Annotated in this window: 106 protein-coding genes and 2 tRNA genes (1 of these 108 only partly in view); 74 read left to right on the top strand and 34 right to left on the bottom strand. The window is 73.5% G+C overall.

Features of this window, described 5'->3' with window-relative positions; genetic code table 11:
* The first annotated feature begins 853 nt into the window (after window positions 1–853).
* The gene (locus EUS26_RS05905) at window positions 854–1,465 is read left to right on the top strand and encodes a flavodoxin family protein (RefSeq protein ID WP_130012269.1); all 612 of its coding nucleotides are present in this window, start codon (window positions 854–856) and stop codon (window positions 1,463–1,465) included.
* A gap of 41 nt (window positions 1,466–1,506) precedes the next feature.
* On the opposite strand, the gene EUS26_RS05910 is transcribed toward EUS26_RS05905, so the two are convergent.
* The 8 genes from EUS26_RS05910 to ribA all read right to left on the bottom strand — a co-directional run bounded on the left by EUS26_RS05910 (window position 1,507) and on the right by ribA (window position 8,738).
* The gene (locus tag EUS26_RS05910; protein WP_130012270.1) at window positions 1,507–2,265 is read right to left on the bottom strand and encodes a hypothetical protein; all 759 of its coding nucleotides are present in this window, start codon (window positions 2,263–2,265) and stop codon (window positions 1,507–1,509) included.
* Between the two features lie 77 nt (window positions 2,266–2,342).
* The gene (locus EUS26_RS05915; protein ID WP_130012271.1) at window positions 2,343–3,284 is read right to left on the bottom strand and encodes a lysylphosphatidylglycerol synthase domain-containing protein; all 942 of its coding nucleotides are present in this window, start codon (window positions 3,282–3,284) and stop codon (window positions 2,343–2,345) included.
* Complete coding sequence (locus tag EUS26_RS05920) at window positions 3,281–4,159, bottom strand: class I SAM-dependent methyltransferase (RefSeq protein ID WP_130012272.1); 879 nt, start codon at window positions 4,157–4,159, stop codon at window positions 3,281–3,283. The genes EUS26_RS05915 and EUS26_RS05920 overlap by 4 nt, the downstream gene beginning before the upstream one ends.
* Window positions 4,153–5,223, bottom strand: a complete 1,071-nt coding sequence (locus EUS26_RS05925) for a glycosyltransferase family 4 protein (RefSeq protein WP_130012273.1) — start codon at window positions 5,221–5,223, stop codon at window positions 4,153–4,155. The genes EUS26_RS05920 and EUS26_RS05925 overlap by 7 nt, the downstream gene beginning before the upstream one ends.
* Window positions 5,201–5,581: a 6-pyruvoyl trahydropterin synthase family protein gene (locus EUS26_RS05930; protein ID WP_130012274.1), complete on the bottom strand. Its 381-nt coding sequence runs from the start codon at window positions 5,579–5,581 to the stop codon at window positions 5,201–5,203. The genes EUS26_RS05925 and EUS26_RS05930 overlap by 23 nt, the downstream gene beginning before the upstream one ends.
* Before the next feature lie 15 nt (window positions 5,582–5,596).
* Window positions 5,597–6,631, bottom strand: coding sequence for a zinc-dependent alcohol dehydrogenase (locus tag EUS26_RS05935; RefSeq protein ID WP_130012275.1), 1,035 nt, complete (start codon window positions 6,629–6,631; stop codon window positions 5,597–5,599).
* The gene (locus tag EUS26_RS05940) at window positions 6,628–7,290 is read right to left on the bottom strand and encodes a CDP-alcohol phosphatidyltransferase family protein (RefSeq protein ID WP_238148826.1); all 663 of its coding nucleotides are present in this window, start codon (window positions 7,288–7,290) and stop codon (window positions 6,628–6,630) included. The genes EUS26_RS05935 and EUS26_RS05940 overlap by 4 nt, the downstream gene beginning before the upstream one ends.
* Before the next feature lie 56 nt (window positions 7,291–7,346).
* Window positions 7,347–8,738: a GTP cyclohydrolase II gene (gene ribA, locus EUS26_RS05945; protein WP_238148827.1), complete on the bottom strand. Its 1,392-nt coding sequence runs from the start codon at window positions 8,736–8,738 to the stop codon at window positions 7,347–7,349.
* 141 nt (window positions 8,739–8,879) lie between these two features.
* Here ribA and EUS26_RS05950 point away from each other — a divergent pair, with 141 nt between their 5' ends.
* Complete coding sequence (locus EUS26_RS05950) at window positions 8,880–9,407, top strand: hypothetical protein (RefSeq protein WP_130012277.1); 528 nt, start codon at window positions 8,880–8,882, stop codon at window positions 9,405–9,407.
* Between the two features lie 9 nt (window positions 9,408–9,416).
* On the opposite strand, the gene EUS26_RS05955 is transcribed toward EUS26_RS05950, so the two are convergent.
* Window positions 9,417–10,094 carry an HAD family hydrolase gene (locus tag EUS26_RS05955; protein ID WP_130012278.1) on the bottom strand — a complete coding sequence of 226 codons (678 nt, stop codon included), beginning with the start codon at window positions 10,092–10,094 and terminating at the stop codon, window positions 9,417–9,419.
* A 333-nt stretch (window positions 10,095–10,427) separates the two neighbouring features.
* Between EUS26_RS05955 and EUS26_RS05960 the strand changes: the two genes are divergently transcribed.
* The 3 genes from EUS26_RS05960 (at window position 10,428) to EUS26_RS05970 (ending at window position 16,816) form a co-directional block, all read left to right on the top strand.
* Complete coding sequence (locus EUS26_RS05960; RefSeq protein WP_130012279.1) at window positions 10,428–11,381, top strand: MFS transporter; 954 nt, start codon at window positions 10,428–10,430, stop codon at window positions 11,379–11,381.
* Between the two features lie 114 nt (window positions 11,382–11,495).
* Window positions 11,496–15,761, top strand: a complete 4,266-nt coding sequence (locus EUS26_RS05965; RefSeq protein ID WP_130012280.1) for a PQQ-dependent sugar dehydrogenase — start codon at window positions 11,496–11,498, stop codon at window positions 15,759–15,761.
* Window positions 15,762–15,931: 170 nt separating this feature from the next.
* A complete protein-coding gene (locus tag EUS26_RS05970) occupies window positions 15,932–16,816 on the top strand; it encodes a formate/nitrite transporter family protein (protein ID WP_130012281.1) in 885 nt (294 codons plus the stop codon).
* Window positions 16,817–16,872: 56 nt separating this feature from the next.
* Here EUS26_RS05970 and EUS26_RS05975 read toward each other — a convergent pair whose 3' ends face one another.
* Window positions 16,873–17,904, bottom strand: coding sequence for a LacI family DNA-binding transcriptional regulator (locus EUS26_RS05975; protein WP_130012282.1), 1,032 nt, complete (start codon window positions 17,902–17,904; stop codon window positions 16,873–16,875).
* Window positions 17,905–18,117: 213 nt separating this feature from the next.
* On the opposite strand from EUS26_RS05975, the gene EUS26_RS05980 reads away from it, so the two are divergent.
* The 9 genes from EUS26_RS05980 (at window position 18,118) to EUS26_RS06020 (ending at window position 27,481) form a co-directional block, all read left to right on the top strand.
* Entirely contained in the window at window positions 18,118–19,431 is a 1,314-nt protein-coding gene (locus EUS26_RS05980) for an amino acid ABC transporter substrate-binding protein (protein WP_130012283.1), read from the top strand.
* Between the two features lie 52 nt (window positions 19,432–19,483).
* Entirely contained in the window at window positions 19,484–20,365 is an 882-nt protein-coding gene (locus EUS26_RS05985) for a branched-chain amino acid ABC transporter permease (RefSeq protein ID WP_022923837.1), read from the top strand.
* On the top strand, window positions 20,349–21,548 hold the full coding sequence (locus EUS26_RS05990; protein ID WP_238148828.1) for a branched-chain amino acid ABC transporter permease: 1,200 nt from the start codon (window positions 20,349–20,351) through the stop codon (window positions 21,546–21,548). Before EUS26_RS05985 ends, EUS26_RS05990 begins: the two co-directional genes overlap by 17 nt.
* On the top strand, window positions 21,545–22,297 hold the full coding sequence (locus EUS26_RS05995) for an ABC transporter ATP-binding protein (RefSeq protein WP_130012284.1): 753 nt from the start codon (window positions 21,545–21,547) through the stop codon (window positions 22,295–22,297). Before EUS26_RS05990 ends, EUS26_RS05995 begins: the two co-directional genes overlap by 4 nt.
* A complete protein-coding gene (locus tag EUS26_RS06000) occupies window positions 22,287–23,102 on the top strand; it encodes an ABC transporter ATP-binding protein (RefSeq protein WP_130012285.1) in 816 nt (271 codons plus the stop codon). The genes EUS26_RS05995 and EUS26_RS06000 overlap by 11 nt, the downstream gene beginning before the upstream one ends.
* A 4-nt stretch (window positions 23,103–23,106) precedes the next feature.
* Complete coding sequence (locus EUS26_RS06005; protein WP_202865067.1) at window positions 23,107–24,354, top strand: Gfo/Idh/MocA family protein; 1,248 nt, start codon at window positions 23,107–23,109, stop codon at window positions 24,352–24,354.
* Entirely contained in the window at window positions 24,351–25,550 is a 1,200-nt protein-coding gene (locus EUS26_RS06010; RefSeq protein ID WP_130012286.1) for a dihydrodipicolinate synthase family protein, read from the top strand. Before EUS26_RS06005 ends, EUS26_RS06010 begins: the two co-directional genes overlap by 4 nt.
* An 86-nt stretch (window positions 25,551–25,636) precedes the next feature.
* Entirely contained in the window at window positions 25,637–26,461 is an 825-nt protein-coding gene (locus tag EUS26_RS06015) for a sugar phosphate isomerase/epimerase family protein (RefSeq protein ID WP_130012527.1), read from the top strand.
* A 90-nt stretch (window positions 26,462–26,551) separates the two neighbouring features.
* Window positions 26,552–27,481 (top strand): trypsin-like serine peptidase, encoded by a 930-nt coding sequence (locus tag EUS26_RS06020; RefSeq protein WP_130012287.1) that lies wholly within the window; start codon window positions 26,552–26,554, stop codon window positions 27,479–27,481.
* 108 nt (window positions 27,482–27,589) lie between these two features.
* Here the strand turns inward: EUS26_RS06020 and EUS26_RS06025 are convergent, their stop codons facing one another.
* From EUS26_RS06025 to EUS26_RS06035, 3 genes are all read right to left on the bottom strand, one after another.
* Complete coding sequence (locus EUS26_RS06025; RefSeq protein ID WP_130012288.1) at window positions 27,590–29,302, bottom strand: gamma-glutamyltransferase; 1,713 nt, start codon at window positions 29,300–29,302, stop codon at window positions 27,590–27,592.
* Window positions 29,299–30,387, bottom strand: coding sequence for a DUF418 domain-containing protein (locus EUS26_RS06030; RefSeq protein WP_130012289.1), 1,089 nt, complete (start codon window positions 30,385–30,387; stop codon window positions 29,299–29,301). Before EUS26_RS06030 ends, EUS26_RS06025 begins: the two co-directional genes overlap by 4 nt.
* Window positions 30,388–30,506: 119 nt before the next feature.
* Window positions 30,507–30,710 carry a hypothetical protein gene (locus tag EUS26_RS06035; RefSeq protein WP_130012290.1) on the bottom strand — a complete coding sequence of 68 codons (204 nt, stop codon included), beginning with the start codon at window positions 30,708–30,710 and terminating at the stop codon, window positions 30,507–30,509.
* Window positions 30,711–30,816: 106 nt separating this feature from the next.
* Between EUS26_RS06035 and EUS26_RS06040 the strand changes: the two genes are divergently transcribed.
* From EUS26_RS06040 to galK, 3 genes are read left to right on the top strand one after another with little or no spacing between them, the layout of a single operon-like run.
* Window positions 30,817–32,955: an alpha-galactosidase gene (locus EUS26_RS06040; RefSeq protein WP_130012291.1), complete on the top strand. Its 2,139-nt coding sequence runs from the start codon at window positions 30,817–30,819 to the stop codon at window positions 32,953–32,955.
* Window positions 32,956–32,964: 9 nt separating this feature from the next.
* Window positions 32,965–34,224, top strand: coding sequence for an FAD-binding protein (locus EUS26_RS06045; protein WP_130012292.1), 1,260 nt, complete (start codon window positions 32,965–32,967; stop codon window positions 34,222–34,224).
* Window positions 34,221–35,420, top strand: coding sequence for a galactokinase (gene galK, locus EUS26_RS06050; RefSeq protein ID WP_238148829.1), 1,200 nt, complete (start codon window positions 34,221–34,223; stop codon window positions 35,418–35,420). Before EUS26_RS06045 ends, galK begins: the two co-directional genes overlap by 4 nt.
* 419 nt (window positions 35,421–35,839) lie before the next feature.
* On the opposite strand, the gene EUS26_RS06055 is transcribed toward galK, so the two are convergent.
* Window positions 35,840–37,021 carry an acetate/propionate family kinase gene (locus EUS26_RS06055; protein WP_130012293.1) on the bottom strand — a complete coding sequence of 394 codons (1,182 nt, stop codon included), beginning with the start codon at window positions 37,019–37,021 and terminating at the stop codon, window positions 35,840–35,842.
* 125 nt (window positions 37,022–37,146) lie between these two features.
* Window positions 37,147–39,228, bottom strand: coding sequence for a phosphate acetyltransferase (pta, locus tag EUS26_RS06060; protein WP_130012294.1), 2,082 nt, complete (start codon window positions 39,226–39,228; stop codon window positions 37,147–37,149).
* A gap of 34 nt (window positions 39,229–39,262) precedes the next feature.
* On the opposite strand from pta, the gene EUS26_RS06065 reads away from it, so the two are divergent.
* From EUS26_RS06065 to EUS26_RS06080, 4 genes are all read left to right on the top strand, one after another.
* A complete protein-coding gene (locus EUS26_RS06065; RefSeq protein WP_202865068.1) occupies window positions 39,263–40,198 on the top strand; it encodes an aminotransferase class IV in 936 nt (311 codons plus the stop codon).
* A gap of 196 nt (window positions 40,199–40,394) precedes the next feature.
* Window positions 40,395–41,309, top strand: coding sequence for a trypsin-like serine peptidase (locus EUS26_RS06070; RefSeq protein ID WP_238148830.1), 915 nt, complete (start codon window positions 40,395–40,397; stop codon window positions 41,307–41,309).
* Window positions 41,310–41,371: 62 nt separating this feature from the next.
* A tRNA-Val gene (locus tag EUS26_RS06075) sits at window positions 41,372–41,445 on the top strand.
* Between the two features lie 412 nt (window positions 41,446–41,857).
* Entirely contained in the window at window positions 41,858–43,135 is a 1,278-nt protein-coding gene (locus EUS26_RS06080) for a GNAT family N-acetyltransferase (protein ID WP_130012295.1), read from the top strand.
* A 48-nt stretch (window positions 43,136–43,183) separates the two neighbouring features.
* Here the strand turns inward: EUS26_RS06080 and EUS26_RS06085 are convergent, their stop codons facing one another.
* Window positions 43,184–44,131, bottom strand: a complete 948-nt coding sequence (locus tag EUS26_RS06085; RefSeq protein ID WP_130012296.1) for a cold-shock protein — start codon at window positions 44,129–44,131, stop codon at window positions 43,184–43,186.
* Window positions 44,132–44,227: 96 nt separating this feature from the next.
* On the opposite strand from EUS26_RS06085, the gene EUS26_RS06090 reads away from it, so the two are divergent.
* On the top strand, window positions 44,228–44,761 hold the full coding sequence (locus EUS26_RS06090; RefSeq protein ID WP_130012297.1) for a GNAT family N-acetyltransferase: 534 nt from the start codon (window positions 44,228–44,230) through the stop codon (window positions 44,759–44,761).
* A 40-nt stretch (window positions 44,762–44,801) separates the two neighbouring features.
* Entirely contained in the window at window positions 44,802–45,332 is a 531-nt protein-coding gene (locus EUS26_RS06095; RefSeq protein ID WP_130012298.1) for a DUF1697 domain-containing protein, read from the top strand.
* Between the two features lie 88 nt (window positions 45,333–45,420).
* Here the strand turns inward: EUS26_RS06095 and EUS26_RS06100 are convergent, their stop codons facing one another.
* Together EUS26_RS06100 and EUS26_RS06105 are read right to left on the bottom strand one after the other, a co-directional pair.
* Window positions 45,421–45,963: a hypothetical protein gene (locus tag EUS26_RS06100; RefSeq protein WP_130012299.1), complete on the bottom strand. Its 543-nt coding sequence runs from the start codon at window positions 45,961–45,963 to the stop codon at window positions 45,421–45,423.
* Between the two features lie 47 nt (window positions 45,964–46,010).
* Window positions 46,011–46,511 (bottom strand): NUDIX domain-containing protein, encoded by a 501-nt coding sequence (locus EUS26_RS06105; RefSeq protein WP_165368524.1) that lies wholly within the window; start codon window positions 46,509–46,511, stop codon window positions 46,011–46,013.
* Between the two features lie 151 nt (window positions 46,512–46,662).
* Between EUS26_RS06105 and thrS the strand changes: the two genes are divergently transcribed.
* Window positions 46,663–48,648 carry a threonine--tRNA ligase gene (gene thrS / locus EUS26_RS06110; RefSeq protein WP_130012301.1) on the top strand — a complete coding sequence of 662 codons (1,986 nt, stop codon included), beginning with the start codon at window positions 46,663–46,665 and terminating at the stop codon, window positions 48,646–48,648.
* Between the two features lie 128 nt (window positions 48,649–48,776).
* Window positions 48,777–49,265: a hypothetical protein gene (locus tag EUS26_RS06115; RefSeq protein ID WP_130012302.1), complete on the top strand. Its 489-nt coding sequence runs from the start codon at window positions 48,777–48,779 to the stop codon at window positions 49,263–49,265.
* Here the strand turns inward: EUS26_RS06115 and EUS26_RS06120 are convergent.
* Complete coding sequence (locus EUS26_RS06120; RefSeq protein WP_238148831.1) at window positions 49,262–49,759, bottom strand: nitroreductase family deazaflavin-dependent oxidoreductase; 498 nt, start codon at window positions 49,757–49,759, stop codon at window positions 49,262–49,264. The genes EUS26_RS06115 and EUS26_RS06120 overlap by 4 nt on opposite strands.
* Window positions 49,760–49,929: 170 nt before the next feature.
* On the opposite strand from EUS26_RS06120, the gene EUS26_RS06125 reads away from it, so the two are divergent.
* The 3 genes from EUS26_RS06125 (at window position 49,930) to pdxT (ending at window position 52,383) form a co-directional block, all read left to right on the top strand.
* Window positions 49,930–50,478: an HIT family protein gene (locus EUS26_RS06125; RefSeq protein ID WP_130012303.1), complete on the top strand. Its 549-nt coding sequence runs from the start codon at window positions 49,930–49,932 to the stop codon at window positions 50,476–50,478.
* A 361-nt stretch (window positions 50,479–50,839) separates the two neighbouring features.
* Window positions 50,840–51,739: a pyridoxal 5'-phosphate synthase lyase subunit PdxS gene (gene pdxS, locus EUS26_RS06130; RefSeq protein WP_130012304.1), complete on the top strand. Its 900-nt coding sequence runs from the start codon at window positions 50,840–50,842 to the stop codon at window positions 51,737–51,739.
* A 14-nt stretch (window positions 51,740–51,753) separates the two neighbouring features.
* Entirely contained in the window at window positions 51,754–52,383 is a 630-nt protein-coding gene (gene pdxT / locus EUS26_RS06135; RefSeq protein WP_272947952.1) for a pyridoxal 5'-phosphate synthase glutaminase subunit PdxT, read from the top strand.
* Here pdxT and EUS26_RS06140 read toward each other — a convergent pair.
* Together EUS26_RS06140 and EUS26_RS06145 are read right to left on the bottom strand one after the other, a co-directional pair.
* Window positions 52,375–52,908: a GNAT family N-acetyltransferase gene (locus tag EUS26_RS06140; RefSeq protein ID WP_130012305.1), complete on the bottom strand. Its 534-nt coding sequence runs from the start codon at window positions 52,906–52,908 to the stop codon at window positions 52,375–52,377. The genes pdxT and EUS26_RS06140 overlap by 9 nt on opposite strands.
* Window positions 52,909–53,090: 182 nt before the next feature.
* On the bottom strand, window positions 53,091–55,436 hold the full coding sequence (locus tag EUS26_RS06145; RefSeq protein WP_130012306.1) for a cell wall-binding repeat-containing protein: 2,346 nt from the start codon (window positions 55,434–55,436) through the stop codon (window positions 53,091–53,093).
* Window positions 55,437–55,671: 235 nt separating this feature from the next.
* Here EUS26_RS06145 and EUS26_RS06150 point away from each other — a divergent pair, with 235 nt between their 5' ends.
* The 9 genes from EUS26_RS06150 to EUS26_RS06190 all read left to right on the top strand — a co-directional run bounded on the left by EUS26_RS06150 (window position 55,672) and on the right by EUS26_RS06190 (window position 65,770).
* A complete protein-coding gene (locus tag EUS26_RS06150) occupies window positions 55,672–56,442 on the top strand; it encodes a YebC/PmpR family DNA-binding transcriptional regulator (protein ID WP_130012307.1) in 771 nt (256 codons plus the stop codon).
* Window positions 56,443–56,539: 97 nt separating this feature from the next.
* A complete protein-coding gene (gene ruvC, locus EUS26_RS06155) occupies window positions 56,540–57,217 on the top strand; it encodes a crossover junction endodeoxyribonuclease RuvC (RefSeq protein ID WP_130012308.1) in 678 nt (225 codons plus the stop codon).
* Complete coding sequence (gene ruvA, locus EUS26_RS06160; RefSeq protein WP_130012309.1) at window positions 57,214–57,831, top strand: Holliday junction branch migration protein RuvA; 618 nt, start codon at window positions 57,214–57,216, stop codon at window positions 57,829–57,831. Before ruvC ends, ruvA begins: the two co-directional genes overlap by 4 nt.
* The gene (gene ruvB / locus EUS26_RS06165; protein ID WP_130012310.1) at window positions 57,828–58,973 is read left to right on the top strand and encodes a Holliday junction branch migration DNA helicase RuvB; all 1,146 of its coding nucleotides are present in this window, start codon (window positions 57,828–57,830) and stop codon (window positions 58,971–58,973) included. Before ruvA ends, ruvB begins: the two co-directional genes overlap by 4 nt.
* 210 nt (window positions 58,974–59,183) lie before the next feature.
* The gene (locus EUS26_RS06170) at window positions 59,184–59,552 is read left to right on the top strand and encodes a preprotein translocase subunit YajC (RefSeq protein WP_130012311.1); all 369 of its coding nucleotides are present in this window, start codon (window positions 59,184–59,186) and stop codon (window positions 59,550–59,552) included.
* A complete protein-coding gene (secD, locus tag EUS26_RS06175; protein WP_202865069.1) occupies window positions 59,549–61,630 on the top strand; it encodes a protein translocase subunit SecD in 2,082 nt (693 codons plus the stop codon). The genes EUS26_RS06170 and secD overlap by 4 nt, the downstream gene beginning before the upstream one ends.
* A complete protein-coding gene (secF, locus tag EUS26_RS06180) occupies window positions 61,630–62,835 on the top strand; it encodes a protein translocase subunit SecF (RefSeq protein WP_130012312.1) in 1,206 nt (401 codons plus the stop codon). The genes secD and secF overlap by 1 nt, the downstream gene beginning before the upstream one ends.
* A 10-nt stretch (window positions 62,836–62,845) precedes the next feature.
* Complete coding sequence (locus EUS26_RS06185; protein WP_272947951.1) at window positions 62,846–63,388, top strand: adenine phosphoribosyltransferase; 543 nt, start codon at window positions 62,846–62,848, stop codon at window positions 63,386–63,388.
* A 63-nt stretch (window positions 63,389–63,451) separates the two neighbouring features.
* A complete protein-coding gene (locus tag EUS26_RS06190) occupies window positions 63,452–65,770 on the top strand; it encodes a RelA/SpoT family protein (RefSeq protein WP_130012313.1) in 2,319 nt (772 codons plus the stop codon).
* Window positions 65,771–65,855: 85 nt separating this feature from the next.
* On the opposite strand, the gene EUS26_RS06195 is transcribed toward EUS26_RS06190, so the two are convergent.
* Both EUS26_RS06195 and EUS26_RS06200 read right to left on the bottom strand, forming a co-directional pair.
* The gene (locus EUS26_RS06195) at window positions 65,856–67,196 is read right to left on the bottom strand and encodes a M18 family aminopeptidase (RefSeq protein WP_130012314.1); all 1,341 of its coding nucleotides are present in this window, start codon (window positions 67,194–67,196) and stop codon (window positions 65,856–65,858) included.
* Window positions 67,193–68,848 (bottom strand): DUF349 domain-containing protein, encoded by a 1,656-nt coding sequence (locus EUS26_RS06200; protein WP_238148832.1) that lies wholly within the window; start codon window positions 68,846–68,848, stop codon window positions 67,193–67,195. The genes EUS26_RS06195 and EUS26_RS06200 overlap by 4 nt, the downstream gene beginning before the upstream one ends.
* A 139-nt stretch (window positions 68,849–68,987) precedes the next feature.
* Between EUS26_RS06200 and EUS26_RS06210 the strand changes: the two genes are divergently transcribed.
* Window positions 68,988–69,701: an MBL fold metallo-hydrolase gene (locus tag EUS26_RS06210; protein WP_130012316.1), complete on the top strand. Its 714-nt coding sequence runs from the start codon at window positions 68,988–68,990 to the stop codon at window positions 69,699–69,701.
* Window positions 69,702–69,704: 3 nt separating this feature from the next.
* Here EUS26_RS06210 and EUS26_RS06215 read toward each other — a convergent pair whose 3' ends face one another.
* The gene (locus EUS26_RS06215) at window positions 69,705–70,421 is read right to left on the bottom strand and encodes a GTP pyrophosphokinase (protein WP_130012317.1); all 717 of its coding nucleotides are present in this window, start codon (window positions 70,419–70,421) and stop codon (window positions 69,705–69,707) included.
* A gap of 96 nt (window positions 70,422–70,517) precedes the next feature.
* Here EUS26_RS06215 and hisS point away from each other — a divergent pair, with 96 nt between their 5' ends.
* A complete protein-coding gene (hisS, locus tag EUS26_RS06220; RefSeq protein WP_130012318.1) occupies window positions 70,518–71,915 on the top strand; it encodes a histidine--tRNA ligase in 1,398 nt (465 codons plus the stop codon).
* A gap of 130 nt (window positions 71,916–72,045) precedes the next feature.
* Here the strand turns inward: hisS and EUS26_RS06225 are convergent, their stop codons facing one another.
* Window positions 72,046–72,735, bottom strand: coding sequence for a peptidylprolyl isomerase (locus EUS26_RS06225; RefSeq protein ID WP_238148833.1), 690 nt, complete (start codon window positions 72,733–72,735; stop codon window positions 72,046–72,048).
* 97 nt (window positions 72,736–72,832) lie between these two features.
* Between EUS26_RS06225 and EUS26_RS06230 the strand changes: the two genes are divergently transcribed.
* The 9 genes from EUS26_RS06230 (at window position 72,833) to hisIE (ending at window position 80,633) form a co-directional block, all read left to right on the top strand.
* Entirely contained in the window at window positions 72,833–73,159 is a 327-nt protein-coding gene (locus EUS26_RS06230; protein ID WP_130012320.1) for a YerC/YecD family TrpR-related protein, read from the top strand.
* A 95-nt stretch (window positions 73,160–73,254) separates the two neighbouring features.
* Window positions 73,255–74,163 carry an ATP phosphoribosyltransferase gene (hisG, locus tag EUS26_RS06235; RefSeq protein WP_130012321.1) on the top strand — a complete coding sequence of 303 codons (909 nt, stop codon included), beginning with the start codon at window positions 73,255–73,257 and terminating at the stop codon, window positions 74,161–74,163.
* On the top strand, window positions 74,160–75,473 hold the full coding sequence (hisD, locus tag EUS26_RS06240; RefSeq protein WP_130012322.1) for a histidinol dehydrogenase: 1,314 nt from the start codon (window positions 74,160–74,162) through the stop codon (window positions 75,471–75,473). The genes hisG and hisD overlap by 4 nt, the downstream gene beginning before the upstream one ends.
* Complete coding sequence (hisC, locus tag EUS26_RS06245) at window positions 75,470–76,621, top strand: histidinol-phosphate transaminase (RefSeq protein WP_130012323.1); 1,152 nt, start codon at window positions 75,470–75,472, stop codon at window positions 76,619–76,621. Before hisD ends, hisC begins: the two co-directional genes overlap by 4 nt.
* Window positions 76,618–77,688 (top strand): bifunctional histidinol-phosphatase/imidazoleglycerol-phosphate dehydratase HisB, encoded by a 1,071-nt coding sequence (hisB, locus tag EUS26_RS06250; RefSeq protein ID WP_130012324.1) that lies wholly within the window; start codon window positions 76,618–76,620, stop codon window positions 77,686–77,688. The genes hisC and hisB overlap by 4 nt, the downstream gene beginning before the upstream one ends.
* Window positions 77,685–78,287: an imidazole glycerol phosphate synthase subunit HisH gene (hisH, locus tag EUS26_RS06255; RefSeq protein ID WP_130012325.1), complete on the top strand. Its 603-nt coding sequence runs from the start codon at window positions 77,685–77,687 to the stop codon at window positions 78,285–78,287. The genes hisB and hisH overlap by 4 nt, the downstream gene beginning before the upstream one ends.
* Complete coding sequence (hisA, locus tag EUS26_RS06260) at window positions 78,284–79,084, top strand: 1-(5-phosphoribosyl)-5-[(5-phosphoribosylamino)methylideneamino]imidazole-4-carboxamide isomerase (protein WP_130012326.1); 801 nt, start codon at window positions 78,284–78,286, stop codon at window positions 79,082–79,084. The genes hisH and hisA overlap by 4 nt, the downstream gene beginning before the upstream one ends.
* On the top strand, window positions 79,081–79,887 hold the full coding sequence (gene hisF / locus EUS26_RS06265; protein ID WP_130012327.1) for an imidazole glycerol phosphate synthase subunit HisF: 807 nt from the start codon (window positions 79,081–79,083) through the stop codon (window positions 79,885–79,887). Before hisA ends, hisF begins: the two co-directional genes overlap by 4 nt.
* Window positions 79,888–80,024: 137 nt before the next feature.
* A complete protein-coding gene (gene hisIE, locus EUS26_RS06270; protein ID WP_130012328.1) occupies window positions 80,025–80,633 on the top strand; it encodes a bifunctional phosphoribosyl-AMP cyclohydrolase/phosphoribosyl-ATP diphosphatase HisIE in 609 nt (202 codons plus the stop codon).
* Window positions 80,634–80,690: 57 nt separating this feature from the next.
* Here the strand turns inward: hisIE and EUS26_RS06275 are convergent, their stop codons facing one another.
* A complete protein-coding gene (locus tag EUS26_RS06275; RefSeq protein ID WP_130012329.1) occupies window positions 80,691–81,305 on the bottom strand; it encodes a hypothetical protein in 615 nt (204 codons plus the stop codon).
* A 183-nt stretch (window positions 81,306–81,488) separates the two neighbouring features.
* Between EUS26_RS06275 and xerD the strand changes: the two genes are divergently transcribed.
* From xerD to EUS26_RS06335, 12 genes are all read left to right on the top strand, one after another.
* Window positions 81,489–82,475, top strand: a complete 987-nt coding sequence (gene xerD, locus EUS26_RS06280; RefSeq protein WP_202865070.1) for a site-specific tyrosine recombinase XerD — start codon at window positions 81,489–81,491, stop codon at window positions 82,473–82,475.
* Between the two features lie 102 nt (window positions 82,476–82,577).
* Window positions 82,578–83,462, top strand: coding sequence for a ParA family protein (locus EUS26_RS06285; protein WP_130012330.1), 885 nt, complete (start codon window positions 82,578–82,580; stop codon window positions 83,460–83,462).
* 11 nt (window positions 83,463–83,473) lie between these two features.
* Window positions 83,474–84,340 (top strand): segregation and condensation protein A, encoded by an 867-nt coding sequence (locus EUS26_RS06290; protein WP_130012331.1) that lies wholly within the window; start codon window positions 83,474–83,476, stop codon window positions 84,338–84,340.
* Between the two features lie 55 nt (window positions 84,341–84,395).
* Window positions 84,396–85,043: an SMC-Scp complex subunit ScpB gene (scpB, locus tag EUS26_RS06295; RefSeq protein ID WP_130012545.1), complete on the top strand. Its 648-nt coding sequence runs from the start codon at window positions 84,396–84,398 to the stop codon at window positions 85,041–85,043.
* Window positions 85,040–86,023 (top strand): pseudouridine synthase, encoded by a 984-nt coding sequence (locus EUS26_RS06300; RefSeq protein ID WP_130012332.1) that lies wholly within the window; start codon window positions 85,040–85,042, stop codon window positions 86,021–86,023. The genes scpB and EUS26_RS06300 overlap by 4 nt, the downstream gene beginning before the upstream one ends.
* Before the next feature lie 109 nt (window positions 86,024–86,132).
* Window positions 86,133–86,867, top strand: a complete 735-nt coding sequence (gene cmk, locus EUS26_RS06305; RefSeq protein ID WP_130012333.1) for a (d)CMP kinase — start codon at window positions 86,133–86,135, stop codon at window positions 86,865–86,867.
* Window positions 86,868–86,878: 11 nt separating this feature from the next.
* Entirely contained in the window at window positions 86,879–87,730 is an 852-nt protein-coding gene (locus EUS26_RS06310; protein WP_130012334.1) for a sulfurtransferase, read from the top strand.
* Between the two features lie 3 nt (window positions 87,731–87,733).
* Window positions 87,734–88,228: a SufE family protein gene (locus EUS26_RS06315; RefSeq protein WP_130012335.1), complete on the top strand. Its 495-nt coding sequence runs from the start codon at window positions 87,734–87,736 to the stop codon at window positions 88,226–88,228.
* On the top strand, window positions 88,225–89,763 hold the full coding sequence (gene der / locus EUS26_RS06320; protein ID WP_238148834.1) for a ribosome biogenesis GTPase Der: 1,539 nt from the start codon (window positions 88,225–88,227) through the stop codon (window positions 89,761–89,763). The genes EUS26_RS06315 and der overlap by 4 nt, the downstream gene beginning before the upstream one ends.
* Window positions 89,764–89,847: 84 nt before the next feature.
* A tRNA-Pro gene (locus EUS26_RS06325) sits at window positions 89,848–89,921 on the top strand.
* A 175-nt stretch (window positions 89,922–90,096) separates the two neighbouring features.
* Window positions 90,097–90,939, top strand: coding sequence for a CPBP family intramembrane glutamic endopeptidase (locus tag EUS26_RS06330; protein ID WP_130012336.1), 843 nt, complete (start codon window positions 90,097–90,099; stop codon window positions 90,937–90,939).
* A 150-nt stretch (window positions 90,940–91,089) separates the two neighbouring features.
* Complete coding sequence (locus EUS26_RS06335) at window positions 91,090–92,835, top strand: BCCT family transporter (protein WP_130012337.1); 1,746 nt, start codon at window positions 91,090–91,092, stop codon at window positions 92,833–92,835.
* A 118-nt stretch (window positions 92,836–92,953) separates the two neighbouring features.
* Here the strand turns inward: EUS26_RS06335 and EUS26_RS06340 are convergent, their stop codons facing one another.
* Window positions 92,954–94,204: an aspartate aminotransferase family protein gene (locus EUS26_RS06340; RefSeq protein WP_130012338.1), complete on the bottom strand. Its 1,251-nt coding sequence runs from the start codon at window positions 94,202–94,204 to the stop codon at window positions 92,954–92,956.
* A gap of 145 nt (window positions 94,205–94,349) precedes the next feature.
* Here EUS26_RS06340 and EUS26_RS06345 point away from each other — a divergent pair, with 145 nt between their 5' ends.
* Window positions 94,350–95,807 (top strand): NAD-dependent succinate-semialdehyde dehydrogenase, encoded by a 1,458-nt coding sequence (locus tag EUS26_RS06345; protein WP_130012548.1) that lies wholly within the window; start codon window positions 94,350–94,352, stop codon window positions 95,805–95,807.
* Here the strand turns inward: EUS26_RS06345 and EUS26_RS06350 are convergent.
* Window positions 95,795–96,517 (bottom strand): GntR family transcriptional regulator, encoded by a 723-nt coding sequence (locus tag EUS26_RS06350; protein ID WP_202865071.1) that lies wholly within the window; start codon window positions 96,515–96,517, stop codon window positions 95,795–95,797. The two genes, EUS26_RS06345 and EUS26_RS06350, sit on opposite strands and share 13 nt — an antisense overlap.
* Window positions 96,514–97,272, bottom strand: a complete 759-nt coding sequence (locus EUS26_RS06355; protein ID WP_130012339.1) for a maleate cis-trans isomerase family protein — start codon at window positions 97,270–97,272, stop codon at window positions 96,514–96,516. Before EUS26_RS06355 ends, EUS26_RS06350 begins: the two co-directional genes overlap by 4 nt.
* Before the next feature lie 82 nt (window positions 97,273–97,354).
* Here EUS26_RS06355 and EUS26_RS06360 point away from each other — a divergent pair, with 82 nt between their 5' ends.
* Complete coding sequence (locus tag EUS26_RS06360) at window positions 97,355–100,264, top strand: FAD-binding and (Fe-S)-binding domain-containing protein (RefSeq protein ID WP_130012340.1); 2,910 nt, start codon at window positions 97,355–97,357, stop codon at window positions 100,262–100,264.
* Between the two features lie 218 nt (window positions 100,265–100,482).
* Here EUS26_RS06360 and EUS26_RS06365 read toward each other — a convergent pair whose 3' ends face one another.
* From EUS26_RS06365 to EUS26_RS06380, 4 genes are read right to left on the bottom strand one after another with little or no spacing between them, the layout of a single operon-like run.
* A complete protein-coding gene (locus tag EUS26_RS06365) occupies window positions 100,483–101,703 on the bottom strand; it encodes a M20 family metallopeptidase (protein WP_130012341.1) in 1,221 nt (406 codons plus the stop codon).
* Entirely contained in the window at window positions 101,700–102,911 is a 1,212-nt protein-coding gene (locus tag EUS26_RS06370) for an aminotransferase-like domain-containing protein (RefSeq protein WP_130012342.1), read from the bottom strand. The genes EUS26_RS06365 and EUS26_RS06370 overlap by 4 nt, the downstream gene beginning before the upstream one ends.
* Complete coding sequence (locus tag EUS26_RS06375; RefSeq protein WP_130012343.1) at window positions 102,908–104,128, bottom strand: M24 family metallopeptidase; 1,221 nt, start codon at window positions 104,126–104,128, stop codon at window positions 102,908–102,910. The genes EUS26_RS06370 and EUS26_RS06375 overlap by 4 nt, the downstream gene beginning before the upstream one ends.
* The gene (locus tag EUS26_RS06380; RefSeq protein ID WP_238148835.1) at window positions 104,125–104,898 is read right to left on the bottom strand and encodes a maleate cis-trans isomerase family protein; all 774 of its coding nucleotides are present in this window, start codon (window positions 104,896–104,898) and stop codon (window positions 104,125–104,127) included. The genes EUS26_RS06375 and EUS26_RS06380 overlap by 4 nt, the downstream gene beginning before the upstream one ends.
* A gap of 65 nt (window positions 104,899–104,963) precedes the next feature.
* On the opposite strand from EUS26_RS06380, the gene EUS26_RS06385 reads away from it, so the two are divergent.
* The 3 genes from EUS26_RS06385 to EUS26_RS06395 are packed head-to-tail and all read left to right on the top strand — an operon-like array spanning window position 104,964 to window position 107,934.
* Window positions 104,964–105,962, top strand: a complete 999-nt coding sequence (locus tag EUS26_RS06385) for a D-2-hydroxyacid dehydrogenase (RefSeq protein WP_130012344.1) — start codon at window positions 104,964–104,966, stop codon at window positions 105,960–105,962.
* The gene (locus tag EUS26_RS06390) at window positions 105,959–107,431 is read left to right on the top strand and encodes an amidase (protein ID WP_130012345.1); all 1,473 of its coding nucleotides are present in this window, start codon (window positions 105,959–105,961) and stop codon (window positions 107,429–107,431) included. The genes EUS26_RS06385 and EUS26_RS06390 overlap by 4 nt, the downstream gene beginning before the upstream one ends.
* Entirely contained in the window at window positions 107,428–107,934 is a 507-nt protein-coding gene (locus EUS26_RS06395; RefSeq protein ID WP_130012346.1) for a DUF3830 family protein, read from the top strand. The genes EUS26_RS06390 and EUS26_RS06395 overlap by 4 nt, the downstream gene beginning before the upstream one ends.
* A 72-nt stretch (window positions 107,935–108,006) precedes the next feature.
* On the opposite strand, the gene EUS26_RS06400 is transcribed toward EUS26_RS06395, so the two are convergent.
* Window positions 108,007–108,489 (bottom strand): VOC family protein, encoded by a 483-nt coding sequence (locus tag EUS26_RS06400; RefSeq protein WP_130012347.1) that lies wholly within the window; start codon window positions 108,487–108,489, stop codon window positions 108,007–108,009.
* Window positions 108,490–108,606: 117 nt separating this feature from the next.
* On the opposite strand from EUS26_RS06400, the gene EUS26_RS06405 reads away from it, so the two are divergent.
* The 9 genes from EUS26_RS06405 to EUS26_RS06445 all read left to right on the top strand — a co-directional run.
* Entirely contained in the window at window positions 108,607–109,083 is a 477-nt protein-coding gene (locus EUS26_RS06405; RefSeq protein ID WP_130012348.1) for a hypothetical protein, read from the top strand.
* Between the two features lie 52 nt (window positions 109,084–109,135).
* Window positions 109,136–109,768, top strand: coding sequence for a CDP-alcohol phosphatidyltransferase family protein (locus EUS26_RS06410; protein WP_130012349.1), 633 nt, complete (start codon window positions 109,136–109,138; stop codon window positions 109,766–109,768).
* Window positions 109,765–110,685 carry a DUF881 domain-containing protein gene (locus EUS26_RS06415; RefSeq protein ID WP_130012350.1) on the top strand — a complete coding sequence of 307 codons (921 nt, stop codon included), beginning with the start codon at window positions 109,765–109,767 and terminating at the stop codon, window positions 110,683–110,685. The genes EUS26_RS06410 and EUS26_RS06415 overlap by 4 nt, the downstream gene beginning before the upstream one ends.
* Complete coding sequence (locus EUS26_RS06420; protein WP_130012351.1) at window positions 110,682–111,014, top strand: small basic family protein; 333 nt, start codon at window positions 110,682–110,684, stop codon at window positions 111,012–111,014. The genes EUS26_RS06415 and EUS26_RS06420 overlap by 4 nt, the downstream gene beginning before the upstream one ends.
* Window positions 111,015–111,845 carry a DUF881 domain-containing protein gene (locus EUS26_RS06425; protein ID WP_130012352.1) on the top strand — a complete coding sequence of 277 codons (831 nt, stop codon included), beginning with the start codon at window positions 111,015–111,017 and terminating at the stop codon, window positions 111,843–111,845.
* A gap of 65 nt (window positions 111,846–111,910) precedes the next feature.
* Window positions 111,911–112,300 (top strand): glycine cleavage system protein GcvH, encoded by a 390-nt coding sequence (gene gcvH, locus EUS26_RS06430; RefSeq protein WP_130012353.1) that lies wholly within the window; start codon window positions 111,911–111,913, stop codon window positions 112,298–112,300.
* Window positions 112,301–112,392: 92 nt separating this feature from the next.
* The gene (locus EUS26_RS06435) at window positions 112,393–112,854 is read left to right on the top strand and encodes an FHA domain-containing protein (RefSeq protein ID WP_130012354.1); all 462 of its coding nucleotides are present in this window, start codon (window positions 112,393–112,395) and stop codon (window positions 112,852–112,854) included.
* Window positions 112,851–113,630 (top strand): transcriptional regulator FtsR, encoded by a 780-nt coding sequence (gene ftsR / locus EUS26_RS06440; protein ID WP_202865073.1) that lies wholly within the window; start codon window positions 112,851–112,853, stop codon window positions 113,628–113,630. Before EUS26_RS06435 ends, ftsR begins: the two co-directional genes overlap by 4 nt.
* Before the next feature lie 70 nt (window positions 113,631–113,700).
* A protein-coding gene (locus EUS26_RS06445) for a bifunctional nuclease family protein (RefSeq protein WP_130012355.1) crosses the window boundary here: on the top strand, window positions 113,701–113,958 show its 5' portion. The gene runs 240 nt beyond the window's last position; 258 of the gene's 498 nt are visible here — the first part of the coding sequence; it begins with the start codon at window positions 113,701–113,703; its stop codon lies off the right edge, out of view.

Consider the following 113,958-nt stretch of genomic DNA (forward strand, 5'->3'; position numbering starts at 1 on the left):
CCCGCCGGACGGCCAGGCGGAATCAGACACGGCGTACGAGCATCCATCAGGGCTCCTCCTCGAGTATATCGACGAGAGCAACAATGCTCCGCCAGTGACCGAGAAGATCACCCACATATCAAGCATGTGCGTGGTGTCACGACCGCGATGCATCGTGTTGGGGCGACTGGTCTCGCTGAGAGAGAGGCATCGGAGGCCGGAAGTTGGCCAAGTGAACTCGGATGCGGCACCTGGGAAGCCTCTGGCGCACCTGAGTGGCCCACGGTCCGCTCGAGTCCCGATGCGAGACCGGCGTGCTGAGGTACGCACGGGACGGCCAGGTGCGCGGGGCCCGGTCAGTAGCAGTCACCGACGCGGGCCGCGGACGCGTCGTGGATCGTGAGACGAACTGGCGCCGCCCCGGTCGTGGATCGGGACGTCGGCACAAGACGAAGCCACTGACCAGCACGTCCTCCGGTCAGGGGCTCGCCGTAGGGGCATTCTCTACGGGCTTAGGCGCTGTCCTTCCCGGTCAGCTGACCCAAGAACTCGCGGCACTGCTGCGCGCGCCGGGAATCCTCCTCCATGACGCGCTCGAAGAACGAGGCGATCTCCTCCTGGCCCGCGTTGCGGGCGTCCCGGACGTACTGCCCCTAGTCGTGGCCTGCCTTAAGGGCGTGGTACTGCACGGACACGAGGGCGAAGGCACCTCAAGGGCGCAGTTCGCCCGAAGTGGCCCGTCTATCGGGCTGGACCCTCACCACGTCACGAGGGCGCTCCAGGGCCTGCCATCGCTCGTGCCCCCCCTGCCCGAACCCTGTCGCGGAGGCTGTTCAGGACGCCTCACGCGGGGCCCGGGTGATAGGGAAGAGGTATGGCGGATCCACCCACAGCCCTGGCCCTCAGCTGCTCCCTCAAGCCCACCCCGGCGAGCTCCAGCACCGACCTGCTCGCCCAGCAGGTGCTCGACGCACTGTCCGGGCACGGTGTCGCGGGCCGCCTCGTCCGGGTCGTCGACCACGACGTCCACCCGGGTGTGGAGGCCGACATGGGGGAGGGGGACGAGTGGCCCGCGCTGCGCCAGCAGATCGTCGACGCCGACATCCTGGTCTTCGCGACCCCCACCTGGGTCGGCAACATGTCGAGTGTGGCGCAGCGCGTCCTGGAGCGCCTCGACGCCGAGCTGTCGTTCACCAACGACCGCGGGCAGCCGCTGATGTTCGGCAAGGTCGCGGTCGTCGCCGTCGTCGGCAACGAGGACGGTGCGCACTCCATCACGGCAGCGCTGTTCCAGGGCCTGAACGACATCGGCTTCACCATCCCGGCCCAGGGCGGGACCTACTGGAACGGCGAGGCAATGCACGGCGTCGACTACCAGGACCTCGACGAGACTCCGGAGGCGGTCGCCTCGACCACCAGCACGGTCGCGGCCAACGCGGCCCACCTGGCACGGACGCTGAGCACCGCGCCCTACCCCCAGGCCTGAGCGCGGGGGAGGAGACGTGCCAGCTGCGCTGTCGCCTGACGTCAGGCCGTCGCCGACTGGGGCCCCGGCGCCTCGTCGATGAGCTGGTCGCCGCGGCCGTGCATGTAGCGGGCCGTGGTGGCGTCGGGGTGCTGGCGGTAGACACTCGGCAGAAGCGCCCGCACCGGGCTGCCCCCGAGGGCGACCACCGCCTCGGCGGGCGTGGCCTGCGCCGACCCGTCGGCGAGCAGCTGCTTCCAGGCGTCTCGTACCTGCCCCCAGTGCCGCGTCGGCACCGCGAACGAGGCGGGGCACGCGTCGAGACCGGAGTTCTCCTCGCTGTCCGGGCACGTGACCGTCCAGTCGGACAGCTCAGTCGAGACGGGGTAGCCCAGGGGACCCGGTGGGAGGAGGTCGAGCACCTCGGCCTCTATCACGGCCGGCGACCCGTCGGCGACCTCGCTCGCGAGCTCGGCGTAGGCCTGGAGCAGACCGGGAGCAGGGATGCTGCGGACGTCCAGGAAGACCAGCACGTCGACGTCGGCGGTCGCGGCCTCGTCGAGCACCATGATCATGGCTCGGTGGTGCCACCCGCACGGGGTGGTGGGCATCTGCAGCCGGGGGACCGTGGTCTCCCAGCGGTCGGACCGGATGGGGAGGCGGTTGCGGGTGAGCTCCCGGTCGCTGACCGAGAGCACCACGTGCAGGTCGGGCGGCCAGGAGCTGGCGGACAACCCGTCGACCTGGCCCAGCAGGGCCTCGTGCTCGTGGTGGACCACCGTGGCGACGGCGGTGCGCGGACGTGCGGAACGTAGGGTCATAATGCCTCACACAGTGCGACGGGACAGCCCGCTGTGTTAGAGGCTGGCGCCACCGTACTACGTCCTGTCGCTGATGACTACGGCGTAAGCCTCGCGTGTTGACGGCGACGTCGAGCCCGTCCCGCCTCGCGCGCCCGCGGGGCGGCGCGCAGCGCCAGGATGACGGCACCGGGGACCGTGGAGAGCAGCGCGAGGATGCCGTAGCCGATGGACACGGTGACCCCGGTGCCCATGTCGAGCCCACGCACCATGAAGATCCACCCGGCGGCAGCCTCACGGGTGCCCCACCCGCCCACGGTGGCCGGCACCGACATCGCCGCCACGGCGACCGCCCCCAGGCTGGGACCGAGCGACACCTCGACCTGCGGGGCCACGACCGCCACGGCCAGGACGAACATCGCCACGAAGGCGGCCCACCCCGCGACCGACAGCAGGACCACCGCGAGGAGGTCGACGACCGACAGCCTCCGCAACCAGCGCCAGGCCACGGCGCCGGTGACCAGTGCGCCCGCGAGGCACGCGACCGCGACGAGCGGGAGGAACGGCAGCAGCGCCGTCGCCGCCGCGACGAGCACCACCGTCGTGCCGGAGAGCCGCTCCGCAGCCACCGCGGCGAAACCGCTGGCGAGGGCGCGGCGGCCGTCCTCGACCTGCGCGTCGCTGCTGTCGTCGGCGGCGCGCAGCGCGTCGCCCGCGAGCCCGCCGGGCAGCACGCCGTTGAGGAAGGCCGCCTGCCAGCACCGGGCGAGCGCCGGACCCACCGGCACGTGGATCTGCTGGTGCCGGGCGATGAGCCGCCACCGCAACGCCTGGGCGAGCACCCCGAACCCGCCCAGGGCGACCCCGCCGACGACCGCCCACCACGGCAGTGACCGGGCCGCCGTGGTGAAGGGGCTGAGTCCCCACTGCGCGACGACGAGACCGAGCAGGAGCAGGGTCAGCGCCACCTGCAGCGTGCCCACCATGGCCAGGCGCAGGCTGCGCGCATCCAGCCCGGCGGCGGCCCGTCGGCCGGTCACGGCCCCGTCTGCGCGGGCTCGGCAGCGGCCGTCGCGGTCGCCGTCGCCGTCGTCGTCGTCGTCGTCGGCAGGCTGAGCAGGTCCAGGTGCCCCACCCGCACGGTGAGCACGCCTGCCGTCAGCTGCCGCTCGCGCTCGGCACGCCACTCGTGGGCCAGCGGCTCCAGGTCCGGGTCGTGCTCGACCGCGACCGCCGCCCGGTCGTCGAGGTAGCGGCGCAGCAGCTCCCCGTCCTCGGCACCCAGCACCCAGTCGGTGGCCCTGACCTCGACCTGGGCACCGCGCCGCCGCAGCGCGTCGGCCATCACCGTGGCCGCGTCCGGACCAGGCCGGTCCTCGCGCCGCTGGTGCGCGTCGAACGCGTCCGCGAGCGGGGCGTCGGAGGGGTGGGCGGGGTAGAGGTCGACCTCCCCGGTGACGGTGAGGCTCAGCAGGGCGGTCACACCCTCGGCGTCGGCCGGCGCGACGACGTCGGCCAGGGCCTCCAGCTCGCCCGTCGACAGCAGGTCGAGGAGGGCCGCGCAGGCCACCAGGACGTGCCGACCACGGGGCACCAGGGTGTGCAGGTCGTCGACGGTCGCGACGGCGCGCTCGGTCGTGACGTCGGCGGTCGCCTCCACCGTGCTGTCGACGGCCAGAAGCTCCTCGTCGTGGTCGACGAGGAGCCACCGCTGCCGCCCTGGCAGCCGCGGGGCGAGCCACTCCTGGTTGGAGCCGGTTCCCGCCCCCACGTCGACCACCACCAGCTCGTCCGCGTCCCCCGGCTGCAGGCGGTGGGTGAGCAGGTCGAGCAGCTCGACGGCGCTCTCACGGGCGCGGTGGTCGGCCTGTCGGCGCAGGGCCAGCCAGTCGGCCGGGACGGGACGGGCTACCACCCCACGGCCTGCCGGAAGTCCGTCGCCGTCGTCGCCCACCCACGGAGTCTATCCCGGTGCTCCGCCGCCGCCGCCCGCCAGCCGGACCGCAGGCCCCCGTCGTCGAGCCACCGCGCGAGGGCAGCGGCCCAGGCCGTCGGCGACCCGGCCTCCACGACGTCTCCCGGAGGCGGCACGCCGTCCCGCTCCCCGGACCCGCGCAACGCCTCGACGGCACCTGTCCCGGCGGGCACGAGCGCGGGTATGCCGTGCGCCAGCGCCTCGGTCACGACCATGCCGTAGGTCTCGGCGGTGGAGGGGAGCACGAGGAGGTCGGTCGCGCGCCATACCGGGGCGAGCTCGTCGTCGGAGCGCGGACCGAGCAGGCTGGCCCGACCGTCGAGGCCCTCGGCCCGGGCGCGAACCGCGTCGACGTACTCCTGGTCCGGCCCCGCCGGACCGACCAGGGACGCGGTCCAGCTGCGGTCGCGCACGGAGGTCAGCGCCTCCACCAGGGCCAGCGGACCCTTGCGCGGCGTGATGGCGCCCAGGAAGAGCAGGTGCGGAGGGGTGCTGCCGGTCGCGGGTGGTGCGGGGTCGGTCCCCGGCGGGACGGGGCGCACCTCGCCGAGGCCGTACCGCCGAGCCAGGTCGTCCCGCGCCCACCGGCTCGTCGCGACCACCGTGTCGGCCTCCTGCAGGGCCTCCTGCTCGGCCGCGGCCAGCAGGTCCCGCTCGGGTGCGTCCAGCCCACCCTCGGCCGGCAGCGGCAGGTGGACGAGCACGCCGACCCTCGTGCCGCGGTGGCGGGCCCGGGCGAGCTCGGCGGGTGCGGCCGACCCGATGATCCCGTCGACCACGACGTCGGTATGCCGTGCGAGCACCTGCTCCAGCGCGCGCCGGTCGTCGTCGGTCGGCCGCGGCCAGGAGCCGGGAACCTGCTCGACCGTGAGGGCCACCCCGCCTGCGGTGAGCTCCTCCGCGAGGCGCGCGTTGTAGCGGTTGCCACCACTGGGTCCGGTGAGGTCACCAGGCAGGAGGAGGGCCCGCGAGGAGCGGCCCTCAGCCCCGGAGGTCGAGGTCATACGTCACCCAGGCCTGCGGGTGCTCGCGCACCACGATGCCGATGCCCTCGATGGCGGGGTCGGCCCGGTCGGCGAGGGCGTGGGCGACGTGCGCGGCGACCGCCTCGGTGGTGCTCAGCCTCCCGGCGAAGTCCGGGTGCTCGTCGAGGTTGGCGTAGCGCAACGGGTCGAGCACCTCGGAGAGGTGGCGCCCCGCCTCGCCGATGTCGACCACGACGCCGTGGGCGTCGAGGTCGCGACGGCGCCACGTGGCCTCCACCACCAGGGTGGCGCCGTGCAGGCCTTGGGCCGGCCCGAAGAAGGGGTCCGGCAGGCTGTGGGCCACCATGACGTGGTCGGTGACGGTGAGTCCGAACATCGTGCTCCTCGCTGGTCAGGGATGGTCGGGTCGACACGCACCTGCGCCGGTGTCGTCGACCTGGGTGTCGGCATAGGTCAGGACGAGGCACCCGCCCTGGGGGGCGGGGGAGTCCAGCTCCTCCAGGGCCGCCGCGATGTCCTGGAACGGCCGTTCGCCGGCGACGAGGACGTCGAAGGCGGGGTCGGACAGCAGGTCGAGCGCGGTACGCAGCCGGTCGGCCGGGTCGCGCCGGTGCCGACGGGCCGCGCCGACCCGGGACACCTGGCTGGCGACCAGCCGCAGCCGCCGGGAGTGGAAGTCCTCACCGAGCGGGACCTGGGGCGCAGGGTCGCCGTACCACGACAGCTCGACCACCTCGGCGTCGTCCCCGGCGAGCGTGAGCGCCAGGGCGAGGCCCGGCTCGCTCGCCGACGCGTGGTAGACGAGGTCGCAGTCGGGGGCGGCCTCGGTGGGCGACACCGCGTCGAGGCCGGCGTCGGCGAGCTGGGCCCGGCGCGCGGGGTCGGTCTCGACGACCTGCAGACGTCCCAGCGGGAAGCGGCGGAGCAGCAGGGCGAGCGCCCCGCCGATGAGCCCCGCGCCCACCGCAGCCACGCGGTCCCCGGCGCACGGCGGCGCGTCCCACAACGCGTTCAGCGCCGTCTCGGTGGGGCCGGCCAGGACCGCCCGTCGCGACGGCACGCCGTCGGGCACCCGGGTGAGGGCGTCCACGGGCACGACATACCGGTCCTGGTGCGGGTGCAGGCAGAAGACCCGCGCACCGAGCCAGTCCTGCGGGCCCTGCTCGACCACCCCGACGGAGAGGTAGCCGTACTTGACCGGGAAGGGGAAGCTGCCGTCCTGGAAGGGTGCGCGCATCCGGTCGACCTGCGAGTCCGGCACCCCGCCGCGGCGCACCAGCAGCTCGGTGCCCCGGCTGACGCCGCTGGTCGCCGTGCGCACCAGCGCCTCGCCCGGCCCCGGCTCCGGCAGGGTCTCCTCGCGCAGCTCGCCCTCCCCGGGCGCGGTCGCCCAGTAGGCGAGCGCGGTCTCCGAGCGGGGGCTCACGGCCGGCTCTCCAGGTCGACGACGTCGCGGGCGAAGGAGGCGACCAGGGCCGCGAGCGCCAGCGCGGCGGCGGCACCGGCCAGCGGCAGCGGCACCAGCGGCACCACCACGAGCAGCAGGGCGACACCCTGGAGGGCGGCCACCACCCGACGCGGCTGGCTGAAGGTCAGCTCCGCACGCAGGGCCGGGCGCACCCAGGAGGCCGCCACGAAGAGGTAGCGCAGCGCGCCGATCGCCACCACCCACCACCCGACCTGGGTGGCCGCCAGGACGGACAGCACGAGGAGCAGGGCGGCGTCGGACTCCATGTCCAGACGGGCCCCCGCCGCGCTCGCCGTCCCCGTCGACCGGGCGACCCAGCCGTCCACCGCGTCCAGCAGCAGCGCGGCGCCGACGACGAGCGCCAGGGGCCAGGTGCGGCCGGGGAGCTCGCCGGCGAGGACGAGCACGGTCGCGGTCGTGATGAGGCCGGTCAGGACCACCCTGCCCAGGGTGACGACGTCGGGCGGGGTCACGGCGACGGGCCGTCGCCGGGCCAGCGTGGCCCCGGCCACGACCGGCACCGCCAGGCCGGCGCCCAGCGCCACGGCGCCGAGCCACGGCGGGGGAGCGACGCGGCCGAGCAGGCCCAGGCACAGCGCGAGGGGGAGGAGGACCACGGCGGACTCCACCACCGCCCCCGCCCGGGGTCGACCCGCGCGCATCTGGGTCGCCATCAGCTGGCGTCGGGGACGTCGGCCGCCAGGGCGGCCGGAGCCGCGCCCCGGACCCGCAGGTCGAGCTCGGTGACGACGTCGTCCCCCAGCTGGTAGCGGCGGGCGGGCGGCCGGAGGGCGTCGGTGAGCAGGTCCTGGCCGTCGACCCGCAGTCCGGGCACCCCGTCGCCGATGAGCACCGGGGCGGTGGTGAGGTAGAGGCGGTCGACGGCTCCGGCCCGGACGAAGGCCGACACCAGCCGCCCTCCGCCCTCGACGAGGACCCGGTGCAGCCCGCGGGAGGCGAGCAGGTCGAGGACGGCGCGGGGCTCCATCGGTCCCGCGTCCGGCCACCGGACGACCTCCACGTGCTCGCCGACCGGACCGGGGCGGACGTCGGCGCCGACGACCCACAGGGTGGGTGAGGCGGCGTCGGCGAGCACGACGGAGTCCGCCGGGGTGACGCCGCGCGGGTCGAGGACGACCCGCGTGGGGTGCGGGCCGTCCACCGCGCGGACGGTCAGCTGCGGGTCGTCGCAGGCCACCGTCGCGGCGCCCACGACCACGGCGTCCACCAGCGCCCGCAGGCGGTGCAGGTGCTCACGGTCCAGCTCACCGGTGACGAAGGCCGCGTCACCGGTCCGGCTCGCGATGAAGCCGTCCAGGCTCTGCCCGAGCTGGGCCAGCACGCGCGGCCCGTCCGCCCGGTTCAGGTCGCCGTAGCGCTGAGCCAGCTCGCCGGCCGCCGGGATGCGCCCGGCCAGCAGCTGGTCCCACTCGTCCTGGTCGGCCTCGTCGTGGCCCATGCGGGCGCGCTTGGTGGCGAGGTAGAAGGCGTTCTCCTCACGGTCCGGGACGACCAGCGGCACGCGTTCGACGACCTCGATGCCGAGCGCGCTGAGCGCCAGCTCCTTGGCCGGGTTGGAGGACAGCAGCCGGACGCGGCGCATCCCCAGGTCGAGCAGCATCGCGGCGCAGTGGTCGTAGGTGCGGGCGTCGGCGGGGTGGCCCAGGGCCAGGTTGGCGTCCACGGTGTCGACGCCGCGGTCCTGCAGGGCGTAGGCGCGCAGCTTCTCCGCCAGGCCGATCGCCCGGCCCTCGTGACCGCGGGCGTAGACCACGGCCCCGCGACCGGTCCGCGCGAGCAGCTGCAGCGCGTACTGCAGCTGCTCCCCGCAGTCGCAGCGTCGCGACCCCAGCGCGTCGCCGGTGAGGCACTCGGAGTGCACGCGCACGAGGGGCGGCGGGAGGTCCGGGCCGTCGTCGTCGGTGACCCCGAGGCTGAGGACGACGTGGTCCATCCCCGTGTCGTCGCGGTATGCCGTCATCCGGAAGGTCGCGTGGTCGGTCGGGAGCCGGGTGTCGGCCACCCGTTCGACCCGCCGCGGTGCGGTTCTCGCCTGCTCACCCATCCTCCACATTATGGTCGTGACCGGCGATCTTCTCCTGCGGAGAGGCGATCAGCGTGTCGACGACGAGTGCTGGAGGTGAGACAGGTGACAGGCTGGGTCCGTCGGACCTCCGAGGGTCGGAGCCACCGGGAACATGCGCCGGTGGCGGTCACCGACGAGGTCGAGTCGCTCGCGGGCAGGGCCGTGGGTGGGGTGTCCGACGCCTGGGCGGTGCTCGGCGTGCGCGCCGTCCGGCGGCTGTGGGTCCCCTGTCTCGTCCTCGGGGTGGCGTGGGTGGTGTGGACCGGGACCACGCAGGACGTGAGCGAGCTGCGCCTCGCCACGGTGCAGGAGATCGTGGGGGCGCTGCTGAGCCCGTTCGTGGGGGTGGTCCTGGCCCTGGGCCTGCGGGTGGCCTCGACGGTGCTGGGGGTGGTCGCGGCCCTGCCCGTCGCCCGCACGGACCTGCGGCGCGCGCGTCGCCGGATGGCCACGGGGGTGGTGCACGTCGTCTCGGTGGCCATCGGGCTGCGCTGGCTCCGGACGACGACCGCCGCGCGGGACGTGGCGCTGTCGCGACTGCGTCCCCCGGTCGCCCGCACGATGCTCCTCCTCGACCGGGTCGAGACCGCCCTGATCCCGGTCGCGGTGCTGGTCCTGCTGGTGGTCGTCGCGGTGGCGTCCGGCTGAGCGCCCTCCCTACCGCGGGGGCACGAGGGCGTCGACCCCGTCCACCGCACCCACCGCTCCGGCGGCGAGCAGCTCGTGGCGTCGGCCCTCCTCCTCGGCCACCGCGACCACGGCCACGCCCGCCGCGCGGCCCGCCTGCACGTCGGTCACCGAGTCGCCGAGGAAGACCGACTCCTCGGGGCGTGATCCGGTCAGCCCCAGGGCCCGCACCAGGAGGTCGGGCCGCGGCTTGAGGTCGGCCACCTTCCCCGCCGACCGGCCGACGACGTGGAGGCGCGCGGTGACGCCGTGGCAGGCGCGGTCCAGCACGCCCGCCACGACGCCCGGGGTGTTGTTGGTGACCACGGCGACGGAGGCACCTCGACCGAGGGTGTGCTCGACGAGAGCCACCGCCCCGGTCCGGGGGGACACCCGGGCGGCGGCCTCCAGCTCGAGCTCGGTGACGAGAGCCTCGAGGGGCTCCAGCAGCCGGGGCGAGTGGTCACCCACCAGCCTCAGGCACTGCACGTGGTCCGCCTCGCCCTCGAGCCGCTGCGCCAGCTCGGACCCGCCGAGCCTGCGCGCCTCCGCCCGCAGCCGGTCGCCCAGCTCGGCCCACCGGGCCCCGGGGAAGAGCCGGGCGAGGGGCCCGTCGAAGTCGACGAGCAGGGTCCGGGCGTCCTCGACGAGGCGGCGGGCGTTCTCCACCCACCGAGCCTACCCAGGGCCGGGTGCCCGACCGGCCCGGGCGGGGTCGCCCGCACACCGGTCGACACCGCCCCGGGCGGTGACCCCGCTGCTACCGTCGTCGGGTGGCTGCGGCGCCAGGGGACGGCCCGCCGTCGGGTGCTCGCCTTCTGACGGGGCCCTTCCTCGCCCTGGTCCTCGCCGAGCTGGCGTACTTCGTGGGCATCGGCGCGCTCATCCCCCTCGTCCCGGTCTACGCGGCCGACCGTCTGGGGGCCGGCCCCCTCGTGGTGGGCCTCACGGTCGCCACCTTCAGCCTCACCGCGCTGGTGCTGCGACCGGCGCGCCGGCCGGGTGGTGGACCGGTGGGGACCCCGGCGTCCCTTCGTCGGGGCCTCGCTGCTCCTGGCGGTCGTGCTGGTCGCGCACACCCAGGCCGGCAGCGTGCCCGTGCTGCTGCTGCTCCGCGCGCTCACCGGGGTCGCCGAGGCGGTCGTCTTCGTCGCCGGCATGGCGGCCCTGCTCCACGTCGCGCCGCCGCGGCGCCGCGGTGAGGCGCTCAGCTACAGCTCGCTGTCGCTCTTCGTCGGCATCGCGCTGGGCCCCGCGCTCGGTGAGCGGCTGGTGGATCTCGGCGGCTACCGCACCGCCTGGCTCGGCGTCGCCGCCCTGGGCGTGCTGGCCGCCGCCGTCGGCACGGCGCTGCCGGGCGCTCGGCCGGGGGAGCCGCCGGACGGCGCCGCGCCGCTCTTCCCCCGCGCGGTGCGGCTGCCCGGGCTGGCGTTCGTGGTCGGGGTGGTGGGGTCGGCGGGCTTCCTCGCCTTCGCGGCCCTGCGCGCCCGGGAGGTCGGTCTCGACGGGGCCGCGTGGCCGCTGGCGCTCTACGGCGGCGTCGTCGTGGCCGGCCGCCTGCTCCTGGCCCGCCTCACCGACCGGTATGCCGCGACGCGGCTCTCCGCGGCCGCCCTGGTCCTCAGCGGGGCGGGGTTCGTGCTGCTCGGCCTGGCTGGAGGCGCGGGGGCCTTCGGTGCCGGGACCGTCGTGCTGGCCCTCGGGGCCGTCCTGCTCACCCCGGCCTTCTTCCGGCTGCTCACCGAGCGCCTTCCCGCCGGGCGGCCCGGTGCGGTCGGCGCGACCTTCGGGGTGCTCGTGGACGTCGGTCTCGGGGCGGGCCCCCTCGTGCTGGGGCTCCTGGCCCAGGGACGGGGCCTGACCAGCGCTTTCATGGCGCTCGGGACTGCCACGGTCGGGGTGGTCCTCCTCCTGCGTGCAGGGACCCGCCCAGCCGGTGCGACGCCGCTCCGGTGAGGGACTCCCGGCCGCCTTCCCGGACGTAAATTCACGCAAACCCTTGTGAGGCCCCTCCGCGGTGACCTATACCTGGCCAGGCACGCAAACGTTTACGCATCTTGAGGAGAGACAATGACGTCACGGCTCCGACCACTCTCGTCCCGGAGGTGGACAGCGCTCGCGCTCGCGACGACGCTCGGCATCACCGGGCTCGCGCCCGCCGCGGTCGCGGCCCCGGCCGCCCCGGACGAGGGCGGTGACGACCTCGCCCAGGAGGCCGCCGCCGACTTCACCACCCTGCTCGACTTCGAGACCTACACCCCGGGGGGCCTGGACGGCCAGGACGGGTGGGTCGGCTCGGCCGCCGCGGCCGTCGTGCAGGACCCGCTCAACCAGAACAACTTCGTCGGCCAGCTCAACGGCCCGGGGGAGAAGGCATACCGGGAGATCCCGGCGATCGAGGACGGGGACACGGGGACGCTGTTCTTCCGGTTCCTGCGCACCGAGACCGTCGACACCTCCTTCGGCATCACCGACGTGGACGTCCCCGGCACCTACACGGACAGCCGGGCCTACGTGAACAACCAGAACGACGACATCCTGCGGGCCCGCGACGGTGGCGCGTTCGCGTCGGTCGGCACGTGGGGGAAGGACTCGTGGCAGTGCGTCTGGATCGTCGCGGACAACGCGAGCGACCAGGTCAGCGTCTACAGCCAGGGGGGACCCTACGAGGAGCAGACCCGGCTCCCGGACGGCGCCGAGGAGCAGTTCGACTTCCGTGTGCCGGTCTCCGGCGCGCTGGACCGCTTCTTCTGGATCAACGGCTCCCGCAGCCCCGGCGACCTCTACCTGGACGACGTGGGCATCGACACCGCGGGGGAGAACCTCGCCATCCCCAGCGGCAACCCCGCCGACTGCGAGGCCGGGGAGATCCCCGAGCAGCCGCTGCTCAACCCGCTGCCCGACCCGGAGCTCTCGACCCTCGGCATCGAGGTGGAGGAGCTCGTCCAGCTCCCGGAGTCCTCGACCACCCCGGCGGCGAGCGACCAGCGGCTCATCCGGCACAACCGCATCACCCACCTCGACGAGGTCCCGGACGGCTCCGGCCGCCTCGCGGTGCCGGACATGAACGCGATGCTCTACATGGTGGACAAGGAGACCGGGGACTACACCCCGTACCTCGACGTCCGTGAGCGCTTCGTCGACAACTTCCACAACCACGCGGGGCTCGGCACCGGGTTCGGCTTCGTCGAGTACCACCCGGAGTACGCCGAGAACGGGATCTTCTACACGGTCCACACCGAGGCCGGCAGCGCGCTCACCGAGGACGAGCCGGACTTCCCCGCCTACGGCGGCGTGAACTACCACAGCGTCGTCACCGAGTGGACCGCCGACGACCCCGCGGCGGAGGTGTTCTCCGGCACCAGCCGCGAGCTCATGCGGGTGCCGTTCGCGGGTCGCGTGCACACCCTGCAGCAGATCGCCTTCAACCCGACCGTCAGCCCCGGCGACCCCGACTACGGGATGCTCTACATCCTGTCCGGCGACGGTGGCAACGGGGTCGGCAACGACAACCCGCAGGACCTCGCGACGCCGCACGGCAAGATCTTCCGGATCGACCCGATGGGCGACGACAGCGACAACGGCCAGTACGGCATCCCGGCCGACAACCCGTTCGTGGGCACCGAGGGCGCACTCGGCGAGATCTACGCCGTCGGTCTGCGTGACCCGCACCGCATCAGCTGGGACCCCGAGGGCGACCACACGATGTACCTCGGCCACATCGGCGAGTGGCAGGTCGAGTCGGTGTATGCCGTCGAGCCGGGCGACAACTTCGGCTGGTCCGACCGCGAGGGACCGTTCGTGGCGCAGAACCGGCAGATCTTCCCGCTGCCCGAGGACGACGCCGAGCAGTTCGACTTCACCTACCCGGTGGCGGCCTACGACCACAACCGCGACCCCGGGCAGACCGGTGACGCGGGCGTGGCGCTGAACGGCGGCTTCGTCTACCGCGGCGAGATCGAGGAGCTGCAGGGCAAGTACCTCTTCACGGACCTGGTCCGGGGCTGGGTGCTGTCCACCGAGGAGGACGAGATGGTCCGGAACGACGGGGACCCCGAGGACCTCGCCGAGATCGAGCAGCTCAAGGTCTTCGCCGACGGCGAGGAGACCACCTTCGCCGAGCTCGTCGGTGACAGCCGGGTCGACCTCCGGTTCGGCTCGGACGCCGACGGCGAGCTCTACCTCGTCTCCAAGGCCGACGGCCGGGTCTGGGAGGTGACCGGCGCCCGTGAGGACGTCGTGTCCTCGCCCTACGTCCTGGAGGACCTCGCCGCGGACGTCGTGGCCCGCTACGACTTCGACCACCCGGTCGAGGGCGACGCCACGAAGGAGGCCGACCAGGGCCTGTCCGGCACCGACATCGACCTCGTCAACGGCGGCGTGGAGATGCGGGTCGCGGACGCGGCATACCCCGGTGCGGGTGAGGCGCTGCAGACGCAGCAGCTGAGCCCTGACCAGGCGTCCAACGACGACTGGAAGGCCGGCGTCTACGACGCCGACGGCGTCCGGAGCCTGTCCCGCTTCGCCGGGGCCGAGGAGACCACGGTCATGGGCTGGTTCAAGCCCACGGGTGAGCTGCCTGCACCGAACACCAACACCACCGACCCGGACGACCGTTACAACGCGATCGGCCTGGCGGGCGTGCTCTCGGGCGACTCCGACGGGCACGGCGTGCGCGCGCTGCTGGAGGTCATCGACGTGGGCGGCGAGCAGAAGCTCGTGGCCCTCGGCCGCCGGGTCGACGGGGCGAGCTCGTGGACCTACGCCGCCGACCTGCCCTGGGACGAGATCCTCGAGCAGGGCGAGTGGGTCCACCTCGCGGCGACCTTCGACTTCGTCGAGGGCGAGATGGCGCTCTACATGAACGGTGAGCCGCTCGAGGGCGACTACACCGCGGCCAACCGCTGGGGCTCGGGTGCCACGTCCGACACCGACCCCGCGGGCATCAAGATCGGTGGCAGCTTCCCCCAGGACACGCAGGAGCGGAACCCCTGCGACTGCCGGATGGACGACCTGATGTTCCTCGACGCGGTGCCGACCGCGGAGCAGATGGCCGCGCAGTACGCGTTGTTCGAGGTCCCGGAGGAGCAGCCGGTGTTCGACCCGGGCTGCACCCCCGGCGACACGGTGGTCACCGATGTCATGGACGCCTCGAGCTGGGCGCCGCGGACCCCGGAGAAGTGGGAGTTCCCCGGTGACGCGGTGGTGCTGGCCGAGGCCGGTGACAACCCGAACGACGGCATCCGCCGGCCGTTCGAGTACGCCGTGCTCACCGAGGGCCCCGAGCTGGGCTCCCTGGTGATGGACGCGCAGGTGCGCCTGGACGAGCCGGTGTCGGTGAACAACCGCGACGTCATCCTCGTCTTCGGCTACCAGTCGGACACCGAGTACTACTACGCGCACCTGTCGCAGGACAACACCATCTACGCGCACAACGGCATCTTCAAGGTGGACGGCGCCGACCGGGAGCGGATCGACGACCAGTGGGACGGCACCATCGGTGCCCCGCCCGCGGTCACCGACGACGCCTGGCACGACGTGCGCCTGGTGCACTGCGCGGACACCGGTCGGATCGCGGTCTACCTCGACGGTCTGGGCACCCCCCTGCTGACCGCCACGGACGACACCTTCGGCTCCGGTCGGGTCGGCTTCGGCTCCTTCGACAACGTGGGCCGGATCCGCGGTGTCACCGTCACCGGTGACAGCGCCGAGGTCCCGGTGGTGCAGCCGAGCGTCACCATCACCGGTGGTGGCGGCGAGGTCGCGACCGATCAGCCCGTCGAGGTGACGGGCGAGGCGACCCCGGGCAGCACCGGGTGGCGCGAGGGCAAGGAGTCGGTGTACGCCGAGCTCCAGGACGCCGAGGGCCGCAAGGTCGTCGGCCGGGAGGTGCCGGTCACCGACGGCACCTTCGCCACCTCGTTCGACGTCTCCGGGTTCACCCCGGGCGACTACACGATCAAGGTGTCGGTCCGTTCCCAGGGTCACGGCAACGCCTCGGACACGGCGGCGCTGACCTTGGTGGCGCCCGCCACGCCCACCGACGAGGTGGACCTGCGGGTGTCCGTGCGGGCCCAGTGCTCCAACAAGACGGCCGTGGTGGCGGTGCACGTCGTCAACGAGGACGGTCACCGGGTGGACGTCCGGGCCACGACCGCCTTCGGCGACAAGAAGTGGACCAACGTCAAGGACGGCAAGGCCGTCTACCACGTGTTCCGCTCGGGCGAAGGCGCCATCGAGGCGGGCAGCGTCACCGTGGCGGGCTACGCCTGGTACGACGGCGAGGGCCACTACGAGCGCTACGAGCTCGACCACGAGGCGGTGAGCTGCTCCTGAGCCGGTCCTGATCCCCTGACGAGGCCCCTCGGTGGTGGTGCTCCGCCCACCACCACCGGGGGGCCTCACCCCTGCCCGCCGGGCGGGGCTCCCGTCCGGGTGGCTCGAGAGACCGCCCCGAGCAGGGAGGATGGGGGGATGACTGATCGCGCCGACCAGGCCCGCACCCGATGAGCGCCCAGGACGGCGACCTCGACCAGAGCACCGAGCCGGAGGCCGGCGGCCAGGGGGACGACTACGAGACCGTCGAGGTCGGGGGAGTGGCGCGCCGGCTCGAGGAGGAGCTGCACGAGGAGTTCAACACCACCGTCTCGGAGGGGGAGGAACGGCTCAAGCGCACGCACCGCGGGCTGGTCGTCACCGGCCTCTTCGGCGGCATCGACGTCGGGCTCGGCATCATGGCGATGCTCGCGGTCATGCACGCCACCGGCAGCACCTTGCTCTCCGGGCTGGCCTTCGGCATCGGCCTGCTGGCGCTGCGGCTGGCGCACTCCGAGCTGTTCACCGAGGACTTCATGCTCCCGGTCAACGCCGTCCTCGCCGGGCACGGCACCGCCGGCCAGCTGTTGCGGCTGTGGTCGGTCACCCTGGTGACCAACCTCGCCGGGGGCTGGGCGTTCATGTGGCTGGTGGTGTATGCCTTCCCGCAGTTCCACCAGCACCTGGTCGAGTCCGCGGTCGGCTACGTGACGGCGGGCTTCACCATGGAGACCGTCGCGCTCGCCCTGCTCGCCGGGAGCACCATCACGCTGATGACCCGGATGAACCAGGGCGCGAGCTCCGACGTCATGACCGCGATCATCTCCTTCATCGGCGGCTTCCTCGTGGTCGGCCTCGAGATGCACCACGGCGCACTGTCGTCGGTGCTCATCTTCGGGGCCATGCAGGCCGGTGCGGAGATCACCGTCGGCCAGTGGCTGGGGTGGTTCTGGTGGGTCACCCTGCTCAACATGGTCGGGGGGCTGGTCATCATGACCGCCCTGCGCATCGTGCGGACCTGGGAGCTGGTGCGCGAGGAGCGCAGCCGCCGACTGTCCGCAGGGCAGCCCCACTAGCCCCTGGCGCCGCGTCGCCCGACGACGACTGTCGGTCGTGGGCCTGTCGAGGCCCGTCAGCCCCGGCGCGGCGGCCCGCTGGAGTCCCGCTCCACCAGCGTGGCCGGCATGACCACCCGCCGGGGTCGCTTGGTGGGCGGCCGCAGGGCCAGCTCCAGCGCCTTCTCACCCATCTGCTGCATGGGCAGGCGCACCGTCGTCAGCGACGGCGACAGGTCGGCGGCCACCGGGACGTCGTCGAAGCCCGTGACGGACATGTCCTCGGGCACGCGCAGCGACCGTGAGCGCAGCACCGAGAGGGCGCCGATGGCCATGTCGTCGTTGAGCGCGAGCACGGCGGTGCGGTCGGGGTGGTGCTCCAGCAGCTGCAGGGTGGCCGCCTTGCCGCCGTCCCGGGTGAAGGGGGCCTCGACGACGGGGACGTCCGTGCGGGGGATGCCCGCCTCGTCGAGCGAGCGGTGCACCCCGGCGAGACGGTCGGCGACGGTGGTGAGGCCCCGTGACCCGGTGACGACGGCGATGCGCCGGTGCCCGAGCCCGAGGAGGTGGCGGGTGACCGCCTGTGCCCCGTCGGTGTTGGCCGGCAGCACCGCGTCGGTGGCGTGCTGGTGGCGGCCGATCGCCACCACGCGACCCCCCGCCTGGGTGAAGCGGGAGAGCTCGCGCTGGATGCTGCGCTCCGCCTCGGGGTCGAGGTAGCCCGACCCCGCCACGACGATGACCCCGACCCGGTTGGCGATGAGGGTCCTCAGCTGCCGCAGCTCGATCTGCGGGTCACGTCCGCTGTGGCACATCTGGACCGACAGGCCCCGGTGGCTGGCCACCCGCATGACGCCGCTGGCGATCTCGGAGAAGTAGGGGTCGGCCACCTCGTGGATGACCAGGCCCACGCTGGAGCTGGTGCCGCCGGCCAGCGACCGGGCGTGGACGTTGCCGATGTAGCCCAGCGACTCGGCGATCTCCTTGACCCGCTCGGCGACCGCCGAGCTCACTCCCTGCCGGCCGCTCAACGCGCGCGAGGCCGTGGCCACCGAGACCCCCGCGGACTCGGCGATGTCCACCAGGCGTGGTGCCGCGGCTCCGGTCATCCTCGACTCCTCGTGCTCCTGTGCTTGCGCTCGTCGTGTCGCGCTCGGGCGCTGCTGGTGGTCGTCCTCGACCCGGTCGGGGTGTCGTCTCAGGACCCGGGCCGGGACCTCCTTGCCAACACCCACCACGCAGGTTATCGTACAACGCAATCGTTTGTGCAAACGTTTGCGTAATCGGTTGACCTCTCTCCGTGGGCCGCAAAGGAGCGCCAGATGAACGACACCACCCGCCGATCCGTCCTGACCGCCGACGACGACCGTAGGGAGGGGAGGTCGACCACGCACCCCAGCCGCGCCCGTCGCAGCGGCGCCCTGGCCCTCGCGGCCACCGGCGCGCTGACGCTCAGCGCCTGCGGGCTCGGCGGCGGCGCCGGCTCCTCCGGGGGAGGGGAGGGTGGCGAGGGCGACGAGGGACCGGTCACCATCGGCATCTCGCTGCCCCTCACCGGCGACTTCTCCGAGCCCGGCAAGGGCGTGCAGCGCGGCTACGAGGCCTGGGCGGAGTACACCAACGCCAACGGCGGCCTCCTGGGCCGTGACGTGGAGCTCATCATCTACGACGACCAGTCCAACGCCGACCGGGTCGCCTCCGACTACGAGAAGCTCATCAACCAGGACCAGGTCGACATCGTCGTCGGCCCGTTCTCGACCCGGCTGGTCGTGCCGGCGGCGCAGGTCGCCCAGGACTACGGCTTCCTCTTCGTGGAGCCGGCCGGCGCCGCCGAGGAGGTCTTCACCCAGGGCTTCGACAACCTCTTCTACGCCGCCCCCGCCATCGCGAACGACCACTACAACTACCTGGCCGAGCACATCCTGGCGATGCCCGAGGGGGAGCGGCCCACGACGGCCGCCTACGCCTCGATGGACGACCCCTTCGCCCAGGGCACCGCCTACGGGCTGAAGGAGAAGCTCGAGGAGGGCGGCATCGAGACCGTCGCCGACGAGGTCTACCCGCCCAACACCACCGACTTCTCCAGCATCGCCAACAAGATCGCCAACACGGACGCGGACATCCTCGTCGGCGGCACGCAGTACCAGGACGCGGTGAACCTCATCGTCGCCCTGCAGCAGCTGGACTACCAGCCGCGCATGGCCGCCTTCTCCACCGCCCCCACCAACCCCGAGTTCCCGGAGGCCATCGGCGAGACCGAGGGCATCCTGTCGCCCACCGGGTACACCCCGGACGCGGACTACCCGTCGAACGCCGAGTTCGTCGACTTCTACACCGAGCAGCACGGCAACCCGCCCAACGAGGACGAGGCCAACGCCTGGACCACCATGCAGGTGGTCGCCGCCGCGGCCGAGGCCAACGACTGCGCCGACCCCAGCCCGGAGTGCCAGCAGTCGATGATCGACTGGCTGCGCGAGAACGAGGTCGAGACCGTCGTGGGCCCGCTGTCCTGGGACGCGGAGGGCCGCCCGCAGGCCGCCCACCTCATCCAGCAGTGGCAGGACGACGAGATCGTCATCGTCCTGCCCGAGGACGCCAGCGACGCCGAGCTCTCCTTCCCCAAGCAGGACTGGTGAGCCCCATCCGCCTCCTGCCCCGCACCCACGACCGTCCAGAAGGGAGCCTCTCGTGACGGCCCTCATCACGCAGGCGGTGATCCTCGGCATCCTGCTCGGAGGCCTCTACGCCCTCCTCGCCGCCGGCCTGACGCTCTACTTCGGGGTGATGCGCGTGGTGATGATCGCCCACTCGGCGTTCCTCATCCTCGCCGCGTACCTCGCGTGGGCGTTCCACCGCGCCACCGGCATCGACCCGTTGTTCTCCCTCGTGGCGACGGTGCCGCTGTTCTTCGTCCTGGGCGTCGTCATGCAGCGGTTCCTGCTGTCCCGGCTCAAGCCCGCCACCCTGACGATGATGTCGGTCCTGCTGACCTTCGCCATCGCGCTCATCATCGAGGGGATGCTCGGCTTCGTCTGGACCGGGACACAGCGCCGGATCAGCCTCAGCTACTCGACCGCCAGCATCGAGGTCTTCGGCGCCAACATCGCCGTGGTCAAGCTGGTGGCGTTCGGGCTCGCGGCGGTCAGCCTCCTGGCGCTCTACCTGCTCATGAAGGCCACCAGCTTCGGCCAGGCGCTGCGCGCGACCATCCAGCACAAGGAGGCGGCCGCGCTGCTCGGCATCGACACCGAGAAGGTCGCCGGCTACGGCTTCGGTCTCGGGCTCGCCACCGCGGCGATCGGCGGGACCGCCCTGGCGCTGGACTCGACGATCTACCCGTCCCTGCACTGGCACTGGATCGGCCCGCTCATGGCGATCATCGTCGTCGGGGGCCTCGGGAGCATCCCCGGGGCCGCCATCGCCGCGCTGGTCCTCGGCCTGAGCCAGAGCCTGCTGCAGATCCCGCTGGGCACCACCTGGGCCCAGACCGTGTTCTACCTCGCCCTGTTCCTCACCCTGATGGTCCGTCCGCAGGGATTCTTCGGAGGTCGCCTTGCCCAACGCTTCTGACCTCGCCACCCCGACCCCCACGGCCCCGGCCACCGGGCGCCCGGACGACAGCGCCGGTCAGCGCTTCGACCGCCGTCTGCGCCTGGCCAAGGCCGGTCTGGGAGCCGTGGCGGTCGTGCTCGCGCTCATGGTGCCCTGGCTCGCGCCGGACGCCTTCATCCTGTCGGTGGCGGTCGTCATCGCCAGCTACGCCGCGTTCGCCGTCGGCTGGAACTTCGTCGGCGGCTTCACCGGCTACATCTCACTGGGCCACGCCTCCTACTCGGGCCTCGGTGGGTATGCCGTGGCGCTGCTCACCACGCATACCGGCATCAACCCCTGGGTCGCGCTGGTGCTGGGTGCGGTCGCCGTCGCGCTGCTGGCGGTCCCCATCGGCATCGCCTCGTTGCGGGTCCGCGGAGCCTCCTTCGTCATCGTCTCCATCGCCCTGGTCCTCATCCTGCTCCTGGTGTTCCAGAGCTGGGCGTCGGTGACCGGCGGGTCGGAGGGGCTGCGCGTCCCGCGGCCGTTCGACAGCTCGGTGCTGCGCCCCGAGCAGCACACCCGGTTCTACCTCCTCTTCCTGCTCCTTATCGGCATCGCGCTCGTCGTGTGGTGGCTCATCGACCGCTCGCAGTTCGGCGCCGGGCTCAAGGCCATCCGCGAGGACGAGGACAAGGCCGAGGCGCTGGGGGTGCCGACGTTCCGCTACAAGCTCGTCGTCTTCGTCATCTCCGCGTTCTTCACCAGCCTGGCCGGCGGCCTCTACGCCCTCTGGTTCGGCAACCTGGACCCGGTCTTCCAGTTCTCCATCCTCACCGGCTCCTACATGGTGCTCATGTCCCTCTTCGGGGGCATCCGCTCGCTCGTGGGCCCGGTGGTGGGTGCGGTGGTCGTCGGCTACGCGATGGAGGTCTTCAAGGCGCAGTACGGCGACAGCCAGTTCCACCTCGTGGCGCTGGGCCTGCTGCTGGCCGTCGTGGTGCTGTTCATGCCGGAGGGGGTGGTGCCCGCGCTGCTCGGCGTGGTGCACCGCTTCCGCCCCGCGGCCACCTCGATCCGCGAGGAGAGCGCCGCCGAGCTGCTCGAGCGCAACCGGGCCATCGACGCCCAGCGGCGGGCGCAGACCGAGGCCGACGCCGAGACCGAGGCGGAGCGCGTCGAGGACGCGCGCCACGCGACGACCGGGAAGGGACGATCATGAGCGTGCAGCAGGACGTGCGCCCCAGCCTGCAGACCGAGGGCCTGTCCAAGGCGTTCGGCGGCGTGCAGGCGGTGAACGACGCCACGGTGACCTTCCACGAGGGCAAGGTCAACGCCCTCATCGGGCCCAACGGGTCCGGGAAGTCCACCTTCTTCAACATCGTGACCGGCATGATCGCGCCGGACTCCGGCACGGTCCGGTTCCGGGGGCGGGACATCACCCGCCGCGCGCCGCACCGCATCTGCGCCGCCGGCCTGGGGCGCAGCTTCCAGCTGTGCCGCACCTTCCCCCGGATGACCGTGCTGGAGAACCTGCTCGTGGCGGTCCGCCCCACCGGGCTGCGCCAGCTCGCCGGGTCCAGCCAGAACCGCCGGCAGGTGGAGCGGGCGCGCGAGCTGCTGCGGCGGGTCGGCATCGACCACCTCGAGGGCTCGCTGGCCCAGGACATCTCCTACGGGCAGCAGAAGCTGCTGGAGCTGGCCGGGGTGCTCATGGGCGACCCCGACACCATCCTGCTCGACGAGCCCGCCGGCGGTGTCAACCCGGCCCTCATCGGGCGGATCGGCACCCTGGTGCAGGAGCTCAACGCCGAGGGGAGGACCTTCATCATCGTCGAGCACAACATGGACATGGTGATGAGCCTGTCCGACCACATCGTCGTGTTCGACCGAGGTGCCCCCATCGCGGAGGGCACGCCGTCCGAGGTCCAGCAGGACCCCCGAGTGCTGGAGGCCTACCTTGGCGTCTGAGAACCTTCTCGAGCTGAACGACATCGAGGCCGGCTACGGCCGCGCCGCGCTCGTCCTGCGCGGGCTGACCGTCAAGGTGCCCGCCGGCTCGGTCGTCTGCCTCGTCGGTCCCAACGGCGCCGGCAAGTCCACCGTGCTCAAGGTGGCCAGCGGCATGCTGGCCCCCCGCTCGGGGTCCATCGTCGTCGACGGCGAGGAGGTGACCGGCTCCGGCCCGCAGTCGATGATCCGGCACGGCCTGTCGCACGTGCTCCAGGGCCACAGCGTCTTCAAGGAGATGACCGTCGCCGAGAACGTCTCGCTGGGCGCCTACACGGTCAAGGACAAGGCCGAGGTCCAGGAGCGGGTCGAGTTCGTCAAGAACCTCTTCCCCGTCGTCGCCGACCGGTGGGCCGCCCTCGCCGGCGCCCTGTCCGGAGGCCAGCAGAAGCAGGTCGAGTTCGCCCGCTCGCTCATGGTCAGCCCCAAGGTCGTGCTCCTGGACGAGCCGAGCATGGGCCTGGACCCGAAGACGACCTCCGTCGTCTTCGAGCAGGTCGTCCGGATGCGGGAGGCCGGGATCGCGGTGCTGCTCGTCGAGCAGAACGCCCGGCGCGCCCTGGAGACCGCCGACATCGGCTGCGTCCTCGACCTGGGCCGGGTCCACATCACCGGGCCCGCCCCCGAGCTGCTGGAGGACCCCCAGCTCGCCGAGCTCTACCTCGGAGGTGGCGGCGGCACCCGCGACGCCGACCCGACCGAGGACCCCACCCCCTCCGAGGCGCGCTCGCCCGAGCTGAGCAGCCCCGCCCCCGAAAGGACCTGACACCATGGCCACCCACACCACCCGCATCATCATGAACGGCGTGACCGGCCGGATGGGCTACCGGCAGCACCTCGTCCGCTCGATCCTGGCCATCCGGGACGCCGGAGGGGTGGAGCTGCCCTCCGGGGACCGCATCCAGGTCGAACCGGTCCTCGTCGGCCGCAACGCCGAGAAGCTGGAGGAGCTGGCCCGGCGGCACGACGTCGCCGACTGGACCACCGACCTGGACGCGGCGCTGGCCGACGAGACCGCCACCGTCTACTTCGACGCCCAGGTCACGAGCGAGCGCAAGGGCGCCATCCTGCGGGCGATCGCGGCGGGCAAGCACATCTACACCGAGAAGCCCATCGCCGAGACGGTCGGCGACGGCCAGGAGATGGTGGACGCCGCGGCGCAGGCCGGGGTCATCAACGGGGTGGTCCACGACAAGCTGTACCTGCCCGGCCTCATCAAGCTCAAGCGGCTCATCGACTCCGGCTTCTTCGGCAGCATCCTGTCGGTGCGGGGCGAGTTCGGCTACTGGGTCTTCGAGGGCGACGTGCAGCCCGCCCAGCGACCCAGCTGGAACTACCGCGCCGAGGACGGCGGCGGGATGGTCCTCGACATGTTCTGCCACTGGAACTACGTGCTGGAGAACCTCTTCGGCGCGGTCGAGTCGGTCACCGCCCGGGCCGTCACCCACATCCCGACGCGGTGGGACGAGCAGGGCCGGGAGTACCGCGCCACCGCGGACGACGCGGCCTACGCGATCTTCGAGCTGGCGGGCGGGGTCATCGCCCAGGTCAACTCCTCCTGGGCGGTGCGCGTCGACCGGGGCGAGCTGGTCGAGTTCCAGGTGGACGGGACCCGTGGCTCGGCGGTGGCCGGGCTCTTCGGCTGCCGGATCCAGCCGGCCGTCAGCACCCCGAAGCCCGTCTGGAACCCGGACCTGCCGACCGAGGAGGACTTCCGGGCGCAGTGGGCCCAGATCCCCGACAACACCGAGTTCGGCAACGGCTTCCGGGCGCAGTGGGAGCAGTTCCTCACCGACGTGCACGCCGGCCGCCCGCACCCCTACGACTTCGCGGCCGGGGTGAGGGGGCTGCAGCTCGTCGAGGCCGGCCTGCGCTCCTCCGCCGAGCGGCGCAGCATCGACATGACGGAGGTCGCAGCGGCCTCCGTGGAGCCGGCGGCGGCCGAGCAGCCCGCGCAGGCCGCCGGGCAGCCCGCGCCGGCGACGGAGCGGCAGCGCGCCACGGAGCCGGTCGGATGAGCACCGCCACCGTCACGGGTGCCGCCGGCACCTCCACCTCCGGTGCGGTGTCGCTGCCCGCGGCCGACGGCACGTGGCGCACCGTGCACCTGCACGAACCCCGGAGGTGGGAGGAGCACCCGCAGCCCTACACCAGCCGGGTGGCGTTCGCGGCCGCCCACGTGGTCGCCGATCCCTTCGGGGACAACACCCCCGGGGCGCCGGCCCGCGTCGACTGGGACGCCACCCTGGCCTTCCGCCGCGGGCTGTTCCGCCACGGCTTCGGCGTGGCCGAGGCGATGGACACGGCGCAGCGCAACATGGGCCTCGACTGGGCCGCGGTGCAGGAGCTGGTCACCCGCAGCGCGGCCCAGGCACAGGAGCTGGGGGCGCGCATCGCCTCCGGCGCCGGCACCGACCACGCGCCCGGGGCCACCAGCCTGGGCGCGGTGCGGGACGCATACCTCGAGCAGGTGGACTTCGTCCAGGGCACCGGGTCGCAGGTCATCGTCATGGCCTCGCGGCAGCTGGCGGCCGCCGCCGAGGGGGAGGCCGACTACCGCAGCGTCCTGGACCCGGTGCTGGACCGTGCGGAGGAGCCGGTGATCCTGCACTGGCTGGGCGAGATGTTCGACCCGGCCCTGGCCGGCTACTGGGGCAGCCACGACATCCCCGGCGCGACCGAGGCGTTCCTGCGCCTCGTCCACGACCGCGCCGACGTCGTCGACGGCGTCAAGGTGTCGCTGCTGTCGGCGGAGCACGAGGTCGGTCTGCGGGCCGCGCTCCCCGAGGGGGTGCGCCTCTACACCGGTGACGACTTCAACTACCCCGAGCTCATCCGGGGCGACGGCACGCACCACTCCGACGCCCTGCTCGGCGCCTTCGCCGCCATCGCGCCCGCCGCGTCCGCCGCCCTCACGGCGCTGGACCGGGGGGACCTCGACACCTACGACGCGGAGATGGCACCGACCCTCGCGCTGTCCCGGCACATCTTCGAGCGACCCACGTTCCACTACAAGACCGGCATCGCCTTCCTGTCCTGGTTGACCGGGCAGCAGCCCGGCTTCGTCATGGTCGGCGGGCTGCAGTCGGCCCGCAGCGCGGTGCATCTGGCGACCCTCTTCGAGCTCGCCGACCAGGCGCGGCTGCTCCCGGACCCCGACCTCGCGGCGCACCGCATGCGGACGTGGCTGACCGGTGCGGGGCTGACGCCGTGAGCGTGGCGCAGGAGCAGACCCGGCCGCTGGACGTCCCCTCCGGACGGGCCGCCTCCGTCGCGACCCCCGGCCCCGACGACCCCCGGCTGGCGCGGCTGTCGCTCAACCAGCGCACCTGTGCCCACTGGTCGTTGCGCGAGGCGATCGACGGCTGCGTCGCCGCGGGACTGCCCTCCATCGGCGTCTGGCGCGAGCCGGTGGCCGAGGTGGGCCTGGACACGGCCGTGCGGTGGGTCCGGGACGCGGGGCTGCGCGTCTCCTCGGTCTGTCGCGGGGGCTTCTTCACCGGGGCCGACCCGGCCGAGGTCGCCGCCGCCCACGAGGCCAACGTGGAGGCGGTCCGGGAGACCGCGGCGCTCGGTGCCGCGACCCTGGTCCTCGTGCCCGGCGGCCTGCCCGAGGGCGACAAGGACCTCGGCGCCGCCCGCGCGCGGGCCGCAGAGGCCATCACCGCCCTGGCTCCGGTGGCGGCCGAGCACGGGGTTCGGCTCGGCATCGAGCCCATGCACCCGATCTTCGCCGCCGACCGCGGCGTCGTGTCCACGCTGGCCCAGGCCCTCGACATCGCCGAGGAGTTCGACCCCGCGACCGTCGGCGTGGTCGTGGACACCTTCCACCTGTGGTGGGAACCGGGCGTCGAGCAGCAGGTCGCCCGCGCCGGCCCGCGCATCGTGAGCTACCAGGTCTGCGACTGGATCACGCCGTTCCCCGCGGACGCGCTGCTCAGCCGGGGGATGATGGGCGACGGGCACATCGACTTCCCGACGTTCACCCGGTGGGTCCGCGACGCCGGCTACACGGGCGACGTGGAGGTGGAGATCTTCCACGCCGACGTCTGGGCCGCCCCCGGCGCGGACGTGGTGGCGACCCTGGCGCGGCGCTACGTCGAGCTCGTGCAGCCCTACCTCTGAGGGCCGCCACGGCGTATCTGGTGGCGTCCTCCCCGCTCCTCCCACCATGCACCGGCGCAGGGGCCGGTGCGCACCAGGAGGAGAACACCCATGTCACACGACGACATCAACCCGCACGAGCCGGTGGCCCCGGAGGCCGAGCCGGTCGACGAGATCGGCACCGAGGAGCTGACCGAGGACCCCGGGACCGGTGACGGGGCCGAGGGGCACGCAGTGGCCGGCCTCGACGTCGAGCCGGTCGCGGCGTCCATGGTCGAGGCGCTCGGCGCCATGGACCAGGCCCCGGACACCTCGGGCCTGCGACCCGTCGGGGAGGCCACCTACGGCCCGCCCGTCGACGCGGAGACCGTCCAGGGCCCGGACAACCGGGTCCAGATCACCACGACCGGCAGCTACCCGTGGCGCGTCCACTGCTCGCTGCTCATCACGGCCAACGACGGCTCGGGCTGGATCGGGACCGGGTGGTTCAACGGACCGAGGAGCATCATCACCGCCGGGCACTGCGTCTTCATCCACGCCCCCGGCACCCAGCGGCACGGCTGGGTGCGCAGCATCGAGGTCATGCCCGGGCGCAACGGCGCGAGCCTGCCCTACGGGAAGTTCCTCGTGCCCCGCGCCCAGCTGCGCAGCGTGCACGGCTGGACCACCGGCCCGGACCACGAGTACGACTACGGGGCCCTGCTCCTGACCGAGCCCAAGGGCGACGCCACGGGGTGGCTCGGCTTCGCCAACTGGTCGGACGCGACGATCGAGGGCAAGAGCCTCAACCTGTCCGGGTACCCGGGCGACAAGCCGTCGGGCACCCAGTGGTACCACTGGAGCGGCGTCGCCGCGCTCAGCCCGCGCAAGGTCTACTACACCCTGGACACCGCCGGCGGCCAGAGCGGCAGCGGGGTCTACGTCTTCCACGACGGGGGCCGGTATGCCGTGGCCGTCCACGCCTACGGCGGGGCCAGCAGCAACAGCGGCACCCGGATCAACAAGCCGGTGTTCGACAACCTCAAGCTCTGGAAGGGCTGAGCCACCGCACCGGGCCGAGCCCGCCCTCCCCGGCGTCGTCGCCCGACGCCGGGGAGGCGCCTGCCGGCCCCGAGCGACCGGCGAGGCCCGCGGCTGCGGGCCGGTGCCTCAGGGCTGGTCGACGACGAACCCGGCGGATCGGCGGTCGTCGGCGAAGCCGGTGACCGTCCCGCTCTCCCAGTCCACCGCGAGCGCCTGGACCGACCCGAAGTCGGCGCGCCGCGCCGGGTCCGCGACGTCCACGGCATACCCCAGGGAGCGCAGCTCGTCGGCGAGGCGGGGCTCCTCGAGCCGCAGCCGGCCGTCGCTGAGGAGGAACCGCCCGGCGGGCACGGCCTGGTCAAGGGGCTGGTCGTGCAGGGCCCACCTGAGCACCACCGAGGCGGTGGTGCTGGGGATCTGCCGCCCGCCGGGGGTGCCCACGACGAGCAGCGGCCGGTAGTCCTGGTCGACCAGCATCGAGGGCGCGCTCCACGACACCGAACGCCGGCCGGGCTCGGGCTCGTTGGCGTCGGACACCCCGATGGCGAAGAACCGCGACAGCTGGTCGTTGAGGAAGTACCCGTCGAGGTAGCGCCCGCTGCCCCAGAAGCTGGTGAGGGTGTTGGTCATCGAGACGCCGACGCCGTCCTCGTCGACCACGGAGATGTGGGTGGTGTTCGGCGCGCTGTCGTAGGGGTCGGCGACGGCCGCGACGCCACCGTCCTCGTCGAAGACGTCGGCGGCCAGCGCCGCGTTCGTCTCCCGGTCGGTGATGCGGTCCAGCGGCACGTCCACGAACGCCGGGTCCCCCAGGTCCTCCTGCACCGTCCGGTCGGCCACGAGCCACGCCTGGGACAGCAGGTCGACGAACGCGGCGCTGTCGGGGCCGACGTCGCCGATGCCGCCGGCCTCGGCGACCTGCGCCATCTGCACGATCGCGGCACCCGGCAGGGGTGGGGCCCCGGACAGGAGGATGTCCTGCCCCAGCTCGCCCGCCGCGGGCGCGGACACCTGCAGGTCGTAGTCCTGCAGCGTGTCGGCGTCCAGCCCCGGGACCCGGGCGACCCGCTCGGACAGGGACCCGGTGTAGAAGGACGACGCGCCCTCCTGCGCCAGCGTCCGCATGGTCGCGGCGAGGTCGGTCTGGACGAGGAGGTCCCCGGCCTCGAGCGGCGCCCCGCCGGACCGGAAGTGCGGCAGGTCGCCGGTGGCCGCCTCGCCGTTGGGGGTCCGCAGCGCCGCGGCGACGAAGTCCGACACCGGGTGCCCGTCCTCGGCGACGGTGATGGCCGGCTCCAGCAGCACCTCCCAGGGGAGCTCGCCGTGCTCCTCGTGGAGCCGCTGCATCCCGGCGACGAAGCCAGGGACGCCGACACCGTCCTCCGGGACCTCACCCTGCGCGTTGACCACCTCGCGGTAGTCGTAGTTGACCGCCTCGCCGTCGGCCGCGACGATCGCGACGCCCCCGCCGCCGATCCCGGACGACGACGGCTGCGTCACCGCGTCGGTGAACGCCGCCGCGATCGCGGCGTCCACCGCCGACCCGCCCCTCTCGAGCATCTGCATCCCCGCCTCCGCGGCCAGGGGGTGCCCGGCGCTGACCCCGCGGGCGCCCAGTGCGGGCTCCGGGGGCGGTTCCGGCGCGGTGGTGGTCGGCGCGGGGTCGGGGGGAGGGGCGGCCGTGGTCGTGGCGCTCGCGTCGTCCTCCGCGGGCGCGGACGAGGTGGCCACCGGCTCGTCCGCCACGATGGGCTCGGGCTCCGGCACCTGGTCGCCGCCGCTGCAGGCGGCCAGGGCGAACGCCACCAGGGCCACGGTCAGGGTATGTCGAGGGGTCATGGCAGGCGCTCCTGCGAGGGTCGGCGGGTGGGTGCGGTCGGTCGCAGCCACGGCGTGCGGAGCAGCCGCTCCAGGGGACCGCTCCTGCCGTCGCGCTGCCACAGCACGGCGAGGGCGAGCAGGCCGGCCCACAGCGCGGTGGCGGTGAGCACGCCGGTGACGAACGGGAAGCCCTCCTCGGGCTTGACGACGGCCAGGACCAGGACGTGCAGGACGTAGAGGGTCAGCGCCATCGTGCCGCCATCGGCCAGCCACCGGCTGACGGGGCCGCGCAGGCCCCAGTGCAGGCAGGCGCCCACGACGAAGCAGGCGCCGGCCGTCGCGCTGACGATCCACAGCGGCATCTGGCCGTGCCCGACCCCGGTGAGGATGCGGGTCCAGCCGACGTCCGCCTCCGGACCGAGGGCGGAGTAGGCGAGGTCGGCCACGATGAAGCTGGCGAGGGCGGTGACCGCTCCCCACAGCATGAGCCGCCGCTGCACGAGGGGGTCTGCCAGGGCGGTGCGCGACAGCCACAGCCCGACGAGGAACGGCACCGACCAGCTGGCGAGTGGGTAGGGACCGGCGATGAGCAGGGAGTGGACGACCTCGTCCCGCGGGGTCAGCAGGCTGACCGCCCCGGCGGCGTGCCCGTGCACCTCGAGGTCGTGCCACACGATCCAGAGCGGACCCGCCACCGTGAGCACTCCGGCCACGAGCAGCAGCCGCCGGGACGGCAGCCGCCACGCCAGCGGGGCGAGGAGGAACAGCAGGGCGTAGGTGGTGAGGATGACGCTGACGCTGCGGGTGAGCGTCTGCAGCGCGAGGCCGAGGACGAGGAGCAGGACGATGCGCCAGGACAGCTCGCGCCACCGGCGCGTCCCGGTGCGGCTGCGCAGGAAGAAGCCCATGCCGATCCCGGCGATGGTGACGAAGAGGACGGACGCCCGGCCGTAGGGGAGCAGGTAGAGCCGCTGCAGCAGCGAGTCGACCTGGATCGGGCCGACGTTGACGACGATCATCCCGACGATGGCCAGGCCGCGGGCGACGTCCAGGCCGTGCAGCCGTGCGGGACGGCTGGTCGGGCCAGGCTCAGCAGTGGTCATCGGCGTCCCGGGTGGAGGGCGGAGGATGAGCCGCCGGGGCGGACCCGTCGGCGCAGGGCCTCCAGTCTACGGCCCGGGGGGTCCACGCCCCGCAGGTCCGGGCCCCGGGCGGTGACTCCTCAGAGCTCGGGCGGGGCCTCGAACAGGTCGACCCGCGCCGGCGCGAGGATGGAGCGGGAGACGTTCTTGAAGTCGAAGCGGTCCAGGATCCGGGCGGCGTCCTCGTCGCTGAGGTCGTAGGCGTGGGCGAGCATCCGCACGTGCTCGGTGTAGAACGCGTGCAGCTTGTCGACGCCCTTGATGAACTCCAGCTCCTTGGCCACCGAAGGACCGTAACGACGCCACCTTGCCGCGGGGTGGACACGACATGAACGTTGGTCGCGCGCCGCGACTGGACACCGGCCGCCCCGGTGCAGTGGGGTAGGTCGGGTGACGTCCCTGCTGCACCTGCGCGCCTCCGGCACCTCCCTCGTCCTCGACCTCACAGGCGGTCTGCTCCCGGTGGTCCGCCACTGGGGCGCCGACGTGGGCGACCTCGACGGGCCCGACCTGGAGGCGCTGGCGGCCGCCGGGCAGGTCGCCCGCGGCGACAGCCCGTTCGACCTCGCGGACCAGGTGAGCATCCTGCCCGAGCACGCCCGGGCCTGGCTCGGTCGTCCCGGCGTCGAGGGGTCGCGGCAGGGGCGGGACTGGTCACCGGTGTTCCGCACCGACGGGCCCGCCGAGGTGACCACCGGGTCGGACGGCACGCAACGGGTCGTCGTCCGCGCGGCCGACGCGACGGCATACCTCGCCGTCGTGCTCGAGCTCGAGCTGCACCCGGGCGGGCTGCTGCGCACCCGGGCCACCCTCACCAACACCGGGGAGGAGGCGTATGACGTCGGCGCCGTCCGTCTCGCCCTGCCGGTGCCCGAGCGCGCCGGGGAGCTGCTCGACTTCGCCGGGCGGCACACCATGGAGCGGGTGCCGCAGCGCCAGCCCTTCGGCATCGGCGTCCACAGCAGGGAGGTCCGCACCGGCCGCACCGGCCTCGACGCGGTGCACCTGCTGTGCGCCGGGGAGCCGGGCTTCGGGTTCGGGCACGGGCAGGTCTGGGCGGTGCACCTGGGGTGGAGCGGCAACCAGACGACCTACGCCGAGCGGCTCTTCAACGGCTCGCGCGTGCTCGGGTCGGGGGAGCGGCTGGAGCACGGCGAGGTGCGGCTCGGCGGGGGCGAGCAGCTGACCTCCCCGTGGCTGTACGCCGCGCACGGCACCGGTCTCGACGAGGTCGCAGCCCGGTTCCACGCGTGGCTGCGCAGCCGGGCCCACCACCCCACGCGGCCGCGCCCGGTCACGGTGAACAACTGGGAGGCGACCTACTTCGACCACGACCTCGACCGCCTGAAGGACCTCGTCGACCGGGGGGCGCGGGTCGGTGCCGAGCGTTTCGTGCTCGACGACGGCTGGTTCGGCGGCCGCCGGGACGACACCTCCGGCCTGGGCGACTGGGTGGTCTCCCCGGACGTCTGGCCGCAGGGGCTGGACCCGCTCGTCGAGCACGTGCACGCCGCCGGGATGGAGTTCGGGCTGTGGGTCGAACCGGAGATGGTGAGCCTGGACTCCGACCTGGCCCGCGCGCACCCGGAGTGGATCTTCTCCGCCGGTGGCCGCCGCGGGCTGGAGTCGCGGCAGCAGCACGTGCTCGACCTCGGGCACGAGGGTGCCTACGCGCACGTCCGCGACCAGCTGCTGGCGCTGCTGGAGCGCTACGACATCGCCTACCTCAAGTGGGACCACAACCGCTACCTCAACGACGCCGGCCACACCCCGGGCGGCGAACCGGGGGTGCGGGCGCACACGCTGGCGGTCTACCGGCTCATGGACGAGCTGCTCGCCGCCCACCCGGGCCTGGAGATCGAGTCCTGCTCGGCCGGTGGAGGACGCGTCGACCTGGGCATCCTGGAGCGGACGGTGCGGGTGTGGGCCTCGGACTGCATCGACCCGCTGGAACGGCAGCAGATCCAGCGCGGCACCCTGCTCCTGCTGCCGCCCGAGCTGGTCGGGACGCACATCGCCTCCGGCCGGTCGCACACCACCGGCCGCCGGCACGACCTCGACTTCCGGGCCGGGACCGCGCTGTGGGGGCACCTCGGCATCGAGTGGGACCTGGCCACCTGCACCGACGCCGAGCTGGCCGAGCTGTCCGCCTGGGTGGACTTCCACCGCGCCCACCGAGAGCTGCTGCATACCGGCAGGGTCGTCAACGGCGACCACCACGACGACGCGACCTGGGTCCACGGGACGGTGGCGCAGGACCGCTCGCAGGCCCTGTTCCAGGTCGTCGCCATGGCGCGCCCGGACACCACCGGCCCGCACCGGGTGCGGCTGCCCGGTCTCGACCCCGACCTGCGCTACCGGGTGACAGTGGAGCGTCCGGGCCAGGAGCCGTTGCGCCCCGGGCCGGGTGTGGTGCCGTGGGCCGTGGACGGGGTCGTCCTCCCGGGCCGGGTCCTGGCGGAGGTCGGTCTGCCGATGCAGCCGATGCTCCCGGAGCACGGCCAGGTCTGGCGGGTGGCCCGGGCGTAGGCTGGCCGGATGGCATCAGCACCGGGAGGCACCTGGGCCGGCAACCTCGCCTACTCGGCGCGTGAGCTGGTCGAACCCACGAGCACGGACGAGCTGGCCGAGGTCATGGCCCGGGTCGACCGGGCCCGGCTGCTGGGTTCCCGGCACTCCTTCAACCGCGTCGCCGACACCACCGGCACCCTCGTCGGGCTGGGCCGGATGCCGGCCGAGCTCGAGGTCGACGCGGACCGTCGGGTCGCCCGGGTGAGCGCCGGCTCGACCTACGGCGAGGTGGCGCCGCGCCTGCACGAGCAGGGGTGGGCGCTGCCCGCGATGGCCTCGCTGCCGCACATCACCGTCGGGGGAGCGGTCGCGACCGGCAGCCACGGCTCCGGCGACGGCATCGGCTCCCTCGCCGACGGTGTCGGCGCCGTGGAGCTCGTCACGACCGGGGGAGAGCTGGTCCGGCTCGAGCGGGGCCACGACGACTTCGGCGGGGCCGTCGTGTCGCTGGGGATGCTCGGTGCGGTCACCACCCTCGAGCTGGACGTCGAACCCACCTACGAGGTCGCCCAGACGGTCTACGAGGGTCTCACCTGGGACCGGGCCGTGGAGGACCTGGCCGCGGTCACCGGGCTGGGCACGAGCGTGTCGGTCTTCACCGACTGGCGGGACCCGGACCGGGCCACGCAGGTCTGGGTCAAGGACCGGGTGGACGAGCCCCGCGCCGGTGACCCGACCGCCCTGGGCCTGAGCCCGGCGGACGGGCCGCGACACATGCTCCCCGGGGGGTCGACCGAGCACTGCACCCGGCAGGGAGGTGTGCCCGGACCCTGGTGGGACCGGCTGCCGCACTTCCGGACCGGGTTCACCCCCTCGGCCGGTGACGAGCTGCAGTCCGAGTGGCTGGTGCCGTTGCGCGAGGCCGTGCCGGCGCTGACCTGGCTGCGGGCGATGGCTGCCGACCTGGCCGGGCTGGCGCTGGTGTGCGAGATGCGCACCGTCTCCCGCGGAGGGCAGTGGCTCGACCTGGTGCCGGAGGACAGCGTCGCCCTGCACTTCACCTGGCAGCCGCGGCAGCAGGACGTGGAGGCGCTGATCCCGCGGATCGAGGAGGGCCTGACCCCGCTGGGCGCGAGGCCGCACTGGGGCAAGCTCTTCGACGAGGACGCCCTGGCCCGGCGCCTCGACGACGCCTTCCCGCAGCACGGGCGGATGCGCGCGCTGCGCGCCCGTCTCGATCCTCGCGGGGCGCTGCGCAACGACTTCCTGGAGAGGGTGGGACTGTGACGCACGAGGTGACGTGGTCGCCGGCGGTGACCGACGCGGAGGTCGAGCCGCACCTGCGGGCGGCCTTCGCCCGGGAGTTCGGGGGTGCCCCGGACGGGGTGTGGGCGGCACCCGGGCGGGTCAACCTCATCGGGGAGCACACCGACTACAACGGCGGGTGGTGCCTGCCGTTCGCCCTCGCGCACCGCACGTTCTGCGCGGTCCGGGCGCGCCCGGACGGGCGGCTGCGGGTCGCGTCGAGGCAGGCGCCCGACCAGGCCTGGGAGGGCGAGATCGAGCAGGTGGCCCCGGGCGCTCCTGGCGGCTGGGTGGCCTACGTCGCCGGTGTCGTCGCGATCCTCGCCGAGGGGCCCGCGGCGGGGCCGATGGGGGCCGACATCCTCGTCGACGGCCGCGTGCCGCTGGGGGCTGGCCTGTCCTCCTCGGCCGCGCTCTCCTGCTCGAGCGCGGTCGCGCTGGTCGACCTCGTGCCGGGCCTGGCAGGGGTCGACCGGGCCGCTCTCGCCGAGGTCTGCGTGCGCGCCGAGAACGACTACGCCGGCGCCGCCACCGGGGGGATGGACCAGACGGTGTCCCTGCGTGCCGAGGACGGGCACGCGCTGCTCATCGACTGCAGCGACTTCTCGCTCACCGCGGTCCCCTGGACGCTGCCCGAGCACGAGGTCCTGGTCATCGACACGCGGGCCCACCACAGCCTCGCCGACGGGCAGTACGCCGCCCGCCGCGACGCCTGCGAGCGGGCCTGCCGGAGCCTCGGCGTCGACAGCCTGCGCGAGCTGCACGGAGCCGACGTGGACGAGGTGCTGGGCCGCCTGGGCGGGGACGCCGAGGCGCAGCGCCGGGTGCGGCACGTGCTCACCGAGAACGTCCGGGTGCTCGATCTCGTCGCGGCGCTGGAGGCGCAGGACGCCGAGGAGGCGGGCCGGCTCATGGTGGCCTCCCACGTGTCGCTGCGGGACGACTACGAGGTCTCCTGCCGCGAGCTCGACGTCGCCGTCGACGCCGCCCTCGGCGCAGGTGCTGCCGGCGCCCGGATGACCGGGGGCGGCTTCGGCGGCTCCGCGCTCGCCCTGGTCCGCCGCGACCAGGTGGACGGGGTGGCGCGGGCCGTGCACGAGGCCTTCCTCGCCGAGGGGCTGGAGGCCCCGCACCTCCTGCGGGCCACGCCGAGCGCCCCGGCGCACCGGCTCCCCTGACCCGGCCCGGCCCCATACCCACCGAGCGCCGTGAATGGTTGTCCCTATAGCCACCGAGCGCCGTGAATGGTTGCTCTCGGGGTCACCGGGCGCCGTGAATGGTTGCTTTGAGGGTCACCGAGCGCCGTGAATGGTTGTTTACGGCGTTGACCGGGCGATGTGTTGGGTGGTGCGCGGTCGATGTCCCGCCACAGACGGCGTCTATCAGGTGGTGTAGCAACCATTCGCGGCGCTCGGTGGGTGGTGTGGCAACCATTCGCGGCGCTCGGTGGGTGGTGTGGCAACCATTCGCGGCGCTCGGTGGGTGGCGTAAACAACCATTCGCGGCGCTCGGTGGGTGGCGTGGCAACCATTCGTGGCGCTTGGTGGGTGGCGTCGCAACCATTCGCGGCGCTCGGTGGGGGGAGTGTGCGGAGGGGTCAGGCGCGGGTGACGAGGGCGGCGGCCTGGCGGGCGATCTCCCACTCCTCGGCCGTCGGTATGACGTAGGCCGCGACGCTGCTGTCCGCGGCAGTGATGAGGGTCTCGCCGTCGGCGGAGTCGTTGGCGGGTGCGTCGAGGAGCACGCCGAAGCCGGCCAGCCGGTCCAGGACGGCCGCGCGCAGCTCGGCGTTGTTCTCGCCCACCCCGGCGGTGAAGGCGATCGCGTCCAGCCGGCCGAGCACCGCGGCGAAGGCCCCGACGTAGCGCAGCAGCCGGTGGACGACCACCTCGAAGGCGAGCGTCGCGGCCGGGTCGCCCTCCGCGCGGCGGCGCATCACGCCACGGAAGTCGGCCGAGCCGGTCAGCCCGAGCAGCCCGGACTCCTTGGACAGCGCGCGCTCGACGTCCTCCGTCGACAGACCGGCCACCCGCCCGAGGTGGCCGGCGACGCCCGGGTCGAGGTCACCGGGGCGGGTGCCCATGACGAGCCCCTCGAGCGGGGTCATCCCCATCGAGGTGTCGACGCTGCGGCCGCCGTCGACGGCGGCCGCGCTGGCGCCGTTGCCCAGGTGCAGCACCACGCAGCGCACCTCCTCGAGCGGGCGCCCCAGGAGGGCGGCGACGCGGCGCGACACGTAGGCGTGCGAGGTGCCGTGGAACCCGTAGCGCCGCACCCGGTGCTCCTCGCGCCACGCCCGGGGCACGGCGTAGGTCGCGGCGGCCTCCGGCATGCCCTGGTGGAAAGCGGTGTCGAAGACGGCGACCTGCGGAACGTCCGGGAAGGCCTCCTGGGTGGCGGCGATCCCCGCGAGGTTGCCGGGGTTGTGCAGCGGCGCCAGGGGCACCAGGCGCTCGACCGCGGCGAGCACCTCGGGGGTGATGAGCGTCGGCTCGGCGAACTCGGCACCCCCGTGGACGACCCGGTGGCCCACGGCCAGCAGGTCGACGTCGGTGAGCCGGGGGCCGTGCTCCTGGAAGGCGCGGGTCGCCAGCTGCAGCGCCGCCGCGTGGTCGGGGACGTCGAGCACCTGCTCATGGGTCGTGCCGGCGACGGTATGGTGCGCCACCCCGTCGGGCAGGCCGATGCGCTCGATCAGCCCCCTGGCCTGGGAGACGCCGGTCCCGGGGTCGAGCAGCTCGTACTTCACCGACGAGGAGCCGGCGTTGACCACGAGCACGACCGGGTCGCCCGAGCCCGGCGAGCCCGAGCCCGGGTCGCCTGTCCCCCGCGCGCCTCCACCCGGCCTCTGCCCAGCACGGCCCCCGTCACTGCCCCCGGCGCGCGCCTGCGCCTCCTCCCCGCTCACCGGCCGGCCCCCGCCTGGATCCCGGTGATGGCGACGGTGTTGATGATGTCGCGCACGGTCGCCCCCCGTGACAGGTCGTTGACCGGGGCGTTGAGGCCCTGCAGCACCGGCCCCACGGCCACCGCGGCGGCGGAGCGCTGCACCGCCTTGTAGGTGTTGTTGCCGGTGTTGAGGTCGGGGAAGACCAGCACCGTGGCCTGGCCGGCGACGGGGGAGTCCTGGAGCTTGGTGGCGGCGACGGAGGGGTCGACAGCCGCGTCGTACTGGATCGGGCCCTCCACCAGCAGCGACGGCTGCCGCTCGCGGACCAGGTCGGTCGCCGCGCGCACCTTGTCGACGTCGGCGCCGCTGCCCGACCCGCCGGTGCTGTAGGACAGCATCGCCACCCGCGGCTCGACGCCGAACTGCTCGGCGGTCGCGGCCGAGGAGATGGCGATGTCGGCCAGCTGCTCGGCGTCCGGGTCGGGGTTGATCGCGCAGTCGCCGTAGACGAGGACCTTGTCGGCCAGGCACATGAAGAAGACCGAGCTGACGACGGAGACGCCGGGGGAGGTGCGGATGACCTCGAGCGCCGGCCGGATGGTGTGCGCGGTGGTGGTGATCGACCCGGAGACCATGCCGTCGGCCCGCCCGGTCTTGACCATCAGGGTGCCGAAGTAGGCCGGGTCGGTGACGATGTCCTGCGCCTGCTCCAGGGTGACGCCCTTGTGCGCCCGCAGCTCGGCATACGTCCGTGCGAAGTCCTCGCGCCACGGGCTGGTCAGCGGGTCGACGACCTCGGCGGCGTCCAGCCGCAGGCCGAGCGCCGCGGCCCGCTCGCGGACCCGGGGCTCGTCGCCGAGCAGGGTGAGCCGCGCGACGCCACGGGCCAGGACGGTGTCGGCGGCCCGCAGGATCCGGTCCTCCCCGCCCTCGGGGAGCACGACGTGGGCGCCGACCTCCCGCGCCCGGGCCATGATCTCGTGCTCGAACATCAGGGGGGTGACGACGGTGGACCTGCGTCCGGGTTGGTCGCCGACGGGCACGAGCTGCGCGACGTCGACGTGCTCCTGGGCCAGCGACCGGGCGTGCTCGATCTTGCGCAGGGATCGGGGGGTGATCCGCCCGACGACGTCGTGCATGGTCATCGCGGTGCGCATGGTGCCGCCCTCGCAGCCGATGATCGGCAGCTCCACCGCGAGGCCCTCGACCAGCCGCGACACCTGCTCGCTGGGGCGCAGCCCGCCGTTGAGGACGATCGCGCCGAGCGAGGGGAAGGTCGAGGACCGGTGGGCCAGGATCGCGCCGAGCAGGACGTCCTCCCGGTCGCCCGGGCAGATGAGGACGGTGCCCTCGCGGAGCCGGTCGAGCACGTTGGGCATGGTCATGGCGGCCACGATGAGCCCGGTGACCTCGCGCTCGAGCAGGGCCTCGTCACCGGCCCGCAGGACGCCGTCGGTGGCGGCCATGAGGTCGCCCACGGTGGGGGCGGAGAGCAGCGGGTCGGCCGGCATGGTGAGCAGGGTCGCGTCGGAGCCGGTCTCCTCCAGCTGCTCGGCCACGGCGGCCCGCACCTCGGCCACGTCCCCGTCGACCCGGTTGGCCAGGACGCCGGCGACCGCCGCGTGCCGGCTCAGCGCCTCCTGCACCGCGACGGCTGCGGCGGTGGCGGTGTCCTCGGCGGTGCGGTCGGCGGCCGGGATGATGAGCAGCATGGGGGCGCCGAGGTGCGCCGCGATCCCGGCGTTCGTGGAGAACTCGGTGGGCGCGGCCACCCCGGTGTAGTCCGAGCCCACCACGAGCACCCGCTCGTGGTCCGCGGCATACCGGTGGAAGCGGTCGACGATGTCCCCGACGGCCGCCTCGTGCTGGTGGTGCAGCTCGTCGTAGGTGACCCCGACCGCGTCCTCGATCGCCGACGCGGAGGTCGACAGCGGGTGCAGCAGGTGCAGCAGCGGGTCGTGCGCGCGGTCCTGGACGACGGGGCGGAAGACGCCCACCCGGCCCCCCAGCGCGCACAGCTGGGCGAGGAGACCGACCGCGACGGCCGACTTGCCGGAGCGGGGCTCGGCGGACGCGACATACAGGGAGGTGCTCACGGAACCCACGATAGCCACGGCTTACGCTGCGTCCATGGACACGTCGAGCTCGTTGACCGCTGCCGGTGGACTCTCCGCGGTGCGCGTGTGGGTGGATGGCGCCCTCGTCGGGCCGGAGGGGACGGTGCGGGCGCTGGACCACGGCATCACCGTCGGCGACGGGGTGTTCGAGACCTGCAAGGTCGTCGACGGCGAGGTCTTCGCGCTCACCCGGCACCACGACCGGATGGACCGTTCGCTGGCGGCGCTGGGTCTGGAGCCGCTGGACCGCGAGCGTGTCGGCGAGGGCATCGCCGCGGTGCTGGCGGAGGGAGGTATGCCGTTCGGCCGGCTGCGCTACACCGTCACCGCCGGGCTCGGGCCGCTCGGCAGCGACCGGGTCGAGGGGGCCGCGACGTATGTCGTCACGGCCGTGGAGCAGGAGCCGCTGGGCCCGACGACCTCGGCGCTCGTGGTGCCGTGGACCCGCAACGAACGGGGCGCGCTCACCGGGGTGAAGTCGACGTCCTACGCGGAGAACGTCGTGGCGCTCGCGGCGGCCAAGGCCCGCGGGCACTCCGAGGCGATCCTGGCCAACAGCGCCGGCCTGCTGTGCGAGGGCACCGGCACCAACGTCTTCGTCGTGACCGACGGCACGGTGCGCACCCCCGATCTGGGGTCCGGGCCGCTGGCCGGCGTGACCCGCGGGCTGGTCGTCGAGTGGCTGCGGGAGGACGGTATCGAGGTCGTGGAGGAGCCGCTGCCGCTGTCGGTGCTCGCCGAGGCCGACGAGGTCTGGCTGTCCAGCAGCATCCGGGACGTCACCGCGCTGCACCGGCTCGACGTGCACGACCCGGTGCTGCTGACCAACGGCAGGGAGCTCTCCGTGCCGGGACTGGTGCCGCGTGACCTGGGGGAGCAGCCGGGCCCGGTGGCGCGGCGGGCGCAGCAGATCTTCGCCGAGCGAGCCGCCCGGAGCATGGACCCCTGACGCTGCTCTCGTAGGGAACCGGGCACCTGCGCCGCACCGCGGTCAGGGGCGCGGACGGATCGCCGGGCCTGACGTATACCTGTCGGGACTTTGCCAAGTCTTGACTCGTAAGCCCTTACATCGCGGGTGCTGAGGTGGCTATGTTCGAGAGAGGACGCCAACGACGGCGTCCGTCCCTCTCTCAAGGAGTAGACGTATGCGTCCTGCTGGAAAGCGCGCCCTGGCCCTGATCGGCACCGGTGTCATGGCCCTGTCCATGGTCGGAGCCACCGGTGCGGGCGCCTCGCCCGGGAACGGCGAGGGCAAGAGTCAGGACAAGGCCGTGGCCAAGCACGCAGCCGCCACCTCGAAGGCCGCGCAGGCCGAGGTGCGGGCCTACTGGACCCCGGAGCGGATGAAGAACGCCATCCCCCGTGAGATGGCCAAGCCGGACGGCAAGGGCAAGCCCGGCGGGTCCGCCGCATCCGCGAAGGCCGTCCAGGTCCCGACCCAGCCCGAGCTGGGCAAGGTCTTCTTCACCATGGGCGGCGCCAACTACGTGTGCTCGGGGACCGCGACGGACAGCGTGAACGGCGACGTCGTCACGACGGCCGGGCACTGCCTCAACGAGGGCCCGGGCGCCTACGCCACCAACTTCGCCTTCGTCCCGGCCTACGACAACGGGGTCCGGCCCTACGGCACCTGGGTGGCCGAGTCGCTGGTCGCGCCCTCCTCGTGGGTCAACAGCGGCGACTTCAACCACGACGTGGGCTTTGCCGTCATGGCCGAGCAGGGCGGCCAGAGCCTGACCGACGTGACGGGTGACTACCCGATCGGCTTCAACAAGGGCTACGGCCTGACCTTCGACGCCTTCGGCTACCCGGCCGCCACGCCCTACGACGGCCAGGAGCTGTGGCGGTGCTCCGGCGTGGCCGGGCAGGACACCCGCGGCACCACCGACCACCGGCTGCCGTGCTCGATGACCGGCGGCTCCAGCGGCGGCGGCTGGATCACCGGCGGTGTGCTGAACTCGGTGAACTCGTTCGGCTACCGCGGGGAGAAGGACGTCATGTACGGCCCCTACTTCGGTGACGTCGAGCAGCAGGTCTACACCAGCGCCAGCAACAGCTGAGGCGATTTCGTCGCTCGGGCACGGGGAGGCTAGACTTCCTCCTCGTGCCCGAGGGCACGTCCGGACGTGTAGCTCAGTTGGTTAGAGCGTTCGCTTCACACGCGAGAGGTCAGGGGTTCGAGTCCCTTCACGTCCACCGCCCCCGAGGCCCTTGAGCTGCAGAGATGCTACTCAGGGGCCTTTTCCGTGCGGGTATGCGCCATGGGCCCGGCTCAGATCCCTGGACCTGCGTCACCGACGGTGCCACCATGGATCATGGACCGCAAGAGGATGTGGTGCCGCATCGTCGGGCACAGGTACCGGCACAAGCACATCGACGGAGTCGAGGTGCTCTGGTGCCGGCGCTGCGCCCACATCGCCCCCTCCCGGACAACTACGTCGCGGGCAAGATGATGTGACTCCGCCCCGGCCCCCATGAACAGAACCGTCGGGGTCGGACACGTTGACCTCCGCAGACGTCGCGGCAGGCCGCGTCACCGCGCGTATGCGGTCGCGGCCCTGTCGAAAAGGGGTAGCACCCGTCTGCGCGCGACGACATCCTCGGGGGTATGCCCGCTCCCGCACCCACCGAACCCCACCGGCTGCCCGGCGGCCTGACGCTGCGTCAGGCCGGGCCGGCCGACCTCGACCAGATCGGCGCCCTGCTCACCGCCCGTGGCGAGCAGGCTGACGCCGAGGACCACCGCCTCGTCGTCGAGGACCCGGCGGCGGGCTGGGAGAGCTGCGCTGTCGTCGTGGACGGGGACCGGGTGGTCTCCACCGCGACCCTGCTCGACGAGGAGCTCGAGCTGGCCGTCCCCGGCCGTCAGGAGCCGGTGCGACTCCCGGCCGGGCAGGTCGAGCTGGTGGCGACCGACCCCGCCTTCGAGGGTCGCGGGCTGGTCCGCGAGCTCATGGGCTGGGCGCACCGGCGCAGCGCGGCCCGCGGTCACCTGCTGCAGGTGATGATCGGCATCCCCTACTTCTACCGGCTGTTCGGCTACTCCTACGCGATCGACATCCCCGCCCACCGGCCGCTGTCGCGGCCGCCGGTGCCGGACGCCCTGGAAGGTCACGTGGTCCGACCCGCGACCACGGCGGACCTGTCGGAGGTGGAGCGGTTGCAGGGTCTCGCGCAACGGGTCTCAGATCTGCGTATGCCGCACTCCCCGCCCCGGTGGCAGTGGCTGCTCGACCGGCACGGCAGTACCACCTGGGTGGTGGAGCGACCGGCCGCGGGCGCACCTGCCCAGGTCGTCGCCACCGGCCGCACCACGGCACCGGAGGACGAGCCGGTGCTCGCCGAGCTGGCCGCCACCGACCGTGCCGCGGCGCTGGCCATGGTCGCGCACGCGCACCAGTGCGCCGCCGCGGTCGACGACCCCTCGCCGCTCGTCGTCTGGGACAGACCGGGGACGGTCACCGGGGACGTGGTCGACGCGGTCTGCGGCCCGGCCCCGACCCAGGCCGAGCAGTACTACGTGCGGATCCCCGACGGGGTGAGGCTGCTGGACGAGCTGCGCCCGGTGCTCCAGGCCCGCCTCGCCGCCTCGTCGGTGGAGGCACCGGACGAGGTCGTGCTGTCCACCTTCCGCAGTCACGTGCGGATGCCGGTCGTGGGCGGGCGGCTCGGACCCCCGCGGGCCGGCGGCACCATGCAGAGCCCGGGGGTCCACGGTGGGGCCGGCGTGGCGCCGGACCAGCTCGGCCCGCTCCTGCTGGGTCCGCACGGCATGGTCGGCCTCAGCCGGCGCCATCCCGACGTCTACCCCGGTCCGCACGCCGACCTCATGGCCGCACTCTTCCCCCCGGTCTCCGCGGACCTGCTGACGTACTACCTGCCCTGACCCAACAGCTCCCTGTCGATCGGGCGTCTGTCGTGTTCAGCGGGCCTCTCAGATGAGCTCGACGCGGTCGGCCTGCGGGCCGCGGTCGCTCTGGCGCACCTGGTAGCGGACCCGGTCGCCGGGGTAGAGCTCCTCCTCCCCACGCAGGACCGAGACGTGGACGAAGAGGTCCGCGCCGCCCGTGTCGGGGGTGATGAAGCCGAATCCCCGCTCCGGGTCGTACCGGGCGACCACTCCCTGGCCACCCCGTGCGGAGGTTTCCGGCGTGCCCCGTCCACCGCTGCCGGAGCGGGGTCGAGAGGTGCTGGGCCGACCGCGCGGTGTCGAGGGGCGGGCGAGGCGCGTGTCGCGAGCCTGCGGGCCCCTGTCGCCGTCCACGACGTCGTAGGTCACCCGGTCACCCTCGTCGAGCCCCTCCAGCCCGCCGGCGAGGGACCGGGCGTGGACGAACACGTCGGGGCCGCCGGAGTCCGGGGTGATGAAGCCGAAGCCCTTGTCAGGGTCGTACCAGGACACGGTGCCGTCCGCCCCGTCCGACGCCGCGGGCTGAGACGCACCGCCCTGATCACCCAGGGGGAGCAGGTGGTCGGCCTGCGGACCCTTGGGCCCGTCGACGACGAGGAACGCCACCCGCTGGCCGTCCGACACGACGCCGCCCCCCACGATGGCCGAGCTGTGCAGGAAGATCTCGTCACCGCCGTCGTCCGGCGTGATGAAGCCATAGCCCTTGGACGGTTCGTACCAGGAGACGGTCCCGAGCACGCCCAGGAGCGTGTCGGCGGGCTGGTCGGCCGTGACCCGGACGCCGCGCGCTTGCGGGCCGCGGTCGCCCTCACCGATCTCGAACTCGACGACCTGCCCCTCGCGGAGCATCTTCATCGCGTCGTCGCTGATGATCTCGGACGCATGGACGTAGAGGTCCTCCGCCTCGTCCTCGAGGGCGATGAAGCCGAACCCGCGGTCGGCATCGAACCAGCGGACGGTTCCTTCGGTCACGGTTGACTCCTTCTCGCGGTAACGGTCGGTGCTCCCTCCAGTGTCCCGTACGCAGGGCGACCCGGTCGCCCGGGTGGGCGTGGCACAGTCACCATCATGACCTCGTCGGAGCACGGACAGCACGCACCGACCCTGCGGACGGCCCGTCTCCTGCTGCGCCCGTGGCGGCCGAGCGAGGCGTCGGTGATGCACGAGCTGTGGTCCGAGAGGGACCCGCGCGTGCCTCCGCACCGGCGCATCAGCGCCGACGGGCGTCCGACCGTCGCGGAGCTGGCCGAGTCGATCCGCTCCCACCCGCCCGCCTCGGTGGGTCTGCTCGCGATCGAGGTGCTGGGGTCGCGGGACGTCGTCGGTTACTGCGGGCTCGTGGACGGGCGAGCGTTCCCGGGTGAGCCGGAGCTCGCCTTCGAGCTCCTGCGGCGCGCCTGGGGTCAGGGTTTCGCCACCGAGGCGTCGCTCGCCGTGCTGGACCGGGCCAGGTCGTGCGGGCACCAGCGGGTGTGGGCGACGGTGTGGGACTGGAACACCGCTTCTCGACGGGTCCTGGCCAAGCTCGGGTTCCACGAGACCGGGCGGTATGAGGTGCATCCCGACCGTGGGACCACCCTCTTCACGTCCCGACGGCTGTGAGTCCTCGACCGACCCGTGGTGTCGTGGATAGGTTCGTCCTGTGGAGCGACGAGTCGTCCTGGTGCGCGCCGTCAACGTCGGCGGCACCGCGAAGCTGCCGATGGCCCTGTGGCGCGAGCTGGCGGCGTCGTTGGGAGCCACCGACGTCCGCACCTACATCGCCTCGGGCAACATGGTGTGCGCCGTCCCAGGGGAGTCCGACGCCTTCGACCGTGCGTTGGAGCAGGCCGTGCAGGAGAGCTGCGGCTTCTTCCGCGAGGTCGTCAGCCGCAGCCCGGACGAGATGTCTGCTGCCCTGGACAGCCACCCTTTCGAGGTCGTCGACCCCAAGCTGTCCTACGTGTGCTTCCTCCGGGACGAGCCCACCCCTGAGGCCGTCGCGGCCGCACGGGAGCTGCCGACGGGGGAGGACCGCTGGGAGGTGGTGGGGGCCGAGCTGCACCTGCGGTACGCCCAGGGAGCGGGGCGGCCGCAGATGAACGACGCGGCGATCGGCCGGGCGCTCGGGGTGTCCGGGACCTCCCGCAACCTCCGGACGGTGGGCAAGCTCGTCGAGCTGTCGCGGTCCTGAGACACGGTGCGGGCCGCCCGGCCGACGGCTCGCCGCACGTGCGACAGCCCCGGCGGGGCCGGGGCTGTCGTGATGCGGGCTGCGGTGGTCAGTGCAGCGCCGGGGGAGCGGTCCGGGTCCACCACCCGCCGAGTCCGAGGGTGCTCCACGCGGCCGGGATAGCGGCGATCGTCAGCAGCACCAGGGCGCCGGTGAGGTGGTCGTCCAGGAACGGGTTGTTCACCGTGGGGATGGCCGCGCCGTACATGAACAGGTACATCAGCGCGCCTGCCAGGGCGCCCACACGGGCTCCGGCGCCGGTGACGAGCGTCACGCCGATGCCCAGCAGGCCGAGCATGAACAGCCAGTCGATGGCGACCGAGCCGGCCATCCCGTTGTAGAAGCCGGACAGCGGGCCCTCGACGCCGCTGAGGTAGCCGGTGGTGGGGCTGCCGCCGTTGATCCAGGCACGCTCGCCCGGGGTCGCGTAGCCGAGACCGAAGGTCTTGTCGAGGAACGCCCACAGGAAGTAGAAACCGAAGGCGATGCGGGTGATGGCCAGCATCCAGGCGCCTGCCACGGGCAGGACCGCGTGGTCCTGTGCGGTGACCGAGGTGCGGGTGGTGGTGGCCGAAGCTGTGGCGGAGCTCATGATGCCTACTTTCGACGTGTCCAACTGGGTACTACATAGTGTAGCAGTCAGACTACGACGACGTGTAGTGCCTTGAGTGCCCACGTCGACACCTCGGCGGTCAGCGGGGTGCGGGCCATCGCGGGGGCGTCCAGCCACGTCATCCCGTAGGTGTCGGACACCCGCGGCAGGCCGTCCGGGCCGGGCTCCCAGCCGCGCCGCGGGACGGCGAAGTAGATGAGGTCGATGTGCTGGTGCGGCGGGTCCTGCGAGATGTCCTCGACCTGGATCCCCTCGGGGCGCACCAGCTGACGGGGGGAGCCCGGTGCGTCGTGAGGTATGCCGGGGGAGCCGACGAGGTCGACCGCCAGGCCGGTCTCCTCGAGGGTCTCGCGACGCGCCGCGTCGTCCGGCAGCTCGTGCGGCTCGACGTGCCCGCCCGGCGGTAGCCACAGGCCGACCTTGGGATGCGGGTGGAGGAGCACGTGGCTTTCGTGGACCACGAAGACGGCCACGGTGAAGTGCTTGGTGATGCCGTCCGGCGGCTCCCGGTCCTCGACTGCGCCCACGACGAGCACCCTAGGGGCTCCGGTCCACCCCCCTGCGCGGGCGGTCGCGGCCCGCTATCCGGTGCCGGGCCGGGCGGGGCGGGGGGTAGGGTTGGGCGACCCGACGGGCGCGCGCGGCGCACGTCATACCCCACCTCCGAGGAGCACCAGCGTGTCCACCCAGATCACCGTCAGTGTCGCAGGCAGCGAGCGAGCGGTCGACCGGGGCACGACTGCGGGCGACCTCTTCGCCGACGACCGGCAGGTGGTCGTCGCGCGGGTCGGGGGTGAGCTGCGCGACCTGCACCACGAGCTCGTCGACGGTGACGTCGTCGAGCCGGTGCTCGTCACCGAGCCGGACGGGCTCGACGTGCTCCGTCACTCCTGCGCGCACGTGCTGGCCCAGGCCGTCCAGCAGACCTGGCCCGACGCCCGGCTCGGGATCGGCCCACCGGTGCGCGACGGCTTCTACTACGACTTCGACGTCGCGGAGCCGTTCACCCCCGACGACATCAAGCGCCTCGAGAAGACGATGCAGCGCATCATCAACTCCGGGCAGACCTTCGCCCGGCGCGAGGTCGACGACGAGGCCGCCCGCGAGGAGCTGGCCGCCGAGCCCTACAAGCTCGAGCTCATCGGGCTCAAGGGCGGCGCCTCGGAGGACGCCGCCGAGGGTGCGAGCGTCGAGGTCGGCGGCAGCCAGCTCACCATCTACGACAACCTCGACCGCACCGGCGAGAAGGTCTGGGGCGACCTGTGCCGCGGCCCGCACCTGCCGAGCACCAAGATCATCGGCAACGCCTTCAAGCTCATGCGCAGCGCCGCGGCCTACTGGCGCGGCAGCGAGAAGAACCCGCAGCTGCAGCGCATCTACGGCACCGCCTGGCCCTCCAAGGACGAGCTCAAGGCATACCTCGACCGTCTCGCGGAGGCCGAGAAGCGCGACCACCGGCGGCTCGGGGCGGAGATGGACCTCTACTCCTTCCCCGAGGAGCTGGGCGCGGGGCTCCCGGTGTTCCACCCCAAGGGCGGCGTGCTCAAGCGGGTCATGGAGGACTACCTGCGCCAGCGGCACATCGACGAGGGCTTCGAGTACGTCGGGACCCCCCACGTCGCCAAGGAGGGGTTGTTCCACACCTCCGGCCACCTGCCGTACTACGAGGACACCATGTTCCCGCCGATGGAGGAGGACGGGCAGCGCTACTTCCTCAAGGCGATGAACTGCCCCATGCACAACCTCATCTACCGCAGCCAGCAGCGCTCCTACCGCGACCTGCCGCTGCGGCTCTTCGAGTTCGGGCACGTCTACCGCTACGAGAAGTCCGGGGTGGTCCACGGCCTGACCCGGGTGCGCGGCCTGGAGATGGACGACTCGCACTCCTACGTCACCCGCGAGCAGGCGCCGGGGGAGATCCGGCACCTGCTGACCTTCGTGCTCGGGGTGCTGCGCGACTTCGGCCTGGACGACTTCTACCTCGAGCTGTCCACCCGTGACGAGGTGGGGGAGAAGAAGGACAAGTTCATCGGCACCGACGAGCAGTGGGCCGAGGCGACGGCCGTGCTGGAGGAGGTCGCCCGCGACTCCGGGCTGGAGCTCGTGCCCGACCCGGGTGGGGCCGCCTTCTACGGCCCCAAGATCTCGGTGCAGGCCCGGGACGCCATCGGCCGGACCTGGCAGATGTCGACCGTGCAGTACGACTTCAACCAGCCGGAGCGCTTCGGGCTGGAGTACTCCGCCGCGGACGGCAGCCGGCAGCAGCCGGTGATGATCCACTCCGCCAAGCTCGGCTCGGTCGAGCGCTTCATGGGGGTGCTCATCGAGCACTACGCCGGGCAGCTGCCGCCGTGGCTGGCCCCGGTGCACGTGGTCGGCGTGCCGGTGGCCGAGGAGTTCGAGGGCTACCTCGACGAGGTCGCCGCCCGGCTGCGGCAGCACGGCATCCGGGTCGACGTCGACCGCAGCGACGACCGCTTCCCCAAGAAGATCCGCAACGCCAGCCGGTCCAAGGCGCCGTTCATCCTCATCGCCGGCGGTGAGGACCGGGACGCCGGTGCGGTGAGCTTCCGCTTCCGCGACGGCTCGCAGGAGAACTCCGTGCCCGTGGACGAGGCCGTCGAGCGGATCGCCGCCGCCGTACGCGACCGCGTGCAGGTCTGATCCGCCGAGGTCGACGCCAGCTCGGTCGACGCCGCCGGGCTCACCCCGCCTGACCTGCGCGCGAGGTCGACGGCGAGGGCCGGGGCGTCGCTAGGATCACGGCATACCCCAGGGATGAGGAGGTGCGTATGCCGACGCAGGGCGAGGTGGCCGACGCGGTCCGGGTGCGTGCCGTGAACGACGACGAGGCGCTGCTGCTCGGCGCGCTGCACAAGCAGGTGCTGCTGCGCTCGGGGACCGACCCCGACCCCGACCGTCCCCAGCACGTGCGCGCCTTCGCCAGCGCCTGGCACCCGCGGGCGGCCGACCTCCCGGCCTGGGTCGCCGAGCACGACGGCGAGCACGTCGGGATCGCCCTGGTGCGGCGCACGATGCTGCCGCACCTGCCGGGCGCCGCGCCCCGGCTGCTCGTGCTGTCAGCCCTCGGCCCACGCACCGGCGCCTCGGAGGAAGCGGTGTGCCTGGCCCTGACCCGGCAGGTCGTCACCTGGGCGCGGGAGCGTGGCGCCGACCGGGTCGAGGTGGCCGACGACGTCACCCTGCCGGGTCCCGTGCTGGATGCGGTGCGCGCGAGCGTGCGGCAGGTGCGCTCGGTGTCGCTGCCGACCCAGCCCTAGGAGAGGGGCTCGAGCACGAAGACCGGGATGAGACGGTCCGTCTTCTGCTGGTAGTCCGCGTAGCTCGGGAAGGCCACGACGGCACGCTCCCACCACTCGTCACGCTCCGTGCCGTCCTCCAGCTCGCGGGCGCGCATGAGCTGCTGGCTGGTGCCGTCCTGAACCAGCACGTCCGGGTTCTTGGCGATGTTGTGGTACCACGCCGGGTGGTCCGAGGCGCCACCCTTGCTGGCCACCGCCAGGTAGGACCCGTCGTGCTCGACCCGCATCAGCGGCACCCGGCGCAGCATGCCGCTGCGCGCCCCGCGCATGGTGATGACCATGACCGGACGGTCCTGGATCGTCGCCGCCGCGGTGTCGCCCGCCGCGTCGATGTCGCGCAGCTGCGAGGCCACCCACTCGCTCTTCTCCGGCAGGTATGCCGTGGGGTCGCCGATCGCGGCGTCGCGCAGGTCGTGCTCTGGTTGCTTCTCGTCCATGGTGGGGCAACTCACGCACGCCGCGTGCTGTTCCCGGCCCGTCATGTCGTGGGCGGCCTGGGCCGGCTGCGCGGACAGGGCGGGTCGGGTGGGCTCCTGGGGTCTCCGCTCGGTCTGCCCCACGGCCGTGGCGTCGACCCGGGCGCCTGCTCCGCAGCCCCCGGGGTCGCCCTAGACTGCCTGCCATGACGGGGCAGCCGCAGCCGGAGGACTCCACCACCTTCGCCGGGTCGCAGGACGGGTTCGAGCGGTTGTGGACGCCGCACCGGATGGCCTACGTCCGGGGTGAGCGGCCCAGCGCGGACGCCGGCGACGGGTGCCCGTTCTGCGCGGCCCCGTCGGGCGAGGGCGACGACGACCTCATCGTGCATCGCGGGGAGCACTGCTACGCGATCCTCAACCTCTTCCCCTACAACCCGGGCCACCTGCTGATCTGCCCCTACCGGCACGTGCCGCTCTACCTCGACCTCGACGACGACGAGACGGCCGAGTTCACCGCGCTGACCAAGGCGGCCATCAGGGCGATCCAGACGGCGAGCAGCCCGGCGGGCTTCAACCTGGGGATGAACCAGGGGGAGGTCGCCGGCGCCGGCGTCGCGGCCCACCTGCACCAGCACGTCGTGCCGCGCTGGATGGGCGACGCCAACTTCCTGCCGATCGTGGGCCAGACCAAGGCCCTGCCGCAGCTGCTCGCCGACGTGCGGGAGCAGCTCGCCGCCGCCTGGCCCAGCTGACCACCAGGGCTGGCCGCGCCTGAGCAGAGAAAGGTGGTCGGCGCAGATGCTGCAACCCCTGCCTGGGCTGCGGTTCTTTGCTCAGAGTGATGCCTGCCGTGGTCGGGCTGTCTGAGCAGAGAAGGGTGGCCGACGCAGGTGCTGCAGCCCATGCCTCGGAGGGCTTTCTCTGCTCAGGCTGCAACGAGGGCGGGGCGGACTGGACTCCGTGGGCCAGGCCGCGGAGCGGGCGGGCTGACGCGGACCCTGGCGGCGGCATACGTGGTCCGGGGTCGGGCGTGCGGTCCGTAGACTGGGACGGTACGGCGCGACCCGAACCGACGTCCCCGTCCCCCGAGCACGAACGAGAGGCACCACAGGCATGTCCGAGCCCACCCAGCCCACCACCGGCACCACCCGCGTCAAGCGCGGCATGGCCGACATGCTCAAGGGCGGCGTCATCATGGACGTCGTCACGCCAGAGCAGGCCAAGATCGCCGAGGACGCCGGGGCCGTGGCCGTCATGGCGCTCGAGCGGGTGCCGGCCGACATCCGGGCCCAGGGTGGCGTCTCCCGGATGAGCGACCCGGACATGATCGACGGCATCATCGAGGCCGTCTCGATCCCGGTCATGGCCAAGGCCCGCATCGGGCACTTCGTCGAGGCGCAGGTGCTGCAGAGCCTGGGCGTGGACTACGTCGACGAGTCCGAGGTGCTGACCCCGGCCGACTACGCCAACCACATCGACAAGTGGGCCTTCACCGTGCCCTTCGTCTGCGGGGCGACCAACCTGGGGGAGGCGCTGCGCCGCATCACCGAGGGCGCGGCGATGATCCGGTCCAAGGGCGAGGCGGGGACCGGTGACGTGTCGAACGCCACCACCCACATGCGCTCCATCCGGGGCGAGATCAACCGGCTCACCTCCCTCGCGGAGGACGAGCTCTACGTCGCGGCCAAGGAGCTGCAGGCGCCCTACGAGCTCGTCAAGGAGGTCGCGCGGGCCGGCAAGCTGCCCGTCGTGCTCTTCACGGCGGGCGGCATCGCCACCCCCGCCGACGCCGCGATGATGATGCAGCTCGGCGCCGAGGGCGTCTTCGTCGGCTCGGGCATCTTCAAGGCCGGCAACCCGGCCCGGCGGGCCGCCGCCATCGTCAAGGCGACCACCTTCCACGACGACCCGGACACCGTCGCCGAGGTCTCCCGCGGCCTGGGCGAGGCGATGGTCGGCATCAACGTCGACGACATCCCGCAGCCGCACCGGCTCGCCGAGCGCGGCTGGTGAACGAGGCCGACACCCTGCCGGTCGACGAGCAGCCCGCCGACGAGCAGCCCACCCGCCGGCGCCCGGTCATCGGTGTCCTGGCCGTCCAGGGCGATGTGCGCGAGCACGTGGCGGCGCTGAACGCCTGCGGCGCCGAGCCGCGGCTCGTCCGCCGTCCGCAGGAGCTCGAGGGCCTGGACGGCCTCGTGGTCCCGGGCGGGGAGTCGACCACCATCGACCGGCTGTCGCGCATCTTCGGCCTGCACGAGCCGGTGCGCCGGCTCATCGCCGAGGGGCTGCCGGTCTACGGCTCGTGCGCCGGCATGATCCAGCTCGCCGACGAGATCCTCGACGGACACGCCGAGCAGCAGACCTTCGGCGGCATCGACATGACGGTGCGGCGCAACGCCTTCGGCCGGCAGGTCGACAGCTTCGAGACCGGGCTGCAGATCCGCGGGCTGCCGCAGGACGGTCGGCCGTTCCCGGCCGTCTTCATCCGGGCGCCCTGGGTGGAGCGGCTCGGTGAGGACGTCGAGGTGCTGGCCGAGGTGGAGGGCCACCCCGTCGCGGTGCGTCAGGGACGGCTGCTGGCGACGAGCTTCCACCCCGAGGTCACCGGTGACCACCGCGTGCACGCGCTCTTCGTGGAGCTCTGCTCAGGCTGAGTCCGGCAGGACCATGAGCACGAGGTCGTCCGCGTGGTCGGGCACCCAGTCCGGCCGCAACGTGGCCACGTCGCGCCACCCCCGCCGCAGGTAGAGCCCGCGCGCGGCCGCATGCCCGGGGAAGACGTCGAGGACCGGCACCCGGCCCTGCTCGCGTGCCCAGCCGACGGCGGTCCCGAGCAGCCGGCCGCCCAGCCCCGACCCCGCCCGACCCGGACCCACGAAGAGGCTCGACACGGAGCCGAGCCGGGCGAGCGGCATACCCGTGGCGGCGACGAACGCCCGCCCGATCTCGCCGTCCTCCACCCGGTCGACGGCGACGTGACCGGCGAGCTCGCCACCCACCTCGACCACCCACGCGGCCAGGTCGCGCGGACGGGCGACGAACTGCTCGCCGGGCATCGGCAGAGGGTTGCGCATCGGGTAGCCGGTCGCCGGCTGCTGCTCGAGCAGCATCCGCGCCAGCTGCGGCACGTCGGCGTCCTGGCGGGGACGGAGCAGGACGTCGTCGGGGGAGGGAGGCACGCCCCCGAGCCTAGGCCGCGGCGCCGACGGTATGCCGTCGCGCCGGCCGCGGAGTGACGCGTCGGCGAGTGGCTGCGTCGGCCGGCACGGGGTCGCCCCGGCCCACGACGTCACCGCAGCTAGCGCCCGACGACCTCACCGGGTACCACTCGACGACCTCGCCGCAGGAGCGCCAGACGACCTCAGCGCAGGTAGCGCCCGAGGGCCTTCACGGTGGTGTCGGTGATGCCCGAGTCGCCGCCGAGCACGTACATCGACCGCGGCCGCAGGTGGGTCAGCGCCTGGTGCGCACCCCGCACCACCGTGTCGCCGCGGGTCAGCACCAGCGGCGCGTCCTGCCGACCGGCCAGGGCCGCCGCGACCAGCGCGTCCGGGAAGTCGGTGCCCACCGCGACGAACGCTGGGTCGGTGCCCTGGGGGAAGGTCGCCGCGATCTTGGCGGCCGTCCGGTAGCGGTCCGTCCCGGCCCAGCGCCGCGCCCCGCCGGAGGCGTAGGTCCCGGCCTCGCGCATGACCGTCGAGGAGATGGCTCCGTCGCCGCCCAGCACGACGACCTCGCGGGGGCGCAGCCGCTGCAGGGCGCGCTTGGTGCTGGAGTGCAGCTCGTCCCCGCGGGTGAGCAGCAGCGGCACCTGCTGGCCGTTCGCGACAGCCGCACCGGCCAGGGCGTCCGGGAAGGCCTGGCCGCTGGCCAGCAGCACGCGGTCGACGCCGGAGGGGTAGTAGTCGGAGAGCGCCGCGGCGGTGCCGTAGCGGTCGGTGCCGGCGACCCTGTCGACCCGGCCGGTGCGGGCGTAGGAGCGCAGCTGGCCGAGCACCGTGGTGTTGACCGCCTCGGTGCCGCCCAGCACGACCAGGCGGTCGGGGCGCAGCCGGGTGAGCGCGCGCCGGGTGGCGCCGGGCAGATCCTCGGCGCGGCTGAGCAGGATCGGGGCGTCGTAGACGCCCGCTCGGGCCGAGGCGGCCAGGGCGTCGGGGTAGTCCTGCCCGGACACGACGTAGACGACCTCGACCCCCGGCGACCACTGCTCGGCGGCCGCGGCGGCGGTCCCGTAGCGGTCCGTGCCGGCCACGCGCACCGGGCCGGTCGGCGACGGGGTGGGCGTGGGGGCGGAGCCGGCGAAGGTGAAGTAGTCGGAGGACAGGCCGTCGGACCAGGTCGGCCAGTAGCGGGCCAGCATCAGCCCGGTGCCGGTCGCGTGGGCGTAGGTGTACTGCCCTCCGGAGGTGAACCCCTCGACCCGGGCGGTGAGCACGCGCCCGCCCCACTCGCCCACGCCGTCGCGGGTCAGCACCTGCACCCGCTCGACGCGGTGGATGCCGTAGCGCTGCTGGAGCGCGGTCCGCGGCAGCGACGCGCTCCAGCGGTGCCGGGGGTTGGCCGCGACCGCGTCGTACGGGTCGCGCTGGGCGGTGAGGTAGTCGTGCCCGTTGCCGGAGGCGATGGTCTGCCCACCGGTCGAGGCGGAGTACATCGTCGTCGCGAGCCGGCGCCCGTTGGGGAAGCCGAAGGTCAGCACCTGTCCGGCCGTCGCGTCGACCGCGGAGGTGTTGGCGGAGTACTCGTAGGAGCTGATCGTCCCGTCGCTGCGCCGCACGCCACGGCCTCGGTATGCCTGGCACGCGGTGGTGTCGCAGATCTTGTAGTAGCTCGTGCTGGCGCTGCGCTGGGCGTAGGTGCGGGCGGCCACGGACTGCGCCTGCAGGGCCTCCGGGTGGAACGACGGGCCCATCTCGGCCGCGACCACCGAGCGCAGGTAGTGCTCCAGCGGCAGGTGGTTGACCGAGGCCAGGGACGTGCTGCCGCGGTGGGTCGCCGTCACCGCCCCGCGGTAGATGCGCCGTGACCCGTCCGGGAGCACGAGGTCGACCGTCTGCTCGGACGGGGAGCTGAAGGTCACCGGGCAGCTGCGGCTCATGCCGGAGGGCCACCAGGTCGACCAGGAGGAACCGTCATACCCCTGCAGGACGCAGGAGGAGGCCGAGCCGCTCGTCGCGCGGACCCGCCACTGCGTGCGCCCCGACGGGAGTGCGTAGGTCGTGCCGCCGGCGGTGGTGCCCACCCGCAGCCCCGCACGGTGCGCCACCTGCGTGACCCCGTCGTGGTCGATGGTGATGCCGACCGAGATGTCCGAGGCCGGCCACGTCTCCAGCCGGGTGCCGGGGTAGTAGAAGGAGATGATCCGCTCGTGGGGCAGCCCCTGGAGGCCCGCGCCGTGCGCGCCCCACTGCGACATGCCGATCCGGTGGCCGAACCCTCCGCCGGTGATGTCGAAGCTGCCGTCGGCGGGCACCGGGTAGACCTCGGACCCGGGCACCGGGGCCGGCAGCACCGGGCTGTCGGTGACCACGGTGGTCTCCCCGAGCTCGTCGGGGGTCTCGACGTCGGGAACGGCATCGGCCTGCTGGGCGTAGGGCACGGCGTCCTCGACGGCGTCGGGCTCCTGCGGGCTGGCCGTCGACGGGGCACCGGTGAGGAGGGACAGGACGAGGGCGAGGCTGAGCCCGACGAGGGACGGTCGTCGCACAGTGACTCCAAGGGAGGAAAAGGGGCGCCTGGGCAGGGACGTTGCCCCGGCGCTCATTACTATGCGGTACGAGATGTGCCTGGGGCAAGAGTGGCGGATGATCCCGTCAGTCGGTGGGGCCTGGGCGGGCGGGTCGGCGCGCGTCGGTCGACAGGTAACCTGAGGAGCTGCTGCCGCGCCGCCCGGGGCGGGCACGGCATACCGGACCGTCACGACGACAGATCGAGGAGCAACGATGAGTGGTCACTCCAAGTGGGCGACGACCAAGCACAAGAAGGCCGCGATCGACGCCAAGCGCGGCAAGCTCTTCGCCAAGCTCATCAAGAACATCGAGGTCGCCGCGCGGATGGGTGGGGGAGACCCGACCGGCAACCCGACCCTCTACGACGCCATCCAGAAGGCCAAGAAGAGCTCGGTCCCCAACGACAACATCGACCGCGCCGTCAAGCGCGGGTCGGGCGCCGAGGCGGGCGGGGCCAGCTACGAGGCCCTCGTCTACGAGGGGTACGCGCCGGGTGGCGTGGCGCTCTACATCGAGTGCCTCACCGACAACAAGAACCGTGCGGTGATGGAGGTGCGCACCGCCCTGACCCGCAACGGCGGGTCGATGGCCGACAGCGGCTCGGTCGCCTACCTCTTCGAGCGCAAGGGCCAGGTCGTCGTGCCCAAGGAGCAGGAGAGCGGGGAGACCAGCGAGGACGCGCTGCTGGAGATCGTGCTCGAGTCCGGCGCCGAGGAGGTCGAGGACGTGGGCGAGTCCTTCGAGGTCATCTCCGAGGCCGGCGACGTCGTGGCGGTGCGGACGGCGCTGCAGGACGCGGGCCTGGACTACGACTCGGCAGAGACGACCTTCGTGCCCAGCATGCAGGTGCCGCTGGACGCCGACGGCGCCAAGAAGGTCATCCGGGTCGTGGATGCCCTCGAGGACTGCGACGACGTCCAGAACGTCTACTCCAACGCCGACATCTCCGACGAGGTCCTCGCCGAGCTCGACGCGCAGGACTGACCCCTCCCTCCGGAGCGCGTGTCGCGCCCGGGGCCGGTCACGCCGGACTTGTAGCGTGGTGTCCGAACATCTGTCCACACCAGCGAACGGGAGCGGTATGCGCGTGCTCGGCGTCGACCCCGGTCTCACCCGTTGCGGGCTCGGGGTCGTCGAGGGGCTCCCGGGGCGCTCCCTGCGGCTGGTCGAGGTGGGCGTGGTCCGCACCCCGCCCGGCGACGAGCCGGCCGAACGCCTGCTGACCCTGCAGACCGAGATCGACGAGTGGCTGGCCCGCACCCGTCCGGATGCCGTGGCTGTCGAGCGGGTCTTCGCCAGCACCCGCAACAGCAGCATCATGGGCGTGGCCCAGGCGTCCGCCGTGCCGATGCTGGCCGCGGCCCGGCTCGGTCTGCCGCTCGTGCTGCACACGCCCTCGGAGGTCAAGGCCGCGGTCACCGGCAACGGCCGCGCCGACAAGGCCCAGGTGACCCACATGGTGACCCGCATCCTCACCCTCGAGCAGGCCCCCCGGCCCGCCGACGCCGCCGACGCGCTGGCGCTGGCGATCTGCCACCTGTGGCGTGGCGCGGCCCGGGTCATGGTGGGGGACGGCGCCGGTGACGTCGCCCGCAACCGCCTCCAGGACGCCGAGGAGCAGGTGTCCCGCGCGGCCCCCAACCGGCTCGCCCAGCTGCACGCCGAGCACCTCACGGCGTCCCGCTCGGCCAGTGCCCGTGCCTCGGCCCGGGCCGGCAGCCGCCCCACCACCGTCAGCAGCAGGAGGAACCCCCGGTGATCGCCTCGGTCCGCGGACCCGTCCGTCACGTCGGCCTCGACCACGTCGTCGTCGAGGTGGGCGGTGTCGGTCTGCTCGTGCACACCACGCCGGAGACCGCGTCGGGCTGCCGGACCGGCCAGGAGCTCACCCTGGAGACCACCCTCGTCGTCCGCGAAGAGTCGCTGACGCTCTACGGCTTCGCGGGGGCGGACGCCAAGGCGCTCTTCGAGCAGGTCCAGACGGTGAGCGGTGTCGGGCCGCGGCTGGCCCTGGCCATGCTGTCGGTGCACAGCCCGGGTGATGTCCGGGCCGCCCTGGCCCAGGGCGACCTCGTCGCGCTGACCAAGGTGCCGGGCATCGGCCGCAAGTCGGCCGAGCGGCTGGTGCTCGAGCTCAAGGACAAGATCCTGGCGCTGGGGGTCGAGCCCGGGCTGCCGGGCGCCGCGGGCGCGGTGCCCGGCGAGGGTGCCGGTGAGGACGCCGTGCACACGCAGGTCCGTGAGGCCCTGCAGGGGTTGGGGTGGACCACCCGCCAGGCGGACGGGGCCCTGAGCGCCGTGTCCACGGGTGACGACGCGCCCACCGACGTGGCCGCCCTGCTGCGCGCCACCCTCCGGGAGCTCGGCCGGTGAACGCCGCGGGCGCCCCGGCCGGCGACGGGTCCTACGAGGTCGACGTGCCGGAGTCGTCCGCCGACGCCGCGCGGGTCGTCGACCCCTCCGGGACCGACGAGGAGCGGCGGATCGAGGCGGCCCTGCGGCCGCGGCGGCTCGCGGAGTTCCCCGGGCAGCGGCGGGTGCGCGACCAGCTGGGGCTGGTGCTGGAGGCGGCCCGCAGGCGAGGCAGCCCGCCGGACCACGTCCTGCTCTCCGGGCCGCCCGGCCTGGGCAAGACGACGCTGGCGATGATCATCGCCGGTGAGCTGGAGCAGCCCATCCGCATCACCAGCGGCCCGGCGATCCAGCACGCCGGCGACCTGGCCGCCGTGCTGTCCTCGCTCGTGGAGGGCGAGGTGCTCTTCCTCGACGAGATCCACCGGATGTCCCGCCCGGCGGAGGAGATGCTCTACCTGGCGATGGAGGACTTCCGGGTCGACGTCATCGTCGGCAAGGGTCCGGGCGCCACCGCCATACCGCTGGAGCTGCCGCCGTTCACCGTCGTGGGCGCCACCACCCGGGCCGGGCTGCTGCCCGCCCCGCTGCGCGACCGTTTCGGCTTCACCGGGCACCTCGACTACTACGCCACCGAGGACCTCGTCGCGATCCTGCACCGCAACGCCGCGCTGCTCGAGATCGAGGCGGACGAGCCGGGCATCACGCAGATCGCCTCCCGCTCCCGGGGCACCCCCCGCATCGCCAACCGGCTGCTGCGGCGGGTCCGGGACTGGGCGCAGGTCCACGGGCGGCACGTCGTGGACGAGGCGGCCGCGCACTCGGCCCTGGCGCTCTTCGACGTGGACGAGCTGGGCCTGGACCGGCTCGACCGCGCCGTCCTCGAGGCGTTGTGCACCCGCTTCCGCGGCGGCCCCGTCGGCCTGTCCACCCTCGCGGTGGCCGTGGGGGAGGAGCCGGACACCGTGGAGACGGTGGCCGAGCCCTATCTCGTCCGCGAGGGGTTCATGATCCGCACCCCGCGGGGCCGCGCCGCCAGCCCGGCCGCGTGGCAGCACCTCGGCCTGCGGGCGCCTGACGACGCCGGGGCCGCCGTCGCCGGCGGCGCCACCGGCCGGTTCGGCCGTGACGACGGTCCGGACACGCTGCCGCTGGGCGAGTGACCGCTGTTCTGCTGCCGGGGCGCGGCTCTCCCGGTCGTTGCTCATCCGACCGCGGGCAGGGGGGAGGCGGGACACGGCATACCGGCCTCTTTGGCCGCCCCAGGGGACTCACCTAGACTGCCCCGGGTGCCTGCCGCGCGCCCCAGCGTGCGCGGCGGGACGACGGCGTCGCACCGGCGCCCACGAGACACGCTTCCGAAGGGTCACTCCATGACACTGGCGACCGGCGCCGCTGCGGGCGCGGGGGGCTCCGGCCTCACGCTGCTCATCCTGGCACTGCCGATCCTCTTCCTGCTGTTCCTCATGTTCAACCAGCGTCGGCGGGCCAGGGCCGTCACCGACGCGCAGGGACAGCTGCAGCCGGGACAGGAGGTCATGACGACCTCGGGGATGTACGGCGTCGTCCGTGCCGTCGAGGCCGACATCGTCCACCTGGAGGCGGGTGGCTCGGTCTTCCGCTTCCAGCGCCGCGCCATCCTGCCCCTGTCGATGGTCGGGGGGGACCCGTCGGCCCGCGGCGGCGCCCCGGCCGAGGGTGCCCCTGAGGACCCGGACGGCGACGAGGAGACCCGCCGATGACGACGTCCACCCCGGCCCCGCGCCGGGACGAGGACCTCCCCGGCGACGGCGAGCGCGGCGGACGCCGCCAGCGGGACGGCTCCGGGCGCGGACGCACCCCGCGTCGCCGCAACGCCCGCCTCCGCGGCCCGTTCCGCACCCTCATGAGCCTGGTCCTGGTGACCCTGCTGCTCTTCGCCAGCATCGGCGGGGCGCGGCTGTGGGCCGAGCCGGCCGCCTCGCTCACCCCCCAGCTGGGCCTGGACCTCGCCGGTGGCCGTCAGATCGTCATGGAGCCGCGGACCGAGGAGGGCGCGTCGGTCTCGGCCGAGCAGCTCGAGCAGGCCATCGACATCATCCGCCGCCGCGTCGACGGCGGCGGCGTCACCGAGGCGGAGGTGACCCGCAGCGGTCAGAACGTCTCGGTCGCCATCCCCGGCAACCCCTCCGCCGAGCAGGTGGAGGCGCTGAGCCGCTCCTCCCAGCTGCAGTTCCGACCGGTGCTGGTGGCCCAGCCGACCGGCCCCCAGACCGAGCTGCCCCCGCAGCGCACGCTCCCGCTGCCGCCGAGCCTGCTCCAGGAGCAGCTCGAGCAGGCCGAGCAGGACGCCGAGGAGGGCCAGGGCACCGAGGACAGCGTCGACGAGGGGTCCTCGGACGACGGCACGACCGACGAGGGCACCACCGACGAGAGCGAGCAGACCGAGGGCAACCGGGGCGGCACCCGGCTCGACGGCGCCGCCTACGAGGCTGCCGCCGCGGACGCCGCAGCCGACGCCGCTGCGGTGGAGGCCGCAGCCGACGTCGTCGCCGCCGGTGACGACGGGGCGGACGCGACGCAGGCCCCTGGGGTCCCCGCCGGTGACGACGCCGACAGCACGGCCCCGGCCGGGGAGGAGACCGCGCCGCCCGCGGACCCCTCCAGCCTGGAGCAGATCACCCCTGAGCTCTCCGAGGAGTTCGCCGCGCTCGACTGCTCCGCCGAGGGCGTCGCCCGCGAGATCGCCGCCGCCCCGGCCGACGAGCCCACCGTGGCCTGCTCGGCCGAGGGGGACGAGAAGTTCATCCTCGGCCCGGTGGAGCTCACCGGCAGCGCCGTCACCGACGCCAACGCCGGCCCGGAGACCGTCCAGGGCGGTGCGGTGACCGGCCGGTGGCAGGTCAACCTCACCTTCGACGGCGAGGGCGGCCAGACCTTCGCCGAGATCACCTCCCGGCTCTACGGCTACCCGCAGGGCCAGGCGCAGAACCGTTTCGCGACCGTCCTGGACGGCGAGGTCATCACCGCCCCGACGGTCAACGGCGTGATCTCCGGCGGCACGGCGACGATCTCGGGCGACTTCACCCCGGAGGAGTCGCAGGCGCTGGCCAACCAGCTCAAGTTCGGCGCGCTGCCGCTGAGCTTCGAGGTCCAGACCTCCGAGCAGATCAGCCCCACCCTGGGCGGCGAGCAGCTGCGCTGGGGCGTGGTCGCGGGCATCATCGGGCTGCTGCTGGTCTTCGCCTACATGCTGGTCCAGTACCACGCGCTCGGCCTCGTGGCGATCGGCTCGCTGCTCATCGCGGCGCTGCTCGCCTACGGCTCGGTCACCCTCCTCGGGTGGGCCAACAACTTCCGGCTGACGATGGCCGGGGTCACCGGCCTCATCGTCGCGATCGGCATCACGGCGGACAGCTTCATCGTCTACTTCGAGCGCATCCGCGACGAGGTGCGGGCCGGCCGCCCGCTGCGGTATGCCGTCGACACCGGGTGGGAGCGCGCGCGCCGGACGCTCATCATCTCCGACGTCGTGAACCTGCTGGCCGCGGCGGTGCTCTACCTGCTGTCCGAGTCCGGCGTCCGGGCGTTCGCCTTCGCGCTGGGGCTCACCACGATCATCGACCTGGTCGTCGTCTTCATGTTCACCCACCCGCTCGTCAGCATCCTGGCCAACACCCGCTTCTTCGGCGAGGGCCGCAAGTGGTCGGGCATGGAGCCCGAGCGGCTCGGCGCGAAGCGCTCGGCCTACCTCGGCCGCGGCCGGATGCGCGAGCCCGACGTCATCGCCCCCGGGCGGCGACGGCATACCCGCGAAGAGCTGGAAGGCGGTGTGGTCTGATGTCGCGCTTCTCCCGCCTCGGCAACGACCTGTACTCAGGGACCCGGTCCTTCGACATCGTCGGGCGACGCAAGGTCTGGTACCTCCTGTCGGCCGTCCTCATCGCCGTCTCCCTCGTCGGGCTGTTCGGCCGCGGGCTGAACTTCGGCATCGAGTTCAGCGGCGGGTCCGAGCTGCGGGTCAGCGGTGTCAGCAGCCAGCAGATGGAGGGCTACGAGCAGACCGCCGAGGAGGCGCTCGAGGAGGTCGACCCCGGCGGCACGACCACCATCACCCGCATCGGCGACGACACCGTGCGGGTGCAGACCGGCGAGCTGGGCAACACCGAGGCCGAGAGCGCCCGCACCGACCTCGCCGAGGCGTTCGGCGTCGAGACGGCCGCGGTGACGAGCTCCTTCGTCGGGCCGTCCTGGGGTGAGACGGTGACCCAGCAGGCCATCATCGCGCTGGCGGTCTTCCTCGCCCTCGTCACCCTGGTCCTGACGTTCTACTTCCACACGTGGAAGATGGCGGTCGCCGCCCTCGTCGCGCTGGTGCACGACGTCCTCTTCACCGTGGGCATCTACGCGCTGCTGGGCATCGAGGTGTCGCCCGCCTCGGTCATCGGCTTCCTCACCATCCTCGGCTACTCGATCTACGACACCATCGTCGTCTTCGACAAGGTCCGGGAGAACACCGACCACGCCTTCGACACCAAGCGGCAGACGTATGGCGAGGCCGCCAACCAGGCGGTCAACCAGACCCTCGTCCGGTCGATCAACACCTCGGTCGTCGCGCTGCTGCCGGTGGCCGTCATCCTCGTCATGGGGGTCACCCTCATCGGTCCGGGGACGTTGGTGGACCTGTCGTGGGCGCTGTTCATCGGCATCGCGGTCGGCACCTTCTCCTCGATCTTCATCGCCACGCCGCTGCTGGTGCAGCTGCGGCAGGGTGAGCTGATGGTGCGCCGGCACGACGCGCAGGTGACCCGCCGGCGGGAACGTCGGGACGAGCGCTCGACCCCGCACGCCGACGACGAGCTGCTGGACACGACCGACGAGGAGTCGGACGACGCCGAGCTCGTCGGGGCCGGCACCGGGTCGCAGGGGGGCGCGTCGCGCGCCCCCGGGACGACGCGGGGCGACCAGGCGCCGGGGCGTCAGCTGCACCCGTACGCCCAGCGCGGGCCGCGCAACCAGCCGAAGCGCAAGCGCCGTGGGCGCTGAAGCGGGGGCGGTGACGGGGTCCGTGCCCGACGCCCGGCTGGCCGCGGACGTGCTCGCCGGGATGCGTGACATCCCCGACTTCCCCGAGGAGGGCGTGGTCTTCAAGGACTTCACACCCGTGCTCCTCGACCGTGGGCTGCGGGACCGGATCGTCACCGACACGGTGCAGCGGCGGCAGGGCCAGGTGGACGTGGTCGCGGGCATCGAGGCCCGGGGGTTCATCCTCGGCTCGATGGTGGCGCACGCGCTCGGCGTCGGCTTCGTGCCCGTGCGCAAGGCCGGCAAGCTGCCGGCGGCCGTGCACCGCCAGTCCTACACGCTGGAGTACGGCACGGCCACCCTGGAGATCCACCAGGACGCCGTCTCCCACCACGAGCGGGTCCTGGTCGTCGACGACGTGCTCGCCACCGGAGGCACGCTGGCCGCGACCTGCGAGCTCATCGAGCGCTGCGGTGCCAGCGTGGCCGCCATCGAGCTGGTCCTGGAGATCGAGGCGCTGGCGGGTCGGGCCCGGCTCGGCGGCTACGACCTGCACTGCCTCACCAGCGTCTGAACGGGCCCACCGCAGCGGTCACCGGGATGCCGACCCGCCGCGGCCACCGCCTATGATCTGTGCATGAGCGAGCCCGCAGCGACCACCCCACCCGCCAGGGTGGGCGGTGGCCTGCGGCCCCGGTGGGCCCGGCTCGGCGGGGCCCGGACGACCGCGAACCCCGCGCTTGAGCCGCTGCTGCGCTCGGTGCGGGCCACCCATCCCAAGGCCGACCTCGGGCTCATCGAGCGGGCCTACGCCGTCGCCGACGAGATGCACAAGGGCCAGCTGCGCAAGAGCGGTGACGCCTACATCACCCACCCCCTCGCGGTGGCGACGATCCTGGCCGAGCTCGGCATGACGCCCTCGACCATCGCGGCGGCGCTGCTGCACGACACGGTCGAGGACACGCCATACTCGCTGGAGCAGCTGCGCCGCGACTTCGGTGACGAGATCGCGATGATGGTCGACGGGGTCACCAAGCTCGACAAGATGACCTACGGCGACGCCGCCCAGGCGGAGACCGTCCGCAAGATGGTGGTCGCGATGGCGCGCGACATCCGGGTGCTCGTCATCAAGCTCGCCGACCGGCTGCACAACGCGCGGACGTGGCGCTACGTCTCGCCCGAGAGCGCGGCGCGCAAGGCCTCGGAGACGCTGGAGATCTACGCCCCGCTCGCGCACCGGCTGGGGATGAACACCATCAAGTGGGAGCTGGAGGACCTCTCCTTCGCCCAGCTCTACCCCAAGGTCTACGACGAGATCGTGCGCATGGTCGCCGACCGCGCGCCGGCCCGGGAGGAGATGCTCTCCCGGATCCGCGGCGAGATCGCCGACGAGCTGCGGACCGCCAAGATCCGGGCCACCGTCACCGGTCGCCCCAAGCACTACTACTCGGTCTACCAGAAGATGATCGTGCGGGGGCACGACTTCGAGAAGATCTACGACCTGGTCGGGGTGCGCGTCCTCGTCGACTCGATCCAGGACTGCTACGCGGTGCTCGGCGCCCTGCACAACCGGTGGAACCCGGTGGCCGGGCGGTTCAAGGACTACATCGCGATGCCGAAGTTCAACATGTACCAGTCGCTGCACACCACGGTCATCGGGCCGGGCGGCAAGCCGGTGGAGATCCAGATCCGCACCTTCCAGATGCACCGGCGCGCGGAGTACGGCGTCGCGGCGCACTGGAAGTACAAGGAGCAGGGGCCGGACGGGTCCCGCGCCGTGGCCGGGGCCGACGGGGGACCGGGCGCGCTGGAGGGGATGCAGTGGCTGCGCCAGCTCATCGACTGGCAGCAGGAGACCTCCGACCCGGGGGAGTTCCTCGACTCGCTGCGCTTCGAGATGGGCGCCGCCGAGGTCTACGTCTTCACCCCCGACGGCGACGTCATCGCGCTGCCGGCCGGGGCGACGCCCGTCGACTTCGCGTATGCCGTGCACACCGAGGTCGGGCACCGCTGCGTCGGGGGGCGGGTCAACGGCAAGCTGGTGTCGCTGGACTCCGAGCTCAGCAACGGCGACGTGTGCGAGATCATCACGAGCAAGGCGCAGGACGCCGGGCCCAGCCGGGACTGGCTGAGCTTCGTCAAGAGCGCACGGGCCCGCAACAAGATCCGGCAGTGGTTCACCCGTGAGCGGCGCGAGGAGATGGTCGAGTCCGGCAAGGACGAGATCGCCAAGGTGCTGCGCAAGCAGAACGCCCCGCTGCAGCGGCTCATGAGCCACGACACGCTCACCGCGGTGGCGCAGGGGCTCAACTACAAGGACATCGACGGCCTCTTCGCCGCCGTCGGCGAGGGGCACGTCTCGGCCCAGCACGTCGTCAAGCAGCTCACCGCCACCCTCGGCGGCGAGGACGGCACCGAGGAGGACCTGGCCGAGGCGGTGCGGCCGCGACGCGGCCGGGTCGCCCAGTCCGACCCGGGGGTCACCGTCGTGGGCGCGGACGACATCTGGGTCAAGATCGCCAAGTGCTGCACCCCGGTGCCCGGCGACCCCATCCTCGGCTTCGTCACCCACGGCAAGGGCGTGTCCGTGCACCGCACCGACTGCACCAACGCCAAGGAGCTGCAGGACAAGTCCGCCGAGCGCATCATCCGGGTGGCATGGGCGCCGACCGCCAGCAGCCTCTTCCTCGTCAACATGCAGGTCGAGGCGCTGGACCGGGCGGCGCTGCTGTCGGACATCACCCGGGTGCTCTCCGAGCAGCACGTCAACATCCTGTCCGCCTCGGTGCAGACGAGCCGCGACCGGGTGGCGCTGTCGAAGTTCACCTTCGAGATGGCCGACCCGTCACACCTGGAGTCCGTGCTGCGGGCGGTGCGCCGCATCCCGGCGGTGCTCGACGCCTACCGGGTCACCGGCACCGCCAGCACCGACCCGCACCGCCGCGCCCACGCCTGAGCCCCCGGCGACGTTCTGGACATACGTTTCTGGGGGACGGGCCCCACCTTCCTATGTCCAGAACGCGGCGAGCTGCCGCGTGCGCTCAGGCGGGCGAGAGGAAGGCGGCCAGCGCGGCGGCATACCCCGCCTGGTCGAGGGTGCCGCAGATCTCGCGCGTGGAGTGCATCGACAGCACCGGGGCGCCGAAGTCCACGGTCGTCGCGCCGGTGAGCGCCGAGGTCATCGGGCCGACGGTGGACCCGCAGGGCAGGTCTGAGCGGGTGACGAAGGTCTGCATCGGCACCCCCGCCTGCTCGCAGGCCAGCGCGAAGGCGGCCGCGCCGAGGGAGTCGGTGGCGTAGCGCAGGTTGGTGTTGACCTTGAGCACCGGCCCGCCGTTCATGTGGATCGGGTGCTCGGGCTCGTGCCGCTCGGGGTAGTTGGGATGGGTGGCGTGAGCCATGTCGCCGGAGGCGACGACCGTCCCGGCCAGCGCCCGCCAGTAGTCCTCCCTGGTCCCGCCGGCGGCCAGGACGATCCGCTCCAGCCACGCGGGCAGCAGGGTCGACTGGGCGCCGCGCTCGGAGGTGCTGCCGACCTCCTCGTGGTCGAAGAGCACGATGACCGGCACCGTGGGCACAGCCGCATCGACGGGCTCGGCGACGGCCTGCAGCAGGGCCCGGACCGCGGCGTACGACGTCGCGAGGTTGTCGAGACGGGCGGAGGCGACGAGCTCGCCGTCACCGCCGATGCGTCGCGCGGGCGTGAGGTCGTGGGTCATGGCGTCGAAGCCGAGCAGGTCCTCGCGCGCGACACCGACCCGGTCCGCGAGCCAGTCGCCGAAGCCACCGGTGCTCCCGCTCCCGGGGCTCCAGTGCGGCGCCAGGTGCTGCTGGTCGTTGAGGTTGAGCCCCTCGGTGCGGACCGTGCGGTCGAGGTGGATCGCCAGCTGGGACACCCGCAGCAGCGGGTCGTCGCGCCGCCACAGGTGCTGGGTGACGCCACCGGGGGCGTCGGTGTCGCGCACCGCGACGCGGCCGGAGAGGCCCAGGTCGCGGTCGAGCCACGAGTTGGTCAACGCGCCGCCGTAGACCTCGACCCCCAGCATCCGCCAGCCGGCCCGGGTCCAGTCCGGGTGCGGCTTGACCCGCAGGTTGGGGGAGTCGGTGTGCGCGCCGACGACCCGGTATGCCGTGTGCGCCGGGCGGTCTGCCGGCAGGTGGGCGGTGGACCAGGCCAGCAGCGAGCCACCCCGGCGCACCACGTAGTGCCCCGGTGCGGCGGGGGTCGCCGCGGTCTCCGCGACCTCGGTGAACCCGGCCTCGACGAGCAGGTCGGCGGCGGAGCGCACGGCGTGGAACGGCGAGGGGGAGGCGTCCAGGTAGGTGCACAGGCCGTCGGCGACCTCGCCGACCTCGGTCGCGAGGCGGGTGAGGCTGCTCACCGGCTCAGGCCCCCACGGGCCGAGTCCAGCCAGAGCTGCTTGGTGGCCAGCTCGGACTCCAGGGCCGCGGCCTTGCGGTCGTCGCCGGCGGCGCGCGCCGCCTCCAGGTCGGCCCCGAGACCCTGCACGGCGCGCTCGAGCTGGTCGACCATGGACCGGGCCCGCGCGTCCAGCTCGGGGTCGGTCCGCCGCCACTGGGAGTCCTCGATGTCGCGGACCTTCTGCTCGACGGCCCGCAGGCGGTTCTCCACCCGCTTGATGTCGGCCCGCGGGACCTTGCCGGCCGCGTCCCAGCGGTCCTGCACCCGGCGCAGCTCGGCCTTGGCCTGGTCGAGGTGGGCCTCGTCGACGGTGATGGCCTCGGCCTCGCCGAGCAGCGCCTCCTTGACCTTGAGGTTCTCGGTGAACTCCGCCTCCTCGGCCGCCACCACCTCGTCCTTGGCGTCGAAGAAGGAGTCCTGGGCGGCCTTGAACCGGGCCCACAGCGCGTCGTCGTCGGCCCGGGACGCGCGGCCGGCGCGCTTCCAGTCCTGCATGAGGCGCTTGAAGGCCCCGGCGGTCTGGCCCCAGTCCTTGCTCGTCGACAGCGCCTCGGCCTCGCGGACCAGGCGCTCCTTGGTGGCCTTCGCGTGCCCGTGCTCCTCGTCGAGCTGGGCGAACCAGGCCTTGCGCATCTTGTCGAAGGCGGACCGCGCGTGGCTGAACCGCTGCCACATCGCGTTCTCCGCCTCCTTGTCCAGGCGCGGCCCGGAGCGCTGGTGCGCCTTCCACTCGTCCAGCAGCTCGCGGATGCGGGCGCTGCTCTGCTTCCACTGCATCCGGCCCGGTTCGGTGGCGGCGATCTGCTCCGCCTCGGCCACGAGCTTCTCGCGCTCCTGGGCGGCCTGCGCCTTGGCCTTGACCCGCTCCTCCTGCTCGGTGCGCGACCGGGTCTTGACCTCCGCCTCGAGCTCCTTGGTGATCGCCTCGAGCGCGGCCAGGTCGCCGACGACGTGGGCCTCGCCGATCTGCTCCTTGAGGTGGGCCAGGGACTGCCGGGCGTCGTGCGCGGACATCTCGGTCCCGGCCAGGCGTGCCTTGAGCAGGTCGGCGGAGGCCAGCATCTCGTCGTACTTGCGGGCGAAGTAGGCCAGCGCCTCCTGCGGTGAGGCGCCGGGGTAGGACCCGACCTCGCGCTCGGTGCCGTCGGCCAGGGTCACGAAGACGGTGCCGTCGTCGGCCACCCGCCCGTGCTTCATCGACTCGCTGGGGTCCGGGTGCGGCTCGGGGCTGGGGGCGGCGACGGCCGACGGCCGCGGCGCCGCCGGCTTGCGGGCGGCGAACATCGCGGGGGAGGGGGCCGACGGCTTCGGGGGAACCGGGGTCTGTGACTCGGCGGGTGCCTCGGGCTCGGCCGGTGCCTCCGGCGCAGCCGGCTCCTCTTCCTGCGCGGGAGCCTCTGCCGCGGGCTCGGTGGGAGTTTCGGCCTCGGACGGTGCGTCTGCCTCGCTCTCGGCCGGGCTGTGCGCCTCGGCCACGGTCTCCGCGTCCGCGGTCGCCTGCGGCTGCCCCTGGTCCGGTGCGCCGGTGGGCTCCACGTCCTGGGTCGCGGCCACCTGGGGCTCGGCCCCCTGGTCGTCAGGCTCGGTCGGGGAGGGCGTCTGCTCGGACACGGTGGTGGCCTCTCGGATAGGGACCGCGAGCGCGACCATCGGGGTCGCCTCGACATGACGTTGACCCCTCGACCCTACCCAACGCGGGCGCCCGCGGCCGGGGCGAGGTCGGGGCGTGGCGGTGCGTAGGGTCGGTCGCATGTTCGTCCGCAGCGTCGTCGCTGACGCCTTCGCCACCAACTGCTACGTCATCGCCCCCGCCCCCGGGGAGGAGTGCGTCGTCGTCGACCCCGGGATCGGCGTCGAGGGGCGGGTGCAGGAGATCCTCGCCGAGCACCGGCTCCGCCCGGCCGCCGTCCTGCTCACCCACGGTCATCTCGACCACGTGTATGCCGTGACCCCGGTCTGCGCGGGCACCACCGCGGTCGGCCCCTACATCCACACCGACGACCGCTACCGGCTGCGCGACCCGCTCTCGTCCCTGAGCCCCGAGCTGGTGCTGGCCATGGAGCAGCAGTTCGGCCGCCGGGCGACCTGGACCGAGCCGGAGGAGGTCGTCGAGCTGGCCGACGCGCAGGACCTGGAGATCGCGGGCCTGCGGATCGGTGTGGCCCATGCACCGGGCCACACCGAGGGATCGGTGCTGTTCACCACCACGGGGGTGCCGGACGGCATACCGGCGGAGGAGCTGGACCGCACGGTGATCTCCGGGGACGTGCTCTTCGCCGGCTCCATCGGCCGCACCGACCTGCCGGGGGGCGACGGTGCGGCGATGCAGCGCAGCCTGCGCGACGTCGTCCTCCCCCTGGCCGACTCCTCGCTCGTGCTCCCCGGGCACGGCCCGGCGACGACCATGGCGCGCGAGCGCGCGACCAACCCCTACCTCACGGCCCTGTCACCGGACGGCCGCTGACCCCTACGCGTCGGCGCTGCCGGACCCCCCGGCGGCGGGGCCGGCGCCGTGCAGCTCGCGGTGCAGCCGCTGCATCCGGGCGTCCAGCTCCGCGGCGCTCGTCGCGGCGTCCTTGAGCTCGCCGAGCAGCCCTTCGGGCACGTTGCCGTCGTACTTGTAGTGGATCTTGTGCTCGGTGCTGGCCCAGAAGTCCATGGCGATGGTGCGCAGCTGGACCTCGACGGGCACGTCCACCCGCCCGGTGGAGAGGAAGACCGGGATCTCGACGATCGCGTGCAGGCTGGCGTAGCCGTTGGCCTTCGGCTCGGCGATGTAGTCCGACACCCGCCGGATGGTCAGGTCGTCCTGCTGGGTGAGCAGGTCGAAGATGCGGTAGGCGTCGGTGACGAAGCTGCACGACACCCGGATGCCCGCGATGTCGGTGATCTCCCGGCGGATGGTGTCGAGGTCGAGGGCCAGGCCGCGGCGCAGCACCTTCTCGCGCAGGCTGTCCGGCGACTTCACCCGGCTGGAGACGTGCTCGATGGGGTTGTAGTCGTGCATGTGCGCGAACTCGTCGCGCAGGATCTCGATCTTGGTCTCGACCTCGCGCAGCCCGAACTCGTACTCCAGCAGGAAGCGCTGCAGCTGCCCGCCCACCTCGCGCAGCTGGGCGGGCGTGATGCTGCCCTCCGCGGCGAGGGCGAGGGAGGGCGGCTCGGCAGCGGCAGCGGTGCTCATGCCCCCCACTATGCCTCGCGGCGGCCCCGCGCGCCCGTGCCCGTGCCCGTCCGGCCGGCGGCGGGGGCACGGCATACCCCTCGATAGACTCCCCGGGTGATCTCCCCGCGCACGCCCTCCGGTGTCCTCGAGCTGCTGCCGCCCGAGCAGGTCGCCTTCCAGAGGATGCTGGACGCGATCCGCTCCGGCTACGAGCGCTTCGGCTTCCTGCCCATCGAGACGCCCGTCTTCGAGCGCTCGGACGTGCTGCTCACCAAGACCGGCGGCGAGACCGAGCGGCAGGTCTACTTCGTGCAGTCGACGGGGGCGCTGGACAAGGCCCGGGCCGACGGCGGCGACGACACGCTGCCCGACCTGGCGCTGCGCTTCGACCTCACGGTGCCGCTCGCGCGCTACGTCGCGGAGCACGAGCACCAGCTGACCTTCCCGTTCCGCCGCTACCAGATGCAGCGCGTCTACCGCGGCGAGCGTCCGCAGCGGGGTCGCTTCCGCGAGTTCTACCAGTGCGACGTCGACATCATCGGCTCGGGCGAGCTCTCGGTCCGCCACGACGCCGAGGCGCCGGCCATCATCAACGCCATCTTCACCGACCTGGCCATCGGCACCTTCACCATCCAGGTCAACAACCGCCGGCTGCTGCGCGGCTTCTACGAGGACCTCGGCATCACCGACGCCGAGGTCCAGGCCGCCGTGCTGCGGGAGGTCGACAAGCTCGACAAGCGGGGCGCCGACTACCTGCGGACCACCCTGACCGGGGAGGGGTTCGGGCTGTCCGAGGAGGTCGTCGAGCGCATCCTGGCCTTCGTGCAGACCCGCTCCAGCGGCCACGACGACGCCCTGGCCCGGTTGGCCGAGGTCGAGGCGGGGTCGACCGGCAGCAGCGCGCTCGCCGAGGGGGTGGCCGAGCTGCGCGAGGTGCTGTCGCTGGTGCGCGCCCTCGGGGTGCCGGAAGACAACTACTGCCTCAACTTCTCCATCGCGCGCGGCCTGGACTACTACACCGGGACCGTCTACGAGACGACCCTGGACGAGCACCCCGAGCTCGGCTCGATCTGCTCCGGCGGGCGCTACGACGACCTGGCCGGGCAGTACACGAGGTCGCGCCTGCCCGGGGTCGGCATCTCCATCGGCCTGTCCCGGCTGTTCTGGCAGCTGCGCGAGGCCGGGCTCGTCGACGCCTCGGCCGGACAGTCGACCGTGCAGGTCCTCGTGCCCCAGGTCGACCCCGCCCTGCTCGACGACCAGCTCGCGCTGGCCTCCCAGCTGCGGCACGGCGGCATCAACACCGAGGCGGTCCTCGACGGCGGCAAGCTCGGCAAGCAGCTGCGGTATGCCGACCGCGCCGGGATCCGCTTCGTCGCCATCCTGGGCCCGCAGGAGGCCGCCGACGGCACGGTCACCCTCAAGGACCTGCGCCGCCAGGACCAGTTCACCGTGCCGCGCGACGAGGTCGTCAGCGCGCTGCGGGTCGAGCTGGCCCAGCCGCTGGTCTGAGGCGGGCCGGGCGCGCGTCCGGTGTGCGCTGGAAAGGCGTCCGGTAGGCGCTGGACACGCGTCCGGTGTGTCCTGGACGCGCGTCCTGTGCGTGCTGGACGCGCGTCCTGTGCAGGGGAGGGGGCGGCGGTCAGTCCTCGACGGTGACGGAGAGCAGGCTGATGGGCTGCGCGGGGGCGCCGTCGCCGCCGCCGGAGGCGGTGCCCTCGGCGGCCACCGCCTCGATGACGTCCAGGCCCTCGGTGACCTGCCCGAAGATGCTGTAGCCGCCGCCCTCGACCGGCAGCTGGGTCTCCTCGTAGACGACGAAGAACTGGCCGCCGTTGCTGTTCGGGTCCTGGGTGCGGGCCATCGCCAGGGTGCCGGGCGGGTACATGCCCGTCTCGGGGGCGTTCTCGATGCCGTAGCCGTAGCCGGGGTTGCCCTGGCCGGTGCCCGTCGGGTCGCCGCACTGCAGCACGTAGATGCCCTCCGTCGTGAGCCGGTGGCACGGGCTGTCCTGCCAGTAGCCCTCCTCGGCGAGGAAGGCGAACGAGGCCACCGTCTGCGGCGCCTGCTCGGCATACAGCTCCAGCTGCACGTCGCCGCAGGTGGTCTCCAGGGTCGCCGTCACCGTCCCCGTGCCCCCGAGCGGCTCGGGGAGGTCCTGCGGTGAGTAGGTCGTGACGTCGGCCGGGGGCTCCGGAGCCTCGTCGCACGACAGCGGCGCCGGGGAGGCGCCGGACGTCTCGCCCTCGGGCTGGACCCCCGGGGACGACTCGCCCCCGCAGGCGGTGAGCAGGAGCAGGCTGGCGGCGAGGGGCGCGAGTCGACGGTGCACCCGGGCATCCTCGCACGCGGCTTTGGACGCGCCGCCCGGCCGTGTTAGCGTGCTAGCGCGTTGATACAGCAGGACGTGACGAGGCGAGAGGACGGGCATGAAGCAGCGGGACACCGGGAGCGCCGCGCGGGCGGGCGTCCGCGCCGACCTCGCCGCCGTGCTCGCCGGTCTGACCGAGCCCACGGCCGTGGACGCCTTCCTGGACGACCTGTGCACCCCCGCCGAGATCGAGGCCCTGGCCGACCGCTGGTCGGTGGTGCCCCTGCTCGCCGAGGGTATGTCGTACCGCCAGATCCACGACGTCACCGGGGTGAGCGTGACGACGGTCGGGCGGATCGCCCGGTGCGTGGACGGCGGCGCCGGCGGCTACCGTGCCGCCCTGGAGCATCGCCGTGCGCATCCGGCGGCCGCCCCGTCCGCCTGAGGCGCCCGACGGCGTGCGCCGCCCCCGACAGCACCAGCCCCACCTCCCGGTCACCGCACGCGGTGCCCGACCCTGATCCTGCGAGAGAGGTCCCGATGACCCCGCCTGCCCAGCCCCGCGAGCGCCTGCGCGTGGCGATCCAGAAGTCCGGCCGCCTCGGCGACCCGGCCCGCGAGCTGCTCGCCTCCTGCGGGCTGACCTGGCGCGAGAGCCGCGACCGGCTGTTCTGCTACGGCGAGAGCCTGCCGGTCGACCTGCTCCTGGTCCGCGACGACGACATCCCCGGCCTCATCGCCGACGGCGTCTGCGACCTCGGGATCGTCGGCCGCAACGTGCTCGTCGAGCACGGCCTCGCCCGGGAGGCCCAGGGCCGCGGTGTGGAGCTCACCGAGTGGCGCCAGCTCGGCTGGGGCACCTGCCGCCTCGACATCGCCATCGACGAGGAGCAGGAGTGGACCGGGCCGGAGCAGCTGGCCGGGCTGCGGATCGCCACGTCCTACCCGCACACCCTCGGCCGCTGGCTGGCCGAGCAGGGCGTCCAGGCCGACCCGGTCGTGCTCAACGGCTCGGTCGAGATCGCCCCCCGCCTCGGGCAGGCCGACGTGGTCTGCGACCTGGTGTCCACCGGCGGCACGCTGCGGGCCAACCAGCTCACCCCGGTCACGACCATCCTGCACAGCGAGGCCGTCATCGCCGGCCCGGGGCGGACCCTCGACGACGGGCGCCAGGAGATCGCGGACCTGCTGCTGCGCCGGCTGGACGGTGCCGTGCAGCTCAAGGAGTCGCGGCTGCTCATGCTCCGTGCCGCGCGCGAGGGCCTCGACGACGTCCTCGGGCTGCTGCCCACCGGTCACGAGCCGACGGTGACGGCCGTCGAGGGCCGTGACGAGGTGGCCCTGCAGATGCTCGTGCACGGCCCGGTGTCCTGGGCCCGGCTCGAGGACCTCAAGCGGGCCGGCGCGCACAACCTCATGGTGCTGCCGGTGGAGGGGATGCTGGCATGAACATCCTCACCTGGGCCGACCTCGACGACACCCAGCGCCGGGACGCGCTGCGCCGGGGGACCGCCGCGGCCGGGCCGGAGGTCACCGCCGGGGTCGCGCAGATCCTGCAGCAGGTCCGCGAGGGCGGCGACGACGCGCTGCTCGAGCTCACCGCCCGGCTGGACGGGGCGCGGCCGGCCGGCCTGCGGGTGCCGGTGGCCGACCGGGACGCCGCGGTGGCGGCGCTCGACCCGGGCCTGCGTGCCGCGATCTCCGAGGCGGCGCAGCGCATCCGCGTCTTCCACGAGGCCGGCATGCAGCGGGGGTATGCCGTGGAGACCGCCCCCGGGGTGGTCTGCCGGCGGGTGGTACGCCCGATCCGGCGGGTCGGCCTCTACGTCCCCGCGGGGTCGGCCCCGCTGCCGAGCACCGCGCTCATGCTGGGCGTGCCCGCCCAGCTCGCCGGCTGCCCCGAGGTCGTGCTGTGCACACCGCCGCGCCCCGACGGCACCGCCGACCCGGCCGTGCTGGCCGCGGCCGCCGAGTGCGGCATCGAGGACGTCTTCGTCGTCGGCGGTGCCCAGGCGATCGCCGCCATGGCCTACGGCACCGCGTCGGTCCCGCTGTGCGACAAGCTCTTCGGACCGGGCAACGCCTGGGTGACCGAGGCCAAGCGGCAGGTGAGCACCGCGGAGGGCGGCCCCGGCATCGACATGCCGGCCGGTCCCTCGGAGGTCCTCGTGATCGCCGACGCCGGCGCCGACCCGGAGTTCGTCGCCGCCGACCTGCTCTCCCAGGCCGAGCACGGCCCGGACAGCCAGGTCGTCCTGCTCACCGACAGCCGGCAGCTGGCGTCCGCCGTCGCCGCCCAGGTCGCCGAGCAGGTCGAGTCGTTGCCGCGGGCCGACATCGCCCGCAAGGCGCTGGCGTCCTCGCGCCTGGTCGTCACCGCCGACCTCGACGAGGCGGTGGACGTCTCCAACGACTACGCCCCCGAGCATCTCATCCTGGCCCTGCGGGACGCCGAGGACTGGGTGGGGCGCATCGACCGGGCCGGGTCGGTCTTCCTCGGCGACCACACCCCGGAGACCCTCGGCGACTACTGCTCGGGCACCAACCACGTGCTCCCCACGGCCGGGGCCGCGCGGTTCACCGGCGGGGTCAACGTCTCCGCCTTCCAGATCGCGATGACCGTCCAGCAGGCCACGCCGGAGGGGCTGGCCATGGTGGGACCGTGCGCGGTGACCCTCTCCGAGGCCGAGGCGCTGCACGCCCACCAGCGCGCGGTGACACGTCGCCTGGCCCGGCTGCCCGAGGAGTCGGCGCCGTGAGCCCGCAACGCCCGGAGCTGGCCTTCCCCACCGACCTCCTGCGGCCCGACCTGCGCGGCTTCGCCGGCTACTCCTCGGCCCGCACCAGCTTCCCCACCGGCCCCGTGGACCGCATCTGGCTCAACGCCAACGAGTCCGGCGTGGCCAACCCCGCGGACTCCTCGGGGGCCTCGCGGCGCTACCCGGACCCGCAGCCCGCCGAGCTCGTGGAGGCCTTCGCCGACCTGTGGGCGACCACGCCGGACCGGGTCGTCGTCGGCCGCGGCAGCGACGAGGCGATCGAGCTGCTCGTGCGCAGCCTGTGCCGGCCCGGCGGCGACGGCGTCGTGGTCACCTCCCCGACCTTCGGGATGTATGCCGTGTCCGCCCGCCTCCACGGCGTCCCCGTCGTGGACGTGCCCCAGGTGGACGACGGCCTGCGCTGGCACGTCGACACCGCGGCCGTCGCCCGGGCCGCCCGCGAGCAGGGCGCCCGCGTGGTCTTCCTCGCCTCGCCGGGCAACCCGACCGGGTCGGTGGTGCCGCTGCGCGAGGTGGCCCGGCTGGCCGACGAGCTCGCCGACCAGGCCGTCGTCGTCGTCGACGAGGCCTACGGCGAGTTCGCGGCCCAGCGCTCGGCCGTCACCCTGCTCGAGGAGCACCCCACGCTGGTCGTGCTCCGCACCCTGTCCAAGGCGCACGCCCTGGCGGGCGCCCGGGTCGGAATCGCGCTGGCGCACCCCGACCTCACCGCGGTGCTGCGCCGGGTGCAGGCCCCCTACCCGCTGCCCGAGCCGGTGACCGGCCTCGCGCTGAGGGCGCTGGCGCCCCAGGCGCTGCAGGCCACCGGGGAGCACGTGGGAGAGGTGCTGCGGCTGCGCGACGAGGTCGGACGCTGGCTGCGCGACCTGCCCGAGGTGGGCACCGTCTACGCCAGCGAGGCCAACTTCTTCCTCGTCCGCAGCGACGACCCGGACGGGCTGCTGCAGACCCTGGACGCCGCCGGCATCGTGGTCCGCGACATGCGCCACCTGCCCGGCCTCCACGACGCGCTGCGCATCACCATCGGCACCGGCCCGGAGATGCGCGCCCTGCGCGGCGCCCTGGCCGACCGCCCCACGCCCCGCCCCACCCCCCGACCGACCCCGACCGAGGAGACCCCCGCATGAGCCCCCGCCCGATCTGCTTCGTCGACCGCGACGGCACGATCATCACCGAGCCCCACGACCACCAGGTCGACGCGCTCGACAAGGTGGCCTTCGTCGACGGCGTCGTCCCGGCCCTGCTGCGCATCCAGGGCGCCGGCTTCGACCTCGTCATGGTGAGCAACCAGGACGGCCTCGGCACCGAGTCCTTCCCGCAGGCCGACTTCGACGCCGCCCACGGCCTGGTCATGCAGGTGCTGACGAGCCAGGGCGTCACCTTCAAGGACGTCTACCTCGACCCGCACCCCGCCGGCCCGGACGCGCCGTGGACCCGCAAGCCCGGCATCGGCATGGTGGTGCACCTGCTCAAGGACCGCGGCGTCGACTGGGAGCGCAGCGTCATGGTCGGCGACCGGGAGACCGACCGGGAGTTCGGTGACAACCTCGGCATCCGCACCTACCTGCTGCCCGGCGACAGCTGGGACCAGATCGCCCACGAGCTGGCCGACGCCCCGCGCACCGCGCGGGTCGAGCGGGCCACCTCGGAGACGAGCATCACGGTCGACGTCGACCTCGACGCGACCGGGGGCAGCGAGATCTCCACCGGCATCGGCTTCTACGACCACATGCTGGACCAGCTGGCCAAGCACGGCGGCTTCCGGATGCGGGTCGCCTGCAGCGGGGACCTGCACATCGACGACCACCACACCGTCGAGGACGTCGCCCTGGCGGTCGGCGAGGCCATCCGCACCGCGCTCGGCGACAAGCGGGGCATCGGCCGCTACGGCTTCACCCTGCCCATGGACGAGGCCCAGGCCACGGCCGCCCTCGACCTGTCCGGGCGCCCCTACTTCGCCTACGAGGGCAGCTTCGAGCGGGAGAGCGTGGGCGACTTCTCGACCGAGATGGTGGAGCACTTCTGGCGCTCCTTCGCCGACGCCATGCGCTGCACGCTGCACCTGTCGGTCACCGGCAGCAACACCCACCACATGATCGAGGTCGGCTTCAAGGCGGTCGCCCGGGCGCTGCGGATGGGCATCGCCCGCCAGGGCGACGCCAGCGAGCTGCCCTCGACCAAGGGCGTCCTGTGAGGGTCGCCCTGGTCGACGGGGGCGGCACCAACATCGGGTCGGTGAGCTACGCCCTCGAGCGCCTCGGTGCCAGCAGCCGGCTCACCGCCGACCCCGGCGACATCCTCGCCGCGGACCGGGTCGTCCTGCCCGGTGTCGGGGCGGCGGGCGCCGGCATGCGCCGGCTGCGCGAGCTCGGGCTCGTCGACGTGCTGCACGAGGTGCAGGCGCCGCTGCTCGGCGTGTGCCTGGGCATGCAGCTGCTCTTCGAGCGCTCCGCCGAGGACGGCGGGGTCGACACCCTGGGCCTCGTGCCGGGCGAGGTGCGCGGCATACCTCCCCGTCCCGGGGTGCGGGTGCCGCACATGGGCTGGAACTCCCTCGTCGACCTCGTCGAGGACCCGTTGCTCACCGGGGTCGAGGAGGGGGACCGGGCCTACTTCGTCCACTCCTACGCCGCCCCCACCAGCGCGCAGACGCTGGCGGCGACCGAGCACGGTGGCCGCTGGAGCGCCGTGGTCCGCTCCGGCAACCGCTGGGGCGCGCAGTTCCACCCGGAGAGGTCCTCCGCGCTCGGAGCGAGGATTCTGCGAAACTTCCTCCTGGAGGTCGAACGATGACGCGACGCGTCAGCCCCGCACCCGACACCGGAGAGACCGACGTGACCCAGACCGGACCGTTCACCGTCTACCCCGCCATCGACGTCCGTGCCGGCGCGGTCGTCCGCCTGCTCAAGGGCGACTACGACCAGGAGACCCGCTACACCGACAACCCGGTGGCGGTCGCCGAGAACTACGCCCGCTCCGGGGCCGCCTGGCTGCACCTCGTCGACCTCGACGCGGCCCGCGCCGGCGGCTACACCCTGGGCGAGACCCTCACCAGGATCGTGGAGACCACCGGGCTGCGGGTGCAGACCGGGGGAGGGGTGCGCAGCAGCGACGACGTGCAGCAGCTGCTGGACGCCGGCGCCGAACGGGTGGTCGTCGGCTCGCTCGCGGTGCGCGAGCCGGAGACCGTCACCGGCTGGCTGGACCGTTTCGGCCCGGACCGCATCACCGTCGCCCTCGACACCCGCATCGGGGAGGACGGCCGGTGGGTGCTGCCCACCGCCGGCTGGACCTCGGTCGGCGAGCAGGACCTCACCACGACGCTGCACCGTTACCACGGGTCCGGGCTGCAGCACGTGCTGTGCACCGACATCGGCCGCGACGGCACCCTCTCCGGGCCGAACTTCCACCTCTACACGATGCTCACCCGCTCCAACCCCGCCCTGCAGGTCCAGGCGTCGGGCGGGGCGCGCTCGGTCGACGACGTGCGCGCCGCGAAGCGCAACGGCTGCGCGGGGATCATCCTCGGCAAGGCGTTGCTCGAGGGCCGCCTCACCGTCGCCGACGCCGTCCTGGAGGAGCAGGTATGACGCTCGCCCGCCGGATCATCCCCTGCCTGGACGTGCGTGACGGGCGGGTCGTCAAGGGCACCCGCTTCCGTGACCACCGCGACATGGGCGACATCGTCGAGCTGGCGCAGCGCTACGCCGCCTCCGGCGCCGACGAGCTCGTCTTCTACGACATCACCGCGAGCCCGGAGGGCCGCGGCGTGGACGTCGGCTGGGTGGAGCGGGTGGCCCGCAGCATCGACATCCCGTTCTGCGTGGCCGGCGGGATCAGGTCGGTCGAGACGGCCCGGGCGGTCCTGCACGCCGGGGCCGACAAGGTCTCGGTCAACACCCCGGCCACGCAGCGTCCCGAGCTGGTGGGCGAGCTGGCCGAGGCCTTCGGCGTGCAGTGCGTCGTCGTCGGCGTCGACAGCCTGCGCGACGAGGACGGCCACTGGCGCATCCGGCAGCTCACCGGCAGCCCGGACGCCACCCGCGCGCTGGAGGTCACGACCCTGGAGTGGGTGCGCCGGGTCGTGGACCTGGGCGCCGGCGAGGTCGTGCTCAACTGCATGGGCTCGGACGGCGTCCGGGACGGCTACGACCTCGAACAGCTGGCCGCGGTGCGCGAGGTGTGCCCGGTGCCGCTGGTCGCCAGCGGGGGCGCGGGCGCGGCCCGGCACTTCGTCGACGTCTTCCGCGAGGCCGACGTCGACGGTGCGCTGGCGGCCACCGTCTTCCACGACGGGTCCATCCCCATCCCCGACCTGAAGCAGCAGCTGGCCCGGGCAGGGGTCGAGGTCCGGCTGGACGCCTCCCCGGCCCCCACGCAGGAGGCATCGTGAGCAGCTCGCCCCCCGCCCCCGACGACCGAGCGCCGCGCATGGTTGACCCTGACCCCGACCGAGCGCCGCGAATGGTTGGCCCTGAGGACGACCGAGCGTCGCGCATGGTTGGCCCCGAGGACGACCGAGCGTCGCGCATGGTGGGTTTCGAGGTCGCGGACGTGGACTTCGCCAAGACCGACGGCCTGGTGCCCGGCGTGGTCCAACACGCGCGCACGGGGCAGGTGCTCATGGTCGGCTTCCTCGACGAGCAGGCGCTCCGGGTGACGCTGGACACCGGGCTCGCGACCTTCCACAGCCGCAGCCGCGGGACGCTGTGGACCAAGGGGGAGACGAGCGGCAACGTGCTGCGCGTCGAGGCGGTCGAGCTCGACTGCGACCGCGACACCCTGCTGCTGCACGCCATCCCCACCGGACCGACGTGCCACACCGGTGAGCAGACGTGCTTCGACCCCGGCGCGCGGCCCGGGTCCTTCGTGCACGCGCTGGACGAGGTCGTGCGGGGACGGCAGCAGGAGCTGCCCGAGGGGTCCTACACCACGACGCTGTTCACCGGCGGCGTGCGGCGGATCGCGCAGAAGGTGGGCGAGGAGGGCGTGGAGACCGCGCTGGCCGCGGTGGCGCAGGACGACGAGGCGCTGCTGGGGGAGTCGGCCGACCTCGTCTACCACCTGCTCGTGCTGCTGCGCTCGCGCGACCTGGGCCTCACCGACGTCGAGCGGGTGCTGCGGCGGCGGCACGGCTGAGCCGGCCGGGCCACGGTGGCCGCGTGGGTGCAGCCGCCGGGGTATGCCGCGACCCGTTCAGTCGGCGCGCGGACGCGCGCGCAGGCCGACCTGCGCCAGCTCGAGGTCGGCCAGCGCCCGGATCGCGGCAGGGTCCCCCGAGCGCCATGCGGCGACGGGGTCGTCGGCGAGCCGTTGCAGGCGGCTGGGGTGCTGGTGGACCAGGGCCCGCAGCGCGAGCAGCTCCTGGGACCGGGGGTCGTGCAGCTCCTTGCCCAGGGAGCGGGCTCGGAGCACCCACGAGAGCCGGACGACGAGCCACAGCAGGACCACGAGCAGGATGGGCGTGGCCGTCGACAGGATGCTCACCACCCACGCCACGGTCCGGACGGCGGCCTCCAGCCGGTCGCCGGCGCTGACCAGGTCGGTCCCGACGCCGGCGGCCCCGGTGAAGGGCGTGTCGAGCTGGTCGCCGACCAGCGGGATCTCGGTGACCCGGCCGGCCACCTCGTTCATCCGTGACTCCAGCCCTGACCCGGCCGCCCGCAACGGCTCCGCCGGCGCCGCCAGCGTCATGACGAGGTCGAACACCAGCCGTCCCACCAGGACCCAGGCGACCACCCACCCGAGGACCAGCAGGTCGGCGACGACCTGGCGGGAGCGACGGGCAGGGGCATCGGCGTACCAGCGCATGCCCGCAGTCTCCTCCAGGCGGCACCGTGCGCGCGGGAGGCTTGCACCGGACGCGCGCTCCGCGCACACCGGACGCGTCCTCTGCCCACACCGGACGCGTCCTCCGCACGCACCGGACGCGTCCTCCGCGCGCACCGGGCGGCATACGGCCCGGGTCCGTCGTCACCTGAGAGGATCACGGACGTGAGCGCGTCCGTGGCCAGCACCCCCCGCACCCCGCTGCAGCGGGCGTCGGGGGACTGGCTCGACCACCTGCGGGTGGAGCGCGGCCGGTCCGAGCACACCCTGCGGGCCTACCGGCGCGACCTCGACCGCTACCTGCGCTACCTGGCCGGTCGGGGCGTCACCGCCCCGGAGCAGGTGCAGGAGCGGCACGTCACCGACTTCCTCGCGCACCTGCGCACCGGCGACGACGAGCACGGACCGCTCGCGCCGACCTCGGCCGCCCGCGCGGTGGTGGCGGTGCGCGGCCTGCACACCTTCCTCGCCGTCGAGGGCGAGACCGTGGCGGACCCGGCCCGCGAGGTCGCCCCTCCCACGCCGCCGCGCCGCCTGCCCAAGGCGCTGACCGTGCACGACGTCGAGCGGCTCCTGCAGGCGGCCGCGGTGGGTGACACCCCCGCCGCGCTGCGCGACCGGGCGCTGCTCGAGGTGCTCTACGGCTGCGGCGCCCGGGTCAGCGAGGCCGTCGCGCTGGACGTCGACGACCTCGAGCTCGGCCGCGCGGGTGACGGCACCGGAGGGGTGGTCCGACTGTTCGGGAAGGGACGCAAGGAACGGATCGTGCCGATGGGCCGCTACGCCCGGGACGCCCTCGACGCGTGGCTGGTGCGGGGCCGCCCCGGGCTGGCGAGGAAGGGTCCCGGCACGCCCGCCGTCTTCGTCAACGCGCGCGGGGGACGGCTGTCCCGGCAGTCGGCGTGGACCGCGATCCGGACGTACGCCGACCGGGCGGGGCTGCGCGGCGAGATCTCACCGCATACCCTCCGGCACTCCTTCGCCACGCACCTCCTCGACGGGGGAGCGGACGTCCGCGTCGTCCAGGAGCTGCTCGGCCACGCCTCGGTCGCGACGACGCAGATCTACACCCACGTCTCGACGCAGCACCTCAGAGAGGTGTATGCGCAGTCCCACCCCCGGGCCCGCAGCGGCGGTCAGGTCTCAACCTGAGGTCGAGGTGAAGGCAGATGGCCCTGCCCCGGACCGGTGGATTAGGGTCGGAGCGATCGGCGGGACGCCGACCACGACCCACCACGCACCTGGAGACACCACGTGACCCACGACCGGCTGCCCGGTACCGAGACCTCGGGCGTGGGGCAGGAAGGCCCCACCGGCCGCCCGTTGCCCGACTTCGCCGTCCCCCCGCCCCTGGCCAGCCACGGTCCGGCCCGCGTCATCGCGATGTGCAACCAGAAGGGCGGGGTCGGCAAGACCACGACCACCATCAACCTGGGCGCCGCGCTGGCGGAGTACGGCCGGAAGGTGCTCATGGTCGACTTCGACCCGCAGGGCGCGCTGTCGGTCGGCTTCGGGGTGCGCGCCCACGACCTCGACGTGACGATCTACAACCTGCTCGTCGAGCGCGGCCACGACGTCCGCGACGTCATCCAGCCCACGCGCATCCCCGGCATCGACATCCTGCCGACCAACATCGACCTCTCGGCGGCGGAGGTCCAGCTCGTGGGCGAGGTCGCGCGCGAGCAGGTCCTGGCCCGCGTCCTGCGCCCGGTGCTCGACGACTACGACGTCGTCTTCATCGACTGCCAGCCCTCCCTCGGCCTGCTCACCGTCAACGCGCTCACCGCCGCGCACGGCGTCGTCATCCCGTTGGAGACCGAGTTCTTCGCCATGCGCGGCGTCGCCCTGCTCATCGAGACCATCGAGAAGATCACCGACCGGCTCAACCCGCGCCTGGAGGTCGACGGCATCCTCGCCACGATGTACGACGGCCGCACCCTGCACTCCCGCGAGGTCGTCCGCAGCGTCGTCGACCACTTCGGCGACACCGTCTTCCACACCGTCATCAGTCGCACGGTGAAGTTCCCGGACGCCACGCTGGCCGCCGAGCCCATCACCACCTACGCCAGCACGCACTCGGGCGCGGAGGCCTACCGGCAGCTCGCCCGCGAGCTCGTCTCGCGCGGCGGCGCCCCCTGAGCGAGGTGGGTATGCCTCCCGCCGGCGACGCCAGGCCCGAGACCCCGGGCGGGGTCCTGGTCGCGGGGCGGGCCGGGTTCGAGGTGCACCTCGACGTCTTCTCCGGACCGTTCGAGCTGCTGCTCGGCCTCATCGCCAAGCACAAGCTCGACGTCACCGAGATCGCCCTGGCCAGGGTGACCGACGAGTTCGTCGCCTACCTGCGGGCGGCGCAGGACGGCGAGGGGGAGTGGGACCTGTCCCAGGCCAGCGAGTTCGTCCTCATCGCCGCCACCCTGCTCGACCTCAAGGCCGCCCGGCTGCTGCCGAGTGCGCGGGAGGACGACGAGGAGGACCTCGCCCTCATCGAGGCGCGGGACCTGCTCTTCGCCCGGCTGCTGCAGTACCGCGCGTTCAAGCAGGTCGCCGACGAGCTGCGGCTGCAGATGGAGGGCAAGGGCCGGATCTTCGCCCGCGACGTCGGGGTCGAGGAGCGCTTCGCCTCGCTGCTGCCCGAGCTCGTGCTGACCATCACCCCGGAGCAGCTCGCGATGATCGCCGGGCGGGCGATGATCCCCAAGCCACCGCCCACGGTCGGCGTGGAGCACCTGCACGCCGCCCAGGTGTCGGTGCGCGAACAGGCCTCGATCGTCGTGGCGCGGCTGCGCGAGCGGGGGAGCGCGAGCTTCCGCGAGCTGGTGGCGGACGCCGACTCCACGCTGGTCATCGTGGCCCGCTTCCTCTCGCTGCTGGAGCTGTTCCGCGACACCGTGGTCGCCCTGGACCAGGACGAGGCGCTGGGTGAGCTCACGGTGCGCTGGACCGGCCCCGAGGGTGCCGCGGTGGCCCCGGTGGGCACCGAGTTCGACGAGGAGGTGACCGGTGAGCCGGTCGGATGACCAGGACACGACCCCGGTGACGCGCGGCGACGGCATACCGTCGACCGGCACCGACATCGGCACCGAGCCGGAGCCCGGGCCCGAGCCGCAGCAACCGGCGGCGGAGCCCGAGGACCCGCAGGAGCCCACAGCCCTGGACGTCCGCGCCCTGCCCGGTGGCGCCCGGTCGGCCGTCGAGGCCGTCCTCATGGTCATCGACGAGCCGGTCACCGAGGAGGCGCTGGCCAGCGCCCTCGAGCTGCCGCTGGACGAGGTCGGCGCCGTGCTCGACGCGCTCGCCCAGGAGTATGCCGAGGGCCAGCGGGGCTTCATGCTGCGCCGGCTGGGCGGCGGGTGGCGGATCTACAGCCGGCCGGAATACGCGCCGGTGGTGGAGAAGTTTCTCCTGGGAGGCCAGCAGGCGCGGCTGACCCAGGCCGCGCTCGAGACCCTCGCGGTCATCGCCTACCGGCAGCCCATCAGCCGGGCCCGGATCGGCGCCATCCGCGGGGTCAACGTGGACGGTGTCGTGCGGACCCTGCTGGCCCGCGGCATGGTCACCGAGGCCGGCCAGGACCCCACCGGCGGCGCGGTGCTCTACGGCACGACCGACCTGTTCCTGCAGCGGATGGGCCTGGACGGGCTGGACGACCTGCCGGCGCTCGCCCCCTATCTCCCCTCGGCCGAGGTGCTCGAGGAGCTCGCATCGGAAGGACTCGCATGACCAACGGCAAGCAGCGACCCGGCTCACGGGGCGGCGACAAGGGCCAGGGCAAGGGCCAGGGCAAGGGTGCCCCCCGGGGCGGCGCTCGCTCCGGCGGACGCACCGCAGGCGGACGCTCCGGCGGGCGCGGCGGCGCCCCCGGCGTCCCGGCTCAGGGCGGAGGCGCCGGCCCGCGCCGCGCGGGGGGCAGCCGTCCGCCGCGACGCCGTCGGCCCACCACGCCGCCGGACCCCGCCTCCCGCGACGTCCACAGCCCCGAGGGCGTCCGCCTGCAGAAGCTGCTGGCCGGTGCCGGCTTCGGCAGCCGCCGCGCCTGCGAGAAGCTCATCGAGGAGGGCCGCGTCGAGGTCGACGGCCAGGTGGTCGTCGAGCTGGGCGTCCGGGTCGACCCGGCCACCCAGACCGTGCACGTGGACGGCGACCGCGTCGTCGTCGACACCGACAAGGTCTACCTCGCCTTCAACAAGCCGGCCGGCGTCGTCTCCACCATGGAGGACGACGAGGGGCGGCCCTGCCTCACCGACTACGTGGGCCACCTGTCCCAGCGGCTCTTCCACGTCGGCCGCCTGGACGTCGACACCGAGGGCCTGCTGCTGCTCACCAACGACGGCGACCTCGCGCACAAGCTGCAGCACCCGGCCTACGGCGTCCCCAAGACCTACGTCGCGCAGGTGCACGGCGTCGTCGGGCCGGGGATCGGCAAGCAGCTGCGCGACGGGGTCCAGCTCGAGGACGGCGTCGCCAAGGCCGACAGCTTCCGGCTGGTCGACGACATCCCGGGCCACTCCATCGTGGAGGTGGTGCTCCACGAGGGCCGCAAGCACATCGTCCGCCGGATGATGGAGGAGGTCGGCTACCCGGTCGAGGCGCTGTCCCGGGTGCAGATCGGCCCGATCCGGCTGGCGGAGCTGCGCCCGGGCAAGTACCGCGCGCTCTCCGCCGAGGAGGTCGCCCAGCTCTACCGCTCGGCGGGGGAGTAGGGCACCAGGACGGTCCCGTGCGCGTCGGGCACGTGCCCGAGATCCACGGGACCGTCGGCGGCACGGCCGGGGCGGGTATGCCGTTCCCCTCGCCGGGTAGGGTGGCCGGGTGTCCGCACCGCCCCTCACCGTCGCCATCGACGGGCCCTCCGGGTCCGGCAAGTCCTCCGTCTCCCGGGCGGTCGCCCGTGAGCTCGGCCTGGCCTACCTGGACACCGGCGCGATGTACCGCGCCCTGGCCTGGCACTGCCTCGAGCAGGGTCTGGACCTCGGCGACCGGGAGGCGGTGGCCCAGGCCGCCCGGGACCTGCCGCTCGACATGCCGACCGACCCGGACGAGCAGAGCGTCGCCGTCGGCGGCACCGACGTCACCGGTGCGATCCGCGAGCAGCGGGTCACCGAGCAGGTCTCCGCGGTCGCGACCAACCTCGACGTGCGCGCCGAGCTGCGGCGCCGGCAGCGCGAGGTCATCGGCGCCCAGCGCGAGCAGCGCGGCGGCATCGTGGCCGAGGGCCGCGACATCACGACGGTCGTCGCGCCGGACGCCGAGCACCGGGTCCTGCTGACGGCCTCCGAGGAGGCCCGGCTGGCCCGCCGGTCCACCGAGCTGCACGGCGGCGCGGACGCCGTGCAGGTCGCGGCCACCCGCGACCAGATCGTCCGGCGGGACGAGCAGGACTCCACCGTGAGCGCCTTCATGGAAGCCGCGGACGGGGTCGTGACGTTGGACACCTCAGACCTGGACTTCGACGAGGTCGTCGCGGCCGTGCTCGCCCTGGTCAGGGGCGAGGTCACGCCGCGGACCGAACCGGACGCACCGCATACCCCCGACATCGACGCCTGAGGAGAGACCCCATGAGCGACAAGATCGAGGCCTACGCCCACCCCGAGCGCCTGGTCACCACCGCGTGGCTGGCCGAGCATCTGGACGACGACGGCGTCGTGGTCCTGGAGTCCGACGAGGACGTGCTGCTCTACGACACCGGGCACATCCCCGGCGCCCGCAAGCTCGACTGGCACACCGACCTCAACGACCCGCTCACCCGTGACTACGTCGACGGCGAGCGCTTCGCGCAGGTCATGTCCGAGCGTGGCATCGGGCGCGACACCACCGTCGTCATCTACGGCGACCGGTCCAACTGGTGGGCCGCCTACGCGCTGTGGGTGATGACCCTGTTCGGCCACGAGGACGTGCGGCTGCTCGACGGCGGCCGGGCCAAGTGGGTCGAGGAGGGCCGTGAGCTCACCACCGACGCGCCCGAGGTGACCGCCGCCGACTACCCCGTCGTGGACCGTGACGACACCGCGGTGCGCGCCTTCAAGGCCGACGTCCTCGACCACCTGGGCCGGCCGATGGTCGACGTGCGCAGCCCGGGCGAGTTCTCCGGCGAGCTGCTGCACATGCCGGACTACCCGCAGGAGGGCGCGATGCGCGGCGGGCACATCCCCGGGGCGAAGTCCGTGCCGTGGGCCCGGGCGGCCAACGAGGACGGCACCTTCCGCTCCCGCGAGGAGCTCGAGGCGATCTACCTGCAGGAGCAGGGCCTGTCCACCGACGACGACGTGGTCGCGTACTGCCGCATCGGCGAGCGCTCCAGCCACACCTGGTTCGTCCTGACCCACCTGCTCGGCTTCGAGAAGGTCCGCAACTACGACGGCAGCTGGACCGAGTGGGGCAACTCGGTCGGCGTGCCGGTGGAGCGCTGAGGGATGCCGACCGGAACCGACACCGACCGGAGCGACCTGCCGGAGGCCATGGCCGAGCTCGCGGAGGACTTCCACGCGGTCAGCGAGGCCGAGCGCCTGCAGCTGCTGCTCGAGCTGTCCCGCGAGCTGCCCTCCCTGCCCGAGCGCTACGACGGCAGCCTGGACACCATGGAGCGGGTCGACGAGTGCCAGTCGCCCCTCTTCCTGGCCGTCGAGGTCGAGGATGACGCGGACCACACCGTCCGGTTGTTCTTCGACGCCCCGGCCGAGGCGCCCACCACCCGTGGCTTCGCCGGGATCCTGCACGAGAGCCTGGACGGGCTGCCCGCCCGGCAGGTCCTCGACGTGCCGGACGACGCCCCCTACCGCTTCGGCCTGGCCGAGGCCGTCTCCCCGCTGCGCATGCGGGGCATGGTCGGCATGCTCAGCCGGATCAAGCGACAGGTGCGGCTGCGCGACGACGCCCGCACCGCCGAGGCCGGGCAGGAGAGCGCATGAGCGGACCCACCGGGTCGCCCGACGACGGGGACGTGCAGGTCGAGTGGACCGGCGGTGACCCCGACGCGCTGCCCGACCTCGAGCCGAGCGAGCAGGACGAGGCGCTCGAGCAGGCGCTGCGCGCCGGGCTCGTCGACTTCGAGCTGTCCGAGGAGGACCAGGCGCTCGTCGAGCGCGGCGAGCCGGCCGACGACGAGGACGACGCCGTGGGCGGGCGGCCGGTCGTCGCGGTCGTCGGTCGGCCCAACGTCGGCAAGTCCAGCCTCGTCAACCGGGTGCTCGGCCGCCGTGAGGCCGTCGTCGAGGACGTGCCCGGGGTGACCCGGGACCGCGTCGCCTACGACGCCGAGTGGTCCGGGCGCCGGTTCACCCTCGTCGACACCGGCGGCTGGGAGGTCGACGCCACCGGCATCCACCTGCGGGTGGCCGAGCAGGCCGAGGTCGCCGTCGAGCTGGCCGACGTCGTCATGTTCGTCGTCGACGCCACCGTCGGCGCGACGGACACCGACGAGCAGGTGGTGCGGCTGCTGCGCCGGGCCGGCAAGCCGGTCGTCCTGGTCGCCAACAAGGTCGACGACCAGCGCTTCGAGGCGGACGCGGCGATGCTGTGGAGCCTGGGTCTCGGCCAGCCCTGGCCGGTGTCCGCGCTGCACGGACGCGGGTCGGGCGACGTCCTGGACGCGCTGCTGGACGTGCTGCCGGAGACCTCCGCGGTCGCCGGGGTCTACGAGCGGGGTGGGCCCCGTCGCGTCGCGCTGCTCGGCCGGCCCAACGTGGGCAAGTCCTCGCTGCTCAACAAGCTCGCCGGGAGCGACCGGGTCGTCGTCGACGAGGTCGCCGGCACCACCCGCGACCCGGTCGACGAGCTCATCGAGCTCGGGGACGACGGCCGGGTATGGCGCTTCGTCGACACCGCGGGTATCCGCCGGCGGGTGCACCAGACGAAGGGCGCCGACTTCTACGCCTCGCTGCGCACCCAGGCGGCGCTGGAGAAGGCCGAGGTCGCGGTCGTCCTCGTCGACGTCTCCGAGCCCATCGCCGAGCAGGACATCCGGGTGATCCAGCAGGTCGTGGACGCCGGCCGGGCCCTGGTCGTGGCCTACAACAAGTGGGACACCCTGGACGAGGAGCGGCGCTACTACCTCGAGCGGGAGATCGAGCGCGAGCTGGTCCAGATCACCTGGGCGCCGCGGGTCAACATCTCCGCGGCCACCGGACGCAACGTCGCCAAGCTGGTGCCGGCGCTGGACACCGCCCTGGCCTCGTGGGACCGCCGGATCCCGACGGCCCGGCTCAACGCCTTCCTCGGCGAGGTCGTGGCCGGGCAGCCGCACCCGGTCCGCGGGGGCAAGCAGCCGCGGGTGCTCTTCGCCACGCAGGCCGACACGCGTCCGCCGAAGTTCGTCATCTTCGCCTCCGGCTTCATCGAGGCGGGGTACCGGCGCTTCCTGGAGCGTCGGCTGCGCGAGCAGTTTGGCTTCGCCGGGACCCCCATCGAGATCTCCGTGCGGGTGCGGGAGAAGCGCCGGCGCTGACGGTCCGGACCCGCCCGGCCGGTTCGGAACCGGGCCCCCCGGTGGGGTAATATTCCGCAGGTTGCCGCCGCGGCGGTGACGCCACGGGCTGTGGCGCAGTTTGGTAGCGCACTTGACTGGGGGTCAAGGGGTCGCAGGTTCAAATCCTGTCAGCCCGACCGGACGACCGGCCCCGCCAGCGGACACGCTGTGCCGGGGCCGTTCGTGTGCCCGGTCGTCCTCCCGGCGGCGGTCGTCCTCCCGACGGAGGACCAACGCGTCCTCCGACGGGCCCCGGAGAGTCGGGCCTTTCCGACGACGCGCTCGCCCCTGTGGTCTCCCTAGCGTCGTGGCATGGCCCCCTACCGCACCAGCCCGCTCCACGACCCTGCCCCGCGCCCTCCCTCGCACCGTCCTGCGCCGGGACCCACGGATGCCGTGCGGCGCGGCCGTCAGCCGCGCCCCGTCCCGCAGTACTCCCGTCGCCGCATCCTCGGCACGTGGGCTGGTGCCGCGCTGCCGATGGCGCTGCTCGCCTGGGTGGGTGCCCCGCTGCTGGCGTCGTTCCTCGACGGGCCGAGCGCGTGGCCGCGGGCCATCCTGCTGTGCCTCACCGCAGGCCTGGTCTGGCAGTTCGTCCTCGTCATGGTCCTCATCCGCCGCGAGCAGGGGACGCTGCGCTGGCCGGTGCTCAGGGAGGCGCTCTGGCTCCGCAGCCCCCGCCACCCGCGCACCGGCCGGCGGGGCGGGCGGCTGTGGTGGGTCCTCGTCCCCTGCGTCCTGCTCGTCGCCGCGCAGGAGGAGCTGCCCACGCTCCCTGCGCCGGTCCGGCGGGACCTGGGCCTCTTCCTGCAGTCCGTCCCCGGCCAGGAGTTCTTCGCCGGCAACTGGGCCTGGTTCGCGGTGGTCGTCGTCATGATGGTGTTCAACACCGTGCTGGGGGAGGAGCTGCTGTTCCGCGGCCTGCTGCTGCCCCGGATGCGTGGCGCCTTCGGGACGCGGGACTGGCTGGTGAACGGTCTGCTCTTCGCCGCCTACCACCTCCACACCCCGTGGTCCATCCCCGTGAACCTGCTGGACACCGTCATCGTCTCGTGGCCCGCCAGGCGGTTCCGGAGCGCCCTGATCGGCATCTGCGTGCACAGCGTCCAGACGCTGGTCCTCACCGCCGTGCTGCTGGGGCTCGTGCTGCGCTGAGGTGCCCCAGACCGTCGTCATCCCCCGTCGGGAAGCCTCGCCGTGCCGGGGCGAGGCTAGCCATGCCGCCCCAGTCTCGCTATGGTCGCATTGTCGACAACTAGACAATCAGCATACTGAGCTGCCCGTGCGCGACCCAAGGAGACGACCGTGGACGACCTCGCACGTCGGTTGGGACTGAAGACCAACCCTCAGATCTTCTTCACCTCGGCCGGGTTGATGGTCATCATCCTCGCCCTGCTGCTCCTCTTCCCCGCCAGTATCGGTGACGGCTTCGCCAGCGCCCGCACGTGGGTGACGACCAACCTCGGGTGGTTCTTCATCTTCGGCGTGACCGTGTGGCTCATCTTCCTCGTCTGGATCGCCAGCAGCAAGTACGGCGACCTGCGGCTCGGCAAGGGCGACGAGGTCCCCGCCTACACCCGGGTGTCCTGGTTCACCATGCTCTTCGCCGGCGGCATCGGCACCGTCCTGATGTTCTGGGGCGTCGCCGAGCCCATCTCGCACTTCACGACGCCGCCGTTCCCGGGGGTGGAGCCCTACAGCGCCCAGGCGGCGGAGGACGCGATGAACGTCGCGCTCTACCACCTCGGGCTGCACACCTGGGCCATCTTCACCCTCCCCGGCCTGGCCTTCGGCTTCTTCATCTACCGCTACGACCTGCCGATGCGGGTCAGCTCGGTGTTCTACCCGTTCCTCAAGGACCGCATCCACGGCCCGATCGGCAAGACGATCGACGTCTTCGCCGTCCTCGGCACCCTCTTCGGGCTGGCTGTCAGCCTGGGCCTGGGCACCTCGCAGATCAGCGCCGGTCTGTCCGAGCTGACCGGGGTCGGCGACAGCGTGCTCGTCCGGGTCCTCGTCATCACGGTGCTGACGACGGTCGCGACCGTGTCGGTGGCGGTCGGGCTCGACAAGGGCATCAAGAGGTTGTCCAACCTCAACATCGGTATGGCGGTGGGCATGATGCTCTTCGTCCTCTTCACCGGTGGGGCGACCGTCTTCCTGCTCCGCTCCCTCATCGAGAGCGCGGGCAACTACCTCGCCGCGCTGCCCTCGCTGGCGTTCTGGAACGACGCCCTGGCCAACGCCACCCAGGCCGACGGCTGGGGCTGGCAGGCCGGGTGGACCGTCTTCTACTGGGCGTGGACGGTGACCTGGGCGCCGTTCATGGGCGTGTTCCTGGCCCGCATCTCGCGGGGTCGCACGGTGCGCGAGTTCGTCGGTGGGGTGCTGGTCGCGCCCTCGCTGTTCACCCTCGTGTGGTTCGTCATCTTCGGCTGGTCGGCGATGAACATCGACGGCATCGGCGGCGACGGCGGCCCCATCTCCGCGGCGGTGGCCGAGAGCGTGCCGCTCGCGATGTTCACCTTCTTCGAGAGCTTCCCGCTGACCACCCTCCTGCAGGGGCTGGTCGTCGTCATCGTGGCGCTGTTCTTCGCCACCTCCGCCGACTCCGCCGCCCTGGTCATCGACATGCTGTGCAGCGGTGACAACGAGGAGGGTCCGGTCGGGCAGCGCGTCTTCTGGGCGGTCTGCCTCGGGGCGCTGGCCGCGCTGCTCATCGTCCTCGGCGGCGACGAGGCCATCCCGGCGCTCCAGGAGGTCATCACCGTCGTCGGGCTACCCATCTTCATCCTCGTCTTCGCGATGATCCCGGCCCTCTTCGCCGGCCTCCGGGCCGAGAAGAAGCGGGTCGAGCGCGGCGACCCGACGGTCAGCCCCCAGGAGCAGATCGAGATCATCGAGCAGGAGGACGAGCGGAAGCGGGAGGAGGCCGCCCGGCAGCGCGCCGAGGCCGAGAACGGCGTCCCGGCACCGCAGGAGGACGACGCCGAGGACCACGCCGACGCCGAGGCCGACGCCGACAGCAGGCAGCCCACGGCCGGGTCCTGACCCACGACCGGAGCCCGTGACCACCACGAGGTGGTCACGGGCTCCGGTCATGCTCACGGGCTCTGGTCGCGCCCGATCCCGCGTCCTTCCGCTGCTTCCGGGCCGCGGACGGGGGGTGTCAGAGCACGTCGGCCAGCGCCTTCTGCCACAGGTCGCCGGCCTCGTCGACCTGCTCCTGCGTCACCACCAGCGCGGGGATGAAGCGCACCACCTGGCCCCAGGCGCCGCAGGTGAGCAGCAGCAGGCCGTGCTCGGCCGCCGCCTGCTGGGCGCGGGTCGCCGTGGCGCCGTCCGGCTCTCCGTCCGCGGTGCGGAACTCCGAGCCGAGCATGAGGCCGAGGCCGCGCACGTCGGTGATCGCGGCATACCCGTCGGCGGCGGAGCGCAGGCGGCCGCGCAGCTGCTCGCCCCGCGCGGCGGCGTTGCCGACGAGGTCCTCGCGCTCCATGACGTCCAGGGTCGCCAGCGCCGCGGCGCAGGCCACCGCGTTGGCGCCGTAGGTGCCGCCCTGCGAGCCGGGCCAGGCGCGGCCCATGAGCTCCTGCGAGGCGGCGATCCCGGAGAGCGGGAAGCCCGAGGCGATGCCCTTGGCGGTGATGAGCACGTCGGGGGAGACGCCGAAGTGGTCGTGCCCCCAGAAGCGCCCGGTGCGACCCCAGCCGGTCTGCACCTCGTCGACGACGAGCAGGATGCCGTGCCGGTCGGCCCGCTCGCGCAGCCCGGCGAGAAACGCCGCCGAGGCGGGGACGTACCCGCCCTCGCCGAGGACCGGCTCGACGAGGAAGGCCGCCGTGTCCTGGGGGGCGGTCACCGTCTGCAGCAGGTGGTCCAGCTCGCGGAGCGCGAAGTCGGTGGCCTGCTCCTGGCTCCAGCCGTAGTGCGTCGGGTTCGGGAACGGGGAGACCGCGACGCCCGGCATGAGCGGGGCGAAGCCGGAGCGGAACTTCGTGCCCGAGGTCGTCAGCGAGGCCGCGGCGACGGTGCGGCCGTGGAAGCCGCCGTGGAAGGCGACGATGTTGGGCCGGCCGGTCGCCTGCCGCGCGAGGCGCAGGGCGGCCTCCACCGCCTCGGACCCGCTGTTGGCGAAGAACATCGAGTCCAGCCCCTCGGGCAGCACCTCGGACATCCGGTCCACCAGGTCGAGGAGCGGGCGGTGCATGACCGTGGTGTACTGCGCGTGGATGATCTTGGCGACCTGCGCCTGCGCGGCCGCCACCACCTCCGGATGGGCGTGACCGGTGCTGGTCACGCCGATGCCGGCGGTGAAGTCCAGGTACCGGCGGTCCTGCTCGTCGAAGATCACGGCGCCCTCGCCGCGGTCGGCGATGACGGGAGTGGCTTGCTTGAGCATCGGGCTGAGGTGCGCCACGGTCGACTCCTGCGATTGATAGATTGTTGACAATCCGAACGTACCGCATCACCAGGAGGCCGTCGTGAGCGCCGAAGGACCCACCGCAGCAGGGACGTCGCAGGACCGGGGCAGGGAGGACGAGCGTCCCGACCAGGACCCCGCCCTGCACCAGGTGCCGACCGACCTGTTCATCGGCGGATCGTGGGTGCCGGCCGGCTCCGGTGAGCGCTTCGACGTGGCCGACCCGGCGACCGGGCGCACCCTGGCGCGGGTCGCCGACGCCGGGCCGCAGGACGGTATGCGGGCGCTCGAGGCCGCCGCCGAGGCGCAGGCCGAGCTCGCGGCCAGCTCGCCGCGGCAGCGCGCGGACTGGCTGAACGCGGCATACCAGGCGGTCATGGACCGGGCCGACGAGCTGGCGCTGGTGATGACCCTGGAGATGGGCAAGCCGCTGGCGGAGGCCAAGGGCGAGGTGACCTACGCCGCGGAGTTCCTGCGTCACTTCGCCGGGGAGGCGCTGCGCATCGAGGGGGGCTACCAGAGGTCGCCCGCCGGCGACGGGCGCTTCCTGCTCATGCGCCAGCCGGTGGGCCCCGCGCTGCTCATCACGCCGTGGAACTTCCCCATGGCGATGGGCACCCGCAAGATCGGGCCGGCCATCGCCGCCGGGTGCACCAGCGTCATCAAGCCGGCCCAGCAGACGCCGCTGTCGATGCTGGCGCTCGTCGACATCCTCGCCGAGGTCGGCGTGCCCGCCGGCGCCGTCAACGCCGTGACCACCACCCACGCCGGCGCGGTCATGGAGCCGATGATCCGCTCCGGGCTGGCCCGCAAGCTGTCCTTCACCGGCTCGACCAAGGTCGGCAAGGCCCTGCTCGAGCAGGCCGCCGAGCGGGTCATGCGCACCTCGATGGAGCTGGGCGGCAACGCCCCGTTCATCGTCTTCGAGGACGCCGACCTCGACGACGCCGTCGCGGGCGCCATGGCGGCGAAGATGCGCAACATGGGCGAGGCCTGCACCGCGGCCAACCGCATCTACGTCCACGAGTCGGTCGCCGAGGCCTTCGGCGAGAAGCTCTCGGCGCAGATGGCGGCCCGCACCGTGGGGCCGGGCACCCGGGAGGGCGTGACGGTCGGCCCGCTCATCGACGAGGCGGCCCGCGACAAGGTGCGTGACCTGGTGCAGGACGCCGTGGACCGCGGGGCGCAGGTGCTGACCGGCGGCGAGGTCCCCGACGGGGAGGGCTGGTTCTACCCGCCCACCGTGCTCACCGGGGTCTCGCCGGACGCCCGCATGGGCAGCGAGGAGATCTTCGGCCCGGTGGCGCCCCTGACGCCCTTCAGCACCGAGGCCGAGGTGGTGCGGCTGGCCAACGACACGCCCTTCGGCCTGGTGTCCTACGTCTACACCCGTGACCTGGACCGTTCGCTGCGCATGGCCGAGGCGCTCGAGACGGGCATGGTCGGCCTCAACCAGGGCGTGGTGTCCAACCCGGCCGCGCCCTTCGGCGGGGTCAAGGAGTCGGGCCTCGGCCGCGAGGGCGGCGCCGTCGGCATCGAGGAGTTCCTGGAGATGAAGTACGTCGGGATCGCCGGACCCCGGCCCGCTCAGGAGGGCTGAGTTCCGGCCACCGGCGGGCCGAGGCTGCCGCGGGAGGACCCGGTGAGCCGGCGCACCGCGTCGCGCATGTGCTGCACGAGCAGGGCGTCGGTGTGCCGAGGCTCGGCCTCGAGGAACGACCGGGCGATCTGCCGGTGCTCACCGACCCGCTCCTCGTCCACGGCATACGTCGGCTCGAGCAGGTGGATGCACATCCGGGTCTCGGTGAGCAGCGTCGCGTGGAAGCGGGACAGCTGAGGGCTGTGCGCGCGGTCGACGAGCACCTGGTGGAAGCGCACGTCGGCGAGGCTGACCTCGCGGACGTCACCGGTCGCGGCGGCGTCCGCCATGTCGTCGACGACCGCCAGCAGCGCGGCGCAGGTCTCCTCCGGGCCGTCCTCGTGGATCCGGTCACCCGCGGCCCGCTCCACGGCGGCCCGCGCCAGGTAGAGGTCGCGCACCCGGTCGTCGGTCATCTCGACGACGAACAGGCCACGGTTGCGGTGCGCCACCAGCAGCCCCTCCTGGGTGAGCCGCTGCAGCCCCTCGCGCAGGGGGCCCCGGCTGACCCCGAGGCGGGCGGCGTACTCCACCTCGCCCAGCTGGCTGCCCGGCGCGATCTCGCCGCTCGCGATCGCCTCGCGGATGCGGGCCGCGACGATGCTCGGCGTGGACTCCCGCGGCACCGGCTCGAGCGAGGTGGCCGGCACGGGGCGCAGGTGGTGGGTCATCGGGTGGCTCCGTCCGGACGGGTCGGGTGGTGTCGCGCGAAGAGGCTGCCCAGGCCGGGGACCGCCGGCACCTCGCCGAGGAGGGCCAGCCCGTCGTGCAGGCTCACCTGGTTGGCGGTGAGGACGACGGTGCCGAGCTCGGCCTCGAGCTCCTCCAGCCAGGGGAGGGTGTGCATCGCGGTGTCCGGGACGAGCACCGCCTCGGCGCCGTCCCGGTCCACGCCACCGGCCAGGGCGACCACCTCGGCGCGGCCCAGGGTGCCGACCTCGGCAGCGGTGACGATGTCGTGGCTGCCGAGCGCGGTCACCTCGATCCCGGCCCGCCCGAGGAAGGTCACGAAGGCGGTAGCGACGTCGTGCGGGTAGGACGCGGCCACCGCCACCCGGGTGAGCCCCAGGCGCCGGGCCGCCCGGACGAAGGCCAGCGACGTCGAGGTCGTCGGGAGACCGGTGCGCGCCGCCAGCCCGGCCACCTGCTGGTGCGCGCCCTCCCAGCCGAAGACGAAGCTGCCCGAGGTGCACGCCCACACGACCGCGTCGCAGGGGCTGGTGGCGGACAGCCGGTCCGCCCCGTCGGCCAGCCGGGCGCTCCCGCCCAGGTCGAGCAGGGCGTCGACGCGGTGCGCGTCCTCGCCGACGCTGGTGTGCACGACGGGCAGGCGCACGGCATACCCCGCCTCGCGCAGCAGCCCCTCCACCCACGGGTAGTCGTCCTCCGCGCTGTGCCCCGGATAGAGGATCCCGATCGTGCTCACACTCGCCCCTGTCGACGGCGGCCGTCCGTCGTCGGCCGGCCGAGGACTAGATTGTAGACAATCATCACCCGCAGGAGGACCGATGGAGTACGACGTCACCCGGCTCGCCCGGACCCTCGACGCGCAGCTGCGGGGGACGGTCGGTGCGGACGCGCTGTCGCGGGCGCTCTACGCGACCGACGCGTCGAACTACCGCGTCGTGCCGGACGTCGTCGTCGTGCCGCGGGACGAGCAGGACCTGGTGACGGCCCTGGCTCTCGCGCGGGACGCGGGGGCGCCGGTGGCGCTGCGCGGCGGCGGCACCTCGATGGCCGGGAACGCGCTCGGCGGGGTCGTCGTCGACGTCCGGCGACACCTCGACCGCGTGCTCGACATCGACCCGGTCGCCCGGACGGCGACCGTCCAGCCCGGGGTCGTGCTCAGCCACCTCGTGGCGGCGACGAAGCAGCACGGCCTGACCTTCGGCGCCGACCCCTCGTCGGCGAGCCGCTGCACCCTCGGCGGGATGATCGCCAACAACGCGTGCGGCGCGCACTCGGTGGCGTGGGGCACCACGGCCGACAACGTGCGCAGCCTGCGGGTGCTCACGGCGGCGGGGGAGCAGGCCCGGGTGGACGCGCTCGGGCCGGGCGGTGCACCGGGCGACGCGCCCGACCCGGCGCTGACCGGGGTGCACGCCGAGCTCGCTCGCATCGGCCGCGACAACGCGACGCTCATCGGCCGCCGGTTCGGCACCTTCTCCCGGCAGATCTCCGGGTACGCGCTGCAGCACCTGCACCCCGACCGCGGCGTCGACCTCGCCCGGCTGCTCTGCGGGAGCGAGGGCACCCTCGCCACGACCCTCGAGGCGACCGTGTCGTTGGCGCAGACCCCCCCGTCCGTGGTGCTGCTGACCCTGGGCTTCCCGGACGCCGTGTCGGCCGCGCGCAGCGTGCCGACCGTGCTGCCGCACGAGCCGCTGACGATGGAGTCGATCAACGCCACGCTGGTCGAGCGGCTGCCGGACGACACCCGCCGGGCCGCGCAGGCGGCCGGGCTGCCACCGGGACGGATGTGGCTGCTGGTGGAGATCGCCGGGGAGGACGAGGCGCAGGCGCGCGTCCGCGCGGCGGCCGTGGCCGAGGCGGTGCGCGACGGCATACCCGGGAGCAGCGCGGCGGTCGTCACCGACCCGGGTGCGCAGGCCGTGCTGTGGCGGTGCCGGCGGGACGGCACCGGGCTGGCGACGCGGCGGGCCGACGGCGCCGAGGCGTGGGCCGGGTGGGAGGACGCCGCGGTGCCGCCCGAGCGGCTCGGCGACTACCTCACCTCGCTGGACGAGCTCATGGCGCGCTACGGCTACTCGGGCGCGTCCTACGGGCACTTCGGCGAGGGATGCATGCACCTGCGGATCGACTTCGACCTGGTCACCGACGCGGGGGTGCGCGACTACCGCGCCTTCCTCGAGCAGGCCACCGACCTGGTCGTCTCGCTCGGCGGGTCGGTCTCGGGCGAGCACGGCGACGGCCGGGCGCGGGGCGGGCTGCTGGAGCGGATGTACGGCGCCGACACCACCGCCATCTTCGCCGAGGTCAAGCGGGCGTGGGACCCGCAGGGGCGGCTCAACCCCGGCGTCATCGTCGACCCGCCGCCGGTGGACGCCGCGCTGCGCCAGCACGGCCACGCGCAGGGCTTCCCGCAGCGCACCACGCTGGCCTTCTCCGCGGACGCGGGCAGCTTCGCCCAGGCGCAGCGGCGGTGCGTCGGGGTGGGCAAGTGCGTGCAGACCTCGGGCGGGGTGATGTGCCCGAGCTACCAGGTGACAAGCGAGGAGAAGGACTCCACCCGCGGGCGCGCCCGGGTGCTCTTCGAGATGATGGAGGGCGACGTCATCACGGACGGCTGGCGGGCCCAGGAGGTCCACGACGCGCTCGACCTGTGCCTGTCGTGCAAGGGGTGCGTGGGCGACTGCCCGGTCAACGTCGACATGGCGTCCTACAAGGCGGAGTTCACCCACCAGCACTACCAGGGCCGGCCCTGGGCCCGCCCGCGCTCGCACTGGTCGATGGGCTGGCTGCCGGCCCTGGCCCGCGGCGCCGCGCTGGCCCCACGCGTGACGAACGCGCTGACCGGCTCCCGGCTGGCCGGGCCGCTCAAGCGGGCCGGTGGCATCGCCGCCGACCGCGAGCTGCCGACCTTCGCCCGCCAGACGTTCACCTCGTGGTTCGCGCGCTCGCACACGCCCGCACGGGGCGAGGGGCGCACCCCGGTGCTGCTGTGGCCGGACACCTTCACCACCTTCCTCGCGCCCGAGGTGGGCCGGGCCGCGGTCGCGGTGCTCGAGGACGCCGGGATGGAGGTGCACCTGCCGACCGGCCCGGTCTGCTGCGGGCTCACCTGGGTCTCCACCGGCCAGCTGGGGGTGGCGCAGCGGGTGCTGCGGCGCTCGCTGGCGACCATCGGCCCGGCGCTGCGGGCGGGGGCGACCGTCGTCGGGCTGGAGCCGAGCTGCACGGCGGTGTTCCGGCACGAGGCCGTCGACCTGCTGCCGGACGACCCGCTGGCCACGTTGGCCAAGGGGCAGGTGCGGACCCTCGCGGAGACGGTCGCCGAGGTCGCGCCCGACTGGGAGCCGCCGCAGGTGGACCGGGACGCGCTGGTCCAGGTGCACTGCCACCAGCACGCGGTGACGGGGTTCGACGCCGACCGGGCCCTCATGGCCCGCGCCGGCATCCGGGCGCAGGTGCCGGACTCGGGATGCTGCGGGCTGGCCGGCAACTTCGGCTTCGAGGACGGCCACGAGCAGCTGTCCCGGCAGATCGGGGAGCGGGTGCTGGCGCCGGCGGTCCGGGCGGCGGACCCGGCCACGGAAGTCCTGGCCGACGGCTTCTCCTGCCGCACCCAGATCGCCGACCTCACCGCGCGCCGCGGCCGCCACCTCGCCGAGCTCCTGGCCGACGGCATACCCCGCACCCAGGCGGCGGGCGCCGGGTCCGCACAGGACGTGCGGTAGGCATACACAGGACGCGCCGTCATCGCGCTCCGGACGCGTGTTCGCGCTACACAGGACGCGCCTTCCGCTAGACGTGTCGTGTCTGCGCCCCGCGCACGTCCTGTGGGTGCCGACGACGTGTTCGGTGTGCGCTGGTGACGTGTTCTGTGAGTGCCGACGACGCGTCCTGTGAGTGCCGACGACGTGTTCGGTGTGCGCTGGCGACGTGTTCTGTGCGGCTAGCGCGGGCCCGGGGCGAGGAGGTGCAGGACGGTGCGCGCGTAGCCACGGGCGGCGAGGAGCAAATCGTCGACCGCCACCGACTCGTCCGGGCGGTGGGCCTGCTCGTTGACCGAGCCGGGGCCCTGCACCACGACCGGTATGCCCCACGCCTGCGCCACGAAGCCGCCGTCGCACGCGGCGGTCCACCCCTGCAACGGCACCGGCCCGCGCCCGGCCCCGCTCATCGCCGCGTCCACGGTCCGCACGAACGGCTCCTCCGGGGCGGTCTCGAAGCCCGGCATGTCCATGGGGGAGGACACCGACCAGCTCAGCCCTCGCGCCTCCAGGTCGAGGGCGGTGAGCCTCTCCCGCACGGCGTCGACGACCGCGTCCATCGGCTCGCCCGGCAGCAGCCGTCGGTCCACCTCGACCCGGCAGAGGTCGGGCACGGCCGATCCGGACGTCCCGCCCTGGATGACGCCGACGTTGACCGTGGCCGGTCCGACGAGCGGATGCGCCCTGGCCGCCAGCTCCTCGTGCCAGCGGTCCAGGTCGGCGACGACGAGCGCGGCGCCGCTGATGGCGTTGCGCCCGTCCGCGGGCCGTCCCGCGTGCGCGGCGACCCCGCGCACCTCCACGTGCAGGTATGACGCACCCCGCGCGGCCACCACCGTCGCCAGGTCGGTCGGCTCGGCCACGACGCACCCCAGCAGGTCGGGTGCCGCCTGCTCGACGTAGCGGCGGATGCCGATGCCGTTCTGCTCCTCGTCGCACAGCGCGTCCAGCAGGACCGGCCCGGTGAGCCGCACCCCGGCCTCGCGCACGGCGGCCATCGCCAGCAGCACCGCCGCGAGCCCGCCCTTCATGTCCGCGCTCCCGCGGCCCACGAGGCGCCCGTCGGCGAGCGTCGCGGCATACGGGTCGACGGTCCAGTCCTCGAGCGGTCCCGGTGGGACCACGTCGGTGTGCCCCAGGAAGAGGAGCCCGGGCCCGTCGCCGCCGTCCAGGCGCACGCCGACGTTCGGCCGACCGGGCTCGACCTCCTGCACCTCGGCGGTCAGCCCGAGCCCGCCGGCCAGGCCGGCCAGCACCTGCGCCGTGGCGGCCTCCTCGCCGGGCGGGTTGGCGCCCGGTGCGCGGACGAGCTCCTGCGCCAGGGGCACGAGCCGCTCGGCGGTGAGGAGCGCGAGCACCCGCTGCCCGGCCGCGGTGCGCGCGGTCACCTCCCCGCCGGTCATCGACCGGTCGCCACGTCCACCGCCCGGGCCAACCTGGCCACGCCCTCCCGGATGCGGTCCGGCGGGGTGGAGGCGAAGCAGAGCCGCAGGTCGTGCGGGAAGCGGCGGCCGGGGGAGAAGGCGTTGCCGGGGATGTAGGCCACGCCCTCGGCCAGCGCGGTCTCGAAGAGCGCCTCGGTGTCCACCTCGTCGCCGAAGGACACCCAGAGGAAGAACCCGCCCTCGGGGTCGGTCCACGAGGCCCGCCCGGAGAAGTGCTCGGTCAGCGCCTGCTGCATGGCCTCCTTGCGCCGCCGGTACTCCTCCCGCTGCACGGTCAGGTGCTCCTCCAGCTTCCCGGACTCCAGGAAGGCCGCGACCAGGCGCTGCGCGGGCAGGTTGGTGCACGTGTCCATGGACTGCTTGGCGTGGATGAGCAGCTGGCCCAGCGACGGGTCGGCGTCGACCCAGCCGACCCGCAGGCCGGGGGCGACGATCTTGGAGAAGGTGCGGACCGAGAAGACGAGCGGGTCACCGTCGGCGAGCTCGTGCAGGCTCGGCACCGGGTCGCCGGCGAAGCGCAGCATCCCGTAGGGGTCGTCGTCGAGGACGACGCTGCCCCAGGACCGGGCGACCTCGAGCAGCTCGCGGCGCCGCTCCAGCGACATCGAGGTGCCGGAGGGGTTCTGGAAGGTCGGCACGGTGTAGACGACCTTGGGTGCGCGCCCGGCCCGGTCCACCGCCGCGCGCAGCGCGTCGATCGACATGCCGTCCTCGTCGACCTCGATCTCCGCGAGCTCGGCCTGGTAGGCCAGGGCCGTCGCGCTGCCGTTGGTGTAGGTCGGCGACTCGACGGTCACGAGGTCGCCCGGGTCGATGAACAGCTTCGCGGCGAGGTCCAGGCCCTGCATGCCGCCGGCGGTGATGGTGAGCCGCTCGTCGGTGGTGGCGTCGGTGGTGCCCTCCAGCATGTCCAGCAGGGCGGCCCGCAGCCCCGGGTCGCCCTCGGTCGCCGCGTAGTCGAAGGACGCGGGCGTGCCGAGCTCGGCCCGCGCCGCCTCGGCGAGCGCCGCGGTGGGGATGGCCTCGGCGGCCGGGCTGCCCATGGCGAACCGGACGATGTCGTGGGTCTGCCGGGCGAGCAGCGAGGTGCTGGAGTCGATGACCGAGCCGACGAGCTGGTCGGTCCGGGAGGCCAGCGGGAGGCGGGTCGTGGCGGTCGAGGTCATGGGTGGGTCACCAGTCCTTGGTCGAGGGGGGCAAGCAGCTCGGGCGGGCCGTCGGTGACGAGCACCGACTCGGAGGTCTCGTAGCCCCAGCGGTCCATCCACATCCCGAGGATGACGTGGAAGCACATGCCGGGCGTCAGCACCGTGTGATCCTCGGCGCGCAGGCTGACCGTGCGCTCGCCCCAGTCGGGCGGGTAGCCGATGCCGATGGAGTAGCCGATGCGCGACTCCTTGGACAGCCCGTGCCGGGAGATGGCGCGGGTGAAGGCGGCGTGGACGTCGGCGGTGGTGCTGCCCGGCCGCATGGCGGCGAGCGCCTGCTCCAGGCCGAGACCGGTGGCCTCCGCGGTCTGCGCCAGCCGGGCCGGGGGAGGCCCGAGGCTGACGGTCCGCGCGAGGGGCACGTGGTAGCGCCGGTGCACGCCGGCGAGCTCGATGGTCGTGGCCTCGCCCTGCCGCAGCGGCTCCTCCACCCAGGTCAGGTGGGGCGTGCCGGCGGTCTCGCCGCTCGGCAGCATGGGCACGATGGCCGGGTAGTCGCCGCCCAGCGCCTCGGTGCCGTGCGCCTGGGCCTGCTGGATCTGCGCCACGACGTCGCACTGCCGGGCCCCGGCGCGCAGGGTGTCCACGGCCACCCTCATCGCCCGGACGGTCACCTCCCCGGCCGCCCGCATGAGCGCGATCTCGGTGTCCGACTTCACGACCCGCAGCCAGTTGACGAGCTCGCGGCTGTCCACCAGCCGGGCCTGCGGCAGGCAGGCGCCGAGGGCGAGGTAGGCGCGCGGGCTGAAGTAGTGGGCGTCCATCTCCAGGGCGACGGTGGCCGGCCCGGCCGGCAGGGCACCCACCTCGAGCCCCCGACGGGCGATCCACTCGAAGGGGTGGATGTCGTGCCGGTGGACGTAGTGCTCGGGATAGCCGTGGATGCGTGCGGGCGGCAGCGACGCGGTGTGGTGGCCGCCCTTGGCGTCCATGGCACGCAGCACCAGATGGGCCTCGCCCCGCACCGGGACCAGCAGAGCCTGCGGCATGTAGAACGACCAGGCGTTGTAGCCGGTGAGGTAGTAGAGGTTGGCCGGGTCGGTGACGACGAGGGCGTCGTGGCCGCGCGCGGCCAGCTCCTGCTGCACCCGGGCCAGCCGCTGCTCGTGCTCGGCGCGCAGCGCGTGCGGGTCGGCCGTCTGCTCGGCCCGGGTGATCTCGGTCAGCTCGCTCACGGTGCTCCCTGGAGGGTCGAGGTGGTGCTGACGGTGCTCTCGTCCCCGAGGTCGGGGTGCCGGTCGACCAGCGACTGGCCGGGGCCGACCGCTGCGCGCCCGAGGACGGCGAGGGCCAGCCAGAGGGTGACCTGGTTGGCGCTGAGGACGGGTATGCCGAGCTCGGACTCGAGCTCCCCCAGCAGGTCGTAGGTCCGCAGGTTGGTGCAGGACACGAAGACGGCCTCCGCGTCGCCGGTGAGCGTGCCCCGGACCAGGTCGGCGGTGACCTCCTCGGGCACGGTCCAGATCTGGCCGGTCAGCCCCAGGTGCCCGGCCGAGACCACCCGGACGCCCGCCTCGGTGAGGAACGCCCCCAGGCGGTCGGTGACCGCCTCGTCGTAGGGGGTGACCACGCAGACTCTCCCGACCCCGAGCGCGCGCAGCGCGCTCACCGCCGCGCCGCTGGTCGTGACCGCCGCCGGCGCCCCCGCCTCGACCACGGCCTGCCGCAACGCGCGCTCGCCCTCCACCCCGGCGACGAAGCTGCCGGAGGTGCAGGCGTAGGCCACGACGCCGGGCAGCACGGTGGACAGGTCGTGGGTGGCCTGCCCCACCGCGCCGGGCGCGCGGACGGCCCGCGCCTGCGCCAGGCTCACCGGGAGGGGGAGGTGCGGGGTCCGGGTGAGGTGCAGGGTCGCGCCCGCGGGGCACCAGCGCCACAGCTCACGGTCCAGGGCGAAGTCGTAGGGCACGACGACGCCGATCCCGTCCTCGCGGATCTCACGCACCTGACCCACCCTGCCTGACGAGGAGGATTGTTGACAATCCGACACGGCCTTTCTACGGTCACCGTGTGACGGGATCTCGCGCACGAGCCGTGGTGCTGACGGCGCCGGGCCTGGACCCGCCGCCCCAGCTCGCCGACCTGGCCGACGACCTCGACGTCGAGGTGGTGCACGCCGACGGCCTGGCGCAGGCGCTCGCCGGGGCCCGGGTGCTCTTCCTCTGGGACTTCTTCTCCCCGGCCGTCGCGCGGGCCTGGGAGGCCGCCGACGCCCTCGAGTGGGTCCACGTCGCGGCGGCCGGGGTGGACACCCTGCTCTTCCCCGGGCTGGTCCGCTCACCGGTCGTCGTCACCAACGCCCAGGGCGTCTTCGACCGGCCCATCGCGGAGTTCGTCCTGGCCAGCGTGCTCGCCCACGTCAAGCGGCTGCACGAGAGCCGGGACCTGCAGCGCCAGCACCGGTGGCAGCACCGCGAGACCACCCTGCTGCTGGGCCAGCGGGTGCTCGTGGTCGGCACCGGGGGCATCGGCCGGGCGACCGTCGCCCTCCTCCGCGCGGTGGGGTGCGAGGTCAGGGCGGCCGGACGCCGCGCGGTGCCCGACGACCACGAGCTCGGCGAGGTCGTCGCGAGCAGCGCGCTCGTCGACCACGTGGGCTGGGCCGACCACGTCGTCAACGCCGCGCCCCTCACCCCGGCCACCACCGGGTTGCTGGACGCGTCGGTGTTCGCGGCGATGCGCCCGGGGGCGCACGTCGTCAACATCGGGCGCGGCGCGAGCGTCGTGCAGGACGACCTGCTGGCTGCGCTCCGCACCGGCCACCTGGGCGGCGCCTCGCTGGACGTGCTGGAGGAGGAGCCGCCGCCCGAGGGGTCGCCGGTGTGGGACACGCCAGGCCTCGTCCTGTCGGCGCACCTGTCCGGCGACGTCGTCGGCTGGCGGGACACCCTGGCCGAGCAGTTCGTCGCCAACGCCCGCCGGTTCGTCGCGGGCGAGCCGCTGACCGGGGTGGTCGACAAGGAGCTGGGCTACGTCCCGCGCACCGGGTCCGGGCAGGTGCGGGTATGACGTCCGTCGCCCGGGTCGGCGCGGCTCCCCGCCACCCGGCCCGGCCCACCGTCCTGGAGCTGTCCGCCGCCTACGCCGCCGGCACCACCACGCCGGTGGAGGCCACCGAGGCCGCGCTGGCCGCCATCGAGACCTACGACCCGCTCGTGCGCGCCATGGTCCTGGTCGACGCCGAGGGCGCCCGCCGGGCGGCTCGGGAGGCGACCACCCGCTGGGAGCAGGGACGTCCGCTCGGCCCGGCCGACGGCATACCGACGACGATCAAGGACATCCTGCTGACCCGCGGCTGGCCGACGCTGCGGGGCAGCCGGCTCATCGACCGGGGGAGGGCGCAGGACTGGCCCGAGGACGCACCGGCGGTCGCCCGGCTGCGCGCCGCCGGGTGCGTGCTCCTCGGCAAGAACGCCACTCCCGAGTTCGCCTGGAAGGGCACCACCGACTCGCTGCGCCACGGCGCCACCGGCAACCCGTGGGACCCGCGCCTGACCGCCGGCGGCTCCAGCGGGGGAGCGGCGGCGGCGGTCGCCCTGGGGATGGGCGCGTGGACGGTCGGCACCGACGGCGGCGGTTCGGTGCGGATCCCCGCCGCGTTCACCGGGACCGTCGCGCTGAAGCCCACCTACGGCCGGGTGCCGCTGCACCCGGCCAGCCCCTACGGCACCCTCGCGCACGCCGGCCCGATGACCACCTCGGTGGCCGACGCCGCCCTCATGCTCGACCTCGTCGGGGTGCCGGACCCCCGCGACTGGTCCGCCCTGCCGGAGGCGCCGCGTTCCTTCCTCGACGGGCTCGAGGACGGCGTGCAGGGGCTGCGGGTCGCCGTGTCCCCGCGGCTCGGTCTGGGGGACGAGGTGGTCAACCACCCGGCCGTCGACCGGGCCGTCCGGGAGGCGGCCGAGGCGCTGGCCGCCGCGGGGGCGCAGGTCGAGGAGGTGGACCCCGAGCTGGCGGGCACCGGCTGCCTGGAGGCCTTCCACACGCTGTGGTTCACCGGCGCCGACAAGGTCGTCCAGGCCTACGGGGAGGGTGCCCTGGAGCAGGTCGACCCTGGGCTGCGGCGGGCGATCCGCCGCTACGGGCAGGGGGTGAGCGCCGCCGACTACCTCGACGCCACCGCGGTGCGCATGGAGCTGGGTCGTCGGATGGGCCGCTTCCACGAGCGCCACGACGTGCTCCTCACCCCGAGCGTGCCCGTCCCCGCCTTCGACCTGTCGCGGCAGGGCCCCGACGACGTCGACCAGCTGTGGACGTCGTGGACCCCCTACACCTACCCCTTCAACATGACCCAGCAGCCGGCCCTGTCGGTGCCCGCCGGGCTCACCGACGACGGCCGGCCGGTCGCCGTGCAGGTCGTGACCGCGCGGCACGCCGACGCCCTCGCCCTGCGGGTGGGCCGGACCCTGGAGGAGCGCGCGTGCTGGCGCGACGTCCTCCCCCCGCTGCTGGACCGGACCCAGGAGGCACCATGAGCCGTTTCCTCACCCTCACCCTCGACACGCGCGGCGTGACCTGCCGCGCCCGGCTGCTCGAGGAGGAGGCACCCCGCACGTGCGCCGTGGTGTGGGCCGCGCTGCCGCTCACCGCTGCGGTCTTCCACGGCAAGTACGCCCGGAACGAGATCTACAGCCTCGTGCCCCGCCTGGGCGAGGACCCGGGCAAGGAGAACACCACGGTCACCCCGATCCCCGGCGACCTGTGCTGGTTCACCTTCGACGGCGCCGACCTCGGCAACCCCGCCTACGGCTACGAGGCCGAGCGCGAGCACCGCGCCGCCGGGGAGGGCGGCATCGTCGACCTCGCGCTGTTCTACGGGCGCAACAACCTGCTCATCAACGGCGACCAGGGCTGGGTGCCCGGCAACGTCTTCGGCGAGGTCGTCGACGGGCTCCCGGAGATGGCGCAGGCCTGCCAGGACGTCTGGATGGGTGGCGCCCGCGGCGAGACGATGACGCTGGCGCGCGCCCAGGCCTGAGGCGCCCGACGTCACCAGGCCCGGCCGGCGCACGGCACCGGCTCCGGTCGGGCCCGGCGTCACCTCCCCTCCTCACCGGCCGAGGGCGGCCTCCCGGATCGGGCCCATCTCGATCTTGCGCTGCGTGAGCATGACCTCGGTCGCCCGCCGGGCGACCTCCGGGTCGTCGTGGGTGGTGAGCTCGTCGAGCTCGGTCGGGTAGACCTGCCACGAGACACCGAACCGGTCCTTGAGCCACCCGCACTCGCTCTCCTGACCGCCGCCCTCGAGCAGCGCCGACCAGTAGTGGTCGGTCTCCTCCTGGGTGTCCGTGCGCAGCACGATGGAGAAGGCCTCGTCGGGCGTGAAGTGCGGCCCGCCGTTCAGCCCCGTGTAGCGGACGCCCGCGAGCTCGAACTCGACCGTCAGCACCGAGCCGACCGGTTTGTCGGAGGGCGTGTCCGCGGCATACCGGCTCACCTCCAGGACGCGCGAGCCCGGCACCACGGAGCAGTAGAACTCCGCCGCCTCCTCGGCCTGGTCGTCGAACCACAGGCAGTGCCCCAGATGGATCATGGCGGTCTCCTCCCGCTCCCGACGCGCCCCGGTGGCGCGTGCGTGCGGGGTATGACCGTCGTCCCCCACCGGACTCATCGCCGGGCACCGGAGGGCGCGACGGTCTAGGGTCGCGCCATGCGCCGGCTGTGGACCTGGATCGTCGTCATCCTCGTGGTGGGTCTCCTGCTGAGCCTGCCTTCGGTCAGCCTCTGGCGGCCCACGCCGTCCACCCCGGTGCGCGAGGGACTGTTCGCCCTGGCCGGGTTCACCTCCCTCGCCTCCTCCCTCCTGCTCGGGCTCGGTGCCGCCATGACGGGGCTGGCCCTGGCCGTGCGCTGGGACGTGGTCCGGCTGCCGCCCGGTGGGCCGGCCGAGCGCGCCGCGCTCGTCGGGGGTGGCCTGGTGGCCGCCGGTCTGGTCCTGCAGGTGCTGCTGGGGGCCGTCGCCCCGGTGGTGGCCCTCTCCCTCCTGGTGGTCGGCGCGACCGCGGTGCTGCACGGGGCCGGCGTGGTGCTGCTGGCCCTCTGGCTCGTCGGCCGCTGTGCGCCCGCGGCCGCGGGGCGGGTGGACGGGGTCGCGGGACCCGTGTCAGACCAGTCACACCCCCGCTGACGGGCGTTTCGCGACGCGGGCGGGGCGTCGCCCAGCGCCTACACTCGACGGCATGACGGACGTCCAGGGGGACAGCTCCGGCCGGGCCGGCCGGCAGCGGGTGCTGCCGGTCACCGACCGGCTGTGGACGGTGCCCAACCTGCTCTCGATGCTGCGCCTGGCGCTGGTGCCCGTCTTCGTGGGGGCACTCGCTCAGCGCGAGCTGGGGTGGGCGGCGCTGGTGCTCGTGGTGTCCGGGGTGTCCGACTTCGCGGACGGCAAGATCGCCCGGCACTACGGGCTGACCAGCCGGCTGGGCCAGGTGCTCGACCCCGTCGCCGACCGGCTCTACATCGCGGCCACCGTCATCGGGCTCGCCGTCGTCCAGGTCATCCCCTGGTGGCTGGTCGTGGTGCTCTTCGCCCGGGAGCTGTTCATCGTGCTCCTCTACCCGGTGGTCCACCGGTACCGGTTGCCCATCCCCGAGGTGACCTTCATCGGCAAGGCCGCGACGTTCAACCTGCTGGGCGGCTTCCCGCTGGTGCTGCTGGGCCACCTGCCGGGCTGGTGGAGCGTGCTCTGCCTGGCGTCCGGGTGGGCCCTGGTGTGGTGGGGCACGGTGCTCTACTGGGTGACCGGGCTGGTCTACGGGTGGCAGGTCTCGGTCATGGCGCGGGAGCGGCGCGGCAGCGGGGTGCCCGGGTGAGGCCCCGGCGTCAGGCCGAGCCCGACCGTGACCCGGCGGCCTCGATGGCCCTGCTCGAGGAGGTGCTCGACCCGCCCGTGGGCCCGGGCTACTCGTCGGCGGCCCAGGACCGGCGCGCCCAGGGGCTGGCCCCGTCCTCGGGGACCCGCACCTGGCTGATGTTCGTCACCGCGGTCGGTCTGGGCCTGCTCTTCACGGTGACCGCGGCCACGCTGCGGACGCCGGACCCGGCCGAGGCGGCCGGCCGGGAGCAGCTCATCGCCCGGATCGACGCGGCGGAGGCGCTCGGTGACGAGCGCAGCGAGCAGGCGGCGAGCCTGCGGGCCGAGATCAGGGGCATCGAGCAGCAGGCGCTGCAGACCACCGGCAGCGGCTCCAGGTTGGCCGACGCCGAGCTGCGCGCCGGGGGTGTCGCGGTCCAGGGGCCGGGCGTCGAGGTCACCCTCCGGGACGCCGAGCGCGCCACCGACGCGGCACCCGGCGAGGACAGCCAGCCCGAGCGGGTCACCTCCCGCGACCTGCAGCTGCTCGTCAACGGGCTCTGGGGCGCAGGGGCCGAGGTCGTCGACATCAACGGCCACCGCCTGACGAGCACCTCGGCGATCCGCTTCGCGGGCCAGGCCATCATCGTCGACTTCCGGGGGCTCACGCCCCCCTACGTCGTGCAGGCCATCGGCGACCCACAGGCCCTGCAGGCCGAGCTCTCCACCGGCATGACCGGTGCCTACCTGCTGGAGCTGGAGCGGCAGTTCGGGCTGCGCTCCGAGGTCGAGGTCCGCGACCAGCTCGTCGTCGGGCCTGGTGCCCGCCTGACCACCCGCGTGGGCCGCATCCCCACCGAGCTCGCGCCGCAGACCCCGGAGCCGGCCGACCCCTCCGGCTCGACCTCCACCCCCACCCGTGAGGAGCCACGGTGATCCCCGTCCTCGGCCTGCTGGTCGGCGTCGTCCTGGGGCTGGTCGTCAGCCCCGAGGTGCCGTCCTGGCTCCAGCCCTACCTCCCGATCGCCGTCATCGCGGCGCTCGACGCCGTCTTCGGCGCCGCCCGGGCCTCGCTGGAGGGCATCTTCAACGACCGGGTGTTCGTCATCTCGTTCCTGTCCAACGTCGTCGTGGCGGCGCTCATCGTCTTCCTCGGCGACCAGCTCGGCGTGGGCGCGCAGCTGTCCACCGGCGTGGTCGTCGTGCTCGGGCTGCGGATCTTCTCCAACGTGGCGGCCATCCGTCGTCACCTGCTGGGGGCCTGAGTGTCGGACGAGCACGGCCCGGCCCCGCCTCCGGAGCCCACCCCCGCCGCGGACCCGCGCGCGGGGCGGCCGCCATGGTCGCGGCGCCGCCCGCTGCCCAGCCGTGCGGAGGCCCGGCGCCGGCTGCGCGCCTTCGGCCGCTTCCACCCCACCCGGGGCCAGCTCGTCGCGGCGCTGCTCACCGCCCTCCTCGGGGTGGCCCTCGTGGCCCAGGCCCGGGTCACCGAGGAGGCGGGGCTGCAGCAGCTGCGGCAGACCGAGCTGGTGGCCCTCCTGGACGACGTCACCACCCGGGCGCAGGAGCTCGGTGCCGAGGTCGCCGAGCTGGAGGACGACCGTTCCCGGCTGCTGGGGGCCGAGGGCGACGAGGCGGCGGCCGAAGCGGCCCGGCAACGGCTGCAGTCCTACCAGATCCTCGCCGGCACGGTCCCGGTCGAGGGCCCGGGCATCACCGTCCTGGTCGACGACGAGGCCGGGGTCATCACCCAGACGATGCTGCTGGACGGCATCCAGGAGCTGCGGGACGCCGGTGCCGAGGCGATCCAGATCGGCACGGTCCGGGTGGTGGCCTCCTCCTACGTCGGCACCGACGAGCAGGGCCGGGTCCTGGTGGACGGGCAGCCGCTCAGCACCCCCTACACCATCACCGCGGTGGGGGACGCCCATACCCTCGCCGGGGCGATGGCCATCCCCGGGGGGTTCTCGGACTCCCTGCGCGGAGCCGGCGCGGGCGTCACCGTGGTGGAGGCCGACACGGTGCTGGTGGATGCGTTGCACGAGCCGAGCGAGCCTCGTTACGCTCAGCCTGTCCCGTCGACCCAGGACCCCTAGGTCGACGTCAGGCCACTGCCGTCCGAGAACCGTGCGGCGACCGGTACGTCCGACCGAGGAGAGCGATGAGCACCTTGCAGTACCCCGACGACCTGCGCTACACGACCGACCACGAGTGGGTCCGCGACGTGGGTGACGGGGTGGTGCGGGTCGGCATCACGGCCTACGCCCAGGACGCCCTGGGGGACGTCGTCTACGTCTCGCTGCCCTCCGTCGGCGACGACGTCGCGCCTGGTGACTCCTGCGGCGAGGTGGAGTCGACCAAGTCGGTGAGCGACATCTACGCCCCGTTGGCCGGGGAGGTCACGGCCGTCAACGAGCAGCTCGACGCCACCCCCGAGCTGGTCAACACGGACAGCTACGGCGAGGGCTGGATGTACGAGCTGAAGCTCGCCGACTCCTCCGTCCTGGACGGGTTGATGGACGCCGAGGCCTACCAGAGCCAGCTCGACTGAGGTGTCCCCGGGCCTGACGTAGAGTTGGGCCACCACCGTCGACCACCGGTCGACGGTCAGTACGTCAACCCACCGACGAGGAGGTCAGCACCATGAGTGGCGACGATCGTGACCGCGAGCACCACGACCTGGGTGCCGACCCGACGACGGCGCGGATCCCTGGGGGCACCGACCTGCCCGCGGCGGAGTACACCTTCGACGACGAGGCGCCCCGGCTGTCCGCCGACGACCAGCGCACCGTGGACGCGCTGCGTCCCGGGACGGCGCTGCTCATCGTGCTGCGCGGCCCCAACTCGGGGGCCCGCTTCCTGCTGGACGCCGAGGAGGTGACCACCGGGCGGCACCCGCACAGCGACATCTTCCTCGACGACGTCACCGTCTCCCGGCGGCACGCGCAGTTCGTCAAGGAGGGCGAGGGGTATGCCGTGCGCGACGTCGGCTCGCTCAACGGCACCTACGTCAACCGGCAGCGGATCGAGGAGATGCCGCTGAACCAGGGCGACGAGGTGCAGATCGGCAAGTTCCGGCTGGTCTACTACCGCGGTCGGTCGTGAGCTCCCCGGCCCACGACGACCTTCCTGCCGGGCCGGCGAGGGGCGTGTCCATCGGGGCTGTCCTCAAGCAGCTGCACGGCGACTTCCCCGACCTCACCGACTCCAAGATCCGCTACCTCGAGCAGGAGGGGCTCATCAGCCCTGAGCGCCGCGCCTCCGGCTACCGGACCTTCACCGAGGCCGACATCGCCCGGCTGCGGTTCGTCCTCACCGCGCAGCGGGACCGTTTCTGGCCGCTCAAGGTCATCAAGGACGCGCTGGACCGGTTGGACCGTGGGCTGGACGTCCCCGGTCTGACCACCTCGGCGCCGCAGCCGACGGCGGCGGCGCCCGCCCCGGCCCCGCCGGCCGAGGCCCCGACCGAGACCCCGGTGGCCGACCTCAGCGCCGGGGCGCTGCGCCGGCGCAGGGCGGTGCGGCTCTCGCCGACCGAGCTGCGGGAGCGTACCGGGCTGGACTCCGCGGCCTACGCCCAGCTCAAGGCCTTCGGCCTGCTGCGCACCGACGCGGGGGGCAAGCACCACGCGGACGACGTCGACGTGGCCGAGGCCGCGGTCGCGCTGTCGCGCTACGGGCTCGAGGCGCGGCACCTGCGGCTGTTCCGGGTGGCCGCGGACCGCGAGATCGGGCTGACCCAGCAGCTGCTGGAGCCGCTGCGCAGGCGTCGGGCCCGAGGGGCCTCCGGCCCCGACCCGGCCGACCGGGAGGCCGAGCTGCTGGCGCACACCCTGTCGCTGCACGTGGCCCTGGTGCGCTCCGGGCTGCAGCAGCGCTGAGCGCAGGCGGCACCGGTCCGTCGGCACGCCTGGTCCGACGGTCACGCCGCAGGAGCGGTACCGTGGCAGGGTGAGAGAGCTCGACGTGCTCGGTGTCCGGGTCGAGATGCCGAACAACAGCCCCATCGTCCTGCTGCGCGAACGCGACGGGCAGCGTTACGTCCCCATCTGGATCGGGGCCCCGGAGGCCACCGCGATCGCCTACGCGCAGCAGGGGGTCGAGCCCCCGCGCCCGCTGACCCACGACCTCATGGTGACGATGATCGGTGCGCTCGGACGCACCCTGGAGGAGGTGCGGATCACCAGCCTCCAGGACGGCATCTTCCAT

The organism is Serinicoccus sediminis, from assembly GCF_004153545.1.
GTDB classification, from domain to species: domain Bacteria; phylum Actinomycetota; class Actinomycetes; order Actinomycetales; family Dermatophilaceae; genus Ornithinicoccus; species Ornithinicoccus sediminis_A.

Bases quoted from the DNA above. Each gene is read 5' to 3' on its own strand.
- EUS26_RS05975 (WP_130012282.1), bottom strand. From the start codon at position 17,904: ATGACCGGAGCCGCGGCACCACGCCTGGTGGACATCGCCGAGTCCGCG.
- EUS26_RS06230 (WP_130012320.1), top strand. From the start codon at position 72,833: ATGAAGCAGCGGGACACCGGGAGCGCCGCGCGGGCGGGCGTCCGCGCC.
- EUS26_RS06215 (WP_130012317.1), bottom strand. From the start codon at position 70,421: ATGAGCACCGCTGCCGCTGCCGAGCCGCCCTCCCTCGCCCTCGCCGCG.
- hisD (WP_130012322.1), top strand. From the start codon at position 74,160: ATGAACATCCTCACCTGGGCCGACCTCGACGACACCCAGCGCCGGGAC.
- EUS26_RS05995 (WP_130012284.1), top strand. From the start codon at position 21,545: ATGAGCGTGCAGCAGGACGTGCGCCCCAGCCTGCAGACCGAGGGCCTG.
- EUS26_RS06020 (WP_130012287.1), top strand. From the start codon at position 26,552: ATGTCACACGACGACATCAACCCGCACGAGCCGGTGGCCCCGGAGGCC.
- EUS26_RS06310 (WP_130012334.1), top strand. From the start codon at position 86,879: ATGAGCGACAAGATCGAGGCCTACGCCCACCCCGAGCGCCTGGTCACC.
- EUS26_RS06025 (WP_130012288.1), bottom strand. From the start codon at position 29,302: ATGACCCCTCGACATACCCTGACCGTGGCCCTGGTGGCGTTCGCCCTG.
- EUS26_RS06080 (WP_130012295.1), top strand. From the start codon at position 41,858: ATGCCCGCTCCCGCACCCACCGAACCCCACCGGCTGCCCGGCGGCCTG.
- EUS26_RS06405 (WP_130012348.1), top strand. From the start codon at position 108,607: ATGCGCCGGCTGTGGACCTGGATCGTCGTCATCCTCGTGGTGGGTCTC.
- EUS26_RS06030 (WP_130012289.1), bottom strand. From the start codon at position 30,387: ATGACCACTGCTGAGCCTGGCCCGACCAGCCGTCCCGCACGGCTGCAC.
- EUS26_RS06300 (WP_130012332.1), top strand. From the start codon at position 85,040: ATGACCAACGGCAAGCAGCGACCCGGCTCACGGGGCGGCGACAAGGGC.
- EUS26_RS06190 (WP_130012313.1), top strand. From the start codon at position 63,452: ATGAGCGAGCCCGCAGCGACCACCCCACCCGCCAGGGTGGGCGGTGGC.
- hisG (WP_130012321.1), top strand. From the start codon at position 73,255: ATGACCCCGCCTGCCCAGCCCCGCGAGCGCCTGCGCGTGGCGATCCAG.
- EUS26_RS06210 (WP_130012316.1), top strand. From the start codon at position 68,988: ATGTTCGTCCGCAGCGTCGTCGCTGACGCCTTCGCCACCAACTGCTAC.
- EUS26_RS05910 (WP_130012270.1), bottom strand. From the start codon at position 2,265: ATGACCCTACGTTCCGCACGTCCGCGCACCGCCGTCGCCACGGTGGTC.
- EUS26_RS06090 (WP_130012297.1), top strand. From the start codon at position 44,228: ATGACCTCGTCGGAGCACGGACAGCACGCACCGACCCTGCGGACGGCC.
- EUS26_RS06400 (WP_130012347.1), bottom strand. From the start codon at position 108,489: ATGATCCATCTGGGGCACTGCCTGTGGTTCGACGACCAGGCCGAGGAG.
- EUS26_RS06045 (WP_130012292.1), top strand. From the start codon at position 32,965: ATGGCATCAGCACCGGGAGGCACCTGGGCCGGCAACCTCGCCTACTCG.
- EUS26_RS06125 (WP_130012303.1), top strand. From the start codon at position 49,930: ATGACGGGGCAGCCGCAGCCGGAGGACTCCACCACCTTCGCCGGGTCG.
- EUS26_RS05905 (WP_130012269.1), top strand. From the start codon at position 854: ATGGCGGATCCACCCACAGCCCTGGCCCTCAGCTGCTCCCTCAAGCCC.
- EUS26_RS05980 (WP_130012283.1), top strand. From the start codon at position 18,118: ATGAACGACACCACCCGCCGATCCGTCCTGACCGCCGACGACGACCGT.
- EUS26_RS06365 (WP_130012341.1), bottom strand. From the start codon at position 101,703: ATGACCGGCGGGGAGGTGACCGCGCGCACCGCGGCCGGGCAGCGGGTG.
- EUS26_RS05930 (WP_130012274.1), bottom strand. From the start codon at position 5,581: ATGTTCGGACTCACCGTCACCGACCACGTCATGGTGGCCCACAGCCTG.
- EUS26_RS06410 (WP_130012349.1), top strand. From the start codon at position 109,136: ATGACGGACGTCCAGGGGGACAGCTCCGGCCGGGCCGGCCGGCAGCGG.
- EUS26_RS06275 (WP_130012329.1), bottom strand. From the start codon at position 81,305: ATGCGCTGGTACGCCGATGCCCCTGCCCGTCGCTCCCGCCAGGTCGTC.
- EUS26_RS05970 (WP_130012281.1), top strand. From the start codon at position 15,932: ATGAGCGCCCAGGACGGCGACCTCGACCAGAGCACCGAGCCGGAGGCC.
- EUS26_RS05965 (WP_130012280.1), top strand. From the start codon at position 11,496: ATGACGTCACGGCTCCGACCACTCTCGTCCCGGAGGTGGACAGCGCTC.
- EUS26_RS06065 (WP_202865068.1), top strand. From the start codon at position 39,263: ATGGACACGTCGAGCTCGTTGACCGCTGCCGGTGGACTCTCCGCGGTG.
- hisA (WP_130012326.1), top strand. From the start codon at position 78,284: ATGACGCGACGCGTCAGCCCCGCACCCGACACCGGAGAGACCGACGTG.
- EUS26_RS05925 (WP_130012273.1), bottom strand. From the start codon at position 5,223: ATGACCTCGACCTCCGGGGCTGAGGGCCGCTCCTCGCGGGCCCTCCTC.
- EUS26_RS06170 (WP_130012311.1), top strand. From the start codon at position 59,184: ATGACACTGGCGACCGGCGCCGCTGCGGGCGCGGGGGGCTCCGGCCTC.
- EUS26_RS06395 (WP_130012346.1), top strand. From the start codon at position 107,428: ATGAGCCGTTTCCTCACCCTCACCCTCGACACGCGCGGCGTGACCTGC.
- EUS26_RS06315 (WP_130012335.1), top strand. From the start codon at position 87,734: ATGCCGACCGGAACCGACACCGACCGGAGCGACCTGCCGGAGGCCATG.
- der (WP_238148834.1), top strand. From the start codon at position 88,225: ATGAGCGGACCCACCGGGTCGCCCGACGACGGGGACGTGCAGGTCGAG.
- EUS26_RS06350 (WP_202865071.1), bottom strand. From the start codon at position 96,517: ATGACCCACCACCTGCGCCCCGTGCCGGCCACCTCGCTCGAGCCGGTG.
- EUS26_RS06100 (WP_130012299.1), bottom strand. From the start codon at position 45,963: ATGAGCTCCGCCACAGCTTCGGCCACCACCACCCGCACCTCGGTCACC.
- EUS26_RS06005 (WP_202865067.1), top strand. From the start codon at position 23,107: ATGGCCACCCACACCACCCGCATCATCATGAACGGCGTGACCGGCCGG.
- hisF (WP_130012327.1), top strand. From the start codon at position 79,081: ATGACGCTCGCCCGCCGGATCATCCCCTGCCTGGACGTGCGTGACGGG.
- EUS26_RS06115 (WP_130012302.1), top strand. From the start codon at position 48,777: ATGCCGACGCAGGGCGAGGTGGCCGACGCGGTCCGGGTGCGTGCCGTG.
- EUS26_RS06290 (WP_130012331.1), top strand. From the start codon at position 83,474: ATGCCTCCCGCCGGCGACGCCAGGCCCGAGACCCCGGGCGGGGTCCTG.
- ribA (WP_238148827.1), bottom strand. From the start codon at position 8,738: ATGGGTGAGCAGGCGAGAACCGCACCGCGGCGGGTCGAACGGGTGGCC.
- EUS26_RS06150 (WP_130012307.1), top strand. From the start codon at position 55,672: ATGAGTGGTCACTCCAAGTGGGCGACGACCAAGCACAAGAAGGCCGCG.
- EUS26_RS06010 (WP_130012286.1), top strand. From the start codon at position 24,351: ATGAGCACCGCCACCGTCACGGGTGCCGCCGGCACCTCCACCTCCGGT.
- secF (WP_130012312.1), top strand. From the start codon at position 61,630: ATGTCGCGCTTCTCCCGCCTCGGCAACGACCTGTACTCAGGGACCCGG.
- EUS26_RS06370 (WP_130012342.1), bottom strand. From the start codon at position 102,911: ATGACCTCGACCGCCACGACCCGCCTCCCGCTGGCCTCCCGGACCGAC.
- secD (WP_202865069.1), top strand. From the start codon at position 59,549: ATGACGACGTCCACCCCGGCCCCGCGCCGGGACGAGGACCTCCCCGGC.
- hisB (WP_130012324.1), top strand. From the start codon at position 76,618: ATGAGCCCCCGCCCGATCTGCTTCGTCGACCGCGACGGCACGATCATC.
- EUS26_RS06330 (WP_130012336.1), top strand. From the start codon at position 90,097: ATGGCCCCCTACCGCACCAGCCCGCTCCACGACCCTGCCCCGCGCCCT.
- EUS26_RS06070 (WP_238148830.1), top strand. From the start codon at position 40,395: ATGCGTCCTGCTGGAAAGCGCGCCCTGGCCCTGATCGGCACCGGTGTC.
- EUS26_RS06360 (WP_130012340.1), top strand. From the start codon at position 97,355: ATGGAGTACGACGTCACCCGGCTCGCCCGGACCCTCGACGCGCAGCTG.
- hisIE (WP_130012328.1), top strand. From the start codon at position 80,025: ATGGTGGGTTTCGAGGTCGCGGACGTGGACTTCGCCAAGACCGACGGC.
- pdxS (WP_130012304.1), top strand. From the start codon at position 50,840: ATGTCCGAGCCCACCCAGCCCACCACCGGCACCACCCGCGTCAAGCGC.
- EUS26_RS06390 (WP_130012345.1), top strand. From the start codon at position 105,959: ATGACGTCCGTCGCCCGGGTCGGCGCGGCTCCCCGCCACCCGGCCCGG.
- EUS26_RS06435 (WP_130012354.1), top strand. From the start codon at position 112,393: ATGAGTGGCGACGATCGTGACCGCGAGCACCACGACCTGGGTGCCGAC.
- gcvH (WP_130012353.1), top strand. From the start codon at position 111,911: ATGAGCACCTTGCAGTACCCCGACGACCTGCGCTACACGACCGACCAC.
- ruvC (WP_130012308.1), top strand. From the start codon at position 56,540: ATGCGCGTGCTCGGCGTCGACCCCGGTCTCACCCGTTGCGGGCTCGGG.